This is a genomic window from Serratia ficaria, assembly GCF_900187015.1.
Lineage (GTDB): Bacteria > Pseudomonadota > Gammaproteobacteria > Enterobacterales > Enterobacteriaceae > Serratia > Serratia ficaria.
The window spans coordinates 4,370,642-4,485,984 of sequence record NZ_LT906479.1 but is presented as its reverse complement, the minus strand read 5'-3'; the positions used below and the strand labels follow the sequence as shown (position 1 = coordinate 4,485,984).

Sequence of the window (115,343 nt, the reverse complement as noted above, 5' to 3'; positions counted from 1 at the left end):
GCCGTCGTCCATCAGCACCAGGCGCAGGCGCGTGGCGCAGTGGGCGGCGCTGGCGATGTTCTCTTTGCCGCCGAGCAGCGACAGCAGCGCGTTGGCGGTTGCGGTTATGTCCATTTTGTCCCCTTATAAATAAAAAATGCCGCCGCGCTGTTTTGCGGCGGAAATCCGTCAATTGGCGTCAGAAGAAATACTTGAATCTGGCGCGCACGCCGTAGCGCTGATCGTTGTCGCCGTTGGCGATTTTGTTCCCCGCATTGGCTTCCAGCATCGAGACGTAGGCGCCCAGATACAGATTGAAGTTCTTCATATTCATGATGTTAGGTATCTGGTACGACGTATGAACGGTATGGATGTCGTATTTGCCCGGTTCGCTGAGCGGATTGTTGATGTCGGCGGCGATCCCGGCGGTATTGAACTCTTTGATGTTGTTGTGGGCATAGATATAGCCCAGCTCGAAGCGCCGCCACAGCACATTGATGCCGGCGGTGAAATCCTGCTCGCCGGCGGCGTCCAGATAGGCGGTGCTCAGGTTGGCCACCACGCCGTTATCCGGATTGGCGGCGGTGTTGTTCCAGCTCAGCGTCATGCCGTAGCCGTTGCGCTTGGACTGATCGACAAACTGCCCCTGGCTGTCCCGATAGCCGTAAGCGTTGTTGACCACGTTGCTTTCCATCGCCACGGCGGCGCTGAGCCGGTCTTTTTTCCAGGCGATCACCGGGCGCAGGTAGGCGACATTTTTCTTATTGTCCAGGCTGTTGCCGTGGTAGCTGTTGTCTTGGAACAGCGAGGTGCCGTCCTCCACCAGCGTATTCAATTCGAAGTAGAAATCGCCGGCGTATTTGCTCAGCATCAGGTTGCCGCCGCTGCTGCTGCGGCCGCGTCCTTCTTTCATCATGTAGATGTAGCCGAAGCCGTCGGCGTACAAATCGTTGGCGGTATTGCCGGAGTACTGGATGAAGGTGTCCTGATTGAGCGGGAACATGTCGTAGGCTTCGAACCGGCCGATCTTGGTCTGCCAGTTTTTTTCGTTGCCGAAGAAGAAGGCGGCGTCATCGAGGTTCATTTTGCCGGTCATGTCCGCCAGCGGCTGCACGCTGAAGCCGGAAAAATTGCCGTCCTGATTGCGGCGGTAGCCGTCTACGCCCACCAGGATGCGGCCGTTGATGTCCCAGCGCTCTTTGTCGCCGGGCTTCCAGTCCTTGTGATCGCTGCCTTTCAGCGAAGTCAGCTGGCCGCTGCGGCTGGCGCCGTCCAGGTTGAATTCGACGTCGCCGTACAGCTTAAGATCGTTGAAGCCGTTGAGTTTCAGGCTGCCGGCGGGCGCGGCCTGCGTTTCCAGCGTTGCGGCGCGCTGCGCCACCTGCGCGGTTTGGCGTTCGGTGTTCGCCGTGCGTTGTTCCAGCCGTTGCGCCCGGCTTTCCGCCGCGGTGGCGCGCGTCTCCGCCTGCGCGGCCCGCCGTTCGGCCTGCGCCAACCGCTGCTCCAGCGCGTTGAGGCGCGCTTCGATGCCGTCGCTGCCAGAGGCCGCCGAGGCGGATGCGGAGATGAGAAGCCCTGTCGTTACAGCCAAATAGCTCAGTTTTTTCATGATTATCTATCATCCGGGAAGGGTTGTTATTATTGTTTGCTAAATTGCTAAACCGGTTTTTCATGGCGAAAGATAAGGGAGTTGAACCGCGGCTGGCAATCAAGTTTGCTAACCCGATTCAGCTATTGTGATCGAGCGCGCAAATTGACGGGGAAAAGCAAGGGCGGCGAGCCGCTGGGCCCGCCGTCGGTCGATTACCGAATGAAGGCGGCCAGCTGCTCGGCACGGGGCAGCGCGGTCATGGCGCCTTTAGCGGTGGTGGCCAGCGCGCCGCAGGCCTGCGCCTGGGCGATCACCGCCGGCCACTGCGCCTCCTGCGGCAGGCCGCCGAGGCGCGACAGCGCCGCCAGCAGCCCGGCGACAAAGGCGTCGCCGGCGCCGGTGGTGTCGACCGGCACGATCGAGGGGGCGCGGAAGTGCCGGAGCTGCTGGCGATCGTGTACGCAGACGCCTTCACCGCCCAGGGTGACCAGCAACAGCCGCAACGGATAGCGGTGCATCATCCAGCGAATGGCGCTTTCCAGCTCTTCGATGTTGCTGATAAAGCTCAATTCTTCGCGCGAAATCTTCACCACGTCCGCCAGCAGCAGCGCTTTTTGCAGGCAGGGGCGCAGCGCCTCCGGCTGGCGCCAGACGTCTTCGCGAATGTTCGGATCGAAGCTGACCCAGCCGCCGGCCGCCCTGATATTTTCCATTGCCGCGAAGGCGGCGCTGCGGCTGGGTTCCTGCGCCAGGGCGATGGAGCAAAGGTGCAGCCACTCGCCGCTTCTGAAGACCGGTAAATCCTCCGGCTGCAGGAACAGGTCGGCGCTGGGGGTGACCATGAAGGTGAACGAGCGTTCGCCCTGCCGATCGAGATCCACCACCACGGTGGAGGTGTGATGCTCGGGATCCTGGATCATATGCCGGATGTCGACCCGTTCTTCGCTCAGCACCTGCTGCAGAAAGGCGCCGAAGCTGTCCCGGCCCACCCGGCCGATGAAGGCGCTGTCGCCGCCCAGGCGGGCGATGCCGACCGCCACGTTAGCCGGGGCGCCGCCGGGGCATTTAAGGTAGCCGTTTGAATTTTCTGGAACCAGATCGACCACTGCGTCGCCCAGCACCCATACGCGATTGACCATGTTTAATCCCTGTTTTCACCGATGTCTGATGGGTGGCTAAAATAGAAGAACCGGTTTAGCAAAGCAATGAAATAATGCGTCAGGCCGTGTGGGAAGTGAGGGAGATCAACCTTTCTGCGGGGCATGGCGGGCTGGCGGGGCGTTAGCCCATCTTCGGGTATACGCCCGGGCCGATCGGCAGGCCAAGCGCGTACCATGCCAGCAGCAGCAAAATCCACACGCTGAAGAACACCAGCGGGTAGGGCAGGATCAGCACGTAGTAAGTGCCGAGCTGCGCATCCTTGCGGTAGCGCTGCAGGAAGCCGAGAAACAGCGGCAGGAAAGGCGACATCGGCGCCAGCGGCAGCACGGCGGAGTCGGCGATGCGGAAGATCATCTGGGCGAACGCCGGGTGGAAGCCGAGCAGCATAAACATCGGCACGAAGATCGGCGCCAGAATCGACCAGATCGCCGAGCCGCTGGCGATGAACATGCACAGAAAGGCGGAGAGGAACATCAGGCCGAGAAACGCCGGCGCGCCGCTCATGCCGGCCGCCTCCAGCATGTCGGTCAGGCCGACGGCCATAAATTTGCCCATGTTGCTCCAGTTGAAGAACGCCACGAACTGCGACAGCGGAAACACCATCACGATAAAGCCCGCCATGCTTTTCATCGGTTCGATCAGGTGGTTGGGGATATCGTCCGGCCGACGGATCTGCCTGGTGACCACGCCGTAGGTGATGGCGACGGTGAAGAAAAACAGGATGATGATCGGCACGATGCCCTTGATGAACGGCGATGGGATCACCGAGCCGGTTTGCGGATCGCGCAGCGGCGCGGCCTCCGGCACCACCAGGGCGGCGATGACGGCGATAAACACCAGCGCGGCGATGCCGCTCATCATCAGCCCGCGGTTCTGCAACGGGGTCAGCGCTGCGATTTTGTCCTCGGCTCCGCCCTGCCATTTCGGCAGCCGCGGCTCGATGAACTTGTCGGTCAGCAGTGCGCCGGCGAGGGTCAGCACGATCACCGAGGTGGCCATAAAGTACCAGTTGTCGATCACGCTGACGTGAACCGCGCCGTCCACCGTCTTGGTGGCCTCGGTGCTGATGCCGGACAGCAGCACGTCGGTGGTGACGATCAACAGGTTGGCGGTAAAGCCGGAGGCGACCCCGGCGATGGCCGCCAGCAGCCCGGCGATCGGGTGGCGGCCGACCGCCAGAAACATCAGCGCGCCGAGCGGCGGCATCACCACCAGCGCGGCGTCTGACGAAATATGGCTGAAGAAGGCGATAAACAGCACCATATAGCTGGCGTAGCGGGCGCTGACGCGCGAGGCCATCTTGTACATCAGCGCCTGCAGCAGCCCGACCTTTTCCGCCAAACCGGCGCCGATCACCAGCGCCAGGATGGCGCCCAGCGGGGCAAAGCTGCTGAAGTTATGGATGATGTTGGGAAATATCCACTGCATGCCCGCCACGCTCATCAGGTTGTTCACCTTGATCAGTTCGCCGGTGGCCGGGTTTTTCACCGCCATGTCGAGCCAGGAGAACAGCGCGGTGGCCAGCATCAGCACCGCGATTAAGTAGACGAACAGCAGAAACGGGTTGGGAATTTTATTGCCGATGCGCTCGACCCAGTAAAAAAGGCGTCCGGGGCTTTTATTGGCTGTCGTTGTGACCTCACTCATTGTATTACCCTCTGTGTTTGTTCTGTCGTGTGATTATTATTATTTGATTTATTTATAGTTATATTTAGCGGCCCGGTTGCCCGGGCCTGACCTTCATTTCAACGGAGAGGGTTTCACCCCCTGCGGGATCGGGCAGCTGTACGGCTGTTCGGCGCGCTGGCGTTCGAACTCGCTGCGGCAGCGCGCCAGCAGGGCGCTGTCGCTCAGCAGATCGACGGCGGTGGCCGCCATCACCTTGCCCGCCAGGTACATGCCCTTGTGGGCGATGCCGGTGCGGCCCTGCGCCACCAGCTGCCAGGTGTGCAGCGGGGTGCCGAGGGCGAAGCAGGGGCTGAAGCATTGGGCGGTCGGCGCCACCCAGCTGACGTCGCCGACGTCGGTGGAGCCGTACAGCAGATCGTCCGATTCCACGTAGGGCGCCACCTGGTCCATCAGCACCTTATCCCCCAACTGCTGCACCCATTCGCGCCCGGCCGCGCCGCCGGTGCGGGCGATATTCAGCTTGGCGTTGCGCAGATCGTCGCGGCTCAGCGTTTGACGGATCTCCGCGGCGAAGCGGCGCTCGGCGTCGCTGTACGCAGGCAGCCCGAAATCACGCAGGTTTTGATACATCGCCCGCTCCAGGCTGCGGTTCGGCACGTAGTTGGAGCAGGCCTTGTCGAAGCGCACCGCCATCTGGGTGTCGGTCATCAGCGCCGCGCCTTTGGCGACGTCGATCACCCGGCGGTAAATATCCTGCGCCTGGTCGAGCTGCGGGGCGCGGATCAGGTACAGCACCTCGGCGTCGGCCTGCACCACGTTGGGAGAGCTGCCGCCGGTATGGGTGACCGCATAGTGCAGCCGCGCTTCTTGCACGATGTGCTCGCGCAGGAAGTTGGCGCCGGTGTTCATCAGCGTTACCGCGTCCAGCGCGCTGCGGCCGAGGTGCGGCGAGTTGGCGGCGTGGGCGGCGACGCCCTTGAACTGAAACGCCGCCTGAATGTTGGCCAGCGTGCTGGTGTTGAACATGCCGCTGAAGCCTTCCGGGTGCCAGGTGAGCGCGGCGTCGACGTCGTCGAACAGCCCTTCGCGCACCATAAAGGTTTTGCCGGAGCCGCCTTCTTCGCCCGGGCAGCCGTAGAAGCGCAGGGTGCCGGTCAGCCGGTTCTGCTGCATCCAGGCCTTGGCGGCGAAGGCGCCCGCCAGCGCGGCGGTGCCCAGCAGATTGTGGCCGCAGCCGTGGCCGTTGCCGTTTTCCACCAGCGGCTGCGGGGTGGCGCAACCGGCCTGTTGGCTCAGCCCGGCCAGCGCGTCGTACTCACCCAGCAGCGCGATCACCGGGTGGCCGCTGCCGTAGCTGGCGATAAACGCCGTGTCGATATCGCCCACGCCGCGTTCAACCGCGAAGCCTTCCTGTTCCAGCGCATCGGCCAGCAGATGGGCGGAGTAGGTTTCGCTAAAGCGCGTTTCCGGGTGGTCCCAAATATCGTCGCTCAGCGCGCTGAAGCGGGGCTGGTGCCGGTCAATGTAGTCGTTGATAAATGCCTGCGGCTCTGAATGGCTCATGCTTTACTCCCGAATGTCGGCAGGTTCAGCGCCAGCGACGCCAGCGTTTTCACCGCCACCGGCATCACCTGCTCGTTGAAGTCGAACTTCTCGTTATGGTGCCCGGCGCTCAGTTCGGTGCCGAAAATCACGTATGAGGCCTGGCCGCCGCGGGATTTCACCCGCTCCATCATGTAGGTGGCGTCCTCGGAACCGGCGGCCTGTTCGCGGCGATCGACCACCGAGCTCAGTTCGGCTATCTGCTGCGCCTGGCGGCGGATGTAGTCCACCCACGGTTGGGTCGGTTTGCTGCTCTGCGCCGCGCCCATCAGCGCGATGTCGCAGGCGACGCCGTGCATTTTTGCCGCGCCTTCGATGGCGTTCAGCGCCTGCTGATAAACGAACGCATTGATCTCATTGGTGGCGCCGCGCGTTTCCACTTTCATCAACGCCCGATCGGCGATCACGTTGCGGCCGGTGCCGGCCTGCAGCACGCCGACGTTGATGCGCGAGCTGCCCTCGCTGTGGCGGGGGATGGCGTACAGCCCCAGCGTGGCCTGCGCCGCCGCCAGCAGGGCGTTGCGGCCGTCTTCCGGTTTGGCGCCGGCATGGGCGGCGACGCCGCGGAAGGTGACGTCCAGCTTGCTGGTGGCCATAAAGCTGTCGCTGCCGCACACCAGCTCACCGGCCGGCACGCCGGTGCCGATATGCACCGCGGTAAAGAAATCGACGTCGTCCACCACGCCGGCCTCCACCATCGACTTCGCTCCGCGGGTGCCTTCCTCCGCCGGCTGGAAGATCAGTTTGACGGTGCCGCCAAGTTGGGACTCCAGACGTTTGAAGACGTGCGCCAGCCCCAGGCCGATGGTGGTGTGGCCGTCGTGACCGCATGCATGCATCATGCCGCTGTTGCAGGAGGCGAAGCCCTCGCGGAACGGCAGGTGCTCGGGATCCTGCAGCTCGTTGAGGTCGAGCGCGTCCATATCGACGCGATAGGCGATCGTCGGACCGGGGCGGCCGGTATCCAGCGTGGCGACGATGCCGGCGAAGCCGCCGGAAAAGTGCGGCAGCCATTTTTCCAACGCCCCCTGCTCGAGGGCGCGCCGTTCCTGCGCCTGCAGCGCCTCGGCCGGGGGCAGCCCCATGCGCGCCTCGGCCTTGATCACTTCGCGCCCCAGCTGCAGGCGGTAGCCCAGCCGATCCAGCTCTTCCGCCACCAGGGTGGCGGTGCGGAACTCAAACCAGCCTGACTCGGCGTGGCGATGGAAGTCGCGGCGCCAGGCCTGCAGCTGCGGGTACAGGTCGGTTACCAACATCGAAAGCGTAGTCGTCATTGTGATATCTCTTCGGTTATCGCGCGCTGGATGGCCCCAGGCAGCAGTCATGCTCTGAACTGAACTCAGACGGTGAATCTATGGCAAAGAAAAAGGCTTATTTGGTTACTAAATGCCGCGAATGGCGCTTATCGGCGCAGAAGATGCGCTTAATTAAGCGAAATAAGAATTTGGTTATTTATTGTGTTTTTTTCGAATGTACACAATGGAATCCGGCTAAATAAGATGCCAATATCTTGCTATTGATAAACAACGGTTATCACCTTTCGCCTATGCCAGCCTCGATAAAATTGCACCAATTGCGTGCGTTCGTGGACGTCAGCCGCCAGGGCAGCATCCGCGCCGCCAGCCGCACCTCGCGCCTTTCCCAGCCTGCGCTGACCAAGGCCATTCAGGAGCTGGAAGAGGTGCTGGGCGCCAAGCTGTTTATTCGCCGCAGCCAGGGCGTGGTGCTGACCGACTGCGGTGATAACTTTTTCCAACACGCCAGCCTGATCCTCGAAGAGCTGCGGGTGGCGCAGGAAGATATTCAGCAGCGGCTGGGGCTGGCGGGCGGCACGGTGAATATCGGCGTCGGCGGCAGCATTGCGCGCACCGTGATGCCGCAGGTGATCACCCAGTTCCACCGCGAATATCCCAACGTGAAGGTGCGCATCGTCGAGGGGCAGCTGGTGTCGATGATCCCGGAGCTGCGCCAGGGCGAGCTGGATTTTACCGTCAATACTTACTATCCCAGCAGCCTGGACAACGAGCTGCAGTACGAACGGCTGATGGAGAAAGAGTATCGGGTGGTGGTGCGCAAAGGGCACCCGATGGAGGGGGCGACGTCGCTGAAACAGCTGCAGCACTGCGACTGGACCATGCCGACGCCGAAAGGCAGTTATTACCGGCTGTTGCACGATCTGTTCGGGGACCTGGGCATGGCGCCGTCGATCAGCGTCACCTGCGAAACCTTCATGGCCTGCACCAGCCTGGTGGCGCAGAGCGATTTTGTCAGCATCCTGTCGGTAGACGTGATCTCGGATCCGATACTGGGCAAGCATCTGGTGCCGCTCGAGCTGGAGGAGAACCTGCCGCAGGCGACGTTTTATCTGATCCAGCGCAAGGACACCACGCTGACGCCGATGGGCGCGCACCTGGCGCGCCTGTTCCGTTTGCACTGTCGGTGACACCGCTGCCCCCGGCGGGGGCAGCGGTGTCAGAACGCGACCGATCCCTGCACGAAGAAGGTGCGCGGCTCGCCGACGTATTTGCCGAAGTTGTTGTCGTTGGAACGGGTGAAGTAGCGCTGATCGAACAGGTTTTTCACCCCCGCGCCCAGCGTCAGGTTCGACAGCTGCGGCCCGAAGTTATACTCCCCGCGCATATTCCACACCATATAGCCGGCGATGTCGCCGAACTGGCCGTCGGCGCTTTCCTGGGTGATGTACTCCGGCCCGCTGCCCGGCGAGCGCTGTTTGGACTGCGCGTAGCCGTCCAGATTCCACACCCAGCTGCCGGTGGCGTAGCGGGTGCCGACGGTATACACCTGGCGTGAATAGAACGGCAGGTCCTTGCCGGCGAAGTCGCCCTTGTCGGTGCTGGCCTTGGTGTAGGTGTAGCTGGTGTAGACGCTTACGCCGTCCAGCGCGCGGTTCAGCTCGCTGAGATCGTAACTGAGCGCCAGCTCGAGGCCCTTGTGCTTGGTGGCGCCCAGGTTGGTCCAGCCCACATCGTTGCTGATGTACTGCAGCTGATTGTCGAAGTCGATGTAAAACAGCGTGGCTTCGGCTTTGACGACGGTGTCGTCATAGCGGGTGCCGAACTCGTAGGTATGGGCTTTTTCCGCCGTCAGTCCCGGCGCCGGCTGGTTGCCGTTGCCGCCCTTGGTCAGCTGGAAGTACTGCATGCTGCCGAATGAGGTGTCGGCGTTGGCGAACAGCTTCCAGGCGTCGGACAGGTGGTACATGACGTTCAGCGACGGCAGCGGTTCGCTGTAGCTCTTCTCGCGGCTGATGTTGTTGAACGCGTCGTCGACGTGGGTGCGGATGCTTTCATAGCGCAGGCCCGGGGTCACCGTCCAGTTGCCGACGTTGATGGTGTCGTCGATATAGAAGGCGTTGGCCGCGGTGCCGCCCGAAGTATGCTGATAATAATCCGGCGTGTCGGGCGTGGAGCCGATGTCCGCCGGGTTGTACCAGGCGGAGCGCGAGGCCTTTTCATCCATGGTTTCGTTCAGGTAGCGATAGCCGAGGGTGATTTCGTGCGCCATATCCCAGAAGCGGAACAGCTGCGAATAGCTGGGTTCGATAGCCCAGGTGGAGTAATGGCGCGGATAGGAAACCATGCGCTTCATGCCGGCGTTGTTGCCGGTGCCTTCCGACTCGATGCTGCTGCCGCGGTAGCTGTCGGTGAAGTAGGTCAGCAGCTCAAACTGTTTGTCGTCTTCCTGATGCTTGTATTTGAACGACATGTCCTTGCGGCGCCCTTCGAACTGATCCCAGGGGCGGGTGGACTGGAACGGATCCTGCGCGTATTGCGCCGCGCTGAGGCCGCCCGGCATGCCGGATTTGGCGTCGTAATAGTGGAAGTTGGCCTGCAGCTCATCGCGCTCGGTAAACGCATAGCGCGTTTTCAGCATGAAGTCGTCGATGTCGGTGTTGTCGTTGTTATCGCGGTAGCCCTGGCCGTGCAGGCCGGAGTAAAGCAGCTCGGCGCCGAAGCCGTTGTCTGCGGTGCCGCCCAGCGAGGTGCTGGTGAGGGTCTTCAGGCCGCCGTGGCTGGCGCCCTGGGTCTGTACGCTGGCGGTGCCGCCGAATGCTTGCGGAATGTCGCGGGTGACGAAGTTGATCACGCCGCCGACGTTTTGCGGCCCGTAGCGCACCGCGCCGCCGCCGCGCACCACGTCAACCGACTGCAGGTTGCCGATCGACAGCGGCGCCATCGACAGCTGCGGTTGGCCGTAAGGCGCGACCGCCAGCGGCACGCCGTCCATCAGGATGGTGGAGCGCGGCGACAGGCGCGAAGTCAGGCCGCGTACGCCGACGTTGAGCGAGATGTCGCTGCCGCCGGTGCCGTTGCTGTCGCGCACCTGTACGCCGGGCACGCCGCGCAGGCTGTCGGCGACGGTTTGGTCGCCCTGTTCGTGCATCTGCTGTTGGGTCACGATGGAGCGCGCGCCGGGGTGGTTGAGCAGCACCGAACTGGTATCCGGATTGTCCAACCAGTTGCCGACCACGGTAACGGTGTCGGCGGATGCGTCATTTTGAGATTTGTTATCAGCAGCAAGGACAGGCAACGCGACGGCGACGGAAGCCGCCAGCAGCGAAAGCCGAAAAAGAATTGACATAATAATGCCTTAAAAGTTTCAAACCCGGATGTGTTTTTTGGAAATGACAATCTTAATGATAATTATTGGCAAGTAAATAGCGTTGTCGCGGGATAATTAAACGGGTAACTGCACGGCGGAAAAGGGACTTCAGGGCCCGGCTGGCGGGCCCTGAGGAGACATTACTGCGGGGTGATCCAGAATACGCCGCTGTAATCCAGCGCGGTGAATTTCTGGTGGACCATTTCAATATCCGCTTGCGGATCAACGTCTTTAAATAAGTCCGGGTGCAGGAATTTGGCGATCGCCTCTACCGCAATAAAATTCAGCGGGGTGTCGTAAAACTGATGATAAATCGCCATCACGCGCTTCTCTTTTACCGCTTTCAATACGTTAAGGCCGGTGCGGTTCATCAGCACCGCCAGCTTTCGGTGGCTGGTGGCCAGATCGGTGGCGTAACCCAGCGGCACCGCCAGCGTGCCGCGATGGCCGCGGCTCCAGTCGGCGCCGGTCAGCAGGTAGAAGTCCGGGTTGCTGCCGATCACCTGTTCGACGTTCACTTCGCCGCCCATGTCCGGGAACAGCGTGCTGCCGATATTGTTGCCGCCGGCGGTATCGATAAATTGCCCGAAGCTGCCCTTGCCGAAGGTGTTGCAGCACTGTTCGCCTTTAATGCCGGCGCTGCGCTCGATAAACACGCTGGGGCGTTGCTCCGGCTTCAGCGTGGCCACCCGCTGGCGCACCAGCGCGAGCCGTTGCTGATAAAGCCGGATAAAGGCGTCGGCATTTTGCCGTTCGTCAAATACCTGGCCCAACAGCCGCATGCTGGCGACGGTGTTGGTCAACGGCTGCTGGCGGAAATCGATAATCAGCACCGGGATGCCGATTTTTTCCAGCTGGCTCAGTACGCCGCTGTCTTTCAGCTTGGTCAGCAGCCCGATGTCGAAAATGATCAGGTCCGGCTTGCGCACCACGGCGCTTTCTACGCTGAAATCGCTGGTGTAAGGATTGTCGAAGGTCGGGATCTGCATCACCTGCGGCACCTTCTTCGCGTAGGCCGCCACCAGGTCCGGCGCTTTCACCTTCAGCGAGTTATCCCAGGCGATGATGTTTTTCAGCGGTTCCTGCGGATGCAGGATGTTGAGCGCCAGCAGCGCGCGGGCGTCGGCCAGGATCACCCGTTTGGCCGGTTGCGGCAGGGTGACCTGGCGGCCGGCGACGTCGGTGACGACGATCGGCGCGGCCTGAGCGGCGCAGGCCAGCAGCAGGGCGCAGGCGGCCAGCCAGCGGCGGGCGTGGGCAATGAGAACAGCGGGCATGGGGATCCTTGGCAACGGGGCGTTGAATAAAGTGGCTAATGATAATCCATAACCTTTCGCTTTTTGAACACCCGGATGCGGATATCTTATTCCTTGCCCATCAGCGGATCGCTGATGCTGTGCGCGCCGTTCTCCAGACGGCCCGCCAGCCGGCGCAGCCAACCGCCCGGCGCATGCAGCGAAAGGTCGTACCAACCGCCGCTGCCCCGGGCGTCAAAGGTTTGGCGATGGCTGCCCCCCGCCGGCAGTTCGATTTGCCAGGGGCCTTGCCGGGTGTACGGGCAGCGGTCTACGGTGACCGTTATCGCTTCGGCGGCCGGGTTGCTCAGCAGCAGCTGCAGGCTGGTCGCGGCCGGGCTCAGGCGCACCTCCGGCTGCGGTTGGCTTAGGCTGCCGCGCAGCGTGCGGTGGAAGCCGTTGGGGCCGAGCAGCCACAGATGGTATTTATCCGCCGTCGACCAGTTATCGCTGACCGCCTTGCCGGCCTCGACGGTGTAGCGACGCGGGATCTGCTGCAGGTCCAGCGAGTCGTAGACGTGAAACACCGCGCCCTGTTCGCCGCTATTGAGCAAGTTCAGCGTCAGCCATTGCATCGCCGGGTAGGCGGTAGCCTCGACGTGCAGCCGGTAGGGCAGCGCGCGCGAAGGGCGCGCCAGGCGGGCCTGGTGCGGCAGCCGCCGGCTGTCCGGCGGCGGCAGCGGCACCTGAGGCAGTTTTTCCTGGCGCAGGCGCAGGCCATCGGCGGCGTGACGGCTGGTGAACGGCAAGCCGGGCAAGGGCTCGCCGTTCGGATCGACAAAATTGAACGCCGAGGTGAGATCGCCGCACACCGCGCGCCGCCAGGCGCTGATGTTCGGCTCGTGCACCTGAAAGCGTTTCTCCAGAAATTGCAGCACCGAGGTGTGATCGAACACCTGCGAATTGACCCAGCCGCCGCGGCTCCAGGGCGACAGCACCAGCATCGGCACCCGCGGCCCGGGGCCGTAAATGCGCCCGTCCGGCGGCGGCTGATCCTGCGAGCCCGGCGGCGCCGGGTGCTGGAAGATTTCGCTTTCGAACGGCACCGTCGATTTGCCGGCGAAGCTGCCGTCCTCGCGCAGCGAAGGGGCAGAGGGCGAGGGCATATGGTCGAAGAAACCGTCGTTTTCGTCGTAGTTCACCAGCAACACGGTTTTGCTCCACACCTCGGGCTGTTCGGTCAGCGCATTGAGGATCTCCTGGGTGAACCAACCGCCCTGCACCGGGCTGGAGGGATCGGGGTGCTCGGAGTACGCCGCCGGCGCGATGATCCAGCTGACCTGCGGCAGTTTGCCCTGGCGCACGTCGGCGCGGAATCCGGCCAGCATCGCGTCCGGATCGTTGCCGCTCGCCGCCGGCAGGGTATTGCCGTTGCCCTTGTACAGCGGCGCCGCTTCGTTAAGCGCATCGCTATAGGGCATGAAGGCGGTGAAATCCTTCGGCGGCCACGCCGGGTTGCCGACCTTGATGCTGGCGGCGCGGTACTGGCGAAAGCCCGCCAGCGGGTTGTCGGTGAAGTTGTCCGGCAGAAACTGATAGACCTTCCAGCTGACGCCGCTCGCTTCCAGGCGTTCCGGATAGGTTTTCCACTGATAGCCGATGTCCGCCGGGCCGGCGCTGTCCCATTCGTTGACCACCACCGCGACGTCGGCGGCGGACGGGCCGTTGGTGCCGGTCCAGTGGAACAGGCGGTTGGTGTTGGTGCCGGCGTGAATTGAACAGTGGTAGGCGTCGCACAGGGTGAAGGCGTTGGCCAGAGCGAACTGGAACGGCAGCTCTGGCTGGCGGTAATAGCCCATCGAGGTCGGCGTCTTGTGGGTGGGCCAGGCGCTCATCCGGCCGTGGTCCCAGGCCGCCTGCTCATCCACCCACGAGTGCGGCGTGCCGGTGACGCGCTGTGCGTTGCCGCGTTTGCCGTTCAGATGGTAGGGCAGCACCAGCCGATCGGCCCCCTGCTGCAGCCAGACGGCGCGATCGCCGGGCAACGGGATGGTAAAGCGATCGCTGAAGCCGCGCACGCCGGGCAGCGTGCCGAAGTAGTGATCGAATGAGCGGTTTTCCTGCATCAGGATCACGACGTGCTCAACATCCCTGAGGGTGCCGGTGCGGTTATTGGCGGGAATGGCCAGCGCTTTGCGAATCGAGGCGGGCAGCAATGAAAACGCCGATCCGATGGCGGCAGCCCGCAGTATTTCCCTGCGTGAAAAATCAGGCATGCGTCGTTAAATCTCCGGAAGTATGCTTTGAAGATAGTCGTTAACGACGTTAATGGCGAAAAATAACAAAGAGATGAATCAGCGGAAAATAATGCTCCCTCACGGGAGCATCGCGGGGTATTTACTGTCTGATCAGGCGGCCGAGGGTGGGCGCCGTTTCGAAGTCGCTGCGGAACGGGTTGATGTCCAGGCCGCCGCGGCGGGTGTAGCGTGCGAAGACGCTGAGCTTTTCCGGCCGGCAGCTTTGCTTGAGGTCGTTGAAAATGCGTTCGACGCACTGCTCGTGGAACTCGTTATGCTGGCGGAAAGAGATCAGATAACGCAGCAGGCGCTCGCGATCGATTTTTCTGCCTTCGTAATGAATGACCACGCTGCCCCAGTCCGGCTGATTGGTGACCAGACAGTTGGATTTCAACAGGTTGGAGGACAGGGTTTCCGTGACCCATTCCCCCTGGTCGGCGGCTGCGCCATCCAGATATTCCGGTTTGAAGGCGAAGTCGTCCACGGCGATGTCCAAATCGTCGATATTCACGCCCGGCAGGCGGTCGATCTGCGCTGAGTAGCCGTCCAGCCCGGGATAGAGCTTAACCCCGACCTGGCCGTTGGCCGCCTGCGACAGGTCTTGGCGCATCGCGGCGCTGACCTGCTCCACGCTGTCGAAGCGCGTCTGGTTAAAACTGTTGAGGTACAGCTTGAACGATTTGGATTCGATCAGGTTGGTGGAGGAGTGAGGCAGGGTGAATTCGCCAATGCCCACCACCGGCTTGCCCTTGGCGTTGAGCCAGGAAAGTTCGAAGGCGGTCCACAGATCGAAACCGCCGAACGGCAGGTTATTTTCATCCACGCCGATCAGATCCCGGCCGCGCGCGCGCGGCAAGGCTTCGAGCAACTCGGGAGCATATTGATCCGGATAATCGGAGTTGGCGCCAAGATGGGTGATTTTATCTTGTTTTTTGATATGCATATTCGTTGCTCCTTGCGAGATCGGTATTGATATAGCGGTTAAACAGGCTGCGGGCGGCGTAAATCGGCCCCACGCCCACCAGCGCGTAGACCACTTTGATCATGAACTGCGACAGGATCATGGTTTTGATGATGTCCCAGCTCAGGACGTTGTAGAACGCCAGGGTGCAGAACACCACGCTGTCGATGGCCGAAGCCACCACGGTGCTGGTGATCACCCGCACGAACAGGTAACGGGAATTGGTCAGTTCCTTGATTTTGCACAGCAGGTAGGAATTGACGTTCTCGGAGATCAAATAGGCGGCGGATGACGCCACCAGCACCGCCATGATGCTGTGCACGATGCCGTTATAGGTTTCGCTGTATTCCCACTGCGGAATGGCCGGCACCAGCGTGGTGACCCAGACGCCCAGCACGAAGATCAGGTTGGCCATAAACGAGATGATAATGGTGCGCCTGGCCAGCCGCAGCCCATAAAACTCGTTCAGGATATCCACCAGGATGAACGTGAGCGGGTAAATGAAAATGGCCGGGGGCGTGATGAGGTTCAGCACCGGAATTTGCACCGGTTTGACGCCGCACAGGGTGGAGAAGATATAAATCACGCTGAGCGCCACGGTAATGATCAGGTAAGCGTACCAGGAGCGTTCATGGCGATCGCTCAGCTCATAGGCGGTTTGCTGCTGATTGTTGCCGTAGAGTTTGCGGTACAGCGCCTGCAGCTCATGCCGGCTCAGATCTTCCGATATTTCACTGTCGGCCAGTTCGTTCAGCCCCATGGTGATGGTTTTGCCGGTGGCCAGTACCATGACATTGGCCGCGATGGTGCCATGCCGGGTAAAGCCCAACAGCTTGAACTTTTGATTAGGTTCCATTTATAGCCTTTCTCCAACGATATAACCCAGGAATTGCACGGTATCCTGAGGGAATTTATCCATGCCGCTATATTCTTTGTCGTTAACCACAAAGAAGCCGTTTTTTCCCGAGTGATACAATAAAGGAGAATCGCAAACCAGCACCGGCGGGCGTTTGATAATAATGATCTCGCCAGGAATAAATGAACCTTTAATTTCGGTCTCTATTTTCATTGCCAACATATTCGACTCATCGCCGAAAAAATAAGTCAAAGGAAACTCTGTCACCAGCTGCCCGATCTTGCGCTGCGCCACGGCTAAATAGGCGGACTGCGGGATCACCGGAATGGCGGAGGGATTTTTATTGCCTTCGGTCGACAGCGTTTCGTTGAGCAGCTCCAGCTTTTCCAGATCGTAGTCTTCGATCTCTTCGCAGGAAACGCCGAAGAAGTCTGAAATTCGGTTGACGGTGGCCTGCTGTACGTTGTTGACCCGGCCGTCGAGAATTTTATAGATGGTGGTGCGGGTCAGGCCGCTGCGATTAGAGAAGGAAGCCTTGGTCTCACCCCGGGTGCGCATCAGATATTCGATATTCTTGATGATGTTGATTTTGCGCTGTGCGTTGGTGGTCTTCATTAGCATTCCTTACAATAATTACGCTGGCCTCACTATATCTTACAGGCTGGCATTGTCCAGACCAAACATGCAGGTTTTAAGGGGTAACTGGCTGATTACCCTTTGGAATTAGCTTTTTCCACGGGCGGGAGCCCACCCGCCGGATACCTGATGCCGATGCCCGGGATACAGTAAAATGATAAATCAATTCAAATCAACCGATTAGCCACCAACCGTAAAAAAGTAAACACAAAAGGGGTTTTTATGTTTACTTTTATGTTGACCGGAGCGGTTTTTGTGAGCTAATGTTCTTCCATACTGAAGTTTTTCTTGATGATCAAAACACTAACAACCGATCATTTACCGGCTTCTATAATAAAAAACCCAGAGGGGGGCGTTTCCATACTCCGGGTATCAAGGATATTTTGCTACTGACACCAGGGAATCCCTTCTTTAATGGCCGTTTGCTTTGGCAAACGGCCCGTTCGTTTCTTACGCCAGCCAGGTCGGCGTAACCGCAAGATCAGAGCGTGGCGGCCGGCTTTTGCGCCCGGCTGAACGCCAGCTTGAACGCCCAGTAGAGCAGGCTGGCGGCCAGCAGCGAGTTGATGGTCGGCACGCCCCATTCGGTCACCAGCCCGACCACGCCGCCGATGATGCTGGCGACGATCGCCGCCCAGCCGATGGTCGGGGTTTGGTCCGGTAGCTGGCCGGCGCGGCGGCTGTCATCCAGGACTTTGCGGTGGCTGCGCAGCAGGTAATAGTCCACCAGCATGATGCCGATAATCGGTGGGAACACGACGCCGAGCACCGTCAGGAAATCCACGAAGCGATCCAGAATGCCCAACACCGACAGCGTGGTGCCCAGAATGCCGATCGCCAGCGTGGTGTAGGTGTATTTCAGCCTCTTGCCGGTGATGCCTTCCACCGCGTTGACGATGCCGAGCGACGAAGAATAGAGGTTGAGATCGTTAACCCGCAGGGTGGAGAACACCACCACCAGCAGGCCGGCGCCGCCGGCGGCCTGTGACATGATGGTCACCACGTCGGCGGTGCCCAGCGTTTTGGCGATCAGGATCGCCAGGCCGTTGACCACGAACTCGCCGGCGACGATGGTGAAGATCGTCACGCCGAGCACGTGCTTGCCGTTTTTCGAATAGCGCGTCAGATCGGGCGTCATCAGGCTGGCGACGATGGCGCCGCCCACCACGATGGTGATGCCGGCGCTGATGGTCAGCGGTTCCCCCGGCGGTGCCAACTGAATGATTTCCTGCAGATTATGGCCGGACAGCGCGGTGACGGAGATAAAGGCCACCAGCATGATGAACATCGGCACCGCGATGCGCGCGGCGATGCGCAGCGCCTTGAAGCCGAACGCCACCAGGATGGTCAACAGGGTGCCGGACAGGCCGGCGGCCAGGCCGAAACCCAGCCGGTTGCCGAGGGCGAAGTCGAGCGATTTGGCGAAGATGGCGTTCTGGATACCGAACCAGCCCAGCAGGCTGACGGCCACCACCACCCCGATCAACACCGACCCCAGGCGACCGAAGCCGCACCAGCGCGCCAGCAGGCTGCCGGAAATCCCCTCGCGCATGCCGGCCAGACCCAGGCCGTAGGTCACCACGCCAAATATCAGGCTGCCGATGAAAATGGCGCTGAAGGCGTCGCCCAGCGTCATGGAGTTGCCGAGCACCGCGCCGAGCATAAACTGATCGAGGGCGGTCAGCATGCCCATATGCACGATGGCCACGCTTAAAAATGACACTCTTTTATCCTGCGGCACCCGGGTGAGCGGATAATCTTCAATCTTAATCACGGTAAGGTATTCCTTGCGGTTTAAATAAACTGGATGCCCTTGGCTATCAGGCGATCGGGAATATAATTGTCCAGGTTGGCGTATTTGCAAAACTCTTCAAATTGCTGCTGCGTGTGGACATTGGCTTTTTGATAGATGTTATATATCCGATTTTCTATGGTCTTATTACTGACGTTATATATCTTTGCGATCTCTTTAACGGTGAATCGTTGCAGCATTAAAAATATAACGTCGAGTTCGGCGCGGGTGAATAATTCATTATTCACTTCGGTGGTCAATACGCTGGGTTTTTGCTGATTGATGTATTTCAGCGGCGACAGGCTGTTCATCGGTTTGGCGTTCCAGATCACGCCGATCACCTGTTTGTCATCGTTGTAGACCGGCAGCTTTTCGCTGATAAACGGCGTCAGGCTGTCTTTGCCGTACCAATAGTGGGTTTCTATCACCGTAACCCGATCGCGCGACGCCTCGGTCATTTTGTCATGTTCGATAAAATCGGCGGCGCATTCTGCCCAGTCGGCGGGAAATTGGTGATCGAACTTGCCGGCAACGTCAAAATTCAGCGGCGTATCGGTATAGAGGTAGGCGGCCCGATTCATGTAGAGGTGGCGAGACTGCGGGTCTTTGATGCCCCAGGGTTCGCTCAGGTGCTCCATCATGGTAATGAGGCCCTTAAAATAACATTCATTATTTTTATGGGAGGAATCCATGCCTACCTCTGATTGGTGTAGACTGCTTTACAGGTCTTTAGCCAGATAGTGACGCGTATGCCGGTGCGCATAGCCCCCCAGCTCGCCATATAGCCGGTAACCCAGTTTTTCGTAAAAGCCTCGGGCCTGAAAGTCGAAGGTGTCGACATAGGCCATATGGCAGCCTCGCTTGCGGGCTTCCTCTTCGGCCTGCAGCATCAGCTGGCGGCCATAGCCGCTGTTGCGGTGTGAGTCGCCAACCCAGAGATATTGCACTTCAAGGCCCCCCCACCAGGTGCGGGCGACCAGGCCGGCGACGATGCGCTGCCGGTCATCGGTAACGGTCAAAAATAGCGGATGAATGTCGACGGGCTGGGTTTTATCGTTATGAGCCCAGAGGCTGTCGATAACGAATGCTTCATCTTGCGGGTTGGGTTGGTCGGTCACGTTGATATTCATTTTTTAATATAATACCCTGATTTAATAATTCAATTTCGAATCAAATGGATACGCCCCAATGGGGTTTACTATCATTTTTCTTAATGTATTACAAGGGTGATTTTCACCCTTTCGCCGACGATGCGCCGCGGCTTATAGTTAAGCTGACAGAGTGGAAATAGCGGAATACTCGGAAATAAATAGCTGTAGATGCCGTTCGCTCAGTCTTTTCCTACTTTGCGCCTCACCAGGGCCCCCTCAGGAAAAAAGCAGTATCCAGGCTCCACCGGCCAGAGCAAGCCCACTTGCCGACGGGGAGCCTGATTTTTTTCCGCCTGTAGTGCAATGCCTGCGCCAGGTTGGCCTCTGCCGTTCTGGTTATCATGTATTGCCTCCTTTATTCGTTCAGCGCGGTGATTCACGGTCTGCTGACCTGAATGCCGTGCCGCATAGCACCTTGTCGCTGCGAACCATTATTGCCTCAATAAACTTTATCTTCATTTAAATACAATGAGTTAATGACAACGCCATGTCGGTTTAATTCGTTGAGTCAGCATGAAGACAGTGATTAAGAATATTCCTAATTATGGTTATTCCAGACGGTGAACGTTGACTGGATAAGCCCATTACCTACTTTTATTAATTGAAGTTTATTAATCATACTGCGAAAGGGAATAACAATGGCAATTGATATGTTTTTGAAAGTAGAGGGAATTAGCGGCGAATCGAAAGACTCAAACCACAAGAGCTGGATCGATGTGCTGTCGTTTTCCTGGGGCGCCAGCCAGCCGGGAAATATGGGCGTCGGCGGTGGTGGCGGTACGGGTAAAGTCAGGTATGAAGATTTGCAAGTTTTTGCTTTTATTGATAAATCAACCCCAGCCATTCTCAAGTATTGTTCCAGCGGTAAACATATCGCCAAAGTCGATCTGTCAATTTGTAAAGCGGGCGGCGGCCAGGTGGAATATGCTCACATTCAGCTGGAAGATGTATTAGTGACATCGGCGCAATTCACCGGCGTAGACAACGGCGGCGAAGTCAACGTGGTTTATACCTTCCAGGCCAGCAAAGTGAAGCTTCAGTATTGGGAGCAAGCCTCACAGGGGAATAAAGGTGCTGAATCCACCGCAGGCTGGGATATTAAACAGAATAAAGAAGTATAACGGCCTTACTCATGACTGTGCGTGAAATACGCCGATAGCCGGCAAGATAAAGGGGAGTGATGTGGCAAAGAATCCCGTGACGCCGCTCGATACCATTAGCGGCAAGAGTATCCTGCCGTCCAATGACGTAAAGATACTTATTGAACTGATAAACAACTCGGACGAGGACAATATCAATTCTATTTTCCTGGCCAGCGATAAAGATGAGCAAAATGCCATCTTCTATCTGCAGGAATTGACCCAGCCTCCGAAGGGGGATGAGGAGATGGGGCTGACCGCAAGGCGGGTAAACCTGAAAGACGAGAGCCAAGCCGGGCTGAAAAAAATCGCCAACAACTTCTCGCCCTATCCATTGAACTATAGCTGGATGAATCACAGCTACGTCAATAAGCTCCGCTACAACATTTACGACAGTGACCTGGCCAGAAAGCTTAACATCGGCGCCTCGATGTTTACCGGCGGCTCGGCATTCGGCACGGTAGTCTCCTGGGCTAGCAGCAGCAGCGCGTTGGCGAGGGGCGCCAGCACCGGTAGCCTGGCGCTGGCGATTGCCGCGTTGGGGGCCATCACTTCTATGGGATCGTCGCAGGTCACCAAAAATAAAGATCTGTTGGCAAAAATTCGGCAAATCTCTACCGCCAGAATGGATGGAATCGAATTTATGGTCGATGTGCAAAAAGCGGTGAACAATGATGCGGAAAAAAAAGCCAAGCTGCTGCGCGCGATAGATGACAGGACCGGCAGAGACTTGCAGGCCAATGAGCGGCTGCACAGCGTGGTTAACAAGCTAGCCGCACAGGGCGTGAAGGATTTCACTTACCTGATTTCGCCGGCTGTGGCGGTGAGAAACGAGGCGACCTATTATGTCGGCCTAACCCTGGGGCAGGGCGGTGAAATACGACTGACGAAACAGGACCTCACCATTCTGTACGAGGGGTCGTTATCCGTTTGATCGCCGCCAAAAGGTTCGCGTTATGATGAACAATAAGCCGTCCGCAATCAGGAGGCTTGTTGTTCATCATGCGGTGAATAAACCCGACGTTCACTCGCCTTTCGCCACGCTGTCCAGAGCCGGCGTTATTGCCGCGCCGAACATGGCGCCATGCCCCAGTGCCGGCCATTCACGGTAGTTCACCCGCCAACCGCGCAGCGTCGCCAGCCGATTAGCCAATTGTTGCGTTGCATCCGCAGGCAGCGCGCTGTGGCGCATGGTGGGGGGCGCCGCCGGGGCGCCGCTTTTTCTCTCCGCGCCTCCGGTCCATAACCGCAGACGGACGGGCAACGCCGGGCGTTGCGCAAGGAAGCGCTGCGCCTCCTGCAGAATGAAACCCTGTCCCCACCACAGCGAGGGTTCTACGGCGATATAGCTCTGAAATGCGCCTGGCCGGGTGAAAAGCGCGTGCAAAGCGAAGAGCCCGCCAAACGAGTGCCCCCACAGCGTCTGCCGCCGGGGATCTAGCGCCACCTGCGCGGCAACTGCGGGTTTGATCCGATCTTCTATCAACCCCAAGAATGCGTCCGCCCCTCCGCCTTTGGGCTCTTCGCTGCCTGACGGCGTCGCCGGCGTGTAATCGTAGCTGCGCGCTTTGGCGTCGATGCGCAGATCGTTGTCATAGCCGATCATCACCAATACCGGCGGCTGTTTTTGCCTGGCCAGCCCGGCCAACAAGCCGGCATTCAACTCCATCAGCACCGCATTGCCATCGAGAAAATAGATCACCGGATAGCCGGCCGGCGGCGGCGCGGCCTGGGGTTGCGCGATACGCACCCGGTAGTGGCGCTGTCCGTCGGCGGAGGTGAAGCGCAGATCGCTGAAGCGATAGTCCGGCGACCCGGTGTCGGCGACGGTGGTGCCGACTTTTTGCGCGAGATCGGGCCTGGCCAGCGCGGGTATGGCGGGCGTGAGCGTGATGGCAAGCGCGACAAGCTTGGCGATAAAAGATTGGTAAGACAATGGCATGCGCATTCAGTTATCCGAAAAATGAGCATGCTAGCATCTCATAAGCCGCCGCGCGCAGGGAGAAAATTTTAGCGTTGAACGGGGTCGCGCGTTGTCTGACCCCTGACACCGACAAAATGGCATTGATGGCGGTTGTTTTAGCGGTAGGGTGATTTACCCGTTTTCAACCGTAAAGGAGAGTAGAAATGGACGTTAAACACAAGCTCGGCACCATGACGCTGGAAGAGAAAATCGGTCAAAAGCTCATGCTGGACTTTCGCTACTGGGATCCCCAGGGGCAAAGCAATCAGGATATGGTGAAGCCGGATGACGACATCGGCCGGATCATCAGCGACAACCATATTGGCGGCGTGATCCTGTTCGCCAATAACCTTAAGGACAAGGCGCAGATTAAGGCGCTGACCGCCTGGTACGCCTCAATGCAAACCTGCGGAAATATTCGCTTGTTTATCGGCACGGATAACGAGGGCGGAAACGTTTTCCGCCTGCCGCGTGAAGATTACGCCTCGTTCCCGGGCAATATGGCCCTGGCGGCGGCCATTGAGGGCGGGGCGGACCTGCGGCTCGCCGCGGAGCAAGGGCGCCGGATGGCGCATGACATGCTTTCGGTGCACATCAATACCAATTTTGCGCCGGTGGTCGACGTGAACAGCAATCCGTTCAACCCGGTGATCAACGTGCGCGGTTTCAGCGACGATGCGGGCACGGTGGCCAGATTGGCGGAGCAGGTGACCGCCGGCATGCATCACCAGGGGCTGATTACCGCCTATAAACATTTCCCGGGGCACGGCAGCACGTCGACGGACTCCCACAGCGCGTTGCCGCGCGTCGATCGTTCGCGGGAAGAGGCTTTCGCTATCGATATCGCCCCTTATCAGCGCGCCATCGCCAGCCACCGCGCGCCGGATATGATCATGACGGCGCATATTCAGTACCCTTCGCTGGATGACAGCCTGGTGCGCACCCGCAGCGGGGAAGAGATTACGGTGCCTGCGACCATGTCCCGGCAGATCCAGACCACCCTGCTGCGCGACCAGTTGCGCTTTACCGGCGTGACCATTTCGGACGCGCTGGACATGGGCGCCATTGCCGACCATTTCAGCCAGGGCGACGCGCTTGAGCGGGTGTTCGCCGCCGGGGTGGATATCGCGCTGATGCCCATCAGCCTTTCAGCCCCCGCGCAAAGCGGACGGTTGGCTGAATTAATCTCCGCCATTGCGGATAAAGTCAGAGCCGGGGTTATTCGTGAAACGGATATCGACAGCTCCGTCGAACGCATCCTGCGCCTGAAGCAGCGTTATCATTTGTGGGGCCACGGCAAAGGCAGGCCGTTTCTTCAGGCGCCTGATTGCGCGCAGCCGGAAAAACAGATCGCGGATAGGGCCATTACCCTGGTGGTGAATCAGCACGCCGCGCTGCCGCTGACGGACAAAACGCAACGTTATTTCATCCTGACGCCGTGGGGGGAGCAGGCCAAGGGCATAGCGGCCGTGATGGCGCAGGCGGGTTACCGCAAGGTGGTGGCGGCCAAGGAAACGGAGCTGACCGAGGCCGAAATCAGGGAGCGTATCGCCAACTGCGACGTCTTCCTGTTCGGCACGCTTTCGACCCGCTTTACCCCGGCGGAAACGGATGGCGTCGCGAGCGGCCCGGCGGGCGACGCCAGCCCGTATCTCGGCTGGCTGGAGCATGCCGCCGGCCTGGGGAAAAAGCGGGTGCACCTGTCGCTGCGCGCGCCTTACGACATCGTCAGCTACCGCGACAAGGTGGATGCCGCCGTAGCCGTCTATTCCTATTACGGGTATGACAACGGCGTCTGGCGCGGGCATGCCATGATCTCTCTGGCTGAGGTGCTGATGGGGAAACGGCCGCCGCGAGGGAAACTGCCGGTCAATGTTTGGCATGACTACGATGTGAGTACCCATACCGGCACCGTCGCTTACCCGCGCGGATTCGGGCTGAGTTGGTAATCGGCTGCCGCGGGGAGTTTGATAAAAGACGCCCCGCGGTTACCCTATGGGCCGACAGGCATGCTGTGGCTAAGGAGAAAGGTACGCGGATTTTGCTGCTGATAGGCGCGGCATGGCTGATGGTTGGCTGTGAGCGCCAACATCAGCCCGTAGCCGAGAAAACGCCGGCGCCGGATGCTGCAGGGCGGGGGCCCGAGATCAAAAGGCAGTTGGATCTGAATGACGCGCTGCCGGAGATCGGCGGAACCCTCCTGTTCCGGGAAGCGTTCCTCGACCAGCCGCAGACGCAGCAGGCGATACAGACGCAGCGCTGGCAGCTGCGGAGCGTTGTTCCGGTCGAAAAGGGCGAGGCGAATTGCGATAGGCTGCGGCGTTTGTTAACGACAGCCCCTCTGTTGTAATCAGCTTCAGAGGGCCGGTATGTTTATCTTGAGGTTTGTACATTGGCCACCAGGGGATGGTGGCCTTTTTATTGCTGCTGACAAGTGAAGATACTAAAGACGATTTTATCTATTTTGGTGCTTAGCTTATGCGGTAATACAAAGTAAAAAACCACAGTTATAATAATGTTTTTTTTCGGGCGATAATTTAATTCATTATACCAATTAATGAATTTTATCAAGGTGGATATTCAATGTCATTTAAAATCATGACATTGTGATTTTATTTTCTTTTTTCTCGCAATAAAACGCTTACTGTTTATTGACAGTTTTTTAGACTTTGTCCTATACCTTTTCTACCGGCAAGGCGCGATGGGCCGGTGATATTTTGCCGTAACACTTAAATTTAATCTATGACTCTGGAGAAAACATATGGCTAGCGACTTAGGTGGATTCAGCAGTTTATTGGGTGGCCTGGTAAAAGGCGTTGTGGGTGGCGCTCTCGGTGTTATTGAGACCGCAACGGGCGTTATTTCTGGGGTAGCCGGTGCAATTTCCGATATCGCCGGTGGCCTGATTGACAAAATCGGCGGCGTTACTGATACCGTGGACAAAGTGGTTGACGGTACCACATCGGGGCACCTGGATACCGATGGTTTGATCGCGGCACTGCAACATTCAACGGATGCCGCTCAGACGCAGGCCCAGGCCGTTGAAGTCAACGGCGTCAGTCATCATGCCGGCGTTGATATTGTCGGTTGATCTGCGCTATCGCCACGGCAGGATGCTGTGGCTTATCTTTTTCCTCCTTTTCCACTTCACTCAAAGATTACTCCGGCAGCCGCTATGACGAAACTCAACAAGGCCATTACAGCATGGACGCGTTGGGTATTTTGACTCATGTGAAAAGTAAACTTAAGCCCGGTAACATACGGCATCAACGAACGCGCTAAAGGCCGGAGAGGTATTGCGGCGGTGCGGATAATATAAATGGAATCCTTGAAAATAAGGACTCCAATCTGCTAAAACCTCCTCCAAACGTCCATCTTCCAGATAGGGTTTGACCATAAAATCAGGGGAATAGGCTAGGCCTACGCCATCCAGCGCCCCATTTAATATGTGAATATTGCTGTTCGACAGCAACGGGCCATTTACGCGGATATTCAATTTACGTTCATCCTTTTCAAACTCCCAGGCATAGACGCAAACCTTCCTGAACGGCGGGTACTACAACAACCTGCAGTCGAAAACGTCGCGTGCCAGCTCCCCGTGGAATGAGGCGCGGGACAGTAGTCGGCCAAACACTGGACGAGGTGGGTACCCGATCTGCAGCGAGTGGTGGTCAGCCGGCGAAACGGGCCAGGAGGCCAGAGTAGTGGCGCAGGTTGACCCGGGCGTAATGCTGCGGATGTCCGCTGCGCTGAAGATGATAGGCCAACCGGATGCGGACTATAAAGAGGCGGTGGTGCGTCGCCTGGTCAGCCCGGATAACCTGACGGTCTCCCAAGGCGGACGGGCGTATGCCGGCTATGGCGGTAACGCTGACTTTACCCTGGACAACTCGGTTAACCGTATTGCCTCGATGGGCGGGACCGCGCAGGGAAGCCTGGTGGCGTATCCGGCATTTGATGCGATGCGCCGTTTCAGAACAGTACGGATGATCTGATCATGAATTTGGTGATGGGTTGCATGTTCTTGGTGCTACCTGCTGTATGGCTTGCAGCATTTTCATGGGCAGGTGTACGAATTGGTGAACTTTCCCGCATGGTGACTGATGGAACATCTAAGTCTCAACAAACGGGTGGGATTGTTGGTGACGCAGCTGTTTCAAAAATTGCTTCAGGAGGTAAATAGTCAAGAGCCAGTTGAGCCATCCGAACCGTTAGAACCATTAGAGTCATAATTATATTTATGGCTCTTTCTTCCCAATTAGTAACTTTGACATTTACAGTCGGTTTGAGCAATTCCATCATGGAAGGAATGAGTAGAAATGCCCAAACAAACAAAATAATAACGGCTATCAGTAATACACCAACTAAGCAGCTAATGACAGATAGGGTGACTAAACAAGTCATAGGTACATGGCCCAGCCAAGCTGGCAGTCCGTACTTGCGAGCTTTATACACACATAATGTATCCCATCTCGAAATCGTGGTTTTAAGACGCTTCCATATGTGCGCCGCCCAAATGCCGCGTTGGTAGGCTAGTAGATCTCTGATTTTCTCATAAAAATCTCTAACGTGTCTTTGGGTTTCTTGAATACTTTAGCCTAAATAACAATCAATTGCTATTTACCTAGACTGCTGAAAAGATAGCTCGGATTTTGAACTCAATGATCGCCGCTGGGTTAACCCGCTACACCTGTATGGTATTTATTCATCATCATGTCGGTGGTGGTTGACGTGTGTTTTCCAACTTCGGTGGTCAGCGCGGTGACCAAAGCGTGTGCCGTCCGCTTCCCGTTGACGCCTCTGCGTCTGTTTGTCGAAGCCCTGGGCGCGGCCTATCAACCGGTGCTGGATGGCCGTTGCAGCCTGGGCATCCTGCCGCCACTGCTGCAAACCTTCCCCTCGCTGCTCAGCAAGCACCGGCAACTGGTGCTCTCGGACCGTTCGGAACTGACCACCGGTCGAGATTTTTCCGTCGCAGCCGCCCGGGCCTGCCGGGGACTGGTTTATCAATCAGTTAAAGGTCGAATGGCGGCAGCCCTATCTGGTTTGGCCCGCCAGATGAGGCAGCGGGCGGGCCGTAATACAACGCCCGCTGCCGGTTAGTCGTGTTCAACCAGCAACAGTTCCACGCCCAGGGCCTCCAGCCCTGTGTGCATCTCGTCGGGGATGGCGGTGTCGGTGATCAGTACGTCGATACGCGCGGTATCGATAATACGATGCAGCCCGACGCGATTGAACTTGCTGGAATCGGCTACCGCGATGATGCGTTTGGACACCTCGCACATCCGACGATTGAGGCGCGCTTCATTCTCTTGATGGGTGGTAACACCCTGACTCAGGCTGAGGCCGTCAACCCCCAGAAAAAGCATGTCGAAATGGTAATTGTCCAGTGACAGTTCGGCCTGTGAACCATAGAACGACTGGGAACTGCGGCGCAGATGCCCACCGGTGACCAGCAGTTCGACCTCCGTGGCATCCAGCAGCGCATTGGCGACGTTCATACCGTTGGTCATGACGATAATTTCTTTTTTGTCACGTAACTGCTGCGCAATTTCGTAGGTAGTGGTACCGGAATCAAGAATGATGCTGCTACCGGTAACCACCATTTCAGCGGCCTTGCGGGCAATGCGCTGCTTTACCGCCAGGTGTTCGGTTTGCTTGGCCTCAATGCTGCGTTCGCTGGCCATCACCGGCGCTTCGCAAATCAGCGCACCACCGTAGGCCCGGGTGGCAATCCCCCGCTTTTCCAGAAACGCCAGATCGCCACGGATGGTGACGGTTGACACGTTAAACTGCGCCGCCAGCTCGCTCACCTGCACCGCTCCCTGCTGTTTCAGCAAGGAAATTATTTTTTCCCGCCGCTCACTGGTACCACGAACACTTTTTTTATCACTCATGCTCATCGTCTGAAATGACCCATTACACCGTCAGGGTGGTTGAAGATAAATCACTGGGTAAAAACGGCCGTCGCGCAATGCTATGCCAACCGGACGGCCCCCCTTCCCTTACGAACCCTACCATATTCGCCGCCAAACGACGATGTTGCTCAACGCTTTTGCTTTGTTTTCTTTTCCTTTCCGGGTAATAACCGGCATAAACCTTTCGTTACCTTTTCACTACCGTCTCATCAAAAACAAAACCGCGATCACAATACTTACACTTTCTTTTTGTTGCGACACCAACTCTATTGATCTTTCTTTTCGTTTTCACTAACGTCAATTTTAGTTTACTAAACGCCAAAAAGAAACAAAACGAAAGAAGTGAGGATATATGACACGCTTAACCGAGCTGATTGCAAGGCATAAACAAGGCGAACATACCGGGATTACCTCGGTCTGTTCCGCCCACCCCTGGGTGCTGGAGGCAGCAATGCTGCATGCACGCCAGCAGCAGACGCCGTTGCTGATTGAAGCCACCTCGAATCAGGTTGATCAGCATGGCGGCTACACCGGCATGACACCGCAGATGTTTCAACAGCAGTTACGATCGCTGGCGGAAAAACTGGATCTCGATCCGGCCCAACTGGTTCTGGGTGGCGATCATCTTGGCCCCAACCGCTGGCAACATCTGCCAGCCAGTCAGGCGATGGCGCAGGCGGCGGTGCTGGTTGAGCACTACGTTGCCGCCGGCTTTCAGAAAATTCACCTCGATTGCAGCATGTCCTGCGCCGACGATCCGCAGCCGCTCAGCGATCGGACGGTTGCCGAGCGCGCGGCACAGCTGGCTTACGTTTGCGAACAAACCAGCCTGAAGCTGTTTGGCAAAAGCGAGGTGGTATATGTGATCGGCACCGAAGTTCCGGTGCCCGGCGGTGCGCAAGAGGCCTTGGATACGCTCGCCGTCACCCAGGTTGCCGCGGTGGAGCATACGCTGGCGGCACACCGGCAAGCCTTTGCACGCCAAGGGCTGGCGGATATCTGGCCACGGGTTATCGGGTTGGTGGTGCAACCGGGCGTCGAGTTTTCGCACCATGGCGTGGTGGATTTCCAACCCGAACCAGCGGCGGCGCTGAGCCGCTACGTCGCTGAGCAACCTCACCTGGTATTTGAAGCCCACTCCACCGATTACCAGTTGCCGCAGGCCTACCGCAGTCTGGTACAGGGGCACTTCGCCATCCTCAAGGTCGGCCCGGCGCTGACCTTCGCGCTGCGCGAAGCCTTGTACGCGTTGGAGAACATGGAACGCGAACTGCTACCAGCGGCGCAATGCAGCGATCTGCGCGCCCAGCTTGAGCGGGTGATGTGCCAGCGGCCGGACGCCTGGGAAAAATATTATCACGGCAACGAACGGCAACGGTATTTCGCGCGGCATTTCAGCTATTCGGATCGTCTGCGTTACTACTGGCCCGATAGCACGGTACAAGCGGCGGTTGCACGCCTGCTGGACAACCTTGCTCACCAGCCCTTGCCGCTGCCGCTGCTGAGCCAATACCTGCCGGTGCAGTATCACCGCGTGCGCGCCGGACAACTGCCGGGCGATGCCCGCAGTCTGGCGCTGGATTGCATTACCGATGTTCTGCGCGCCTACGCCGCAGCCTGCCAGTGAGATGGCTATTCAGGAGAATTATATGTATCGACAACCCACCGCTGCCTGCTGGACCGAGCGGGAAATTCGTCAGCAACCCGAGGTGTGGCTGGCCACCGTCGACGCCATCGATCGGCAACGCCAGGCGCTGGAGAGCTTTCTGGCTCCATTGCTGGCGCGCTCCGGCCTACGGGTGATACTGACCGGCGCGGGATCGTCCGCATTTATCGGCGATACGCTGGCGCCGATGCTGGCTCGCACCCTCAACGCGCCGGTGCAGTCGGTCTCTACTACCGACATTGTCAGCGATCCGGCCGGTTTTTTGCCCGCCGATAGGCCGCTGCTGCTGGTGTCGTTTGCCCGTTCGGGATCCAGCCCCGAGAGCCTGGCTGCGGTGGCGCTGGCCAACCAGCACAACGCCGACAGCCACCACCTGCTGATCACCTGCAACGCCGAAGGCGATTTATACCGCCGTCATCATGACCAGCCACGGGTATTGGCGTTAGCACTGCCTGCCAATACCTGCGATCGCGGCTTCGCCATGACCAGCAGCATGAGCAGCATGATTCTGGCCTGCCTGTGTGCCTTTAACGTTGCTGGCATCGACCAGGTCGCAGTACAGGCGCTGGCGCAAAGCGTGGCCGCCTTGCTGGAAGCAACGCGTGATGTGACGCGATCGCCGTTACAGACCGCCGATGCGCAACGGGTTATCTGGTTGGGCAGCGGTGCACTGCGCGGCATCGCCCACGAAAGCGCGTTGAAACTGCTGGAACTGACCGCCGGGCAGACGGCGGCGTTCTATGAGTCACCGCTGGGCTTCCGCCACGGCCCCAAGTCCCTGATTAATCGGCAAACGCAGGTTATCGTCCTGATGTCCAACGACCCTTACACCCGCCGTTATGACGAAGACCTGCTCAATGAGCTGCGTAACGACGGCGTGGCCTGTCGGATTGTGGCGCTGGCCGGCAGGCCGTCGGCGGAGATCGAACGGGGTGAGCATATCTACCTGCCCAACGCGCAAGGCTTCAACGATGGCCAACTGGCATTGGGGTTGCTGGTATTCGCCCAGCTTTATGCCTTGGCGCAATCGGTGCATTTCGGCATGACGCCGGACAACCCTTCACCGGAAGGGCGAGTCAACCGGGTGGTACAAGGGGTCACTATCTACCCTTGGCACGCGCAACCATAGCCTCAGGAGTGAATAACACCATGGCGATTATCTCAACCAAATACTTATTGGCACAGGCGCGTAAACAGGGCTGGGCGGTCCCGGCGTTCAACATTCACAACGCAGAAACCATTCAGGCGGTACTGGAAGCCTGCCGGGAACGGCAATCGCCGGCGATCCTGGCCGGGACGCCGGGCACCTTCCGCCATATCGGCTGTCAGGAAATGCTGGCGCTGGCCGCAACCTACGCAACCAGTTATCAACTGCCGGTGATTTTGCACCTCGATCATCATGAGACCTTTGAGGATATCGCTGGCAAGGTCGACGTCGGGGTGAGAAGCGCCATGATTGACGGCAGCCATCTCCCTTTTGAACAAAATATCCAACTCGCCGCTCGGGTAGTGGCATATTGCCACCAGCGGGACTGCAGCGTGGAAGCGGAGCTCGGACGGCTGGGCGGGATCGAAGACGATCAGGACGTTGACGAAGCGCAGGCATTTTTGACCGATCCGGCGCAGGCGCTCAGTTTTGTCGAGCGCACCGGCATCGACAGTCTGGCGGTGGCGATCGGTACCGCGCACGGCATGTATGCCCAGCGGCCGAACATCGACTTTGCCCGGTTGCAGGAGATCGGCGCACGGGTGGCGATCCCGCTGGTGCTGCACGGCGGCAGTGGCGTGCCGGACAACGACGTCAAGCAGGCGATTGGTCTGGGCATTGCCAAGGTCAACGTCGGCACCGAATTGAAAATTGCCTTCGCCGACGCGGTGAAACGCTACTTTGCGGCGCACCCCGATGCCAGCGATCCCCGTTACTACATGCGTGAAGGGATGGATGCCATGAAACGCGTTATCCATGAAAAAATCACCCTGTGCGGTGCTGAGGGGCGACTGAATGCGGGAGGTGAACGGTGATTTACCTGGGGGTTGATGGTGGCGGCACCAAAACCGCCTTCGTGTTGATCAATGACGCCGGCGATGTGCTGGCCCGCCATGAGGCGGCAACCAGCTACTACCTGAGCGTCGGCATGGATGCCGCGCGCAGCGTGGTGCTCAACGGCATTGGCGAAATCTGTCATCGTGCGGGCATCACCCCCGCCGATATCAGCTTTACCTTTCTTGGCCTGCCGGCCTACGGCGAAGTGTCGGCCGACGTGGAGCGGCTGGATGCGATAGCGCAGTCGCTGCTGAACCGCGAACGCTATCGCTGCGATAACGACATGATCTGCGGCTGGGCCGCCAGCCTGGGCTGTCGCGACGGCATCAACGTGGTGTCCGGCACCGGCTCAATCGCCTATGGCGAATACCAGGGGCGTAGCGCGCGCTGCGGCGGCTGGGGCGAGCTGTTCAGCGACGAAGGCAGCGCCTACTGGATCGGCTGTCAGGCGTTGAACCTGTTTTCGCGCATGGCCGACGGACGATTGCAGAAAGATCTGTTCTACGATCTGATGCGCGAAAAATACCCCTGCCGCAACGATCTGGACATCTGCGATCTGGTGTTCAACCAGTGGAAAGGCGACCGCGGCAAGATTGCCTCGCTGGCGCCGATCGCCTGTGAGGCGGCGGTCGCCGGCGACAAGCAAAGCCGCGCCATATTCTTTCTGGCGGCCAAAGAGCTGGCACTGATGGTGGATACGCTGCGTGAAACCCTGCGTTGGCACGCCGATGAAAGCGTACGCGTGTCCTATTCCGGCGGCGTATTCAAATGCGGCGACGTGATTCTGGAGGCCTTTGCCTATGAACTCGCTAAATTGAACGGCAATTATCATATCTGTCTGCCTGAATATCACCCCACACTCGGCGCGGCGATCTATGCCGCGAAACTAAACGGTACGCCGCTCTCTGGGCAGGCGTTGGGCAAACTGTCACTCGGTGAATACAATGGTCAATAACACATCCTGGATCGTTTATACCTTTCTGGTGGTCATTACCTGGGGAGTCTGGGGGGCGTTCAGCGCCTGGCCAACCACCCACTATGGCTATCCCGACCAGTGGATCTACATCATCTGGTCATTAACCATGCTAATTCCCTGCTATTTCGCGCTACGCGGTCAGCGCTTCGATACCTCCGGCACCGCGATTCTGTATGGTTGTCTGATCGGCTTTACCGGCGCTGGCGGGCAACTGCTGCTGTTCAAAACATTGGCGATGGGCGCCCCCGCCTATCTGGTATTCCCAATCATTTCCATCTCTCCTGCCATCACGGTGCTGATGTCGCTGGCGCTGCTGAAGGAACGGGTAAACCGGCTGGGCGGCCTGGGGGTACTGCTGGCGCTGTTGTCGATCGTCATGTTCAGTATCAGCAGCGGTGACGGCGATCGCGACGGCGGCCTGCTGTGGCTGTTGTATTCGGTGGTGATTTGCGCCGCATGGGGAGTACAGGCGTTCTTTATGAAACGCGCCTCCAACCTGGGCGTTGCCGACAGTTCGCTGTTCGGTTATATGACGCTGACCGGGATCCTGCTGGCGCCGGTTGCCTGGCTGATGCTGGCGGACAAGGGCGCCAGTTATCCGTTGATGGCCACGCTGGCTACCGCGTGCATTCAGGTATTGAACGCCGTTGGCGCACTTTGCTTGGTCATGGCGCTGTCGCGCGGTAAGGCCACCATCATCGCCCCCTGCACCAATGCGCTGGCGCCGGTATTGACCGCGGTGATTTCCCTGATCATTTACCAGTCTATGCCGAGCAGCTGGGCAATCGTCGGTATTGTGCTGGCGATTTCAGGTTCGACGATGATGGTCTATTCCGAAGAAAAGCAAAATGCCGCCAAGCTGAGCACCGCCCTATAACACACCTGGCATGATTAATACCGAACGTGCCATTATTACCGCAGCCGGTTATTTTATTAATGCAGCAAGCGTAAGTTCAGACGTCATTTTTAGATAAAAGGTATTTTCAGGATAAACATCGATTCCCTGCGCTGGTGCAGCGAACCGCTACGCCCGTTATCTTACCGGAGCCTTTAATTAATGAAACGCTTACTTTTCGTCCTCTGTTCCATATTACTCAGCGGCGCCATGCATGCCGCAACCGCAGAACCCACCAGCGCCGAGGCGGCCGCCGAACGGGTAACCACGCTGGCGCAAACGCCGCCGATGGGTTGGTCAAGCTGGAACTATTATGGCGACAGAATCAATGAAAAAATTATTATAGACACCATCGATAAAATGGTTGCCAGTGGTTTGCGTGACGCCGGTTATATTTATGTCAATATTGATGATGGCTGGCAAAAATATAAAGGCTCGCGCGCCGACCATCCATTAACCTATGACGAAAAAAAGTTTCCACGTGGTATTAAATACCTCGCCGACTACGCTCACCAAAAGGGCATGAAACTGGGCATTTACAGCGGGCCGGGGAATTCCACCTGCGCAGGCTACGTCGGTTCCGAAGGGCATGAAAAGCAGGATGCCGCCATGTTCGCCTCATGGGGGGTCGACCATTTGAAATACGACTCCTGCTGCAGTCACCAACAGGCGAGTCAGGCGGTGCTAAAAACGGTGTTTGGCGATATGTCCAAGGCGCTGCAGGCTACCGGCCGGCCGATTGTCTATCATGCCTGCCACTGCGGCTGGCAGAACATTTGGCAATGGGGTAACAGCGTTGGCGCAAACCAGTGGCGCATCGGTCAAGACATCAGCGACGACTTCAATTATCCGGGCAACCGCGAAGGTTACTACTTTGACGTGCTGGATATGATCGACCGTGGCGTTGGCCTGGAAGCCTACAGCGGCAAAGGGCATTGGAACGACTACGATATGCTGGTCATCGGGCTGCATGGCCATTCAAAAGAGCTGGTCGGCACCGGCGCGTCAGACACCGAATACCGCACCCACTTCAGCATGTGGGCGATCCTCAGTTCACCGCTGCTGATTGGCGCCAGCCTCGACGATCTGAACGCCGCAGATATGGTTACCTTGAAAAACAAGGAAATCATTGCGCTGAACCAGGATCCGCTGGGGTTGCAAGCCAAGCGTTATGTCAATAACGGCGATCAGCAGATCTTTGCCAAACCGCTCGCCGACGGCTCCTGGGCGGTAGCGTTGCTCAACCGTTCGGGACAGACCGCCACCATGACCCTCAATCTCCACCAGGATTTGGATCTGCCCTGGAAAAAAACGCTGGTGCGCGATCTGTGGGCACACCGCGATGTGGCAACCGTGACCGACAGTTACAGCAGCGAAGTGCAATCGCACGAGGCCAAAATGCTGGTTATCCGCAGCGGCTGGTAAACCGCGCACATCGTGGGCCCCAACTGCGGGTCCACGATGTGGTGTGTGGCCACGGCAAACGTCGCTTGCTGCGGCTCGATAGACACAGCCCAGGCGCACGTACGCTGCTGCCTGCAACCTCGACAATAATAAACCGCCTCGCTAGCTGACGAGAATAATGATGAACCAGATAAAGGTCCTCGCCTCGAGCCTGCTCGTATGGGCCGGCACCACCTGCGCCCAGCAGGCTGACGCTGAACACGCCGACAGCAAACATGACCAGCCGCCGCTGCTTGCCGCCCCGGCAACGTCGTCAGTCGCAGAAAAAACCTGGCATATCACCACCGGCCTGTTGATTGAAACGGAAAACGTCGAAGGCCAATCGGATAATAAAGGATTTTGGGAGCCCACCCTGTACCTTGAGGCGGCGCGCGGCAACTGGAGTATCTATGGTTCTTTTTATCAAGAGAATCATAATGGCGCACACTATTACGGTACTCAGGGACGTAGCGACTGGTTTAATCAGTACGAGATCAATTTACGCTATCTGATCGCCAGCCATGCCGTCTACGACCTCGGTCTGATGGCCGGCGTACGTCATTATCGGTGGCAATATAAACAGCAAGACGGCATAACCCGCTACCAGACGCAGCGCTATACCGTGCAACCCGACTGGGAAATCCGGCTTGGCGACCAGACCCACTTTAGCGGCTGGCTGGCGCTGTATCAATATATCAATCATATAGGGCAGAACGCGCTGACCGACAAGGAACTGGAAGGCGAAACCGGGTTTGGCTACCAGGTCAACGACCTGCTCAGCTTCAAACTCAATTATTATATCGATCGCGGCTGGAATAGCGGCAGCGATCGGCTAGCGGAATTTTCTCAGCAGGAGCTGCGCCTGTATGTTCCGTTGACGCTATCGCTGTGGCACACGCCACTGACCGTGACCCCTTATCTGCGGCATTCGCTGGACACCGATTACTATAACGTTGAACAGCAGCGCAACGACGGTGAAACCGACACCCGCATCGGCCTGTCGCTGGAACTGACGTTGCCGGAGGGCGTTGCGCTGAGCCTGGAGTATGCCTATGAACTGCAGCGTCATCACGGCACCGCTGACGATGCGGGCAGCAACGGCAAATATCACTATACCGGCGTGGGTCTTTCCTACGCATTTTAAGCCGGTTGGCCAGTTGACGGGTTAGCTAACCTATGGCCATAGCGACAGCGCCCACAGGTTGATGCGTAACTGGCTGTGCAACAGCATCACCAGCAGTATCAGTGCTGTGCATGCCATCTGTGCGATCAGCGCCTTGTGGGAGAACATGAAAAACCGTGGGGCGATAGTGAGCTATACTGCCATCGCGGATAGCTTCCCGCCATTCTGATCGTCTATCGTGCAACCGGGATACCAACTGCAAAATTTATCCTGAAGCTCGTTATTCAGGACTGCTGTCCGGGTCTGTAACAAATAATGCGCGCGTTTTCTGCTCCACTGCATCTGCTGCTTTTTGGCCATTCGTCTGGCGATTACTTCATTGATCGTTGATTCCACAAACGACGTTGAAACCGGCTCTCCGTACCGGTGCATTTCACCGTAGTTTGGGATCATCATCTTATTTTTCCGGATATAGGTATACATTTTATCCAGATATGTTTGCAGGGATTTCAGGTTTGTATAGTTGAGATCAGGAACATCGCAGTATATGCTGCAGCCATTAATATGTTCCAGTGCGGTGACAACATTACCATGCCAGAGGTATCGTTTACTGCTTTCCAGAAACGCCGAAACCTTACTGCCCGTCTCCGGATCTGATGTCTGCAGCCCCTTTGCATATTGCATTAACACCGTCAGCCGCATCGTAATATGAAACCAGTCAAGCACATGAATTGACTGGTTTCATACCGAACTGCAATTCCCTCAGGTTATCCACGCCGTCGGATAAAAAGAATATCTGCTGGTTGGTCTGCATTCCCTGGGCGGGGTCAGTCCACCTTCGAACGGTTTGATCGCTTTGAGTTGCACATTACACCTGAGAAGGGAGATACACTTAGATTAGGGGCCGAATTTGGTCGCGGCTGGCCAGAGAATCCGGCAGACATGCAGGACATTCGAGAAAAATTTCTTCGTTGTTGTTTGCAGTCGTCTTGTTACGGCCTAAAGCATAATGCCCAGTGGTTAATGGGCTACATCGAAAATTTGCTCGAAGCCCCTTCTTTAGATGAACTATTGAGAACCATGAGTAAATCCTAATAGTTAGAATTTTCCCGAGCGTTTAATTGATACACGAGATAATGGTTGTCTATAGAGTAAGACATAGGGGGTGTGTTATTTTAATAGGAATGCAGTTGATACAAGTAAGTTAATGGTGTAGGTGTAGGTGAAATCAAATCAAATTAAATCAAATCAAATCAAATCAAATCAAATCAATAACGGATGGTGTTCGATGTATATCAGAGTAAAAAGAATAAATCCACCGATGACGATTTTTCTCTATCATTTATTAATTCTGTTGTTGTCTATAACGATTCTTTTTCCGCATAAGCATGCTGCCATCCCAATATTAATACTTATGTATAGTTTGTTGGCTATCGCACTGATTGTTTCCCCGAGAAGTTGGTTGATTAAAAGGAACAAGAAAGCCAAGAGTAATCGGGGGCGGGCATCAAGGAAAAGTCTGTATAATAATTCAATTGTAAGTATGTTATTTTCTGCGGTATGCATGTTGGGATTTGTATTCTCCGTGGAGTTCCTTGAAATCATTGAGGTTGAGATTTCTTTTGCTATTGTTTCTTTCCTGTCGATGTTCCTTTCTGGATACTATTTCATATCCAATTCAGAAGGCTACTCAGTGGAAAGAAATAAAACCATTTCCTGGGCTATTAGGATTGTGTTTATTCTTCTTTCATTTTCAATTCTATCTTGGGCGAAAGGAGCTGCGATGGGGTATATGGATCTAACATATAATGATGCATCATCAAGGATGATAATATATGCATATGTTTTAATCATATCCCTGATTGTAGCCTCACCAATTTCTGGCATGATATATATGGTTGTTTGTTTTTACGAGATAAAAGTCGTTGAACGAGTTTATAAAAAAGGAGGAGTGACGAAGATAATGCATGTAAAGTATAACTCTTGGCCAATAACTATACCTCTTGTAATGATAACCACATCTTTCCTAATGTGCTATGGAAAATATCATAAAGTGGTAGATTCTTATATTGTACGTAAGTCGATAGAATCAGAATCCACGAAAGGTTTTTGGTGTGGCAATGGATATAAAGCCCTTGGAGCAAATACAGACGCTAGATTTATTAAGTTGTCAGACAAGGACTATCGTGCATTCATATTCAAAGAGGGTGAAATAAGATCCTATCGTTTATCATGTTTAGACTCATACCCTTATTATAAAATGAAATATATATTGACCGAGCCTGAAAATATAAGGGTTCAGATGAAAATTGATGAGATTAGTCATGATATAAAAAACATAGGTAAGCGGAAAGGCTGAGGAGTTATCCATCATACCGATTCCTATATAATTATCATTCATGCGGGGACGAGCAGGTGCCCGTTAGTTTATGGGAGCGAAGTAGGGTAACCTCTGGTTATAACGAAGAACTAGGCGTTCAAGATGTTCGCTTAAGCTAACCAAATTCTATAGGGCCCCACAGACTACCACCTAATACTCAGCGGATCTGTCGGATAATGGTAAATGAACGATTCTGTCGTCTGAGGGGCCACAAGCCTTTAACAATATAATGCATCCGTTCACTTTTGGGGCAGAGCATAGTATCTGAGGCAGTTAAGGCTGTGGGAAATTTTCTCAACGCCTTGGTGATAACTAGCCAGGCACACTTCTACATTGGGCAGTCCTTGCCCGGATAAATCAGTCACAACTGACTAATATCGCTTACTTCTTAAAAGGCGTCAAAGGGGCGTAGCTGACGAAGCGATCTTTGGACTAACATAAGTCAGTTGGTATTTTTGGAGGCTTACAAGAGTTGCATTTGGAGCAGATGCCTATAGTGCATCAAAATATTTTCGGTGTTATTTCCCACGCCGTACTACCATTTTACCAATACATACCCCACATCAGTACAATATTTAGTGCTCATCTGCTTGAAAGCAACTATGGCGGAAATATCCGTTGTAGACGTTTCGTTATCAATAAGGAGGAAGTAGGTTAGGTATCGATGAGGGCACTACGAAACGGGTTAATCTGGTATCCACATAATAAGTGTGACAAATAGCAAGAAAACTCAAAGATCTGTATATTCTGAGTGAATAAAAGTTAATCATTTGTAAAGTAAGAGTTTCTTCATGAGAGTAAAGCGTGTTAATTCTAGTATGGTAATACTTAGGTCCAATCCATCATCTAATGCATTGATATAAAAGGAAATAAAAATCGTAAGAATTAAGAATGTTACGATTGTGTAAGCATAATAAATATGGAAATATCACGTCCGATTTTAAAAAAATACATACCATGCATGAAACAAGGGAATTTGCGCGGGTTTGAAATATGAAAATAAAGGGTTTTATAGATTTCTTATGTAGGGTGAAATCTATTCTTGAGAGGAAATCGATAAGAGGTGAGGTAAATCATGGCCTTTCAAAAACCATCAGGGATAGGCTGCTTTATTATATCTGTGTGGCGGCATCGTTTACACTTTTGTTGGCCGCTATTATATTCATACCAGCTTATAAAGATTATAAGTTAGCGACTCGTACTGTTGATGATATAAAAGAGTTTAAGGAGTTAAGTGAATTAGCTATTCTTATGGCGAGAGAGCGCGCCCCCACTGCTATTATTATGTCACGAGAACCAACAGTAGATTCTCTGTGGGGGACGAGTTTAAAAAAACATAGGGACAATGTTGATTTGGCTTTTTCAAATTTAATTGAAACATACAAGAAAATAGGTGTTACCTATTTAAATGAAATAAAATCGGTACATTCTCAGCTGATTCTAGCTAGGAGTGATATTGACAGGGAAATAAGCATAAATAGAAGTGAGTTGAAAGCAGGTGATTACCAGAAGGCATTGCATCGTATGTTGCTTGTGGCTGATAATTACCAGGGTTATATGTCAGATCGAGTAATAGAAATAGCTAAGGACAATAAATCCCTGGCCCCGACACTTTTTCACGCTTTAATGATTACGGATCTCCGTGAGCATGGTGGTCAGATTGCTGGGTTCTTGGTTTCGTCTCTTGCTGCTCAAGTTCCTTTAGATATTGAAAATGAAATTGCTGCAAGGAGGAATATAACGCGGACGTATGAAATATGGAAGCTCATCCAGGTTCACTGTCAGATATTTGGGTGCCAATCACTAGTGGAACAAACAAAAGAAATAAACAATAGATTTTTCAGTGATGCTTTTGAACCTATTTATACTGTAATCAATGAGTCGAAAAGTAGCGAGCGTTACAAATGGACAGTTAGTGAGTTCGTAAATGCATTTTCACCTATGTTGATATCATTTTCAAAGTATAGGGATGCATTATTATATAAGGCCATATCAGATGCGGAGCTAAAAAGAACAGCGTCAATAATTATACTTATCATGTTAATAGCGATAATAGCAATAGTTTGCTTTATTCATTTCTATGTTGTGTTTACCATTCGAAAAGATATATTCATTCCATTAATTAAGGTTAATGAGGAAGTTTTACTGTTGTCGGATGATCGGCCAAGTGGAGATTATTCTACTTTTAAAACAAAAGAAATGAAAGAGATCTGGAGGTCAATGGAAGTTCTTAGGAATAAAGTTATAGAAAGGAAAGAGCTTCTTGGCTATTTCAGAACGCTATCTGAAACAGATAGTTTGACCGGGCTACCTAATAGGAGAGCACTTGAGCATATAGCTGGTGAGATATCAAGTGTTGTTGAGGGAGAGCTGTTCTCGCTTGTAATTATGGATGTTGACTTTTCTAAAGGAATTAATGATAAGTATGGACATGCCACTGGGGATATAGTTTTAAGGAAAGTAGCCAGTGTGATTAGGTCGGTTCTTGGTGACGCAGGGATTATATTCCGTTATGGCGGGGAGGAGTTTGCGATTGTTCTGAGAGGGCATGGATTGGATGGAGCAATAAAAATCGCAGAGAAACTACGTATTACATTAGAGAATGAAATCATTTACTCCACTAATAATGAAAGGGTGTGTATTACAGCAAGCTTTGGTGTTGCCTCGGCCAAAGGAAAAAAGGAAACTTGGTTGCAACTCTTCTCAAATGCAGATAAGGCACTATATCGCGCAAAAAAAGAGGGCCGGAACCGTGTGCGAGCGTTATTTGAGGGGGAACAGTGATTGCAATTAATATTTAAGGAAAAGGACAAAATATCTTTATTTTCATTACACCATTTTTGTCTGGAAGTAGGAAATAGTGAACGGAGACATTGAACCATATGGATTCAGAGTATCAGAGTACTAGATGCATAACAGTGCTATTTGGAAAAGATATATATCAAAGGAGGTGTGAGAGAATGTAAAAAAGGTAGGAGGATATCTATCCGTTAATAGATTAAATTTATGGAAATTGACCAATTCCCTTTTTGAGTATTGGTCATTTGCAATTAAATGAAATCTATGATTGCCTTTACTGTCTGTTGGGGATTGTCGAGCATGACAGCATGCCCTGCTCGCTCGATAACACTTATATCGGCATTAGGTAACATGCTTGCCATTTTGGCTGCAACTTGGCTGGATAAAACAGCTGAAAATCCGCCACGAATAATTAAAGTAGGTGCGCGGATCTTTTGAAGCTTACTCCATATTTTTTTGTCTTGTAAAGGGCTTATTTCTCCTTGTGTTGATGATGAGAACATTTTATTTTTAAATGCAGGATCTGTTTTGCTCGTGTAGATATCATTATGTTTAGAGAAACTATGCTGGCAAAAATCATATAACAAAGATTGCTGAGATAAGGGGTAAATTGCTTGCATGTAAGAATAACAACTTTGAAAATCTTGGAATTTTTCTGGTTGGATTTCGGCATCTGATTTTAATTTTTCAATAATATTACTTCCTATCTCTGGAGCTGTGTCTATAATAATCAACTTCTTGACATGATCAGGGTATTCGGCGGTGTAATAGGTGGCTATCCTGCCACCTAAAGAGTGGCCGATCAAAATAAATTCCGAGAGTAACAAGCAAGTTCTAATCTGCTCTATGTCGCTAATGAAAGTAGTCAATGTATAGCTATTACTATTAGCCCAGTCAGAATCCCCATGCCCTCTTATGTCAATGGCATGGACCCGAAAATTTTCACTCAGTTCTGATGCTATACTATCCCATATATGTGTGTTGTTATCTAATCCGTGGAGCAGTAGGCATGCAGGTGCTGTATGCTTTCCCCTTGATGTAACATTAATTAATGTCCCACAGGAGAGCTTTATTTTTTTACGGTGTTCCATTTCCCTAATCATAAAAATCCTATTTTCAGTTGGTTTATGTATTTCCTATTGGTTCGAAAAAAGTTCTAATTGCCCGTCAATACTCTCTTCAAATTTTATGCCAATGCCTATTAGTCGTATTGGTTTCTTTATTTCGTTATGCATAGATATTAGCTGGGCTTTTAATAGCTCCGCAGTTTCTTTATTGAGAACCCTGTGAGTTATGACTATGTCGGATTCTTGGGGAGTGATTCCAATTGCCCGGGTTAACGTCTCAAAATCGTTGAATCTTATCTTTATAGAAACATGTGAGATTCGTCTTTTCCAAAAATGGAACTCATCCAATTCAACCAGCCTTACATTATAGGTAGACACTAAGTTATCTATTTCGCTGGTTATATATTCATTGTCAGAAATTGGGTTATAGAATGTTTTTTCTATTCCAAACGATTTCCGCTGGCTTTTTTCTTTGACAATAGAGTTAGACACGCCGTGACAAGCTTCTAAAAGTTTTAAAGCGGCGCGCTTACCAAAAATATTAATGAGTTCAGTAATGTCCCGTTCAATAACTTCACCGCATGTCGACAATCCAATTTTTTTTAGTTTTTCATAACCTACTTTACCTACCCCTGGTATCTTAATCAGAGGTAGGTTTTTCATGAATGAATTACGCATGTCTGGCGTAATTACAAAGAGTCCATTTGGCTTATTCCAGTCGCTGGCTATTTTTGCGAGCATTTTATTAAATGACACACCAGCACTTGCTGTTAAATTTAAAGTGTCAAAGATCTCGGTTTTTATACTTTGCGCTATAAGTGTTGCTGAGCCATTATGTAACTGACTATCAGAAACATCAATGTATGCTTCGTCAAGAGAGATTAACTGTATTCTTTCAGAATACTTTCGGTAGATAGTACTTAATTGATTGGAAATAATTTTGTATTTAGCGAAGTCCGGGTGGATCAACACGAGCTCAGGACAAAGCTTGAAAGCTTCATAAGTTGATTGCGCAGCTCGAACGCCAAATTCTCTAGCTTTATAGTTACTGGTGCAGAGAATCCCTTGGGTTTTCGTTGGGCCGCCGATAGCGATGGGCAGGTCTCTTAGCGCCGGGTTATCCCTCATCTCTACCTGAGCATAAAAACAATCCATATCAATGTGAATGATTTTGAACCTACGTTGTTTGAAGTTAAGCATCATCCTACAATCGCTTCAGGTAATCGTTAGCTAAATTAATGAAAATCCCCATTAAAATATAAAGCATGTAAACCTATATGTCTACACATGTTAAGGCGCTGTTGCTACATTTTTGTTCTAAATTAGTCAGTTACATAGTAATGAGATTTGTCCAAAAAAGGCGCATCAAAATATTTAATTTAAAATCAAGTGGTTGGTTCTCATCTTCGATATGACTAAAGCCACTGTGTCGTTAGGGATTCTTTCAGAAAAGTTGCTTGTCTTATTCCATTTTGGAATCTTTTATAAGATTTCACTTTTAATTTACATTAGCTGGGTGTAACTATAAAAAAGGATAAATAGCCTAAATAGTTAACGTATCTCCAGGAAGCCCTATGAAGACGATGGAAAAAGTCAAAAAAAATTCACCTATCGACATGCTTGCCCAGGTTTTAGAAACCCCACTCACTGAGTTATCCAAGAGCACATCAACACTGTTTGGTGTTCTTGGGGTTGACTCATTAACAGCTACACGAGTACGCGGCATGCTCAAACCGGCACCCTCATACCAAGAGCTCTACGGCCTAACCGTTGGACAAATTATTGAAAGAATGGGCGCGTCGTTATGTGAGGCCGATAACGATGCGGCTGACCGGAAACACAACGGTTCTGATGAAATGGCGCCGCTAACACCTATGCAGGGATCCTATATCCTGGGAGCAGAACAAGGTTGCTCATGCCAAGTATATAGCGAATTTGATGTCGAAGGTCTTGATGTAGACGCTTTTAAGCGTGCTGTAACGTCTGTCATTGATGATGAACCCATGTTACATGCTGTTATTGTCAATGGTAATCAGCAAAAATTGGTTGACCGCTATGAAAAGCGCCATGAGTTCTCGTTTTCTGTCGATAATGTTACCGATTTAGATTTTCGCCGATCAGAATGCATTAATGCCGTGAAATATACAGACGAGGTTTTCTGGGGCATCCAATTGACCCGAATAAGCACCAAGGTGACACGTATTCATATTATTCTGGATATGTTGTTTATTGATGCAACCAGCGCAATGATATTATGTCAGCGAGTGATTGAAAGGTATAATGCGTCGATTGATGGCATTGAATATATAGCACAGGAGCTCCCCTCATTAAGATTTTTTGATTATTGCCTGGCAGAGAGGGATGGGGACGTATCGTCGAATTCATTAGCTTATTGGGAAGAAAAGATTAAAGGTATTCCTGGGCCGCCGCAAATACCTCGAGTTAAATATGATGTCAGCCATAGTGAAAAGTTTGAACGGTGTTCCGCTACGTTAAATACAGATGATTGGGGGAAAATAAAAAGTATCTCCAGCGAACTGCAGATTACGCCTAATTCAATTTTATTATCGGCGTTCGCGGAAGTGCTGCGACTGTATTCTGAAAATGCCGAATTCACGATTACCGTGACGATGTCAGAACGCCCGGTTGCGGTAAATAACGATTATTCCGGCGTTGTCGGCGAGTTTACCAATGTATTACTGTGCCCGGTTACATCTATGGGCAGTAAGGGAGTTATTGATCAGGCGATAAGCTTCCACCATACGCTGTCGGCTGGTTTGGAACACAGCGGTATTAATGGGCTGGACATTATTCGGATGTTGCGTAAACACCACAATGACCCGCACCTGACTTTCCCAGTGGTATTCACGTCTTTCATCGGCATCATTAAGCCTGGATTGGAATTAACTGGCTGTAAAACAAAGCTTAATTATCAGCAGACACAGACGCCGCAGATTTCTTTGGACCATCAGGTTTATGAAACGGGTAATGGTCTGCAGATTAATTGGGACTATGATGGGCGAGTGCATCAGGGCAAACAGATCGCTGAAATGCTTCGTTGCTTCCATTGTGTATTGGAAAATGTCGCACTTAACCAGCCGCAATCCATGCTATTGCCGCCGGAACTCATGCAAATACGTGAAGAAATGAATGACACGGGTTGTGAATTTGATGAATTGGAAAAGGGATTGTTGCATCAGCCGGTAATAAATGCGGCGAAAGTTTTCCCGGATAAAATCGCCGTTATTGATCAGTCGGTGAGTCTCACTTATCGTTCATTAATCTCCGTGGCGAATGCGATAGCGGTAAAACTTCAGGATATCGGCATCGGGCCAGGGCATTCTGTTGCAGTCGTGCTCGAAAAAGGATGGGAGCAAGTCGCGGGGACTTTAGGGATATTAATGACAGGGGCCTGTTACCTGCCTTTAAACCCCAGCAATCCCGACGATCGGCTCCGCAGCATCATGCAACTGGCCGGTTGCCAGGTTGCTTTAGTGCATGACAAGACATTGTCGCCGGAGCGTGATTGGTATGTCGGCGGCGGCGGGCAATCACCGGCGACAATCAACGTGCATGTCGATATGGTCCAGGAGATTGAAAATAGGGAAGCGGCGCCGGTTGCCATCGATCCTCATTCATTGGCCTATATCATCTTTACTTCCGGTTCGACCGGCGTACCCAAAGGGGTCGAGATTGCGCACCGTGCGGCGTTGAATACTTGCCTGGACATTAACCAACGCTTTGCTCTTGGCCAGGAGACGGTGACGTTTGGCATTTCCTCCCTCAGTTTCGATCTGTCCGTATGGGATATCTTCGGTACATTAGCCGCCGGCGGCACGCTGGTTGTTTGCAAGCCGGATGGCACGCGCGATCCGGACTACTGGTGGCAGCAGATCCAACAGCATCATGTGACGGTCTGGAATACCGTGCCGACGTCCTTCGAAATGCTGATTGCGGCCAGCCAACCGGAGTATGTCATGCCGCTGAAAAAGGTGATGCTCAGCGGCGATGCCATCAGTATGGCCATGGCTGACAATGCGATGGCGCGTTATCCGCAGCTTCAAATTATTGCTCTCGGCGGCGCGACCGAAGCGTCGATATGGTCGAACTATCATGTTGTGACGGCCGATTCTCACTTGCTTGGCACGGAACTGGTGCCGTACGGGCGGCCTTTATCCAACCAAACGATGCATGTGCTGGATGCGGGCCTACAGTATCGGCCGACGGGAGTGGTTGGCGATATTTACATCGGCGGTAAAGGGGTGGCGGAAGGGTACTTCCGCGATCCGACATTAACCGGCGAGAAATTTGTTCACACCGAACGCTATGGGCGGCTGTATGAAACCGGCGATCTTGGCCGATATCTGGCGAATGGCGAAATAGAGATTGTCGGGCGCAAAGATTCGCAGGTGAAAGTGGGCGGGCACCGTGTCGAACTGGCGGAAATCGAAAATTGCGCGCAGCAGCTCAGCGAAGTTCAACGTGCTGTTGCGGTGCACATTCCTGGCGCCGGTGCCCGCGTGGTCGGCTTTGCGACCGCTAATGCCGATGAGGAGAAGACGGGCCTGGAGGAAAAACTCCGTATCCATATTGAACAGCTGTTGCCTGATTATATGGCGCCCCAGATGTGGATTGTGTTGGATGCGATCCCGCTAACGGCTAACAATAAAGTGGATATGAAAAAGTTGCGCATCATCGCGCAAACCCTGCCGGCGGAGGGGGAGGAAAGCGACACCGGCGTGGAAACGTCCAGCGAGGTCGCGCTGGTTCTGCAACTCGCCGCACAGGTACTAGATGTGCCGGTTGGCACGCTTTCGGCGAGCCGCAGCTTAATCGAACAGGGGCTGACTTCGCTGTATGCGGTTCAACTGATAAACATGTTGAAAAAAGCCTGGAATAAGCCTCTCTCTTATACCCTGATCTTTAATTACCCGAGTGCGATGAAGCTGGCGGCATGCCATCGGGACCAACTGAGCAACCAGCATGGCGCCGCGCCGGTGGCAACGCGTCCGGCGCCCAATTATCATTCAGAGCCGATTGCAATTATCGCGCGAGCATGCCGTCTGCCCGGCAACGTCGGCTCTCCCGATGAATTCTGGCATATGCTGTCGTCCGCTACCGATTGCATGTCCGACATCCCCGCTTCTCGTTTTGATATCAGTCCAATCTATGACACGAATCCCGACACCTTAGGAGCAACCTATACCCGTCGCGGCGCTTTCATCGAACGCGCCGAGAGCTTCGACTATGCCTGGTTTGACTTGCCTCAGGCGGAGGCAAGAACGATGGATCCTCAACAGCGCATTATGCTGGAGGTGGCCTACGAGGCGTGTCTGGCGGCAGGTTATAACAGGGAAAAACTATCAGGCTCTTCAACTGGTGTGCTCATCGGCCAGATGAACTACGACTGGATGATGGATTTCGGTCATACGAAGGAGTACGCGGGAACCGGCGCCGCGCCGTCCATCACCTCTAACCGAATCTCTTACCTGCTCGATCTGGCAGGCCCCAGCATGACCATTGATTCGGCCTGTTCGTCCTCGTTGGTGGCGGTCGACACTGCGGTGGCCAAATTGCGCAGCGGCGCCTGCAGGATGGCGATCGCTGGCGGCGTCAACTTAATCCTTTCGCCAGAACCTTACGTTTTCACCTGTCAGGCGAAGATGCTGAGCGTCGACGGGCGGTGTGCGACTTTCGATGCTCAGGCCAACGGCATTGCCCGCGGCGAAGGCGTCGGCGCGGTGGTGCTGAAACGTTTGTGCGATGCAGAAGCCGACGGCGATCCGATCTTGGGCGTTATCAAAGGTTGCGCCGTGAATCAGGACGGGCGCAGCGCTTCACTTACCGCGCCTAACGGCTTGGCGCAAGAGGCCGTTATCCGACAGGCGTTGCAGGAGGCGGGATGGCAGGGCGCCGACTTGGACTATGTCGAGTGCCACGGTACCGGTACGCCGTTGGGCGACCCGATCGAGATTGAAGCGTTGAAGAATGTGTTGGCCGTCGATCGCAAAAAACCGGTGGTGCTGGGATCGGTAAAAACCAATATCGGTCACCTGGAGGGCGCGGCCGGCATTACCGGGCTGATTAAGGCTCTGGAGGTCTTGCGCCACCGTGAAGCGCCGGCGAACCTTCATTTCCACACCCTTAATCCAAAAATTAATTTGAGCGGTTTTGCGGCGGTGGTGCCGGTCAAATCTACCTGCATCGGTAGCCATGATCGGAAGGGGGCCGTCCGGGTGGGGGTTTCTTCATTCGGCTATGGCGGCACCAACGCGCATGTGGTGCTGGAGTCCTATGATCGCCCGTCAGGAAAGGCGCGCGCGCGCCAGGACGCCTGGCTGTTTACCGGCCAGGGGGCGTTGCAGTCCGGCGCGGCCGCCGCGCTGCATGCGGCGAACCCGGTGTTCCGCGATGCACTGGCGCGTTATACCGGGCAGTTGACGGCGTGGGTGGACGCGCCATTGCTGCAATGGTTGCTGGAAGCGAGCCCTGAGCATTCAGCGTGCCTGCAGGAGACGCAGTACCAACAGCCGGCGCTGGTCGCGCTGCAGCTGGCGCAGGCGGCAATGTGGCAGGCGCGTGGTTTGGCGCCGTCGCATGTACTGGGGCATTCGATAGGTGAATTTGCGGCGGCGGTGGTCGCCGGGGTCATGGAGAGCGACGATGCGCTGATGTTGGCGGCGCGGCGCGGGCAACTGATGGCCGACTGCGAGCCGGGCGGCATGGCGGCTATACGCGATGCGGCGGAGAACGTTCGTTGCGTGCTGCCGGCAGATGTGGTTATCGCGGCGGAGAATGGCGAAGGCATGACGGTGGTGGCGGGACCACATGATGCGCTGGCGGCGTTCGTGCAGCAGCATTATGCGCATGAACATACGGTGCTGGCGGTTTCGCACGCTTTCCATTCACCGATGATGGCGCCGGCGGCATTGGCGTTTGGCGAGGTGGTGGGGGCGGTGCCGCTGCGCGCGCCCGCTGAAGGGGTGCAGTTTATTTCCACGCTGACGGGGGAAGCTGCAGCCGAGGCATTGCAGACGGCGGCATACTGGAGTGAGCAAATCACCCAGCCGGTGCGCTTCTTGCAGGCGGTGCGAACGTTGCTGGGGCAAGGCGGTACGCCAGACGGCGTGTTTGAGATCGGTCCGGGTGCGACGCTGATCAATATGGCGAAGCGCATTGCACCTGATGTGCGAACTCAGTGGGTAGCCTCCGCGGATACGCTGCGCGGAACCCCTGCACTAAATCCGTTCATCTATGTGCCGCTGCAATGGGAAAAACCGGTGCCGAAACAAACATTGCGCCGATCAGCAAGCGCCGAACCTGCGGTAAGCGCTGCAGATATGCTCTATCAGACCCAATGGATGCCGGCAGAACCGCCGGCAGAGGTCAATGGCTCAGGTCCATACCTGCTGCTGTCGCGGCATAAGGTGCCTGTGGCGTTGCCGAAAGACTGGATCTCTATGGTTGCGAACGATCCGGCGGAGATTGCTGCGGCCTTGACGGAGAAAGACTGGAATACCGTCGCGCTCTTCAGCGAGGGGGACGAGGAGGATGTTGTACAGGCACTGAACGTCTTGAAGAGCGGCATGACCGCACGACTGGTGCTGTTGAAGCGCGCTGATTCGGAAGGCGATGCCGGCCTGTGGGGCCTGGCGCGTACCGCTAGGTTAGAACAACAGGCGTTGCGGCTGAGCTGCCTGGCTTTATTTCGCGGCCAACTGATGCAGGCGCTGTCGTTGTGCGTTTGTGAGGATATGGAGGATGAGTGCCGCCTGAGCGACATGGGCGAATTGCAAGTGCCGCGTCTGCAGCGATATCAACCGCCATCGGGCGAGGGGAATGATATTCGCGCCGGGGCGACATACCTAATCAGCGGCGGCAACGGAGCGCTTGGCCAACTGGCGGCTCAATATCTGGCGGAGCAGGGCGCGACGCATCTGGTGCTGCTTTCACGCAGCGGGCAGCCTATGGCGCCTGTACCGCAGTGGGGGAAAAGCATTCAGTTGGCGAGTTTAGCGTGTGATGTGGCCGAGGCGGATCAGGTTAAAGCGGTGCTCCGCCAATTGGCGGTGTGGGGATGGCCGGACATCGCCGGGGTTATTCACACCGCCGGGGTGTTGACGGATGGCGTGCTGGTTAACCAGTCGGCCGAGATGTTCATGCAGGCTCAGGCGGCGAAAGTGCTCGGAGCAAGGCATCTGCACGATATTCTTTCGCCGACAGATTTTATTGTGCTGTATTCCTCTGTGGCCGCGACATTGGGGTCGGCGGGGCAAGCGAGTTATGCGGCGGCCAATAGCGCTCTGGATGCTTTGGCGGAGCGGTGGGCTCAGGCCGGTGAATGCGCCTTGTCCATTCAATGGGGAGCGTGGTCAGATGTCGGGATGGCGGTACGCAGTCACGCTGTCTCGCGTATTGAACAATCAGGCTATGGTCTGCTTGATAACGAATCTGGAATATCTCTCTTGGCGCGGTTGCTGCAGTCGCGCAGCAGTGGCGTCATCTGCGCTTCCCCGATTGTGTGGCGAAAGCTCTCACATTTCTCCCCGCGTTTTTCTTCTTTTATGACGACGGTGACTGCGCCGATGGCGACGCCGTCCGCATCGAGCGCGGATGTGCAGGCGGAGTGGTCAGCCGACGACGTGCGGCGATTGGTCAGAGAGAGCATTGAGCCCTTCTTGTCGGAAAAACGCTTTGATGAAGACTTGCCTTTCATGGAGGCGGGGCTGTCTTCTCTCGACTTGGTACAGATTAGGCAGGCACTGCTGAAATCATTGCCGACATCGCTGGAATTGCCTGCGCATTTCGTTTTCAACTATCCGACCGCTCGCGACGTCGGTTTGCATCTCATCGAGCAACTGGGGGTCAAGGCATCGGCGGTATCAACCGTTGTTTGGCAACGTCTGAATGATAAAACGGATGGGGAACCGTTGTTCCTGATCGGCGGCGTAATGGGGAACGCAGAGAAAACCTTCGGCACGTTAGCGCAGGCGCTTTCTGTGCCGGTATACGCTGCGATGCCGGCGATCCCGGCGGACCCGCTGGCGCAACAGGTTACCCTGGAATCGGTCGCCGCCGCGTTGCGTGAAGCTATGCTGCGTGAGGTGCCCAGCCCGTCATACAGCATTGGCGGGCTTTCCTTTGGCGCCGCGCTTGCGCTCGAGGTGGGGCTGCATTTGGAGGCACAGCAACGTTTGTCGCGGGTGATCATGTTTGATCCTCGCCATTTGGTGCCGTTTATTGCTCCGCCAAAACCCGCACCTTTTGAAACTCTCCTGGAAAACTATGTTGCGCCGCGTCAGCTGTTCGCGCCCGTGCTGCTATTCCAAAGCACCATTCCGCCCATTGATACGCAATCCGAGATGATGCGTGAGGCCAGCCGTTCCTTCCAGAACGATGCCGACGTTATAAAACGTTGTCATGAGTTGGCATCCACGCTCGAAGTGATCCCGTGTGATGGGCACCATTTCAATCTGTTGTACAAACACTACCAACCGTTGGTCAGAAAGATTGAAGAAGAAATGATTCCACCCATTCCTGAAAGGGGAGACTGTGAGGAAGAAGCGATCGCCATCATAGGCACGTCTTGCCGCTTGCCTGGGAATGTTTCTTCTCCGGAAGACTTCTGGCAGATGATGCTGGCCGGAACCGATTGTGTCGGCAATATTCCCGCCTCACGGTTCGATATTGACGAAGTCTACGATCCCAATCGTGATGCCGCAGGCTGCAGCTATACTCGCCAGGGCGCATTCATCAGCCATGCCGAAGACTTCGACTATGCCTTTTTCGGCATTTCGCTGGCAGAGGCCAAAGTGATGGATCCTCAACAGCGATTATTGCTGGAGGTGGCCTACGATGCTTTCCATAGCGCCGGATTGAACAAAGCGAGTTTAAAAGGCTCATCGACCAGCGTTCACATCGGTTTGGCGAACGATGACTGGAGCAGCATGGGGCGTGACGAAGAGGCCCACAACCCTTACTTTGGGGCGGGGGTTTCCGGTTCTATATCCTCCAACCGCATCTCTTATCTGTTAGGGCTGACAGGCCCTAGCGTCACAATTGATACCGCCTGTTCTTCTTCTCTGGTGGCGGTCGATCTGGCGGTTGACAAATTGCGTCAGGGCATTTGCTCGATGGCGTTGGTCGGCGGTGTAAACGTGATGCTGCACCACCGAATGTTTGTCAGCGCCTGCGCGACCAAAGCATTGTCTTCGCAGGGGCGATGCGCCACATTCGATGAGGCGGCAGACGGCTATTGCCGCGGCGAAGGCGCAGGGGCGGTGGTGCTGAAGCGCCTCAGCGACGCCGAGGCCGACGGCGACGCCATTCTGGCGGTGATCCGCGGGACGGCGGTGAACCAGGACGGGCGCAGCGTATCCATGACGGCGCCGAATGGCCTGGCGCAAGAGGCCGTCATCACGCGGGCGCTGGCGGAGGCCGGGCTGCGCGGCCAGGATGTGGACTATATCGAATGCCACGGCACCGGCACGCCGTTGGGTGATCCGATCGAGGTGGACGCCCTGAAGAAGGTGCTGGCCGTCGATCGTAAAAAACCGGTGGTGCTGGGGTCGGTGAAGACCAACATCGGCCATCTGGAAGGCGCGGCCGGGGTCATCGGTCTGATCAAGGCGGTAGAGGTGCTGCGCCATCGTCAGGCACCGGGCAACGTGCATTTCCGCACGCTGAATCCGAACATCGATCTGGACGGCTTCGACGCCATCATCTCCGCCGAGCCGGTGCCGCTCGGGGGGAAAGGTCCGCTGGTTGCCGGGGTCTCCTCGTTCGGCTTCGGCGGCACCAACGCGCATGTGGTGCTGGAGTCCTACGAACGGCCATCGGGCGATACGTACCCGCGTGCCCGCTATACCCCTCACTTCCTGCCATGGCGCCGTCTGCCCAACCCGCTGCTCAGCCGCAGCGACGTGGGCGGCTTTGCCGCCACGCTGAACGATGAACTGGCCACCCTGTGGCGGGATCACCGGATCGGCGGTCAGGTGCTGGTGCCGGCCGCCAGCCACATCACGATGATCGCCGGCGCCGCCTTGCTGCAGTACCGGGGCACCCTGCCGGCGACCGGTGTGGAGGTGCGCGATATCACCATGACTCAGCCGCTGGTGGTCCGCGAGGGCGACGTGGTGCGTTGCCTCGCCGACGGCGAGCAATGGGTGATCGAAAACGGCGGCGGCGAGCAGTATGCCGGCAGCCGCCGCAGCCAGGTGCTGACCGAAGGCGACGGGGGCTACACCCCACCGGACGTGACGGCGTTCCGCCTGCGCAGCGCGGCGGCGGATATCGATGCGCTGTACGACACGCTGGCGCAGCACGGTGTCGGTTTCGGCGACGGTTACCGCAATCTGCATGACCTGTATCTGAACGAGCACGAAGCGCTGGCGCGGGTGGCAGTCACCCTGGCTTCGCCGGGCGAACGCGCGCTGAGCCTGCTGCATCCCGCGACGCTGGATGCGGGGATCCAATTGTTGGGGCTGTGCGGCATGAAAAGCTGCGGGGTCTGCATTCCGTTCAGCGTGAGCTCGGCACGCTTGTTTGCGCTGGAGAGCCAGCCGACGACGTTGTGGGCCAGCGCGCAGATTGACGCGGTCAGCGCGCAAAGCGTGGCGGGCACGGTCATGCTGTTCGGCGACGGTGGAGAGCTGTACGCCGTGCTGGAGGGGGTGTCCTGCCGCCAGGCGGGCGTGGAGTCCCGGTTGAATGAGTGCCTGTTCGAGGCGGAGTGGGTCGGCGTTGCCGCGCCGGAGGCGGTGTCTCCGGCGGTGGGGGAGCACCTGCTGCTGTCGCGGCGGGCCGTGGGGATGCCGTTGCCGGAAGGCTGGCGCGGCATGACGGTCGGCGGGACGGCGTCATTGGCGGCCGCGCTGAACGAACTGCCGTGGCAGACCGTGGCGCTGCTGAGCGAAGGCGAAGAAGAGGATATGGCGCTGGCGCTGGCGATGTTGCAGGCGGAGACGACGGCGCGCCGGGTGCTGCTTAAGCGTGCGGACCGCGAGGGCGACGCCGGGCTGTCGGGGCTGGCGCGTACGGCGCGGCTGGAGCAGCCGGAACGGGCGCTGACCTATATGGAGCTGGCGGCGGAGCAACTGCCGCGCGCGCTGACGCTGTGCGCGGCCGGCGGTCTGGAAGACGTGGTACGTCTTGACGGGACGGGGCAGTTGCAGGCGCAGCGCCTGCAGCGTTGTCACCTGCCGGCCGGTGAGCGGGCGGGGATCCGCGCCGGCGCGACCTATGTGATCAGCGGCGGGAACGGCGCGCTGGGCCAGGTGGCGGCGGGCTATCTGGCCGAGCAGGGGGCGACGCATCTGCTGTTGCTGTCGCGCAGCGGTCGGGCGGCGGCGTTGCCGGCGTGGGCGGGCGTGCAGGTGCAGAGCCTGGCCTGCGACGTGGCGGATGCCGCCGACGTGGCGGCGGCCGGGGACTGGCTGGCGTCGCAGGAGTGGCCGGCGGTGGCCGGGATTATCCATACTGCGGGTATCCTGACGGACGGCACGCTGGCCAATCAGTCGGCCGAGAAGCTGACGCAGGCGTGGGCGGTGAAAGTGCGGGGGGCCGAGCACCTGCAGGACAGCCTGGCGCCGAGCGATTTCATGGTGCTGTACTCCTCGGCGGCGGCGACCTTCGGGTCGGCGGGGCAGGCGAGCTATGCGGCGGCCAACGCGGGGCTGGATGCGCTGGCGCAGCGCTGGTCGCAGGCCGGCGAGCGGGTGCTGTCCGTTCAGTGGGGCGCGTGGTCGGAAGAAGGCATGGCGGTGCGGCATGACGCGGTGCGTCGCGCCGAAGCGGCCGGCTTTGGGGTGATCGACAATGCGCTGGGCCGTGCAGTGCTCGAGCGACTGTTGGCGTCGGGGCATACAGGCACGGTGTGCGTGTCGCCGATCGACTGGGCGCGCACGGTGCTGGACATGCCGCTGGTATCGCGCTTCAAACTGCAGCGGCGGGAGCGCGCGGCCGTTGAACGGACGGCGATCCGGCCGGCTCAGGATCTGCTGGCACTGGTGCGCCGGGCGGCGGCCGAGGCGGTCGGCAGGCCGGTGGCGGATGATGAGCCGCTGATGGCCAGCGGCTTGGATTCTTTAGGGGCGGTGGTCTTGGCGCAGACGCTCAGCAAGGCGCTGGGGGTGTCGCTGGGCAGTGTGTTCGCGCTCAACCACCCGAGCATCGCGGAGATGGCCGAGGCGCTGGTGGCGCAGGTCGCTGCCGGAGATGACAACGGGAAACCGTCGCAGGCGCCGATGCCGGCGACGGCCGTGCGACAGAGAACGGAAGAGCCGATTGCCATTATCGGCAGTGCTTGTCGGTTGCCGGGCGACGTCTATTCGCCGGAAGACTTCTGGCAGATGTTGCTGGCCGGCACGGACTGTGTCAGCGATATCCCGGCCTCCCGCTTTGACATCGACGAAGTTTACGATCCGGATCCGAATGCCGTCGGGCGCAGTTACACGCGCCGGGGCGCCTTTATGGGGGAAGTGGAAAGCTTCGATTATGAGTTCTTCGGCATCTCCAAAGGAGAGGCGCGAGTGATGGATCCCCATCAGCGTTTGCTGCTGGAGGTCACCTATGAAGCGTTTTCTTCTGCTGGCTATGAAAAGCCACGGTTGCGTGGGGCAGCAATCGGAGTCTTTGTCGGCGTGGCGAATCAGGATTGGATGATTGTCACCGGCGAAAAAGAGGCTCATAACCCATTTTTCGGTGCGGGTGTTTCATCCTCGATTATTTCTAACCGCATGTCTTACCTGTTGGGCCTGACCGGGCCAAGCATGACGCTGGATACCGCTTGTTCTTCCTCCTTGGTGGCGGTCGATCTGGCGGTCGAGAAGCTGCGAAGCGGTGATTGCGCCGTTGCCGTCGCGGGCGGTGTGAATGTCATGATGCATCACCGAACCTTTGTCGGATGCTGTGCTGCCAACATGTTATCCCTGTCAGGCCGAAGTTCGGCCTTTGATGAAAGTGCGGACGGCTATTGCCGCGGCGAAGGCGTCGGGGCGGTGGTGCTGAAACGCCTCAGCGACGCCGAGGCCGACGGCGACGCCATTCTGGCGGTGATCCGCGGGACGGCGGTGAACCAGGACGGGCGCAGCGCGACGATGACGGCGCCGAATGGCGGCGCGCAAGAGGCCGTCATCACGCGGGCGCTGGCGGAGGCCGGGCTGCGCGGCCAGGACGTGGACTATATCGAATGCCACGGCACCGGCACGCCGTTGGGCGATCCGATCGAGGTGGGCGCCCTGAAGAAGGTGCTGGGTCGCCATCGCAGCAAACCGGTGGTGCTGGGGTCGGTGAAGACCAACATCGGCCATCTGGAAGGCGCGGCCGGGGTCATCGGTCTGATCAAGGCGGTAGAGGTGCTGCGCCATCGTCAGGCACCGGGCAACGTGCATTTCCGCACGCTGAATCCGAACATCGATCTGGACGGCTTCGACGCCATCATCTCCGCCGAGCCGGTGCCGCTCGGGGGGAAAGGTCCGCTGGTTGCCGGGGTCTCCTCGTTCGGCTTCGGCGGCACCAACGCGCATGTGGTGCTGGAGTCCTACGAACGGCCATCGGGCGATACGTACCCGCGTGCCCGCTATACCCCTCACTTCCTGCCATGGCGCCGTCTGCCCAACCCGCTGCTCAGCCGCAGCGACGTGGGCGGCTTTGCCGCCACGCTGAACGATGAACTGGCCACCCTGTGGCGGGATCACCGGATCGGCGGTCAGGTGCTGGTGCCGGCCGCCAGCCACATCACGATGATCGCCGGCGCCGCCTTGCTGCAGTACCGGGGCACCCTGCCGGCGACCGGTGTGGAGGTGCGCGATATCACCATGACTCAGCCGCTGGTGGTCCGCGAGGGCGACGTGGTGCGTTGCCTCGCCGACGGCGAGCAATGGGTGATCGAAAACGGCGGCGGCGAGCAGTATGCCGGCAGCCGCCGCAGCCAGGTGCTGACCGAAGGCGACGGGGGCTACACCCCACCGGACGTGACGGCGTTCCGCCTGCGCAGCGCGGCGGCGGATATCGATGCGCTGTACGACACGCTGGCGCAGCACGGTGTCGGTTTCGGCGACGGTTACCGCAATCTGCATGACCTGTATCTGAACGAGCACGAAGCGCTGGCGCGGGTGGCAGTCACCCTGGCTTCGCCGGGCGAACGCGCGCTGAGCCTGCTGCATCCCGCGACGCTGGATGCGGGGATCCAATTGTTGGGGCTGTGCGGCATGAAAAGCTGCGGGGTCTGCATTCCGTTCAGCGTGAGCTCGGCACGCTTGTTTGCGCTGGAGAGCCAGCCGACGACGTTGTGGGCCAGCGCGCAGATTGACGCGGTCAGCGCGCAAAGCGTGGCGGGCACGGTCATGCTGTTCGGCGACGGTGGAGAGCTGTACGCCGTGCTGGAGGGGGTGTCCTGCCGCCAGGCGGGCGTGGAGTCCCGGTTGAATGAGTGCCTGTTCGAGGCGGAGTGGGTCGGCGTTGCCGCGCCGGAGGCGGTGTCTCCGGCGGTGGGGGAGCACCTGCTGCTGTCGCGGCGGGCCGTGGGGATGCCGTTGCCGGAAGGCTGGCGCGGCATGACGGTCGGCGGGACGGCGTCATTGGCGGCCGCGCTGAACGAACTGCCGTGGCAGACCGTGGCGCTGCTGAGCGAAGGCGAAGAAGAGGATATGGCGCTGGCGCTGGCGATGTTGCAGGCGGAGACGACGGCGCGCCGGGTGCTGCTTAAGCGTGCGGACCGCGAGGGCGACGCCGGGCTGTCGGGGCTGGCGCGTACGGCGCGGCTGGAGCAGCCGGAACGGGCGCTGACCTATATGGAGCTGGCGGCGGAGCAACTGCCGCGCGCGCTGACGCTGTGCGCGGCCGGCGGTCTGGAAGACGTGGTACGTCTTGACGGGACGGGGCAGTTGCAGGCGCAGCGCCTGCAGCGTTGTCACCTGCCGGCCGGTGAGCGGGCGGGGATCCGCGCCGGCGCGACCTATGTGATCAGCGGCGGGAACGGCGCGCTGGGCCAGGTGGCGGCGGGCTATCTGGCCGAGCAGGGGGCGACGCATCTGCTGTTGCTGTCGCGCAGCGGCCGGGCGGCGGCGTTGCCGGCGTGGACGGGCGTGCAGGTGCAGAGCCTGGCCTGCGACGTGGCGGATGCCGCCGACGTGGCGGCGGCCGGGGACTGGCTGGCGTCGCAGGAGTGGCCGGCGGTGGCCGGGGTTATCCATACTGCGGGTATCCTGACGGACGGCACGCTGGCCAATCAGTCGGCCGAGAAGCTGACGCAGGCGTGGGCGGTGAAAGTGCGGGGGGCCGAGCACCTGCATGACAGCCTGGCGCCGAGCGATTTCATGGTGCTGTACTCCTCGGCGGCGGCGACCTTCGGGTCGGCGGGGCAGGCGAGCTATGCGGCGGCCAACGCGGGGCTGGATGCGCTGGCGCTGCGCTGGTCGCAGGCCGGCGAGCGGGTGCTGTCCGTTCAGTGGGGCGCGTGGTCGGAAGAAGGCATGGCGGTGCGGCATGACGCGGTGCGTCGCGCCGAAGCGGCCGGCTTTGGGGTGATCGACAATGCGCTGGGCCGTGCAGTGCTCGAGCGACTGTTGGCGTCGGGGCATGCGGGCACGGTGTGCGTGTCGCCGATCGACTGGGCGCGCACGGTGCTGGACATGCCGCTGGTATCGCGCTTCAAACTGCAGCGGCGGGAGCGCGCGGCCGTTGAACGGACGGCGATCCGGCCGGCTCAGGATCTGCTGGCACTGGTGCGCCGGGCGGCGGCCGAGGCGGTCGGCAGGCCGGTGGCGGATGATGAGCCGCTGATGGCCAGCGGCTTGGATTCACTGAATGCCGTCATTCTGTCCCAGACGCTCAGCAAGGCGCTGGGGGTGTCGCTGGGCAGTGTGTTCGCGCTCAACCACCCGAGCATCGCGGAGATGGCCGAGGCGCTGGTGGCGCAGGTCGCTGCCGGAGATGACGACGGGAAACCGTCGCAGGCGCCGATGCCGGCGACGGCCGTGCGACAGAGAACGGAAGAGCCGATTGCCATTATCGGCAGTGCTTGTCGGTTGCCGGGCGACGTCTATTCGCCGGAAGACTTCTGGCAGATGTTGCTGGCCGGCACGGACTGTGTCAGCGATATCCCGGCCTCCCGCTTTGACATCGACGAAGTTTACGATCCGGATCCGAATGCCGTCGGGCGCAGTTACACGCGCCGGGGCGCCTTTATGGGGGAAGTGGAAAGCTTCGATTATGAGTTCTTCAACGTTCCGCTTGCCGAAGCGCGCGTGATGGATCCTCAACAGCGTCTATTGCTGGAAGTGGCTTACGAGGCGTTTTACCACTCGGGGTATGACCTCGATACGCTGCGTTCTCAATCGATCGGCGTTTTCGTCGGCCAGATGAACCATGATTGGGCGCACATGCACGGTGATAACTTCCTGACAGATCCCTATTTTGGCGCGGGTTCTTCGTCTTCTATCACCTCTAACCGTATGTCCTACCTGCTGGGTCTGACTGGGCCAAGCATGACGCTGGACACCGCTTGTTCTTCCTCCCTGGTAGCGGTCGATCTGGCGGTTGAGAAGTTGCGGAGCGGCGTCTGTTCCGCCGCGCTGGTCGGCGGCGTGAATGTCATGTTGAGCCATCGTTCATTTGTCGGCTGCAGCGCGTCAAAAATGCTGTCGCAGCAAGGCCGTTGCGCCACGTTCGATGAGGCGGCGGACGGCTATTGCCGCGGCGAAGGCGTCGGGGCGGTGGTGCTGAAGCGCCTCAGCGACGCGGAAGCCGACGGCGATGCCATTCTGGCGGTGATCCGCGGAACGGCGGTGAATCAGGACGGGCGTAGTGCTTCACTCACCGCGCCGAACGGCGGTGCACAAGAGGCCGTCATCACGCGAGCGTTGGCGGAAGCCGGGCTGCGCGGCCAGGACGTGGACTATATCGAATGCCACGGTACCGGCACGCCGCTGGGAGATCCGATCGAGGTGGGCGCCCTGAAGAAGGTGCTGGGTCGCCATCGCAGCAAACCGGTGGTGCTGGGGGCGGTGAAGACCAACATCGGCCACCTGGAAGGGGCCGCCGGGGTTATCGGCCTGATCAAGGCGGTGGAGGTGCTGCGCCATCGTCAGGCACCGGGCAACGTGCACTTCCGCACGCTGAATCCGAAAATCGATCTGGACGGCTTCGACGCCATTATACCAACCGAGCCGGTGCCGCTCGAGGGGAAAGGCCCGCTGGTTGCCGGGGTCTCCTCGTTCGGCTTTGGCGGCACCAACGCGCATGTGGTGCTGGAGTCCTATGATCGCCCGTCAGGAAAGGCGCGCGCGCGCCAGGATGCCTGGCTGTTTACCGGCCAGGGGGCGTTGCAGTCCGGCGCGGCCGCCGCGCTGCATGCGGCGAACCCGGTGTTCCGCGATGCACTGGCGCGTTATACCGGGCAGTTGACGGCGTGGGTGGACGCGCCGTTGCAGCAATGGTTGCTGGAAGCGAGCCCTGAGCATTCAGCGTGCCTGCAGGAGACGCAGTACCAACAGCCGGCGCTGGTCGCGCTGCAGCTGGCGCAGGCGGCAATGTGGCAGGCGCGTGGTTTGGCGCCGTCGCATGTACTGGGGCATTCGATAGGTGAATTTGCGGCGGCGGTGGTCGCCGGGGTCATGGAGAGCGACGATGCGCTGATGTTGGCGGCGCGGCGCGGGCAACTGATGGCCGACTGCGAGCCGGGCGGCATGGCGGCGATACGCGATGCGGCGGAGAACGTTCGTCGCGCGCTGCCGGCAGATGTGGTTATCGCGGCGGAGAATGGCGAAGGCATGACGGTGGTGGCGGGACCACATGATGCGCTGGCGGCGTTCGTGCAGCAGCATTATGCGGATGAACACACGGTGCTGGCGGTTTCGCACGCTTTCCATTCACCGATGATGGCGCCGGCGGCATTGGCGTTTGGCGAGGTGGTGGGGGCGGTGCCGCTGCGCGCGCCCGCTGAAGGGGTGCGGTTTATTTCCACGCTGACGGGGGAAGCTGCAGCCGAGGCATTGCAGACGGCGGCATACTGGAGTGAGCAAATCACCCAGCCGGTGCGCTTCTTGCAGGCGGTGCGAACGTTGCTGGGGCAAGGCGGTACGCCGGACGGCGTGTTTGAGATCGGTCCGGGTGCGACGCTGATCAATATGGCGAAGCGCATTGCACCTGATGTGCGAACGCAGTGGGTTACCTCTAAAGATGAATCTTATTTCAATTAATACAGGGAGTTATTTGTGAGTAAACGATCACCTTTGTTTAAACATAAGCCATTAGCCTGGGCTAAGTCGGAAGTAAAACCTGCGACGCACACCAATACGTCGGCGGGGAAGGCGTCGGACCCGCTTTACACGGTGGTCTGGGTTGACCAGGTACTGGCAGAAAAGGGAGAGGTTAACCCAGGCCCTCACTTGCTGTTGTCACGCCATACGGTGCCGGCGAACCTGCCGGAGGGATGGATCTGTATGGTTGCGGTGGGGGCAGAGGCGATAGGCGCCGTGATCGATGAACAAGCCTGGCAGACCGTGGCGGTATTGAGCGAAGGAGAAGAGGAGGATGTCGCGCAGGCCTTGGCCGTGTTGCAGGCAAAACCGGTACCGTGTTTAGTCCTGTTGAAACGGAGCGGCTCACTGGGTGATGCGGGCTTAGGCGGGTTGGTTCGCACTGCGCGGCAAGAGCAACCGGAACGGGTGTTGCGATATATCGAGTGCTTGCCGGAACAATTGGCGCGAGCGCTGTCACTGTGTCTTCGCGGGGATATCGAGGAAGAATGCCGCCTGAGCGATTCAGGCAGCGTGCAGTCGCCGCGGCTACAACATTATCAAGCGCAGAAGAGAGACAGAACGGGAATTCGTGCGGGCGCAACCTATGTCATCAGCGGCGGCATGGGAGCGCTGGGACAAGTCGTCGCCAATTATCTGGCGGCACAGGGGGCGACGCATGTGCTGCTGTTGTCGCGAACCGCTTATTCTCCGGCGGATTTACCAACTCTGGGGGGCAATGTTGCGGTTGCCAGCCTGACGTGTGATGTGGCGGATCGTCGACAGGTAGAGGCGATCCCCGCCTGGCGGCAGGCGCAAGGGTGGCCGGCCGTCGCTGGCGTGATTCATATCGCGGGCTTGTTAACCGATGGCACCTTGCTTAAGCAAACGCCGTCAATGCTGGATCACGCGCGGGCTGTGAAAGTGAATGGTGCGAAACTCCTGCATGATATCCTGGCGCCAGGCGATTTTATTGTGTTGTATTCCTCCGCCGCCGCGGCGTTCGGTTCCGTTGGCCAGGCGAGTTATGCTGCGGCGAATAGCGGGCTGGACGCTCTAGCAAATCAGTGGGCACAGAGCGGCGAAAAAGCGCTTTCGATTCAGTGGGGAGCCTGGTCTGAAGATGGCATGGCGGTACGTCATGATGCGGTGCGTCGCGCAGAAAGCGCCGGCTTTGGCGCCATCAGCAATGCGTTGGGTTGTGAAATACTCGGCAAGCTTCTGTCGTCAGACAGCGCCGGTACTTTCCTTGTCTCGCCGATAGAGTGGGCGCGCGTCAAACTGACAAGCCCGCTGATTGATGCTTTGAAACCATGCACGAACGCTTCCCCGATGGGGGGCGTCCAGGACATTCGTCAGATTATACGCGAGGCCGTTTGGGAAACGGTCGGGGAGTCGGTCGATGACGATGTCGCTTTACTGGAAAATGGTCTGGATTCTTTGGGAAGCATGTCTTTACGCAACCGAATAGCGTCCTCTTTGAAAATGGGGCTTCCGGCGACTTTCGCGCTTGAAAATCCCGATATCAACGCCATGGTGCGCTATGTCATGGCGGAAAAACCGGCAACCGGCGCTACCTTGTCCAACGCGCAGCCGGAACGTGCCACCTCATCGTTACCGGTGTTGGTCATTGGCGCCGGCATCGGTGGGTTGGGTTTTGCGCGACAGCTGGAGAAAAATGGCCTATCCGTTGTGGTTTTCGAGAAAAACGACTGGGTGGGGGGAGTGTGGAAAAATCTGGCGAATGATGATTCGAAGCTGCAAATAGATTCCCCAGCGTATGATTTTGATAGCAACCATCTGCCATTAATCGGCGACCATCGATGGAAGAAAGGATTCCCAGGCCGTGCCGAGATTCTTGAGGGCGCGGGAATGATCGCGGAAACATTGAAGGGGGACGTTCTCTTTGGTTGTGAAGTGCAGCGGGTGGAAAAAAAAGGCGAGAACGAATACCTCGCCACTTATCTGAAAGACGGTAAATCGTACAGCATGCTGGTGTCTGGGGTTGCTGCGATGACGGGAGGTTTGCACTGCCCGGTACAGCATCGTTTTCCGGACGAAGATCGTTTCGCCGGACACATCGGGCAGGGGATCAGCAACGATACGGCGGTAGCGGCCTTTAACGGAGCTTCTGTGGTGATTGTTGGACACGGGGCATTCGCTATAGAAAATATGCGCACGGCCCTGGAAAACGGCGCGAAGCATGTCACATTGTTGTGCCGTCGTCGAAATCTCGTCCTGTCAACGTTTTGCAATTGGCTTCTCAACTCCAACAACGGCGTGATGCCGGTTGCCGACGTCGTCGAGATCATGCGTCCCTTTTACCAGGCATGCGGCATCGATATAGAAACACTACCATCTATTAGCCGCGACAAAAACGGCGATTTGTTGCTTGATCAAACCACTGTTCCGCCGGGTTCCGATCTGTTCTTCCTCGCTCAGATACTTGGGAAGCTCACCATCGTCGAGGATGAAGTTGACAGGATGACCAGCAATGGTGTCCTGACCCGAAAAGGGCAAGAAATCGAAGCGGATGTTTTCCTGAAGTGTTTGGGCTCGGATACAGACATTGCCTTATTGCCGGGCATATTTGGCCAAGACATGACGGTGGAAGGCCTTTGGATTAACGGCGATCCCAACCTCTTCACTTACAATGATGGGGCGCAGGTACCAAGGAAAGTGCGTACGCTGCTTTGTTCCAGCTATGCGTTCTTCGTACAAGCGTTTGCACGCGCCTATATTCATTTCCGAGAGAATCCGTCGGCATTCGACAATTCTTTATCACGCATCATGACGGAATCTCAAAAAACTACGAATGCTGAACGCATTTTTATGGAGCTATGGGATTTCATTGAGCCGGCTAAAAAAACAGTGGCCGCGCGTACCGTCGAGCTTTATCCCTTTGATCGCTTCCAGGTTGAGCGAGAAAATGAATGGCGAAACTATGCTCAGCTGCTGAATGCTTCAGATAGCGAGATTACGGCGCTTTGGCAGTTGCTGGAGCCTGCAATGTCGATATTGCACCGCCGCAATCCCGCTATGCCGATAGAGAAGCGTTACACCCATGAGCGATTCGGGGCCATGTCCGTATATGTTCCGCGGCGTCGCCGAGTGTTGTTCTTGTCCGGCCAGGGTACGAATGCCCGCTTAGCGAAATCGTTGCTTGAGCGCACGGGCTGGAGCGCCCGTACGGATCTTGAATTCGTCATCCCAGATGCGCCTTATGAAATGCCTGCATTTACTAATGAGATTCAGCTGCAGCAAATTGGCTTAACACAGCTTGTTGAGAGTGGTGTGTATGACACGCAAGGGAAATACAGAGAGTGGAAAGCGGGATTCGAAAGGCTGTGGGAAGAGTTTCATGGAACTGAGCCTCAAGAGATATCCGCGCAAGATCGCGATATATGGCGTTCAACGCTGTCTTACGTTAGAGAGCTGACGCAGAATTACGGTCCTTTTGAAGGTATTGCAGGATTTTGTGAAGGGGCCGCCGTGGCGTCCGTTGCTCTTCATCTCCAGCATTTAGGTGAAGATTTGGGATTGCAGGATATTAATTTCTTCATTGCGATGTCACCCTGGCGCTCACCGATTCACGAACGCGATGGGTTATTCAATAAGGTGGGCGGATTGCAGCTACCTATGCTGCAGATTGTCGGCGATAACGATATGCCAGTATTTCTCGCCGAAGCGCCGCATTTCAAACGCGCCTACAAAGGCGCGATAGAATATCGACATACAGGGCAGCATGTTTATCCGCCTTTGACGACGACATTGGCGCAAAAGCTAAATCAGTTGATTATGCAAAGCGAGCAATAGCTGTGAAGTGACCCTCTCCAGGGGCATTTGGAGAGGGGATTTTAAAAGGTGATATATGAAAGTTTTCGCAATCTCAGATCTTCATATCGACTTTGATGGCAATGCCAAGTGGCTTTTTAATGCATTTGATGCTGATTATACTGAAGATGTGTTGATTGTGGCGGGTGATGTGAGTGACGATTTGAGCAGGCTTGAGCAGTGTTTTACCTTTCTTGCCTGCCGTTTTAAAAAGGTGCTCTTCGTACCAGGCAATCATGAACTTTGGGTTATTCGCGATGACATGCCCACATCGGTCAAAAAATTTGAGCAGATTTGCCTGCTTACTGAGCGGTGTGGAGTTTCCATGGACGTCTACCACCATGGCAGCGTATCAATCGTGCCTTTGCTCAGTTGGTATGATTTTTCTTTTGCCTCACCTACGGAGAAATTGCTCGAAAATTGGATGGATTTTTATGCATGCAAGTGGCCTGATAATTGGGATTTTCAGCACGTGACGAATTTTTTCCTTGATAAAAATACCTCGCGACTCAATACAAAGAATGATGTTGTCATTTCGTTTTCGCATTTTTTACCGTCATCAAAACTGTTGCCGAACTTTGTTCCTGAGACGTTCAAATATATTTTTCCGGTGTTAGGTTCTGAAAAACTAGCGGAGCAGATTTCTATTCTTCAGCCCGATATCCATGTTTACGGCCACAGTCATATTGCCCGCAGCCTCAGAGTCGATGATATTGACTATGTGAACAATGCGTTGGGGTATCCAAAAGAAAGAGGTCTCGGATGTAATGGGTTGTATTGCCTATATAATTCGGAAACGGTTGACCGTAGAGAAGCCTTCTGATGTCGGAGGGTAGCAGAGAGTATTTTGAAAAGAACAGTCAGTGTGCATGCGATTGTGGTAGTGTTACGTTCAGGTTTGTATTCTGCGTGCATCTTCCTGAGCAAGCAGAGAATTATAAAATTGTTGGTGAGAGAGTCTCTGATACTAAAGAAGGAAATAAAGTATGTTGGGAAGCAGTAAAAACGTTGAGGGCGCTTGGTTTGCCGATCCGGCGAAAGGGAAAATTCCGGTTCAACTTTCTGATATAATAAACGATGTATTGTTGCCTGCCGGGATTTGTATGTCGGAACCTCAACGAGAAGCTGAGAGCTGTGAATATGGCGCCTGTCAGCTTGAGGTGGAAGGTAAGCGAGCATTATTCCGTGTCGCTAATACAACCCCAACTAAACTCGGGCAATTTGTTACTATATGGAAAAGACCTCAGGTACAAGATGAAATTATGCCCATCGATTTTGACGATGGCATTGAGTTCGTATTGGTGAGTGTTTTTGATCATACTCATCGAGGGATTTTTATATTCAACCGACATGTGCTGGCGAAAAAAGGGGTCATGTCAGTTAAGGGGAAGGAGGGGAAAAGAGCTATCCGCGTTTATGCTCCTTGGGTTAAACCCATTGTGAAACAGGCTATAACAACTCAAAAATGGCAGTTGCAGCACTTTGTTTCTGCAGCGGAAGGCGAGGTAAATGTAAACAAAATCAAGGCGCTGCTAACAACTGGTAGCCTTTTCTAGTTCTATTTCCGGGTAAGGCATGCGGATTTTAGCTGTGGTTTGACTAAAATCTGCGTGTCTATGAGGCCCCCCGGATGACTCTATATGAAGCTATGAGCAATAAGTCATTTTACTCATTATTTATCCTGGATTTTCATTATCAGCTTGCCGGTGTTAGGCGGAGCTTAGTGGATGTGTGTCAAAAATCACTATACTTCAAACTAACGCCTCCGCCTAAACAACTCGTTTGGTTGGATGGTTTGGAACATCATGAAAAGGGCCGTATATGGCTATCTGCTTGGGGGGTATACGAAAGCGGTGCTTGTTGAATGTGTGGGATTTGGTAGTGGGTTGCCTGTTTTACTAATATTAAGAAGGTGATTATGCTTAGAGGAATAATCAAGAGGTTTTGTAAGGGAGTTAATTATGAGGCGGAGTTCGTCTCTGCTGTAAAACGCTCCAGAAAATGGAATCTCGAAGTGCCTGACATCAAATTAATTAAAGCTCCATTTCTGACTGGGGATAAAAGCGAAGCAGCGCTAAAAGTCATTCAGAGTATTGCTTCAAAGCATACTCCGGAAGAAGTTTCACAGCAATGCTTTGGATATATGTATTTCGTTCAGGATGCTTTGGAGGAAGCTTTGCAAACTCCGCTTTATTATACTTTAGGCTATGTTGATTATGAGAAGCGGCCAGTTTTTTATACGGGTGAAGAAAAGTTAAAAAGTAACCTGGATAATCCTATGTCTAGTGCGGGCGCGATAAATTTACATGCTTGGTTGACGACGCCAAATATGGAAATAATCGACCTTACGTTTGCGACCACATATGGCATTGTGAATGATGTTCCATCCGTAATTGGTCGATGTTCATTTCAACACTACTCTGCATTTAATGAAAACATGATTTATCGCCCTCAGTTGGTCGGCGAGGATTATTTGAAGAAGATTGGTGCTCTCGTTGATTTTAGGGCGTTAAATGTATTTGTAATATAGGGCTGATTGCTTTCAATGTGTTTTTAATAGCGAGGGTATACCTCGCTTTTATTGCTTTCGCCTGGCATGCATTTAAAAATAAACAACTTAAAATATGAGAAATTTTTTGATAATTAACTTGTTGCGATTGACGACATTCGGTCAAATCATTTAATCTGTCCGTGTTGTACTGTCGTCTTCGGACGACCACCAATGCTCAATGGGTCTGCGATGAGCGCCTTCGGGTGACCCTGCTGTCGATAGACATCCACCAATGATCTGGCCATCTGCGAGGATCGCCTTCGGGTGATGGCAAAAGAAAGCTTCCGTAGCCTGAGAGGGAGCACGCCAGGTATGGTGTGGTACATCTGCCCGCCTTTGGGAGCAGATATCGCTCATTCAACGTAGTATTCGGAGCGGTTAAGGCTGCTGAAAAGTCTCTCAATGCCTTGGTGCTAACTAGCCAGGCACACATCTACATTGGGCAGTCCTTGCCTGGATAAATCAGTCATAACTGACTGATATCGTTTATTTATGTAAAGCTGTTAAAGGCTTTAATGACGTGTTGCCGACGATGCAACCTTTGAACGAACGTATAAAGCCAATGGGTACATTTGGCTGCTTACGTGAGTCTCATTGGGAGCAGAGGAGCGCGCGTCACCTGTGAAGTGGCGAAGACACTACCAAGTGACGCGCGTAGCGCATAACGTCTCAAACCACGCACGACGTGGCTTTCAACGTTTTACTACCATCTGACCAACATGTAGTCCGTGTCAGTACGGTCTTAAACACTCATTCACTTCAACGTAATTACGACGGGAGGCCTTCAGGCCGAATAATCGAACGAAGTTCGATGGAGAGTCCGCGGCTCAGAAAGCAAAAAACCCGCCATAGGCGGGTTCTTCTAAATATGGTGCCCGGACTCGGAATCGAACCAAGGACACGGGGATTTTCAATCCCCTGCTCTACCGACTGAGCTATCCGGGCAACGGGGCGCATTAAACCGTATTGGCCGGATGGCGTCAATCGCTTTCTGTCACAAAGCGGATCGGTTGCTCTATTTTCATGCAGCAGGGCGAGCGCAAGGCGGTATCCTGCGCGGGCACGGGGCGGTAGACATGCAAAATAAAGGTGTATTTATAGCGCTTCGCTTTTACCGCTGTTTGTTTTTACTCATTAAATAACAATAGGTTGGGTTTTTCTTTCGCGCTATAAATCAACAAGATTGTCACTTGAACCTCATAAAAAAACGTGCAATCATTGCGCAAATTTTTAGCACCCCATGTCCCCAACGGTGTTTCCGCTCCTTTAAGTCAGAGGGTTACTGGCATGACTGGTTTTGTTGCACAGGCGCTGCCGCGCACCAGACATCTGATGATGCCATTATTCCACCGTTGCCTCTCCCGAACGCAGCCCGAACGCACACGCCTGCCGACCATGCGGTAAGGTCAGCCGATGCTCGCTGTTAGGCATTATTAAAAATAGAGCTGCGGCTCTGATTTTACTGATGTCTATCGGACGCTGCCGATACCAGTTCCCGATAGCCGCCTGATTGCCTTGCGATCATGGGCCGGTCACGCTTGCGCATTAAGCTGCAACCCGGGCATCACTTTGCCGGGATAACGTTGTTATCTCATCACCGTGCCTGTGGCACAGCCTCATCCTTAACAGTTTGAGAGTCAGCATTATGAAAGAATTGAAAATAGCAACAAGCGCCAGCCTGGTCGCCACCATTGAAACCCTGCGTCAGATCGTGCGGGTGGAGCAGACGGACTACACCGACGTGGCGGCGGTAGTGGTGTCGGTAGCCGATGTGAACGCCGGCATTCTGGCGCGGTTGAAGGCCACCGGTTTCGACATCCCGACCTTTGTTGCTGTTGAAGGGGACGACTCTCTCTCCCCGGACTACCTGCCGTTTATCAGCGGCGTGTTCGCGTTGCTGGCCGGCGCCAGCAAGCCGTTTTACATGGCCCAACTGGAGGCCGCCGCAGACGCCTACGAGCAGGCGCTGCTGCCGCCGTTCTTCAAGACGCTGAAAACCTACGTGGAAATGGAAAACGCCACCTTTGCCTGCCCGGGGCACCAGGGCGGCGAATTCTTCCGCAAGCACCCGGCCGGCAGGAAGTTTTTTGAGTTTTACGGCGAAACCGTTTTTCGTTCCGATATGTGCAACGCCGACGTCAAGCTGGGCGACCTGTTGATCCACGAAGGATCGGCCAAGGATGCGCAAAAGCATGCGGCGCGGGTATTCAATGCTGACAAAACCTACTTCGTGCTCAACGGAACGTCCGCTGCCAACAAGGTGGTGACCAACGCGCTGCTGACCCGCGGCGATCTGGTATTGTTCGATCGCAACAACCATAAGTCCAACCACCACGGCGCGCTGATCCAGGCCGGGGCGACGCCGGTCTATCTGGAAACCGCGCGCAACCCGTTCGGCTTTATCGGCGGCGTAGACTCGCGCTGTTTCGATGAGCGCTATCTGCGTGAGCAGATCCGCGAGGTGGCGCCGGAGAAGGCCAACGCCCAGCGGCCGTTCCGTTTGGCGATCATCCAGCTCGGCACTTACGACGGCACTATCTATAACGCGCGTCAGGTGATCGACACCATCGGCCACCTGTGCGATTACATCCTGTTCGACTCCGCCTGGGTGGGTTACGAAGGCTTTATCCCGATGCTGAAAGAGTGCTCGCCGCTGCTGCTGGAGCTGGACGAACACGATCCGGGCATCTTCGTCACCCAGTCGGTGCACAAGCAGCAGGCCGGTTTCTCGCAAACTTCGCAGATCCACAAGAAAGACGACCATATCAAGGGGCAAAAGCGCCACTGCAATCATAAGCACCTGAACAACGCCTTTATGCTGCATGCCTCGACCAGCCCGTTTTATCCGCTGTTCGCCGCGCTGGACGTCAACGCCAAGATGCACGCCGGCGCCGCCGGCCGCCGCATGTGGATGGACTGCGTGAAGCTCGGCATCGAGACGCGCAAGCAGCTGCTCAAGCGCTGCTCGCAGCTGAAACCCTTCATTCCGCTGCAGGTGGCGGGGCGGGATTGGCAGGATTACGATACCGATCTGATCGCCGACGACTCCCGTTTCTTCAACTTTGTGCCGGGCGAAAAGTGGCACGGTTTCGAAGGCTATGCGCAGGATCAGTACCTGGTGGATCCCTGCAAGCTGTTGCTGACCACGCCGGGCATCGACGCGGCCACCGGCCAATACACCGAATTCGGCGTGCCGGCGACTATCCTGGCCAACTTCCTGCGCGAGAACGGCATTGTGCCGGAGAAGTGCGATCTGAACTCGATCCTGTTCCTGCTGACCCCGGCGGAAAACCCGGCCAAGCTGGAACAGCTGGTGGAGATGCTGGTGCAGTTCGAGCGTTACGTGGAGGAGGACGCCCCGCTGAGCCTGGTGCTGCCGACGGTCTACCGCAAGAATGAACAGCGCTACCGCGGTTACAGCATTCGTCAGCTGTGCCAGGAGATGCACGACCTGTACGTCAGCTTCGACGTCAAGCAGCTGCAGAAAGAGATGTTCCGCCAGGACCATTTCCCGCCGGTGGAGATGAACCCGCAGGACGCCAACGTCGAGTTTATCCGCGACAACGTCGAGCTGGTGCCTATCGGCCAGGCGGCGGGGCGCATCGCGGCGGAGGGTGCGCTGCCGTACCCGCCGGGCGTGCTGTGCGTGGTGCCGGGGGAAGTGTGGGGCGGCGCGGTGCAGCGCTACTTCCTGGCGCTGGAAGAGGGCATCAACCGCCTGCCGGGCTTTTCGCCGGAGCTGCAGGGGGTGTATATCGAGAAAAAAGATCACGGCTGGAAGCGCATCTTCGGCTATATGATCAAGCAATAACGCCGGGCGGCCAGCAGAGGGCCGCCATGACATTGTGACCGCCCGGGATGACAAAGCGGGAAGGCGCCGCTACCTTTTAGGTAAATCCATCGGTGACAAAAATAATATGATGAAAAAAGAGGGATATATCGAGTGGGTCGACGGGGAGAAAAGACGCGCTACGCTGGGTAATTTCAACTGGTTTCTGTTGGTTAATGCCCTGTTCTCGGTCTACCTGTTTTTTCAGCGGGCTCAGGGCTATGACGCCCACTCGGTTATTCAGCCGCTGCGCGATGCGCCGGCGATAAGCGGAGTGGCGCTGATATCGGCCTTGTCCTATGTGGCGCTGCGTCGGCTGGCCGCCAAAGGGGAGCGATCGGTTTGGCGCGGCGCCGTCGTTTGTCTGCTGCTGCTGGCCCTGTGCTGGTGCGCTATTTTTTACCACCTGATCGTCAATGACATCATTTATCTGGTGTATCCGCTGACTATCGGCCTGCTGTTTTCCTCTCTGGTGGCTTTCTACCTGTCTCCCAGGCTGTTTTTCCTGTTTAGCGTCCCGGTGCTGTTGGCGGCGATTGCCGAAAATATCGTGATCCGCAGCGCTTTCTCGTTGGTGAACCTGATTTCCTATGCGCTGATGCTGTTTGTAATTTATTCCGCGAAGCGCCGCCTGGAGCACTGGTTTCAGCTGGCGCTCGAGCGCGAGCGGGAAAACCAGCGGCTGATTGAGCGGCTGAGCAGGATGGCGCATCGCGATCCCCTGACCGGCATCGCCAACCGGCGCGGTTTCGACAGCTTTTTCGACGCCGTCTTGCAGCGCGAGTCGCTGTTGCAGAGGCCGTTTTCCCTGATCATGCTGGACGTCGATTTCTTCAAAAAATACAACGACCGCTATGGTCATCAGCAGGGGGATGAGTGCCTGATCCGCCTGGCGGCCTGCCTGGAGAGCGCCACTCGCCGTTCGCAGGATCTGGTGGCCCGCTATGGCGGGGAGGAGTTCATCATTCTGCTGCCGAAATCCGACGCGAACGAAGCGGTGCAGGTGGCGAAAAGGATTGAGGCATCGCTGGCGGAGCTGGCGCTGCCGCATGCGGATTCCGAGGTGGCGAATCGGGTCACGGTGAGCCAGGGCATCGCCCAATGGCGCAAGGGGCTGGGGCGTGAGCAACTGCTGGCGGCGGCCGACGCGGCCTTATATCGCGCCAAGGCGCAGGGGCGCGATGGCTATAGCCTGGCGGATTGAGGATGGCGGCGGGGGCGACGTCGGTGTCCGCCCCCGCCGGGGGGATCAACGGCGGCGATAGCTCTTCTGCGCGTTGTTCACCTTCACCAGGTAGCGGCGCGATTCGGCGGCCGGATGCTTGGTGGTCAGCGTCTGGTACACATCGCCGGGCTGCATGTTGTTGATGATGCCTACCGCGCGGCTTCGGTCGCTGGAGAACACCCGCAGCACGCTGCCTGCGCCGCCGTTATAGGCGGTGATCACCGCATAGCGGCGCGAGGTCGGGTTCTGAATGCCGCCCAGGTAATTGTTCTGCAGGATCGCCAGGTAGGCGGTGCCGGTATCGATGTTGTTTTCCGGATCGAACAGATAGCTGCGGCTCGGTTTGCCCCATTTGCCGCGCATCTGGAACACGTCCTTGCCGGCGGTATGCTGCACCACCTGCATCAGGCCCAGCGCGTCGGAGCCGCTTACCGCATACGGGTTGAAACTCGATTCGGTCTGCATGATAGCCAGGATCAGCGACTCTTCCACACCGTATTTCTCCGACGCCTTGCGCACCATCGGCAGGTATTTATGCGCACGCTTGTCCAGGTGGTTCGGCACCAGCTGAATGGTGACCGAGTAAATCACATGCAGGCCGGAGGTGCGTTTTTGCAGCCTGGTCTGCAGCAGATAGTCGGCGAAGTGCGCCGCGCGCCATTCCCAGCGGATCGGCGCGCCCTTGTTATCCAGCACCTGGCTATACAGGAACGGCTCTTTACTGATCTGGATATCGTTGACGTCGGAATAGAGGTCGATAGACCCCGGATCGTCGCCCATCAGCAGGGTGCTGATGATCGCCCGGCGCAGATGCGCGCTCGGATCGGTGGTGGCGATGGTCTCGATGGTGATGGCGCCCGAATCGAAGTTGATGTGGCTGCGGGTTTGATACTGGTCGGTATATTTGACGTAGTCTTTCGGCCCGGCGATCAGAACTTCGTTCAGACCCCAGATGTTTTCGATGTTGTGGGCGAACTGGCCCATCAGAATGTCGAAGCCGTTGGTGTCTTTCACCCAGGCTTCGTTGACTTCATCACTTTTTTTGCCGGAACAGGAAATCAGCAAAGGCGCTATCACTAGCAAAGCTAAAATTTTCTTCATCTTAAAGCCGTCTTGAAGAATTATAAGAGTATTGAAGCGGGCCAGCGCCTGGCCCCAACAGCGTTATTCGCTTGGCGGCGTATAGCCTTCGATATGCACGTCATGCCCTTCGAACAGGAATTTGATCATCTCTTGTTCCAGCAGCTTGCGGTCATCGACGTTCATCATGTTCAGCTTTTTCTCGTTGATCAGCATGGTTTGCTTCTTCATCCATTCGCCCCAGGCTTCCTTGGAGATCTCGTTGTAGATGCGTTTGCCGACTTCACCCGGGTAAAGCTGGAAATCCTGCCCTTCGGCGTCGCGCTGCAGGAAGGTACAAAAAATGGTGCGGCTCATGCTAATTCCTCGTCAATGGCGTTATCGCCATATAAATTTTGTTGGATCGGAGACTGCTTCGCCAACTGTTGCAACAGGCGATCAACCGGCGCTGCCAGCCCGACCGACGGCGGCTGCGCTAAGTTATACCAGAGACCGGGGCCCTCATCCATGCCGCCGCCCGCCGCGTTGATTTCCAGCCACATCGGCACGATATCGAGGTGGAAATGGCTGAATGTATGGCGAAATGCGGTCAGCTGCTCCAGGCGGTTGCCTTTCAGACCGCGTTGTTGCAGCCAGAGTTCCAAACCGTCGCGTTCGCTGAACTGCGGGAAGCAGAACAGGCCGCCCCACAGGCCGACCGCCGGGCGCTGTTCCAACCACACGCGTTCGCCATGCTGCAGCAGCAAGAAGTAGGCGGTTTTTTCCGGCAGGGTCTGTTTCGGCTTCTTGCCGGGATAGTTGGCCCAGCTGTGGTTGGCGTAGGCGATGCAGCCGACGTTGAGCGGGCAGAGCTCGCACTTGGGTTTGGAGCGGGTGCACACCATGGCGCCCAGATCCATCATCGCCTGGTTGAATTGGCCGACGCCCTGCGCCGGGGTGACGTCTTCGCTGATCTTCCACAGCCGGTTCTCGACCTCTTTTTTTCCCGGCCAGCCTGCCACCGCATAGCAGCGCGCCAGCACGCGCTTTACGTTGCCGTCGAGGATCGGGTAGTGCTGGCCGAGCGCCAGCGACAGCACCGCGCCGGCGGTGGAGCGGCCGATGCCGGGCAGGGCGGCAATTTCTTCGAAGGTTGTCGGGAACTCGCCGCCGTGCTGTGCGACAATGGTCTGCGCCGCCTTGTGCAGGTTGCGGGCGCGGGCGTAATAGCCCAGGCCGGTCCACAGATGCAGCACCTCGTCCAGCGGGGCTTCCGCCAGCGCGCGCACGTTGGGAAAACGCGCCATAAACCGCTGAAAGTAAGGAATGACGGTGGCAACCTGAGTCTGTTGCAACATCACCTCGGAGAGCCATACTTGATAGGCGGTCTTATCAAGCTGCCACGGCAGGGTTTTACGGCCGTAACGCTGGTACCAGTCAAGCACCACCTGTGCGAACTGTTGTGCTTGCATCATAAGCAGATTCGATATCCGGCAGAAAATGAAGCGAGATTGCAGCATAGAGTCATGATGCTGTAAACCGGAACTTTCCGACGTCGCACGGCAGGTATTAAGATGAACACTTGCTAAACCAATGTATCTTTGCATAATGCGCGTTTCCCTAATTGGCAGCCAAACAGACAGAAAGCACTATGATTAATGACGTCATCTCCCCGGAATTTGATGAGAACGGCCGCGCGATGCGCCGTATCCGCAGTTTTGTCCGCCGCCAGGGGCGGTTGACCAAAGGCCAGCAGCACGCGCTGGACAACTATTGGCCGGTGATGGGCGTGGAGTATCAGGCTGAACCTGTCGACATCGCCGCACTGTTCGGGCGCGACGCGCCAACGGTGCTGGAGATCGGCTTTGGCATGGGCGCCTCGCTGGTGACCATGGCGGGCAACAACCCGCAGCAGAACTTTTTGGGGATAGAAGTGCATTCGCCGGGCGTGGGCGCCTGCCTGGCCGACGCTCACGAAGCCAGGCTGAGCAACCTGCGCGTGATGTGTCACGACGCGGTCGAGGTGCTGGAAAATATGATCCCGGACGGTTCGCTGGACATGGTGCAGCTGTTCTTCCCCGATCCGTGGCACAAAGCGCGGCACAACAAACGCCGCATCGTTCAGACGCCGTTTGTCGAGCTGGTGTTGCGCAAACTGAAGGTGGGCGGCGTGTTCCACATGGCCACCGACTGGCAACCTTATGCAGAACATATGTTAGAGGTTATGAACGGGGTCCCAGGCTACGCTAATCTTTCCAGCGATAATGATTACGTGCCGCGCCCGGACTCGCGTCCGCTGACGAAATTTGAATTACGCGGCCAGCGCCTGGGACATGGCGTTTGGGACTTGATGTTTGAGAGGAAAGAATAATGGCTAAGAACCGCAGTCGTCGTTTACGTAAAAAATTGCACATTGAAGAGTTTCAGGAACTGGGTTTCTCCGTCGCCTGGCGTTTTGCCGAAGGCACCGCCGTTGAAGATATCGACAGCACGCTGGACGCGTTCATCGACGAAGCGATCGAGCCGAACGGCCTGGCGTTTGACGGCAGCGGCTACCTGCAGTGGGAAGGGCTGATCTGCCTGCAGAAGATCGGTCACTGCACCGATGAGCACCGCGAGCTGGTGAAAAACTGGCTGGAAGCGCGCAACCTGACCGAGGTTAAGGTCAGCGATTTGTTCGACATCTGGTGGGACTGATCTCTCTCGCCCGATGAGCGCGGCCCGCGCCGCGCTTATTTATTTTAAGGTGCCTTAACGGCACCTTTGTTTTATGTCCCACAGATTTCAAGCCGCGGCCAGGCGGCGAGCAAACGCAGCCAACCACGCTGCGGCTTGAAAGATGAAGGGAAAGCCGGAGTGTGACCGAGGTGGTAACAACATTGGATAACGCGTTGCTGGACGACATCCTGCAACAGGTTCGCCCGCTGATAGGCCAGGGGAAAGTGGCGGACTACATACCGGCGCTGGCGGAAGTGGCCGCCGACCGGTTGGCGATCGCCGTCTGCACCGTGGACGGTGAAATGTTCCAGGCCGGCGACGCCATGGAGCGTTTCTCCATTCAGTCGATTTCCAAGGTGCTGAGCCTGACGTTGGCGCTGACGCGCTACCAGGAACACGAGATTTGGCGGCGGGTCGGCAAAGAGCCTTCCGGGCTGCCGTTCAACTCGTTGCTGCAGTTGGAAATGGAGCAGGGCAAGCCGCGTAATCCGTTTATCAACCCCGGCGCGCTGGTGGTGTGCGACATGCTGCAAACCCGGCTCAGCGCACCCAAACAGCGGATGCTGGAAGTGGTGCGGCAGCTGACCGGCGAAGACTGTCTGGCCTACGACGCGCGCGTGGCGCGCTCCGAGTTCGAACACTCCGACCGCAATGCGGCCATCGCCTACCTGATGAAGTCGTTCGGCAACTTCGAGAACGACGTGCTCACGGTGCTGAAGACCTATTTCCACTACTGTGCGCTGCGCATGAGCTGCGTGGAATTGGCGCGCGGCTTTGTTTATCTGGCCAATCACGGCCGCGATCTCAGCGGCCAGGAAGTGATCAGCCCGCTGCAGGCCCGCCAGATCAACGCGCTGATGATGACCAGCGGCATGTACGACGGCGCGGGGGAGTTCGCCTATCGGGTGGGGATGCCGGGCAAGTCCGGGGTGGGCGGCGGCATCGTCGCCATCGTGCCGGATGAGCTGTCGATTGCCGTCTGGTCGCCGGAACTGGATGCCTCCGGCAACTCGTTGGCGGGAACTGCGGCATTGGAACTGTTGTCTCAACGTATCAGCCGTTCGATTTTTTAATCCCAACATGGATGGGAGTCAGGAGAAGACATGTTAAAGAAAACCGGGTTAGCCTTACTGCTGTTGACGGCTTCGCAGGCCCACGCCGAGTATCAGTGCAGCGTTAAACCCCAGGACGACGTGATTATCAGCCCGCAGAACGTGCAGGTGACGGGCGCCAGCGGCAACCTGCAGATTTCGCCGGACGGCGACGTCACCCGTGACGGGCAGGCGCTGAGCCTCAACGACAGCCAGCGTCAGAAAGCCTTCAGTTACCAGAGCGCGCTGCGCAAGGAGCTGCCGTGGATCGACAACGGCGCCCAGCAGCACCTGGAGAAAGCCCGCGTGGCGCTGGACAAGGTGATCGTCAAGGAATTGGGCAGCGACAGCAACGTGCGCAACCGCCTGACCACCCTGAACGGCCAGCTCAAGCAGCAGATGAACCGCATTATCGAACACCGCAGCGACGGGCTGGCCTTCCACCACAAGGCGGTCGATCAGGTCGAGCAGGACGGCCGCAACATTGTGCAGCAGAGCATGGGCGGCGTGCTGCAGGACAGCCTGAACGAGATGGGCGTCAAGCAGGCGACCAACAGCGGCGGCAACCCGCTGCAGGCGATTATGGGCAACCTGGGCGGCCTGCAGAAGGCGATCCAGAACGAATGGAACAACCAGGAGCAGGATTTCCAGAACTTTGGCCGCGACGTGTGCAACCGCGTCACCGGGCTGGAAACCCAGCGTAAAGACCTGCTTAATGCGTTGAAGTAACATGAATATATAGCTGGGCGATCGTTTTTTGATCTCTCGACGGCTATCTGACAAACTGGCTAAACTATAATCAATAGCTAAAAGGATTTTGCATTGATGCCAGTGATATTCCGTTATAAAGGCTATAAATTCTTTTTTTACTCGAATGAAGGTGATCCGCTTGAACCGGCGCATATCCATATTCGAGATGCTGACGCAGAAGCCAAGTTTTGGCTGACCCCTTTGGTACAGTTAGCCCGCAACGACGGGTTTAACGCTAAAGCCCTAAAGGAATTAACGGAGATCGTTAGGATTCATAACAGGTTGTTTTTGGAGGCATGGAATGAGTATTTCAGCTAAAAACGTAAGTTTTGACGATGCGACGATGTGGGTCGAGCTGAGCGATGCCAGAATCATTGGCGTGCCGCTGGCGTGGTTCCCCCGCTTGCTGAATGCCACGGATGAGCAGCGCGCCGGATATGAGCTGAGTACCCGCGGTATCCATTGGGATATGTTGGATGAAGATATTTCCGTTGAAGGGCTGCTAAAGGGGCGTGGGGATGTCACACACCGCCCCCATCACGCCGCCTGAAAAACCAATGAAAAAGCGCTGAATTAATCAGCGCTTTTTTTTATTCGTCCGCCAGAAACAGCTCCAGCAACGAGTTGAGGAACAGCTTGCCTTTCTCGGTGATCTGCCAGTATTCCGCCGTCTCTTTCAGATAACCCTTTTCCAGCGCTTCATCCAACTGCGGGCGGATCGCGCTTTCGGCCAGCCCGGCGTAGTTGACGAAGTCGGCGCGCGGCGCGGCCTCCAGCAGGCGGAAGCGGTTCATGAAGAACTCGAATGGCCGATCCGCGGCCGCTACCTCATGCTGCTTGTCCATATACTTGCCCTGCATAAAGCCGCGCGGGTGCTTGGTTTTCGCCGTGCGCAGGATGCGGCCGTCGCTGAAGGTCAGCTTGCCGTGCGCGCCGCAGCCAATCCCCAGGTAATCGCCGAAGCGCCAGTAGTTGAGGTTGTGTTGGCACTGATAACCCGGTTTGGCGTAGGCCGACGTCTCGTACTGCTGGTAGCCGGCGGCGCTCAACAGCTGGTGGCCGCGCTCGAAGATGTCCCACAGGGCGTCGTCGTCCGGCAGCACCGGCGGGCGCGAACTGAACAGGGTGTTCGGCTCGATGGTCAGCTGATACCACGACAAATGCGGCGGGTTGAGGGCGATGGCCTGGCGCAGATCGTCCAGCGCCTCTTCCAAAGACTGGTCCGGCAGCCCGTGCATCAGATCGAGGTTAAAGCTGCGCAAGCCCAGCCCGGTGGCCAGGTGCGCCGCGCGTTTGGCCTCTTCCGGGCCGTGAATGCGCCCCAGGCGGGTCAACTTCTCGGCGCTGAAGCTCTGCACCCCAATGGAAATGCGGTTCACGCCGGCCCGCTGGTAGCCGCTGAAGCGATCGGCCTCCACGGTGCCGGGGTTGGCTTCCATGGTGATTTCGGCGTCGTCGGCGACGCCGATGCGCGCGCGCACGCCGTCCAGCAGCGCCTGCATCGCCTCGGCGCTCAGCAGGCTGGGGGTGCCGCCGCCGATAAAGACAGTGCTGATTTCCCGGCCGCCGGCCAGCGGCAGGTCGGCATCCAAATCGGCCAACAGGTGATCGACGTACTCCTGATGCGGCACCTCGCCCTTCAACGCATGCGAGTTGAAGTCGCAGTACGGGCATTTCTGCACGCACCACGGGATATGGATGTACAAACTCAGCGGAGGCAGCTTAAGCATTGCGCATGGCTTCCAGCATCAGCTTCAGCGCCTTGCCGCGGTGCGACACCGCGCTCTTCTCGTCGCGACTCAGTTCGGCGGCGCTGCGGCCCAGCTCCGGCAGGTAGAAGATGGGGTCATAGCCGAAGCCGCCTTCGCCGGCGGACTGGAAGGCTATTTCGCCGGCCCAGCTGCCGTGGAACACCAGCGGCGTCGGGTCTTCCGCGTGGCGCATATACACCAGCACGCAGTGGAACTGCGCGCCGCGGCTGCCCTGCGGCACGTCTTTCAGCGCCGCCAGCAGCTTGTCGAGGTTTTCCTGGTCCGAAGCGTCGACGCCGGCGTAGCGCGCGGAGTAAATGCCCGGCGCGCCGCCCAGCGCATCCACCGCCAGGCCGGAGTCGTCGGCGATCGCCGGCAGACCGGTAATTTGCGCCGCGTGGCGCGCCTTGAGGATGGCGTTTTCGATAAACGTCAACCCGGTTTCCTCGGCGGGATCCACGCCCAGTTCGGTTTGTGCGACCACGTCCAGACCGAAATCGGCCAGCAGGCCGGCGAGCTCGCGCACTTTACCCGGGTTACCGGTGGCAAGAACGACTTTTTGCATAGTGACTACCTTGAATTTTATTCTATAAGCGCCGCGACCACGGCGGGGATCTGTTGCGGATTAACGATGCGTAACTGTTTGTGCCGCCCCAGTTCGCCTTTCTCGATGGTGACGTTGCTTTTCGCCACCCTGAACTGCTTGGCGATGAACTTGATCAGATGAGCGTTGGCCTGGCCGTCGACCGGCGGGGCGGTAATGGCGACTTTGAGTTCGTCGCCATGCAAACCGACGATCTGGTCGCGGCTGGCTTTCGGCTGAATATATAGCCTGATCGCCAGCCCGTCCAGCACGGGGGTGACCGCACTCACAGCAGGAACCAGATCTCGCCGAACAGATCCATGCCCAGGTAGTTGATCAGATAGAGGATCAGGATCACCACCATAGCGGAAAAATCGATGCCGCCCATCGCCGGGATGATGCGGCGGATCGGCGCCATCAAGGGTTCGGTCAGCTGATACATGACGTAATCGATCGGGCTGCGGCCCTGGCTGATCCAGCTCATCAGCGCGCGGATAATCATCACCCAGAAGATCAGGTAACCGGCGGACTTGACCAGCGAGATCAGGCCGAACAGCAGATTATACGGGCTGAGCGACATCGCGCCGCCCTGAATCAGCAGCAGCAGCGGATACTTGATGGTCATCAGCAGGAACGCCAGCAGCAGCGAAGCGCTGTCGATCGGCCCCAACGAAGGGATGATGCGGCGCAGCGGCCCGACCACCGGCTGGGTGATCTTCACCACAAACTGTGAGAACGGGTTGTAAAAATCGGTGCGCGTCCACTGCATCCAAATGCGCAGCAACAGCACCATCACGTACAGATCAATAACGGTCTTGACCAAAAAAGTCAGCGTTAGCATGAAGTGGTCCTTCTCCTTAACTCTCGGTTATTTAAAATGATTTTTCCATTTCCTGCGCACGGGAAACCGCCGCCTGCATGGCTTTGGCTACGGTCTCCGGCAGTCGCTGTTCGTTGAACACCCGCAGCGCTTCGGCGGTGGTGCCGCCTTTGGAGGTGACCTGTTCGCGCAGGGTGGATAATGGCGTATCCGGGTTGGCCTCGACCAGTGCGGCGGCGCCGGAGGCGGCCTGCTGCACCAGATCGCGCGCGGTCTGGCTATCGAAGCCCATGCGTTCGGCTTCTTTTTGCATCGCTTCCATAAACAGGAAGAAATAGGCCGGCGCGCTGCCGGCCGCGGCGATCACCCCGTTGATGCCGTTCTCGTCATCCACCCAGCAGATTTTGCCGACCGAACTCATCAGGTCGCCGGTGTAGTCGCGATCCTGTTGGCTGACCTGCGGCGGCGCATACAGGCCGCTCATGCCTTTGCCGACCAGCGACGGGGTATTCGGCATGATGCGCACGATATTCAGCCGGTCGCCCAGCAGCTGGTAAAAGCGGCTGACCTGAATACCGGCGGCGATCGACAGCACCAGCTTGGCGGAAAAGTCGATCTGTTCCCGCAGCGGCTGGCAGACGTCCGCCATCATCTGCGGTTTGACCGCCAGCACCACGACTTCGGCTTCGCGCGCGCAGGCGATGTTGTCGCCGCTGCTGACGATGCCGTAGTCCGCCGCCAGCGCGTCCCGGTTTTTCGTCGAGGGGGCGTAAACGCTGATGGATTTGGCCGGATAACCACCCGCCACCAGGCCGGCGATGATAGCGCGCGCCATGTTGCCGGCGCCAATAAAGGTAATCTTGCGATGTTGCATCAAATCCCTCGTCATAGGTCAGGCCGGTGAGTAATCACGGGCGCCAAAAATTGCGGTGCCGATACGCACCAGGGTGCTGCCCGCGGCGATGGCCGCCGCCATGTCGTCGGTCATGCCCATCGACAGCGTATCAACCTGCGGGTAGCGCTGCCGCAGCGCCAGGAAAGCGTCGTTCATGCGGCCGAACACCGCCAGCTGCCGCGGGTAATCGTCTTCCGGCGCAGGAATGGCCATCAGCCCGCGCAACCTCAGATTGGGCAGGGCGGCGATCGCCTCGGCCAGCGCCGGCAGCTCATCCAGTACAATGCCAGATTTACTCTGCTCGTCGCTGATATTTATTTGGATCAGCACGTTAAGCGGGGCCATCTCTGCCGGGCGCTGATCGCTCAGGCGCTGGGCGATGCGCAGCCGGTCCAGCGTGTGGCACCAGGCGAAGTGCTCCGCCACCAGCCGGCTCTTATTGGATTGCAGCGGGCCGATAAAGTGCCATTCCAGCCAGGCGGCCTGCGGCGACGCGGCGAAATGCTGAATTTTATCGACCCCTTCCTGCACGTAGTTTTCACCAAACGCCCGTTGGCCGGCGGCGATGGCTTCTGCGATCGCCGCCACAGGTTTGGTTTTGCTGACGGCAAGCAGGGTAATTTCTTCTGGCGCGCGCGCGCAGTCTCGAGCGGCCGACGCAATGCGGTTTCTGACATCCTGCAGGTTCTGTTGAATAGTGCTCATTATTGACCCAGGAGATTGATATGGATATCGATGAATTCGTGGCCCTTAGTGTAAAGCATAATGCTTCCGATCTGCACCTTTGTGCCGGTCATCCGCCGATGTTGCGCATCGACGGTGAATTGCGGCCGCTCGAAGGGGCGGAAAGCCTGAGGCCGGAGCGCATGCTGGCCCTGTGCGACCGGCTGCTGGCGCCTTCGCAGCGCCGCGAACTGCAGCAGCGCGGGCAGCTCGATCTGGCGCTGCAATTGCCGGGCGGTTTGCGGCTGCGCGCCAACGCGTTTTTACAACGCGAGGGTATTTCCCTGGCGCTGCGAAGGATAGCCAGCGAGTGCCCGACGCTGGCGGCCTTGGCGGCGCCGGAGATTATCCCGGCGCTGCTGCGGCGCGAAGACGGCCTGATATTGGTCACCGGCGCCACCGGCAGCGGCAAATCCACCACGCTGGCGGCGATGATCGACGAGATTAACCGCCACCAGCGGCGGCATATTCTCACGTTGGAGGACCCCATCGAGTTTGTGCATCACAGCCGACGTTCGCTGATCCAGCAGCGTGAGCTCGGCCGCGACAGCCACAGCTTTGATGATGCGTTGCGCGCCGCGCTGCGGGAGGATCCGGACGTGATCCTGCTGGGGGAACTGCGCGACACCGCCACCATTCGCCTGGCGCTCACCGCGGCGGAAACCGGGCATCTGGTGCTGGCGACGCTGCATACCCGCAACGCGCCGCAGGCGATTGAGCGGCTGGTGGACGTCTTTCCGGCGGAGGAGAAGCCCTACGTACGCGCCCAACTGGCCGGCAGTCTGCAGGCGGTGATCGCACAGAAGCTGATCGGGCGCCCCGGCGGCGGCCGGCTGGCGATTTTTGAAGTGCTGACGGCGACGGCGGCGGTCAGCAGCATGATCCGCGAAGGCAAAAACCACCAGCTTGCCAGCGTGCTGCAAACCGGCGCGCAGTCCGGCATGCAGACCTTTGAACAGGGCCTGCAGCAGCGGATCGACGCCGGTTTGCTGGGGGACAGGGGAGAACGAGAACGGGCGGTTAGCCCAGTTGCTTTTCGAACCAGCTTTCCAGAATGACCACCGCGGAAGCGGAGTCTACGCTGCCTTTGTCCAGCGCGCGGAAACCGCCGCGGTCGAACAGGTTGGCGCGGGCCTCAACGGTGCTCAGGCGTTCGTCGTGCAACGCAATCTGCACGCCAAAGCGGCCGTGCAGGCGGTTGGCGAACTTGCGCGCCTGCTCGGTAACCGGCTGTTCGGTGCCGTCCATATTCAGCGGCAGGCCGACCACCACCAGGTCCGGTTGCCACTCTTTCAGCAGCTTTTCGATTTTTTGCCAGTCCGGCGAACCGTCCTGCGCTTTGAAGGCCGCCAGCGCGCGGGCGCTGCCGGTCAGTTCCTGGCCGATGGCCGCACCGATGCTTTTGGTGCCGAAATCGAAGGCGATAATGGTGCGGTTGCTCATCAGGCGTGTCCTGCGTGGTTGGCGATGCTGCGGATGTCTATGCCCAGGCGGTTGGCGGCCTCGCGCCAGCGGCTGGCGATCGGCGTATGGAACAGAATGTCGGGGTCGGCCTCGATGGTCAGCCAGGCATTCTCCAGCACCTCTTGTTCCAGCTGGCCCTTTTCCCAGCCGGCGTAGCCCAGCGCCACCAGCACGTCGTCCGGCTGCTCCGGGGTGCCCAGCGTCTCCAGCACGTCTTTCGAGGTGGTGATCATGGTGTGCGGCGAAATTTGAATGCTGGAGCCGAAGCCTTTGCGCGGAGTATGCAGGATAAAACCGCGGTCGTCCGCCAGCGGTCCGCCGGCAAACACCGGCTTGTCGAGGCTGATAGCCGGATCGCGCGCCGGCGGCATGATCTTCAGCTTGTTCAGCACCGTCGCCACCGTGAACTGCTCCACCGGCTTATTGATCACCAGCCCCATGGCGCCTTCTTCGTTGTGCTCGCAGACATAAATCACCGAGCGCTTGAAGCGGGGATCCTGAAGTGATGGCATGGCAATCAGAAAATGGTGCTGTAAATTCATGGCGTTATTAAGGTAATCAATGGGTGTGAAGTTAAACAGCCGCCAGTATGCGGCCATATCCCTAACCTTTCAAGCCGCAGCCCGGCCGGCAGAGGCCGACGGCGGCGGCGCGCCCAGGCCAGGATCGCGGGCGGTTTTGCCGCCCGCGTTGCGGATTACTTCGCCGCCAGACGCTTTTCTATGGCGTCCATCAGCATACCGGTGATGGAGATCGGGAAGGCGGCTTCGATCTCGCGCGCGCAGGTTGGGCTGGTGACGTTGATCTCGGTCAGACGATCGCCGATCACGTCCAGGCCAACGAAAATCAGCCCTTTCTCTTTCAGCGTCGGCGCGACGGCCCGGGCGATTTTCCAGTCGCTTTCGCTCAGCGGGCGCGCTTCGCCGCGGCCGCCGGCCGCCAGGTTGCCGCGCGTTTCACCCTGCGCCGGAATGCGCGCCAGGCAGTAAGGCACCGGCTCACCGTCGACCACCAGGATGCGTTTGTCGCCTTCCTTGATCGCCGGCAGGAAGTTCTGCGCCATGCAGAAGCGGCTGCCGTGTTCGGTCAGGGTCTCGATGATCACCGACAGGTTCGGATCGTCCTGCTTCACGCGGAAGATTGACGCGCCGCCCATGCCGTCCAGCGGCTTGAGGATAACGTCGCCGTGCTGCTGGTGGAATTTGCGGATATGCGCGGCGCTGCGGCTGACCAACGTGTCCGGCGTCAGTTCCGGGAACCAGGCGGTGAACAGCTTCTCGTTGCAGTCGCGCAGGCTTTGCGGCTTGTTGACCACCAGCGTGCCTTTCACCTCCGCGCGCTCCAGAATGTAGGTCGCGTAGATGTATTCGGTATCGAACGGCGGGTCCTTGCGCATCAGGATCACGTCCAGATCCTGCAGCGCCAGATCCTGCTCTGCGCCGAAGCTGAACCAGCTCTCCTTGTCTTCCTTGACGCTCAGCAGGCGGGTGCGGGCGCGGCCGTCCCCGGCGTGCAGATAGAGATCGTTCATCTCCATATAGTGCAGTTCCCAGCCACGGCGCTGCGCTTCGAGCAGCATGGCGAAGCTGGTGTCTTTCTTGATGTTGATGGAGGCGATAGGGTCCATCACGATGCCGAGCTTAATCATCTTTTCTCCTTTAACCCAGATCGCCGAAACGTACCTGCAAAGCGGTAATTGCGGTGAGCGCTGTGGTTTCTGTACGCAGAACGCGTGGCCCCAGCAGGATATCAGTAAATCCGTGGCCTGTGGTCATCGCAATTTCGTCGGCGGATAAACCGCCCTCCGGGCCGATCAGCAGGCGGACATGTTCCACCGGCAGCGGCAGGGTGTTGATGCTGTGGCTGGCGCGCGGGTGCAGGTTGAGCTTCAGGCCGTCGGCCTGTTCGGCGCACCAGGCCTCCAGCTGCATCGCCTCGCGGATTTCCGGGAGGCGGTTGCGGCCGCACTGTTCGCAGGCGGCGATGGCGATTTTCTGCCACTGTTGAATTTTTTTCGCCAGGCGCTCGCCGTCCAGTTTTACGCCGCAGCGTTCGGAAAACAGCGGGGTGATGACGTTGACGCCCAGCTCGATGGATTTCTGAATGGTGAACTCCATTTTCTCGCCGCGCGAGATAACCTGGCCCAGATGCAGGTTGAGCGGCGACTCGCGGTCATCCTCCCGGGCGGCGCCTAAACGCACCTGAACGCTTTTTTTGTCCACCCGGACTATCTCGGCGTCGAACGCCTGATTGCTGCCGTCGAACAGTTCCAGCGCCTGGCCGGCGCTCATGCGCAGCACGCGCCCAACGTGGTTGGCGGCGTCTTCGCTCAGGGCGATTTCCGCATGGCCAGTCAACGGCTGCGGATGATAAATGCGGGGTATACGCATGTGATTGTTTGATCCTGACGAACTTGCAGCTATCGGCGCTGCGGCTTGAAAAAAAAGAGTATATACCCAACGGTTAGCTTTTTCGCCGCTGACAAGCCTGTTGAATATAGGGGTTATGGTTGCCCTGAACCTTGGCGATACGTGCTTCGCGCTGACATTCCCACTGGCTGACCGGATACTGGCGGTTCCACACCTCGAACAGCTGGGTTTGCTGGCGCGAAAGGCGCAGCTGGTAGCGGTCGCGCATATAGAAATAGGTGCGCGCGATGGCGCCGCGCGCACGGGCCGGCGGCTCCGCCTGCTTGTTTTTGAAGTCCACTTTCATCGGGCACTGGCCATACTGGCCTTCACCGCCACGCCACTGGCTGTACATGAAGTTGTTGCGATCGCCGTTCACTTCGCCGATCGCCGGCTGCAGATTATGCAGATCGGTTTCGATTTGGCGGTAGCCGGCGTCCTTATTGCAGTTCTTGCGGCCGCCCTGTTGCCAGCACTGCAGCTGATGGCCGAACTGCCAGGCCGGCACCACGTGCTCCCACTCGATGCGCTGGGCGCGCTGGGCGTTTTTACGTGCCTGATAGCCGCAGCTGGCGAGATCGGGGACGCCCTTTTTGCCCTGCCAGTCGATGCGGCAGCCGCAGTAGAAGCTGCCGGGGGCGTCCCGGTTGATTTTGGCCGCCGCCGCCTTGGCCTGCGAGAAATTATTGATGCCGTGCGCCTGAGCGGCGCCGGCAGCGAAAACCACCATAAACAAAATTTTGCGAAGCATATTCCAAAACAGCTCGAAATTGGAAAAGCAGGCAGGGTAACGGAAGTTATCGGCAGTGGCAAACGGCGATATTCACTTGTTTTAACGGATAAATCGTTAGGCTAAAGGCTTTCGCTAGCGAGAAATTTCAGCTTTTCACCGCACTGGCGGCAGCGGTACTCGCTCTCGCCGCGCAGCACGCGGTTGTGGCGGCGTACGGTAAGCTGGTGCCGCTGGCAGCCGCAGCGGTAGGGAAAGGTTTTGCTCTGCACCGAAGCGATTTCAAACTGGTGAGTGCGGCTGGCGGGCACCCGCAACACGCTTTCCATCATCCAGCGCCATTCGCGGCCGTGTGGCGCCACGCGGCCAAACTGCCGGAACACCAGCAGGTGCGCCAGCTCATGCGGCACCACTTCGTCGATAAACGGCTGTTGGTTTTCCATCAGCAGCACCGGGTTCAGGCGGATTTCCCAGGCCTGCAGCCAGGCGGTGCCCGCGCTGGTGCCGCGTTGCTGGTAGATGATTTTCGGCTCGGGGAACTCGACGGCAAAATGCTGACGGGCCAGCTGCAGCTTGTCCCGCAGGCAACGCATCACCGCCTGTTGCAGCGCTATGGGGATTCTTGGTTTGTTCATTGCGGCTAGCTTAAGCAATGGCGCAGCGGCTGGCAATAAGCCGCCGAGGCAAATGATGCGGGGGACTGGGCACAGGTTTTTTAGCGCATTGATAACCCGATCGTCGTCGATGGATTGTAATCAATGTGTTAACTGCGGGATAATAAAGCGTGCATGATGAGCCTGTACCCGCAGTTCTCACCGGACCAGGTTGAAACGCCGCCCACGCTTTCCCTTACGATAAGAGCGGTTATTTTGCGATTTGGCGCAATAACCGACTGATTAAAAAACCGTAAGGTGGGGGCAGTTTTTTGACAGAGCGCGCCTGAGCCGCGCCGCAAGTGTGAATTTAACGCAGCTGATGTTGCAAGTGAGAGATCAATGTCGAATAAACCGTTCCATTATCAAGATCCGTTCCCACTGAAGAAAGACGATACCGAATACTATCTGCTGAGCCGCGATCACGTTGCCGTGAGCGAGTTTGAAGGCCAGGAGATCCTCAAGGTCGCCCCCGAAGCGCTGACCCTGCTTGCCCAGCATGCGTTCCACGACGCGTCGTTCATGCTGCGCCCGGCGCACCAGCAGCAGGTTGCCGACATTCTCAAGGATCCGGACGCCAGCGAAAACGACAAGTACGTTGCGCTGCAATTTCTGCGTAACTCAGAAATCGCCGCCAAGGGTATTTTACCGACCTGCCAGGACACCGGCACGGCGATCATCGTCGGCAAAAAGGGCCAGCGCGTCTGGACCGGCGGCGGTGACGAGGCGGCGTTGTCGCGCGGGGTATACAACACCTATATCGAAGACAACCTGCGCTATTCGCAGAACGCCGCGCTCGACATGTATAAAGAGGTCAACACCGGCAGCAACCTGCCGGCGCAGATCGATCTCTACAGCGTGGACGGTGAAGAATACAAATTCCTGTGCATCGCCAAAGGCGGCGGTTCGGCCAACAAAACTTACCTGTATCAGGAAACCAAGGCGCTGCTGTCGCCGGGCAAGCTGAAAAGCTACCTGGTCGACAAAATGCGCACTCTCGGCACGGCGGCCTGCCCGCCGTACCACGTGGCGTTCGTGATCGGCGGCACTTCGGCGGAATCTACGCTGAAAACCGTCAAGCTGGCTTCGACCAAGTACTACGACGGCCTGCCGACCGAAGGCAATGAGCACGGTCAGGCGTTCCGCGACGTGGCGCTGGAAGAAGAGCTGCTGAAAGAGGCGCAGAATCTGGGGCTGGGCGCCCAGTTCGGCGGCAAATACTTCGCGCACGATATCCGCGTGGTGCGCTTGCCGCGCCACGGCGCCTCTTGCCCGGTCGGCATGGGGGTATCCTGCTCCGCCGACCGCAACATCAAGGGCAAGATCAACCGCGACGGCATCTGGCTGGAGAAGCTGGAGCATAATCCGGGCAAGTTTATTCCGCAGGAGCTGCGTCAGGCCGGGGAAGGCGAGGCGATCAAAATCGACCTCAACCGCCCGATGCGCGATATCCTCAAGCAGCTGTCGCAGTATCCGGTATCCACTCGCCTGTCGCTGAGCGGCACCATCATCGTCGGCCGCGATATCGCGCACGCCAAGCTGAAAGAGCGCCTGGACCGTGGTGAAGGCTTGCCGCAGTACGTCAAGGATCACCCGATCTACTACGCCGGCCCGGCTAAAACCCCGGACGGTTACGCGTCGGGTTCTTTGGGCCCGACCACCGCCGGGCGTATGGATTCCTACGTCGATCTGCTGCAGTCGCACGGCGGCAGCATGATCATGCTGGCGAAGGGCAACCGCAGCCAGCAGGTGACCGACGCCTGCAACAAGCACGGCGGCTTCTACCTCGGCAGCATCGGCGGCCCGGCCGCGGTGCTGGCGCAGCAGAGCATCAAAAGCCTGGAGTGCGTGGAATACCCTGAACTGGGCATGGAAGCGATCTGGAAAATCGAAGTGGAAGATTTCCCGGCGTTTATTCTGGTCGATGACAAAGGCAATGACTTCTTCCAGAAGATCCAGGCCGGCCAGTGTTCCAGCTGTTTGAAGTAGCGGCAGAAAATAGTTGCCGCCCGCTGGCGGGCGGCAAATTTATCCCCAGTGTAAAGTCCTGTAGCCTGCTGGACGCCAAGTTTTAACCTGTATACCCTACGTGCAAAGCAGTAAAACGCGCACAAAGGTATATTTGGAAAATAAGGCTCGGCAAGCACATGGGAACGCAGGAAAGTCATATCAGGGAACTGCTGGTCTGGATTGAAGATAACCTGACCAATCCGCTGTCATTGGATATCGTCTCCGCCAAATCCGGCTACACAAAATGGTATCTGCAGCGAATGTTCAAAAAGCAGACCGGCTTGTCGCTGGCTTCGTACATTCGCGCTCGCCGCCTGTATCTCGCCGCCTTCGCCCTGCGTTTCACGCAGAAAAGCATTCTCGACATTTCCATTGATTATCAGTTTGATAATCAGCAAACCTTCTCCCGCTGTTTCAAGAAACACTTTGCCGAATCCCCCAGCGCCTATCGTCATGCCCGCAATCAGGATTACAGCAACCTGGTTCGCTCGCTGTCGGCCAACCAACCCGGCGATATTCAGGTCGATCGCGTCAGCATCGCGCCGGGCCAGTATGTTCTCCGGGGAAAACGTTACGCCTACCATCTGGATATCGAACATCTGGAAAAGTCACATCTGCATATTCGCAGCGGGATCCGGGAGCAGTTCTATGCGCAGCTGGGCGGGCGCCCTGGGCTGACCTATTCGTTTACGCAGCTGATCCCGGACGGAGAGCAGGTCAGAGTGGATTACGCCCTCGGCGTGACGGCGGATTGCCCGCTCAATGAGGATGCGGAACTGGAACGCTTGCCGGATATTCACGGCGATTTTTGCCGCTTCTGCTATGCCGGCAAACCGGTGGCGCTAAACGACCATATCATCCATATCTACACCCAGATTTTGCCCGAGCTCGGCCTGGCGCGCGGCGACGGGCCAGACCTGACGATGTTCAGCTATTCGCTGAACGAGCGGGAGGAGCTGCATCTGGCGTTGCAACATCTGGTGCCGGTGACGCCGCTGCGTTGATCGGTTCGGCGGCCGGCGTGCGGTTTTTCTGCTGCACGATGGCCGCCATTACCGCCAGCGCGATCTCCGCCGGGGTTTTACTGCCCAGCGGCAGCCCGATCGGCGCGTGGATCCGCGCCAAATCCTGCGGGGTAAACTCGGCGATTTGCTGCAGCCGCTGGCGACGCCGCGCGCTGTTTCTCAACGAGCCCATGGCGCCGATATAAAACGCCGGCGTGTGGATCGCCTCCATCAATGTCAGATCGTCCATGCGCGGATCGTGAGTCAGCGCCACAACGGCGGTATTGGCGTGGCAGCCGCCGTCCTCGATGAACTTGGCCGGGAACTGGCGCAGCAGGGTCACGTGGGGTTTAAGCTGAGCGGCGAAGTTATCCAGCGCATCGGGGCGGTTTTCGCATACCAGCACCTCAAAACCCAGCGCCGCGGCGAAATCTGCGCAGTACAAGGCGACGCTGGACAGCCCGGCGATCAGCAGGCGCGGCGCGGCGGCGATATGCAGCGTGATCTGCTGCCGGCGGCGTTCAACCCGGGTGGCGCTGGTGAAATCGCTCGGCTCCAGGCTGCTGCAGGCGGCGGGCGGCGTCAGGCGCTTGACCAACGCATGATGCCCGTCCAGCGCGCCGGCGATGCGGGCCAGGTAAGCGATGCTGGCTTCGCCGGCCGGCAGGTATTCGATCAGCACGTCCAGCACGCCGCCGCAGGGCAGCGCCACGTTCGGCTCCATGCCGCCCTCGCCGTAGCGGATCACCTGGCTGGCCGCCTGATATTCCCCGGCGGCCACGCGCCGCAGAAAGTCTTCCTCAACGCAGCCGCCCGATAGCGAGCCGCTGTAGCGCCCGTCGCGCGTGGCCGCCATCAGGGCGCCCGGCGAACGCGGCGAAGAGCCGTAGGTGGCGAGTACGGTGCACAGCCACACCGGCTGCTGCTGCAGCCAGCTTATCGCCTGGCTGACCACGGTGACATCAAGATGTTGCATAGCTGAATTTACTCGCTGGCCGGTAGCTGTGACGGAAGATCAATATCCTGTACCACGCCTGCCCGATCAAGCGGCAGCAGGTAAACCGCTTCCTCTTGCAGCAGCGCGCGTGCGCCATTATCGCCGCGCAATCGGCAAAGGCTTTTGCGCAATAGAGCGGAAAAACCGACCGGATGGCCGGGCAGTTGCCCCACGCAGGGGCGGACAATCGGGTGGCGCTGCAGGGCGTCGGCGACCAGCAGGAAGATATCCGGCGTGACGAACGGCATATCCGCCAGATGGACCAACCAGCCTCGCCAGTGCGGGGTGGCGGCTACGCCGGCGGCGATGGATTCCCCCAGCCCGGCGCTGGCCAGCAGCGTCACCGGCACCTGATACGCGCCGCAGACTCGCTGCACCTGCAGATTATCCGGCCGGGTCACCACCCGCACCGGCAGGCCGGACGCCAGCGCCTGGCGCAGCGTGTGCTCGAACAGCGGGCGTTGCAGGCCCGCCGCATCGGCAAATTCGGCGTTTAACTTGTTGCCCTGGCCGCCGGCCCGAACGAAGCGTTCACCGCGCCCGGCGGCGGCGATAAGAATACCTGTCGTCATGTCTCATGTTCCGCGTTTGCGCAAACTTTCTATTAGCATACAAACTATATGTGTTTTTGAGATGTATTTTTGTTGAAAACAGGATGTTAATCATCACATAATTTTGGTTATAAGCATATGCTTATGACGTCTACGGCAAGGTCGTCAGCGTTTGCGCAACAACACCGCGAACACAAAACTACAATAAAGATGTGAAGGACTTTTTATGAGCAATTTTAACCCGTCGCGGCGCCGCTTCATCAAAAGCGCCGTGATAGCGGGGGTATCCGTCTACCTCGCTCCCTTGTACAGCCGCGCCTACGCCGCGTTGTTCGAGCAGAAAATTCTCCAGTCGCCCAATTGGGATCCCCAGGCGAAACGCGTGCGTTTCCGCATCGACGGCCGCGCCAAGGTGATGGGGCAGAAGGTGTTCGCCCGAGACATCCGCGCGGTGGATATGCCGCACTGGCCGCAAAAGCAGGCGCACGCCTTTATCCTGCGCGTCACCAGGGCCGATCGGCTGTTTGAGGGCGTCGATCTGTCGCTGCTGGGTGATGATCTGCAGCCCGATCGGCTGGTCACGGCGGAGGATCTGGCGCGCGACGGCCTGGCCTTCCCGGCGTTCTACGGCGACGACATGCTGCTGCCGAGCGGCAAAACCCCGGCCTATCTCGGCCAGGCGGTGGCGATCCTGATATATCACGATTTCGCCCGTTTCCGCTTCGCCAAGGACCGGCTGAAATTCCGTGAGGAAAGCGTCAAATATGGCGCCGTGACCGGTCCGCTCGAGCGTGACCCTTGGGGCAGCTTCCGCTATGTGCGGGTGGGCGGCGACCGGCCGTTCGATGACGATCGCTTTTCCAGCCTGAAAGACACGCCGATCTTCCCGGTATCGATGAAAAAACACCTGCCGGTGTGGCCGGAAGGCCGCGAGGGCGGCAAGCTGGATCAGGAGGGCATGCATTATGCCGGCACGATCGCCGCCGAGCTGGCGACCCCGCCGGATGATTGGCTGGTGATGTCGCGCCGCTACACCACGCAGTCCATCGATACCTCGGCGCTGGAGCCGGACAACGCCAACGGCTGGTTCGACCCCGCGACGCAGACGCTGCACCTGGTGGTGCCGACCCAGTCGCCGCAGGAGGTGGCCGACGAGATGCCGCGCATGCTGGCCAAGCGCAATCCGCCGGTCAAGCAGCTGATCCTGCATCCGTGCTACACCGTGGGCTACGGCTCGAAAGATCACTACAACTTCCCGTATTACGGCGCGGTGGCGGCGATGTACGGCGACGGTCATCCGGTGCGGCTGGCCAACGACCGCTTCGAGCAGTTCCAGACCGCGCTCAAGCGCCACGCCTTCGACATGAGCTACCGCATCGCGGTCAACCGGCAAACCGGCGTTCTGCAGTCGTTCCACGGCGAGATGACCGCCGACGGCGGCGGCCGCAGCAACTTTACCCCTTCGGTGGTGATGGTGGGCGCCACCGCCGCCCAGTCGATTTACTACTTCCCGAAAAGCGACTTGTCATCGGTGGGGCTGGCCTCTCGGGCGATCGACGCCGGTTCGGCGCGCGGCTACGGCACGCTGCAGAGCATGGCCGCCACCGAGATGATGGTCGATGAGCTGGCCGCCGAGCTGAAGATTGATCCGATCGAGTTTCGTCTGCGCAACGTGCTGAAATCCGGCATGAAAAACACCCAGGGCGCCATTCCCGCCGGCGCCATCCGCGCCGACGAGGTGCTGGAGAAGGCGGCGCGGCATGAAATGTGGCTTAAGCGCGCCGAACGCAAGGCCGAGTTTGAAAGCCGGCATCCGGGCAAACGCTACGGCGTCGGTTTCGGCTGCGTGCAGAAAGACTTCGGTACCGGCGCCGAGACCTCTTTCGCTCGCGTCGAGCTGGGCGAAGACGGGCGCATCACGCTGCATCACAGCGGCGCCGAGATGGGCACCGGCATGTCGACCTCTCAGTCGGTGCTGTGCGCCCAGTGGCTGGGCAAGCCGGCGGACGAGGCGCATTTTTCGGTGACCGACTGGTCGGTATTGCCGATGGTCACCAGCGGCGATCCTTACCTGATGTCGCAGGACGAGCAGGACAAGCTGCAGACCAACCCCAACTGGACGCCGAGCTATTGCTCGCCGTCCAGCGCCAGCAACTCGGCCTATTATTTCTCGCACAGCACCCGCGAAGCGGCGCGGCTGATCTTCGATCGCGGCCTGTGGCCGGCGGCGATGGCGCTGTGGCAGGCCGGTATCGGCGGCGGCCAGGCGGCGCCGCTGGTGGTGCGCCGTGAAGACGCGCGCTGGGTGGAAGGCGGGCTGACCGCCGCCGGCATGTCGGTGCTCAGCCTGGAGTTATTGGCGAAGAAAGCCTATCAGATGGGCGGCGTCACCGGCGCGGCGGTACACGTGTTCAACCGCTGGCAGTGGGCGGAGGCCGATTTCACCCTCAACGGCCGGGCGGAGCGCCTGCCGATCGACGGGCTGGCGCTGCGCCACGCCGGCGGCGAGTTCACCGCCCAGGCGCGCGCGCAGGTTTATTATCCGCCGACCCAGCGCAACAACGCGGCGGTGACCTACTACAGCGCCGTCGGCACGCTGGCGGAAGTGGCGGTGGATGTCGCCACCGGCCAGGTGGAATTGCTGAATCATCACTCGATTATGGAATGCGGCAATATGATCGTGCCGGAGCTGGTTTCCGGCCAGCTGCAGGGCGGCCTGGCGATGGGCATCGGCCATGCGTTGCACGAATATTTACCGCTGTACGAAGACGGGCCGGGCAATGGCACCTGGAACTTCAACCGTTATCACCTGCCGCGCGCCAGCGACGTGGCGGTGTGGAAACAGACCGGCGACATCCTGCCGGCGCTGTCGGAAACCGATCCGCCGAAAGGCATGGCCGAGGTGGTGATGATCCCGGTGGTGGCCGCGCTGGTCAACGCCATCGCCGACGCCACCGGCCACCGTTTCCGTGATTTGCCCGTTCGTGCAGAAAATATTCGTGAGGTATTACAATGAGCATTAAAACCCAGCCGATTTCCCTGACCGTCAACGATAAGCAGTATGGCCCTATCGAGGTGCCGGAAGGGCTGATGATGATCGATTTCCTGCACGAATATCTCGACCTGACCGGCTCGCGCCTCGGTTGCGGGCAGGGCATCTGCCACGCCTGCGTGGCGATTGTCGACCACCCGAGCGGCACCAGCGAAGAGGTGCGCACCTGCATTACCGGCGCTCACTTCTTCAGCGGCAAAAAGGTGCGTACCGTCGAAGGCCACGCCAAGGTGGATGAGCAGGGCGAGGTGGTGGCGCTTTCCCCCATCCAGCAGGCTTTTCTGGAGCATTACAGCTTCCAGTGCGGCTACTGCACGCCGGGCTTCGTCAACGCCGCCACGATTTTCGTCGAGAAGCTCAAGCGGGAGCCGATCGCCCGCGAACAGCTGGAAAGCGCCATCGAACAGGCGCTGGACAGCCACATTTGCCGCTGTACCGGCTATGTGCGCTACTACGAAGCGGTGCGCGACGTGGTGCTGAAGACGCCGGGCCTGCTGAAGGAGACGGCGCAATGAAAAAACGTCTCGCACTGTTGATCCTGCTGGTGGCGATTGTGGTCATCGCGCTGCTGTGGTGGCGGGAAAATCGCCGCTATGACGGCCCGGTGCAGCAGGTGACCGCCGACGCCGAACAGATCGCCCGCGGCCGCTATCTGGCGCGGGCCGCCGACTGCGCCGCCTGCCACACCGCCAGCGGCGGCGCGCCTTTGGCGGGGGGCTATCCGCTGGAAACGCCGTTCGGCACCCTTTACGGCAGCAACCTGACGCCTTCGGCCGACCACGGCATCGGCCGCTGGACCAAGGACGATTTCTTCCTGGCGCTGACCCAGGGCGTGGCGCCGGGCGGCCGCCATCTGTACCCGGCGATGCCTTACACTTCGTACAAGGGCATGTCACGCCAGGACGCCGACGACATCTACGCTTACCTGATGACGCGCCCGGCGGTCGATGTCGCCATTCCGGAAAACGCCATGCCGTTCCCGTTCAACCAGCGCATGGCGCTGATCGGTTGGAACCTGCTGTTCCGTAGCCAAGATCCGCTGCCGGCCAGTTCGCAGGGCGATTCGGCGCCGTGGCAGCGCGGGCGCTATCTGGCCGACGTGTTGGGGCACTGTGGCGAATGTCATACGCCGCGCGGCATGCTGGGGCAGATGGATCTCGGCAAGCCGATGCAGGGCGGCGACCTCGGGCGCTTTATGGCGCCGGACATCACGCCGCAGGGGTTGGCGCAGCGCGGCTGGACGCCGCAGGACGTCGGCCGCTTCCTCGGCACCGGCATCGCGCCGCAGGGTTCCGCCTTCAGCGAAATGCATATGGTGGTGGATCTCAGCACTCGTTATCTGACGCCGGAAGACAATCGGGCGCTGGCCACCTATCTGATGGGCGACCAACCGCCGGCGGCGGTGCCGGTGAAAGCGGGGCAGGGCAGCGATGCCGGCCGCCTGAGCTATCTGGACCAGTGTTCCGGCTGCCATGCGCGAGACGGCGAGGGCAAGCCGCACGTGGCGGTGGCGATGCGCGACAACGCGACGCTGCGCCAGCCGGACGGCAAGAACCTGATCGTCTCGGTGCTGGACGGGTTGCCGGCCCAGCAATTCCCCAACGGCGAAAGCATGCAGAGCATGCCGGCCTTTGGCGAGCGGCTGGACGATGCGCAGCTGGCGGAGCTGGTGAACTATCTGCGCGTCACCTGGGGCGGCCTGCCGGCGGATATCACCGCCGAGCAAGTAAAAGCGCTGCGTAAATAAGCGTTGACGCGCAGGGGGCTCGGTGCGCCGGGCCCCCTGCGCCACTAGCGGTTGTCCGCCGGCGGTTCACCCAAAACCGGCATGCCTTCCTCATCCCAGATTATCGGCTTAATCCGCGTATGGCGGTTGGGATCATAAAGCGGGTCGCCCTCGATTTCCCTGTAGTTGCGGGCGTGGTAAACCAGCAGATCCCGGCCCTGTTGATCGACGGTAAAGCTGTTGTGTCCCGGTCCGAATTGACGATTTCTGGCGCAGGTGCGGAATATCGGTTGGCTGGCCTTGTGCCATTGAGCCGCGTCGGTGAGGTCGCCGGCGATATCGGCCCAGAGAAGGCCGATGCAGTAATTCTCATCGGTGGCGCTGGCGGAATAACTGATGAATATTCGTTGGCCATGGACGATCACCGCCGGCCCTTCGTTGACCCAAAAACCCTGGGTTTCCCATGGCAGCTCCGGCTTGCTGAGCATCACGGGCTGGCCCTTCAACGTCCATGGATTCTCCATTTCCGCCAGATACAGGTTGGAATTGCCGCGCAGGGCCGGATCCTTTTGCGCCCAGAGATAGTAGCGTTTTCCGCGATGGAAAAAGTGCGTGGCGTCGAGGGAGAAGCTGTCGATATGACTGTAAATCCGGCCTTTTTCTTGCCATTCCCCGCTCAGCGGATTGGCAGAGTCGCATTCCAGGGCAAACATGCGGTGTTGAAACAACCCGTCGGCGATGTCCGGACTGTGGGCGGCGGCGAAATACAAATACCATTTGCCGTCGATAAAATGCAGCTCCGGCGCCCAGATCAGCGCGCTCATCGGCCCTTGCAGCGGCTTGCGCCATACCACAACGGCCTCGGCCTGCGGCAGATCGGCGAGGTTGCGCGCCCGCCGAAGCTCGAGCCGGTCGTATTCCGGCACCGAAGCGGTGAAGTAGTAGTAACCATCGCTGTGGCGCAAAATGAACGGATCGGCACGCTGTTCGATAAAGGGATTTGGATAGTCTTGCATCGCGGATTCCTTACGGGTGTTTGGTTTCGAGCTGCTGTTCGCGATAGTCGACCAGCTCCTGATAATTAACGCGGCGCTTTTCCAGATCGATTTGAATTTGCCGCATCAATTGGCGATCGACCTTCAGCAGGCGTACCACGCCGGCGGTAATCAGGTAGCCGATGCCGGGGATAACGGTAAACAACAGCACTATGCAGTTGAGCGCGCCGGCGCTTTGGCTGGCGGCCTCCGCCTGGTAGCCGGACATCGACATCAGGAAACCGACCATGGAGCCGGCTACCGCCAAACCGACTTTCAGAAAGAATAAATTGCCGGAGAAGCTGATGCCGGTGACGCGTTTGCCGGTTTTCCACTCGCCATAGTCGTCCACGTCGGCCATCAGCGACCAGTGCAGCGGCGAGGGGATCTGGTGCAGGATATTGAGCAGGAAATAGGCGGCCACGATGAGCGCGGTCAGGTGCGGGTTGAGGAAGTAAAAGCCGCAGGAAAACGCCGCCAGCAGGATGTTGGTCCAAAAGAACACTTTCAGTTTGCAGAAGCGATCGGTGAGCGGTTTCGCCAGCGCGCTGCCGATCATCATGCCGACGACGCCCAGCGCGATAAACAGGCTGGCGAACGAGGCCGACTGTTGCATTACGTAAGTCACGTAATACATGGTCGCCGCCATGCGGATAAAGCCGGGGCATACGTTGCAAAAGGTCAGCAGCAGAATGCGCACCCACTGATCGTTTTTCCACACGTCTCTCAGATCTGACTTGAGCGCATCGTGGCTCGGCACCGCCGGGCGTATGCGCTCTTTGACCGTGGCAAAGCAGAACAGGAACATCAGCAGGGCGATCAGCGCCAGCACGCCCATGGCCATCTGATAGCCGCGCGCCCTGTCGGCGCCGCCGAACCATTCGGCCATCGGCAACAGGGTCAGCGACAGGATCAGCGTAGCGATGCCGACCAGGATAAAGCGGTAGGACTGACAGGATACCCGCTCGTGCGGATCGGCGGTGATGACGCCGCCCAGCGAACAGTAGGGAATGTTGATGGCGGTATAGGTGAGCGACATCAAAAAGTAGGTGGCAAAGGCGTAGACCACCTTGCTGTTATAGCTCCATTCCGGCGTCGTAAACATCAATACGCTGAATAGCACATAGGGCAGCGAAACCCACAGCAGCCAGGGACGGAAGCGCCCCCAACGGCTTTGCGTGCGATCGGCTATCGCGCCCATAATCGGATCGGTAATGGCATCCAACACCCTGACCGACAGCAGCAGGATACCGACCAGCGCCGGGGTCAGCCCAAAGATGTCGGTATAAAAATAATTGAGAAACAGCATGATCGCTCCGCCGATCATGTTGCAGCCGGCATCTCCCATGCCGTAACCAATCTTTTCTTTTATCGATAGGGCATTGCTCTTCATGGACATTTTCTCCGGGCCGGCAGGATTTTACCGAGTGGCAACGATTATTGTTCCGGCTGGCGGCGAGTTATCAGAAATTAATGGTTGTAGAGATGGACAAACCGGCCGTGGCGGAGAAACTGTGAGCCAGTTTGCAAAATAGGCGGGAAATAAAATGGCCCGCATCAGCGGGCCATGAAATGCGAGGGGGCGCAGCCTCAGCGGCTGGTGGCGCCGGCGATGCGTTGGCTGCGCTGCTTGATGGCGTAGCCGATGGCCAGAATCGCCACCCATACCGGGATCAGCAGCACCGAGATTCGAATGCCCGGCGTCAGGTACATGATAACCAGAATGCCGGCCATAAACAGCAGGCACAAATAGTTGCTGAACGGGTACCAGAAGGCTTTGAACTTCGGCTCTACGCCTTCGCGATCCTTGGCGGCGCGGAACTTCAGATGCGCCAGGCTGATCATCGCCCAGTTAATCACCAGCGCCGATACCACCAGCGCCATCAGCAGTTCGAAGGCGCGCCCCGGGATCAGGTAGTTGATCAGCACGCAGAATGCGGTGGCGAGGGCGGAAACGCCGATGGCGATCACCGGCACGCCGCGGCCGTCGACCTTCAGCAGGCTTTTCGGCCCGTTGCCCTGTTGCGCCAGACCGTACAGCATGCGGCTGTTGCAATATACGCAGCTGTTGTACACCGACAGCGCGGCGGTCAGCACCACGATGTTCAGCACGGTCGCCACCAGGTTGCTGTTCAGCGCGTGGAAGATCAGCACGAACGGGCTGCCGCCTTCGACCACTTTGCCCCACGGGTACAGCGAAAGCAGAATGGTCAGCGAGCCGATGTAGAAGATCAGGATGCGGTAGATCACCTGGTTGGTGGCTTTGGGAATGCTTTTCTGCGGGTTGTCGGCTTCCGCGGCGGTGATGCCGACCAGCTCGAGGCCGCCGAACGAGAACATGATCACCGCCATCGCCATCACCAACCCCATGATGCCGTTCGGGAAGAACCCGCCCTGCGCCCACAGGTTGGTGACGGTGGCTTCCGGGCCGCCCATGCCGCTGAACAGCAGGTAGGCGCCGAAGACGATCATGCCGATGATCGCCACCACCTTGATGATGGCGAACCAGAATTCCATCTCGCCGTAGACCTTCACGTTGGCCAGGTTGATGGCGTTGATCGCCAGGAAGAACACCGCGGCGGACACCCAGGTGGGGATCTCCGGCCACCAGTACTGCACGTAGATGCCGACCGCGGTCAGTTCCGCCATCGCCACCAGCACGTACAGCACCCAGTAGTTCCAACCGGAAGCGAAGCCGGCGAAGTTGCCCCAGTATTTGTAAGCGAAGTGGCTGAACGAACCGGCCACCGGCTCCTCAACCACCATTTCGCCGAGCTGGCGCATGATCAGAAACGCGATGAAACCGCCAATGGCATAGCCGAGAATGACCGACGGGCCGGCCATTTTTATTGTTTGAGCGATACCGAGGAATAGCCCGGTACCTATTGCGCCACCTAAGGCAATAAGCTGAATATGCCGGTTTTTGAGGCCGCGTTTCAGCTGGTCGCCATGCTGTTGACCATCCATCAATCAAACCCTCTGTCGTTGCAGAATTACGCACATGCTGTAAAGCAGTGGTTACGATGTGTGTTTTGTTTTATTTACGGCGTTATAGCTATTAATTCCACGGCGCCGCTACCGTTTGGCAAAGAATAATGTTATGCGCGTCAGTTTGCACCTGCTTTGTCGTGTGAGTGATTAAGATTTCAGCAGTTTAGGAAACAAAATGCGGGTTGTGTGACGGCAGGGGGGATTCAGTGCATGAAATAAGCAACAAATCACATAATGCGCAAAAATAACGTAGATAAGACCTTTTTTCCGCGTTCAAATAGTAAACAGCCGATGGCCGGGCAGTTGGCGAAATAGCCATTCATTAAAGCTTAATAATCATGCAATAAAACTCGGGCAAAAAGTTTGCACTCTGCCTGATGTAAGGTTTGGTAAAAGTTAAAACCAACGCCTGGCGCGTAAAGGGGATTACCGGCCCGGCGCGACCGGCCTGCGGCGGGCTTTTAATCGGGGTGTTAAAATGTGCGGGTAACCTGATTTCGATCAAGGGCCATATGGACAGGAGGTGAATACTTTGTTACTTTACCGTCACGTTTTTGAAATTGGTATTACCAATTGACTCCGCGCCATTCGCAGAGATGAATTCACCCATGGCCTACAGCAAAATCCGCCAACCCAAGTTGTCAGACGTTATCGAGCAGCAGCTCGAATACCTGATCCTCGAGGGAACGCTGCGTCCAGGCGAAAAGCTGCCTCCGGAGCGCGAGCTGGCGAAACAATTTGATGTTTCCCGCCCTTCTCTGAGAGAGGCCATCCAGCGCTTGGAAGCTAAAGGGCTGCTCCTGCGCCGTCAGGGCGGCGGCACCTTTGTACAAACTAATCTGTGGCAGAGCTTCAGCGATCCGCTGGCTGAACTGCTGGCCGACCATCCTGAATCACAATTCGATCTGCTGGAAACCCGTCACGCGCTGGAAGGCATTGCCGCCTATTACGCGGCGCTGCGCGGCACCGATGAAGATCTGGCGCGCATCCGCGATTGCCACATAGTGATTCAGCAGGCCCAGGACAGCGGCGATCTCGACGCCGAAGCCGACGCGGTCATGCAGTACCAAATCGCCGTGACCGAAGCTGCCCACAACGTTGTGTTGCTGCACCTGCTACGCTGCATGGGGCCGATGCTGGAACAGAACGTGCGTCAGAACTTTGAATTGCTCTACTCGCGCCGTGAGATGTTGGCAAAAGTGAGCAGCCACCGCGCCGGGATTTTTGAGGCGATTGTGGCACGCGAGCCGGAAAAGGCCCGTGAAGCCTCGCACCGCCACTTGGCGTTTATCGAGGAAATCTTGCTGGATCTCAGTCGGGAGCATACCCGCCGCGAGAGATCGCTACGGCGTCTCCAGCAACGCAAGGATTAAGAACCCTGCTCTTCAGGGCACACCAGCCTGCGGAGTTTAGGTTCGAGGTACTTAGTTAAGTACTTAAGCGGCAACTAAACTGATGGGCCTGTCTTCGTGTGTTTTGCCACAGAACACAGGAAGACAGGCTCCAAACAAACCATTAGACAGATAAGGAATACCACCATGTCAGAACGTTTAAACAATGACGTGGATCCGATCGAAACCCGCGACTGGCTGCAGGCGATCGAATCGGTCATCCGTGAAGAGGGTGTTGAGCGAGCTCAGTTTCTGATTGATCAGGTATTGGGAGAAGCCCGCAAGGGCGGTGTTAGCGTGGCAGCAGGCGCTGCGGCCAACAACTACATCAACACCATCGCGGTAGAAGACGAACCTGCTTACCCAGGCAACCTGGATCTGGAGCGCCGTATTCGTTCAGCGATCCGCTGGAACGCGATCATGACCGTTCTGCGCGCATCCAAGAAAGACCTGGACCTGGGCGGCCACATGGCTTCCTTCCAGTCTTCCGCGACCTTCTATGAAGTCTGCTTTAACCACTTCTTCCGCGCACGCAACGAGCAAGACGGCGGCGATCTGGTTTACTTCCAGGGCCACATCTCTCCGGGCGTTTACGCGCGCGCCTTCCTTGAAGGCCGTCTCACCGAAGAACAAATGAACAACTTCCGTCAGGAAGTTCACGGCAAAGGTCTGTCCTCTTATCCGCATCCAAAACTGATGCCGGAATTCTGGCAGTTCCCGACCGTATCCATGGGCCTGGGCCCAATCAGCGCCATCTATCAGGCGAAGTTCCTGAAATATCTGGAACACCGCGGCCTGAAAAACACCGCTGAGCAAACCGTTTACGCCTTCCTGGGCGACGGCGAGATGGACGAACCGGAATCCAAGGGCGCCATCACCATCGCGACCCGCGAGAAGCTGGACAACCTGGTGTTCGTCATCAACTGCAACCTGCAGCGCCTGGACGGCCCGGTCACCGGCAACGGCAAGATCATCAACGAACTGGAAGGCATCTTCTCCGGCGCAGGCTGGCAGGTGCTGAAAGTGATCTGGGGCGGCCGTTGGGATGAACTGCTGCGCAAAGACACCAGCGGCAAACTGGTTCAGCTGATGAACGAGACCTTGGACGGCGACTACCAGACCTTCAAATCCAAAGACGGCGCTTACGTGCGCGAGCACTTCTTCGGCCGTTACCCGGAAACCGCGGCGCTGGTCAAAGACATGACCGACGACGAAATCTGGGCGCTGAACCGTGGCGGTCACGATCCGAAGAAAGTCTTTGCCGCACTGAAAAAAGCGCAGGATACCAAAGGCAAACCAACCGTAATCCTGGCCCACACCATCAAAGGTTACGGCATGGGTGAAACTGCGGAAGGTAAAAACATCGCGCACCAGGTGAAGAAAATGAACATGGAAGGGGTTCACCACTTCCGCGATCGTTTCAACGTGCCGGTTGCCGATGCCGACATCGAAAAACTGCCGTACATCACCTTCGAGAAAGATTCCGAAGAGTACAAATACCTGCACGAACGTCGTCAGGCGCTGAAAGGCTACGTGCCTACCCGCTTGCCGGAGTTCACCCAGAAGCTGGAAATGCCGGCGCTGGAAGACTTCAGCTCGCTGCTGGAAGAGCAGAACAAAGAGATCTCCACCACTATCGCCTTCGTGCGTGCCCTGAACGTGATGCTGAAGAACAAGTCGATCAAAGATCGCCTGGTGCCCATCATCGCCGACGAAGCGCGTACCTTCGGTATGGAAGGCCTGTTCCGTCAGATCGGCATCTACAGCCCTAACGGCCAGCAGTACACCCCGCAGGACCGCGAGCAGGTTGCCTACTACAAAGAAGACGAGAAAGGCCAGATCCTGCAGGAAGGCATCAACGAACTGGGCGCAGCCTCTTCATGGTTGGCCGCAGCGACGTCCTACAGCACCAACGATCTGCCGATGATCCCGTTCTACATCTACTACTCGATGTTCGGTTTCCAGCGTATCGGTGACCTGTGCTGGGCGGCGGGCGACCAACAGGCGCGCGGCTTCCTGATCGGCGGTACTTCAGGCCGTACCACCCTGAACGGCGAAGGTCTGCAGCACGAAGACGGCCACAGCCACATTCAGTCCCTGACTATCCCTAACTGCATCTCTTACGATCCCGCTTACGCATACGAAGTGGCGGTGATCATGCACGACGGTCTGGTGCGCATGTACGGCGACAACCCGGAAAACGTGTACTACTACCTGACCACGCTGAACGAAAACTACCACATGCCGGCCATGCCGCAGGGCGCAGAAGAAGGCATCCGCAAGGGTATCTACAAGCTGGAAACTCTGGAAGGCAGCAAAGGCAAGGTGCAGCTGCTGGGCTCGGGCTCCATCCTGCGCCACGTGCGTGAAGCCGCGCAGATCCTGGCGAAAGACTACGGCGTGGGTTCCGACACCTACAGCGTCACCTCGTTCACCGAACTGGCGCGCGACGGCCAGGACTGCGAGCGTTGGAACATGCTGCACCCAACCGAAGCGCCACGCGTGCCTTACATCGCTCAGGTGATGAGCGATGCGCCTGCGGTAGCCTCTACCGACTACATGAAACTGTTCGCAGAGCAGGTTCGTACTTACGTTCCAGCCAGCGATTACCGCGTACTGGGCACTGACGGCTTCGGTCGTTCAGACAGCCGCGAGAATCTGCGTCACCACTTCGAAGTCGATGCGTCTTACGTGGTGGTTGCCGCCCTGGGTGAACTGGCTAAACGCGGTGAAATCGAAGCTTCTGTGGTAGCCGATGCGATTAAGAAATTCGACATCAACCCAGAAAAAGTTAACCCGCGTCTGGCTTAAGAGGTACTGAATAATGTCTATCGAAATCAACGTACCGGACATCGGTGCAGACGAAGTCGAAATCACCGAGATCCTGGTGAAGGTTGGCGATAAGGTTGAAGCTGAACAATCGCTGATCACCGTGGAGGGCGACAAGGCCTCCATGGAAGTGCCATCCCCGCAGGCGGGCGTGGTGAAAGAAATCAAAGTGGCGGTCGGCGATAAAACCGAAACCGGCAAACTGATCATGATCTTCGACGCCGAAGGCGCGGCGCAGGCCGCACCGGCGGCCAAAGCGGAAGAAAAACCGGCGGCGGCTCCCGCTGCGCCGGCTGCCGCTGCAGCCAAAGACGTTGAAGTGCCGGACATCGGCGCCGACGAAGTCGAAGTGACCGAGATCCTGGTGAAAGTGGGCGACAAGGTGGAAGCCGAGCAGTCCCTGATCACCGTTGAAGGCGACAAGGCTTCGATGGAAGTGCCGGCGCCGTTCGCGGGCACCGTTAAAGAGATCAAGATCGCGACCGGCGACAAAGTGAAAACCGGCTCCCTGATCATGGTGTTCGACGTGGCCGGCGCAGCCTCCGCTGCGGCCCCGGCTGCGGCTGAAGCCCCTGCCGCCGCTGCAGCGCCTGCGGCCTCTGCGGCCAAAGACGTCGCCGTGCCGGACATCGGCGGCGACGAAGTCGAAGTGACCGAAGTGATGGTCAAGGTCGGCGACAAGGTTGCCGCCGAGCAGTCGCTGATCACCGTTGAAGGCGACAAGGCTTCGATGGAAGTGCCGGCGCCGTTCGCGGGTACCGTTAAAGAGATCAAGATCAACACCGGCGACAAAGTGAAAACCGGTTCTCTGATCATGGTGTTCGAAGTGGAAGGCGCTGCGCCGGCCGCTGCCCCTGCTGCGCAAGCCGCACCGGCGCCGGCCAGGCAGGAAGCCGCAGCCCCTGCACCGGCCGCGAAAGCCGAGAGCAAAGGCGAGTTCACCGAGAACGCCGCCTATGTGCACGCCACCCCGGTTATCCGCCGTCTGGCGCGCGAGTTCGGCGTAAACCTGGCGAAAGTGAAGGGCACCGGTCGTAAGGGCCGCATCCTGCGCGAAGACGTTCAGGCTTACGTTAAAGACGCGGTGAAACGCGCCGAAGCCGCTCCAGCCGCTGCCGGCGGCGGTCTGCCAGGCATGCTGCCATGGCCGAAAGTGGACTTCAGCAAGTTCGGCGAGATCGAAGAAGTCGAAATGGGCCGCATCCAGAAAATCTCTGGCGCCAACCTGAGCCGCAACTGGGTGATGATCCCGCACGTGACTCACTTCGACAAAACCGACATCACCGATCTGGAAGCTTTCCGCAAGCAGCAGAACGAAGAAGCCGCCAAGCGCAAGCTGGACGTGAAGTTCACCCCGGTGGTGTTCATCATGAAAGCCGTCGCCGCCGCTCTGGAGCAGATGCCGCGTTTCAACAGCTCGCTGTCCGAAGATGGCCAGAAGCTGACGCTGAAAAAATACATCAACGTCGGCGTGGCGGTAGATACGCCGAATGGCCTGGTGGTTCCGGTATTCAAAGATGTGAACAAGAAGAGCATCACCGAACTGTCTCGCGAGCTGATGGCTATCTCCAAGAAAGCCCGCGACGGCAAGCTGACCGCAGGCGAAATGCAGGGCGGTTGCTTCACCATCTCCAGCCTGGGCGGTATCGGGACGACTCACTTCGCGCCTATCGTCAACGCGCCGGAAGTGGCTATCCTGGGCGTCTCCAAGTCTGCGATGGAGCCGGTGTGGAACGGTAAAGAGTTCGTGCCGCGTCTGATGATGCCGATGTCGCTCTCCTTCGACCACCGCGTCATCGACGGTGCAGATGGTGCGCGTTTCATCACCATCATCAACAATATGCTGTCTGACATTCGCCGTCTGGTGATGTAATAGAAAAGGGGCGCAGTTATGCTGCGCCCTTATCGCTTCAGCAGCAGTTTTGTCGGGTTTTGCATGACTCGACAAAATTGTTGAGACACGGGTCACTCGAACACGCTTTGCAGTTTATTAACAATTCTGTAAACTGCTCGCGGTGTAAGCGTCCCGGTGGATGAAGGGCGTTATGAGATCGATTAGCAATAAAAATGACGTCTGACCCGCCGGACAACTAATTAAGAGGTCATGATGAGTACTGAAATTAAAACTCAGGTCGTGGTACTTGGGGCGGGCCCGGCAGGTTACTCTGCTGCCTTTCGTTGCGCTGACTTAGGTCTTGAAACCGTTCTGGTTGAACGTTATTCCACTCTGGGCGGGGTTTGCCTGAACGTGGGATGTATCCCTTCCAAAGCACTGCTGCACGTTGCCAAAGTGATCGAAGAAGCCAAAGCGCTGGCCGAGCACGGCATCGTTTTCGGCGAGCCGAAAACCGACATCGACAAAGTGCGCGTCTGGAAAGAAAAAGTCATCAATCAGCTGACCGGCGGTCTGGCTGGCATGGCCAAAGGCCGTAAAGTGAAAGTGGTCAACGGCCTGGGCAAATTTACCGGCGCTAACACCCTGGTTGTCGAAGGCGAAAATGGCCCGACCACCATCAACTTCGATAACGCCATCATCGCCGCAGGTTCCCGTCCGATCCAACTGCCATTCATTCCTCATGAAGATCCACGCGTGTGGGACTCTACCGATGCGCTGGAGCTGAAAACCGTCCCAGAGCGTCTGCTGGTCATGGGCGGCGGCATCATCGGCCTGGAAATGGGCACCGTATACCATGCGCTGGGTTCGCAGATCGACGTGGTCGAAATGTTCGATCAGGTTATCCCGGCTGCAGATAAAGACGTGGTGAAAGTCTTCACCAAACGCATCAGCAAGCAGTTCAACCTGATGCTGGAAACCAAAGTGACCGCGGTAGAAGCCAAAGAAGACGGCATCTACGTCACGATGGAAGGTAAAAAAGCGCCGGCAGAACCGCAGCGCTACGACGCGGTACTGGTGGCCATCGGCCGCGTGCCGAACGGCAAACTGCTGGATGCCGGCAAAGCCGGTGTTGAAGTCGACGACCGCGGCTTCATCAACGTCGACAAACAGCTGCGCACCAACGTGCCGCACATTTTCGCTATCGGCGACATCGTCGGTCAGCCGATGCTGGCGCACAAAGGCGTGCACGAAGGCCACGTTGCCGCGGAAGTGATCGCCGGCATGAAGCACTACTTCGACCCGAAAGTGATCCCGTCAATCGCTTACACCGAGCCGGAAGTTGCATGGGTGGGTCTGACCGAGAAAGAAGCGAAAGAGAAAGGCATCAGCTACGAAACCTCCACCTTCCCGTGGGCGGCTTCCGGCCGTGCGATCGCTTCCGACTGTGCGGACGGCATGACCAAACTGATCTTCGACAAAGAAACTCACCGCATCATCGGTGGCGCGATTGTCGGCACCAACGGCGGCGAGCTGCTGGGTGAAATCGGTCTGGCCATCGAGATGGGTTGCGACGCGGAAGACATCGCGCTGACCATCCACGCTCACCCGACCCTGCACGAATCCGTAGGCCTGGCGGCAGAGATCTACGAAGGCAGCATCACCGACCTGCCTAACCCGAAAGCCAAGAAGAAGTAATTCTGCTGGTTTGACCGGTTAACAAGCGGCTCCTGAAAAGGGGCCGTTTTTTTATGCGTCGAAGGCGGTAAAAGGCCGCTCAATGAGGCGTCCTTTCCTCTCAAATTTTGATCCCCACACCTTATAACCATTGCAAATGCATGGTTATCGTGTTGTGCTCTTGGCGCTGAGCTTGGTCGTTTCCCATAGTCGGCTCCCGGCGTTGGGCCAGCCTGATATACAGCCGATTACACTGTGCTCAACGATTCAGCAAAGATTTAATGTTGCTTTTATGTGAACGAATTAACAACCGTTTCAAATCCTGATATGCTGGCTGAGCGGAACCGGGCACTGTACCTTACAGTCCAGGACATCGACAGCAGTGCCCCGTCAGGATAGATGGCATCAATTCGCCGTGCGCTAAACGGTTTGAATATAAAACGCCAGGCACAATAAATGACAATGAGAGCGAGGAGAACGTCGTGCTAGAAGAATACCGTAAGCACGTAGCCGAGCGTGCTGCTGAGGGCATTGCCCCTAAGCCGTTAGACGCCACCCAAATGGCCGCGCTGGTCGAATTATTAAAGAATCCGCCAAAAGGCGAAGAAGAATTCCTGTTAGACCTGCTGATTAATCGTGTTCCACCGGGCGTCGACGAAGCCGCCTACGTCAAAGCAGGTTTCCTGGCGGCCATCGCCAAAGGTGAAGCGACATCCCCCCTGGTTACCCCCGAGAAAGCCATCGAACTGTTAGGCACCATGCAGGGCGGTTACAACATTCACCCGCTGATTGACGCGCTGGATAACGAAAAGCTGGCGCCGATCGCCGCCAAAGCGCTGTCCCACACGCTGCTGATGTTCGACAACTTCTACGACGTGGAAGAAAAGGCCAAGGCCGGCAATCTGTACGCCAAGCAGATCATGCAATCCTGGGCCGATGCCGACTGGTATCTGTCGCGCCCTGAACTGGCGGAAAAAATCACCGTCACCGTATTCAAAGTCACCGGCGAAACCAATACCGATGACCTGTCGCCGGCGCCGGACGCCTGGTCGCGCCCGGATATCCCGCTGCATGCCCTGGCGATGCTGAAGAACGAACGTGAAGGCATCGTGCCGGATCAACCGGGCAGCGTCGGCCCGATCAAACAGATTGAGCTGCTGAACAAGAAAGGCTTCCCGCTGGCCTACGTCGGCGACGTGGTCGGCACCGGCTCTTCCCGTAAGTCCGCCACCAACTCGGTGCTGTGGTTTATGGGCGACGACATCCCGCACGTGCCGAACAAACGCGGCGGCGGCGTGGTGCTGGGCGGCAAGATTGCGCCAATCTTCTTCAACACCATGGAAGATGCCGGCGCATTGCCGATCGAAGTGGACGTCTCCGAGCTGAATATGGGCGACGTGATCGACGTTTACCCGTACAAGGGCGAAGTGCGCAACCACGAAACCGGCGAGTTGATCGCCAACTTCGAATTGAAAACCGACGTGCTGCTGGATGAAGTGCGCGCCGGCGGCCGTATTCCGCTGATCATCGGCCGCGGCCTGACCACCAAGGCGCGCGAAGCGCTGGGCCTGCCGCACAGCGACGTGTTCCGCATCGCCAAGCCGATCGCCGCCAGCAGCAAGGGCTTCTCGCTGGCGCAAAAAATGGTTGGCCGCGCCTGCGGCGTTGCCGGCATTCGCCCTGGCGAATACTGCGAACCGAAGATGACTTCGGTGGGCTCGCAGGACACCACCGGCCCGATGACCCGCGACGAGCTGAAAGATCTGGCCTGTCTGGGCTTCTCCGCCGATCTGGTGATGCAGTCGTTCTGCCATACCGCCGCTTACCCGAAACCGGTCGACGTGACGACCCACCACACGCTGCCTGACTTCATCATGAACCGCGGCGGCGTTTCGCTGCGCCCCGGCGACGGCGTTATCCACTCCTGGTTGAACCGCATGCTGCTGCCGGACACCGTCGGCACCGGCGGCGATTCCCACACCCGCTTCCCGATCGGCATCTCCTTCCCGGCCGGTTCCGGCCTGGTGGCGTTCGCCGCGGCTACCGGCGTAATGCCGCTGGACATGCCTGAATCGGTGCTGGTGCGTTTCAAAGGCAAAATGCAGCCGGGCATCACCCTGCGCGACCTGGTGCACGCCATCCCTTATTATGCGATCCAGCAAGGTTTGCTGACCGTCGAGAAGAAGGGCAAGAAGAACATCTTCTCCGGCCGCATTCTGGAGATCGAAGGCCTGCCGGATCTGAAGGTCGAGCAGGCGTTCGAGCTGACCGACGCCTCCGCCGAGCGTTCCGCCGCCGGCTGCACCATCAAGCTGGACAAGGCGCCGATCGAAGAGTACCTGAACTCCAACATCGTGCTGCTGAAGTGGATGATTTCCGAAGGCTACGGCGATCGCCGCACGCTGGAGCGCCGCATTCAGGGCATGGAAAAATGGTTGGCGGATCCGCAATTGCTGGAAGGCGACGCGGATGCGGAATATGCCGCGGTGATCGACATCGATCTGGCGGAAATCACCCAGCCAATTCTGTGCGCGCCAAACGATCCGGACGATGCGCGTTTGCTGTCCGACGTGGCCAACAGCAAAATTGATGAGGTATTCATCGGTTCCTGCATGACCAACATCGGTCACTTCCGCGCGGCCGGCAAGCTGCTGGATCAGCACAAGGGCCAGTTGCCGACCCGCCTGTGGGTGGCGCCGCCAACCAAGATGGATGCGGCTCAGCTGACCGAAGAGGGCTACTACAGCGTATTCGGCAAGAGCGGCGCGCGCATCGAGATCCCGGGCTGTTCATTGTGCATGGGCAACCAAGCGCGCGTGGCGGACGGCGCGACGGTGGTATCCACCTCCACCCGTAACTTCCCGAACCGCTTGGGCACCGGCGCCAACGTCTACCTGGCTTCGGCCGAGCTGGCGGCGGTCGCTTCGCTGCTGGGCCGTTTGCCGACGCCGGACGAGTACCAGACCTATATGGCGCAGGTCGACAAGACTGCAGCGGACACCTACCGCTATCTGAACTTTGACCAGTTGGGGCAGTACACCGAAAAAGCCGACGGCGTGATCTTCCAAACCGCCGTTTAAGCCGCGTTAACCAAATCATTCGCACTGCGGCAAGGCGGCCAACGCCGTTGCAATTCGAAAAATGATGGGTAATATTGCGCAACTGTTTAACGGGAGGCCTTGGCCTCCCGTTTTATTTTGCTCAGTTGCCAACTTTGCGAGCGCTCACTGAGTTAGTCATCCAGTAATGTTTACACTAAGAAAAAGGGCTCGGGAGGGCGTGCTATGGATTACGAATTTCTGCGTGACGTCACCGGTCAGGTGATAGTCAGATTTTCGATGGGGCATGAGGCAATCGGCCACTGGATCAACGAGGAAGTCAAAGGCGACTTCAACCTGCTGGATCGCATCGAGGCCGGTGCGGCCGAGGTGAAGGGCAGCGAGCGCCAATGGCAGCTGAATGGGCACGAATACACGCTGCTGATGGACGGCGAAGAAGTGATGATCCGCGCTAACCAGTTGGAGTTCGAAGGCGATGAGATGGAGGAGGGGATGAATTACTACGACGAAGAAAGCCTCTCATTCTGCGGCGTTGAGGATTTCTTACTGGTCTTGAAGGCCTACCGTTCGTTCATGTTGAAGTACTGAACGTAAGGGCGCGGCAGGCCGCGCCCGTTACCCATCACAGATGCGGAATATTGCGGCCGTAATAGATTTCCTGCATCTCTTTCCACAGCAGATCGGTGATTTCCTGGCGCTCGGCGGCGCCAAGCTCTTCCGGTTTGGCGTTGAACAGGTAATGCTTCAGATCGAAGTCCTTCAGTAACATCTTGGTATGGAAGATGTTTTCCTGATAAACATTCACGTCCATCATGTGGTACAGCGACTTGATATCCTCAGACATAAAGTTCTGGATCGAATTGATCTCATGATCGATGTAATGCTTCACGCCGTTCACGTCGCGGGTAAAGCCGCGCACGCGGTAATCCATGGTGACGATGTCGGATTCCAGCTGGTGGATCAGATAATTCAACGCCTTGAGCGGTGAAATCACGCCGCAGGTCGATACCTCGATATCGGCGCGGAAGGTGCATAACCCGCCTTCCGGATGGCTCTCCGGATAGGTGTGAACGCAAATGTGGCTCTTGTCCAGGTGCGCGACCACCGTGTTCGGCAGCGGGCCGGGATGTTCCGACGTATCTACGTCTTTCGGATCGACCGGCTCTTCGCTGACCAGAATGGTGACGCTGGCGCCCTGCGGCTCGTAGTCCTGACGTGCGATGTTCAGAATGTTGGCGCCAATGATCGAGCAGGTTTCGCTCAGGATCTCGGTCAGTCGATTGGCGTTGTATTGTTCGTCAATGTAGGCGATATAGCCGTCGCGGTCGTCCGCGGTTTTGGCGTAACAAATATCGTAAATACAAAAACTCAGGCTTTTGGTCAGGTTGTTGAAGCCGTGCAGTTTTAGCTTATGCAATTTGGTTCACCTCCTTTATCTTCTCACTTAACGTGTCACGTTCATTCTCGGCATAATCGAAGCCGCCTCTGCGTTGGCGGCGCTTGTTCAAGCGCTGCGCAACGCCAATTATTTCGGGCACAGGGCGTCGAGCAAATACTGCGGCAGAGCAAAGCTGCCCGCATGAATTGCCGGGTTGTAATAACGGCAGTTTAAACCGCGTTGATTAAAGCGTTGTTGCAGCTGGGCCAAATCGAGCTGGCGCAGCGCCGGGTTCTGGCTCGCCCAGGCGAAGGTCATGATGCCGCCGTAGTAGGTCGGGATCGCCGCCTGATAGAAGCTGACGTCGCCAAAATATTGGCTGAGCCTGGTGTGGCTGTTGATCGCTTCGTCCTGCTGCAGGAAGCAAACGCCGTTCTGCGCGACAAAGATGCCGCCCTCGTTCAGGCTGCGCGCGCATCCTTCATAGAACGCCGAGGTGAACAGGCTTTCGCCGGGGCCGATCGGGTCGGTGCAGTCGGAGATAATCACATCGAATTTTTCG

At 57.5% G+C, this 115,343-nt stretch carries 83 protein-coding genes, 1 tRNA gene and 2 pseudogenes (2 of these 86 running past the window's edge); 42 read left to right on the top strand and 44 right to left on the bottom strand.

Annotated features, from left to right (window positions below):
• The 6 genes from CKW09_RS21020 to CKW09_RS20995 form a co-directional block, all read right to left on the bottom strand.
• Positions 1 to 114 carry the 5' end (the start) of a sucrose-specific PTS transporter subunit IIBC gene (locus tag CKW09_RS21020; protein ID WP_061797285.1) on the bottom strand. The gene continues 1,257 nt to the left of window position 1, outside the view, so the window shows 114 of its 1,371 coding nt (coding positions 1-114); it begins with the start codon at positions 112 to 114; its stop codon lies beyond the left edge, outside the window.
• Between the two features lie 64 nt (positions 115 to 178).
• Positions 179 to 1,588, bottom strand: a complete 1,410-nt coding sequence (locus CKW09_RS21015) for a carbohydrate porin (RefSeq protein WP_061797287.1) — start codon at positions 1,586 to 1,588, stop codon at positions 179 to 181.
• A 194-nt stretch (positions 1,589 to 1,782) separates the two neighbouring features.
• Positions 1,783 to 2,709 (bottom strand): aminoimidazole riboside kinase, encoded by a 927-nt coding sequence (locus tag CKW09_RS21010; RefSeq protein ID WP_061797288.1) that lies wholly within the window; start codon positions 2,707 to 2,709, stop codon positions 1,783 to 1,785.
• Between the two features lie 142 nt (positions 2,710 to 2,851).
• Complete coding sequence (gene abgT, locus CKW09_RS21005) at positions 2,852 to 4,378, bottom strand: p-aminobenzoyl-glutamate transporter (protein ID WP_061797289.1); 1,527 nt, start codon at positions 4,376 to 4,378, stop codon at positions 2,852 to 2,854.
• Between the two features lie 93 nt (positions 4,379 to 4,471).
• Positions 4,472 to 5,923, bottom strand: coding sequence for a M20 family metallopeptidase (locus CKW09_RS21000; protein ID WP_095099255.1), 1,452 nt, complete (start codon positions 5,921 to 5,923; stop codon positions 4,472 to 4,474).
• Positions 5,920 to 7,236: a M20 family metallo-hydrolase gene (locus CKW09_RS20995; RefSeq protein WP_061797291.1), complete on the bottom strand. Its 1,317-nt coding sequence runs from the start codon at positions 7,234 to 7,236 to the stop codon at positions 5,920 to 5,922. Before CKW09_RS20995 ends, CKW09_RS21000 begins: the two co-directional genes overlap by 4 nt.
• 272 nt (positions 7,237 to 7,508) lie before the next feature.
• On the opposite strand from CKW09_RS20995, the gene CKW09_RS20990 reads away from it, so the two are divergent.
• Entirely contained in the window at positions 7,509 to 8,405 is an 897-nt protein-coding gene (locus CKW09_RS20990; RefSeq protein WP_095100286.1) for a LysR family transcriptional regulator, read from the top strand.
• A 29-nt stretch (positions 8,406 to 8,434) separates the two neighbouring features.
• Here CKW09_RS20990 and CKW09_RS20985 read toward each other — a convergent pair whose 3' ends face one another.
• The 9 genes from CKW09_RS20985 to CKW09_RS20945 form a co-directional block, all read right to left on the bottom strand.
• Complete coding sequence (locus CKW09_RS20985) at positions 8,435 to 10,564, bottom strand: TonB-dependent receptor family protein (protein WP_095099252.1); 2,130 nt, start codon at positions 10,562 to 10,564, stop codon at positions 8,435 to 8,437.
• Between the two features lie 161 nt (positions 10,565 to 10,725).
• Complete coding sequence (locus tag CKW09_RS20980) at positions 10,726 to 11,862, bottom strand: ABC transporter substrate-binding protein (protein ID WP_061797295.1); 1,137 nt, start codon at positions 11,860 to 11,862, stop codon at positions 10,726 to 10,728.
• An 86-nt stretch (positions 11,863 to 11,948) separates the two neighbouring features.
• The gene (locus CKW09_RS20975; protein ID WP_095099249.1) at positions 11,949 to 14,096 is read right to left on the bottom strand and encodes a phosphocholine-specific phospholipase C; all 2,148 of its coding nucleotides are present in this window, start codon (positions 14,094 to 14,096) and stop codon (positions 11,949 to 11,951) included.
• Positions 14,097 to 14,217: 121 nt separating this feature from the next.
• Positions 14,218 to 15,060, bottom strand: a complete 843-nt coding sequence (gene queF / locus CKW09_RS20970) for an NADPH-dependent 7-cyano-7-deazaguanine reductase QueF (protein WP_061797298.1) — start codon at positions 15,058 to 15,060, stop codon at positions 14,218 to 14,220.
• Positions 15,038 to 15,934, bottom strand: a complete 897-nt coding sequence (locus tag CKW09_RS20965) for a queuosine precursor transporter (RefSeq protein ID WP_061797299.1) — start codon at positions 15,932 to 15,934, stop codon at positions 15,038 to 15,040. Before CKW09_RS20965 ends, queF begins: the two co-directional genes overlap by 23 nt.
• The gene (locus CKW09_RS20960) at positions 15,935 to 16,549 is read right to left on the bottom strand and encodes a helix-turn-helix domain-containing protein (RefSeq protein ID WP_061797300.1); all 615 of its coding nucleotides are present in this window, start codon (positions 16,547 to 16,549) and stop codon (positions 15,935 to 15,937) included.
• A 502-nt stretch (positions 16,550 to 17,051) separates the two neighbouring features.
• Positions 17,052 to 18,344 carry a cytosine permease gene (locus tag CKW09_RS20955; RefSeq protein ID WP_061797301.1) on the bottom strand — a complete coding sequence of 431 codons (1,293 nt, stop codon included), beginning with the start codon at positions 18,342 to 18,344 and terminating at the stop codon, positions 17,052 to 17,054.
• 20 nt (positions 18,345 to 18,364) lie between these two features.
• On the bottom strand, positions 18,365 to 19,054 hold the full coding sequence (locus CKW09_RS20950; protein WP_061797304.1) for a helix-turn-helix transcriptional regulator: 690 nt from the start codon (positions 19,052 to 19,054) through the stop codon (positions 18,365 to 18,367).
• Between the two features lie 27 nt (positions 19,055 to 19,081).
• Entirely contained in the window at positions 19,082 to 19,492 is a 411-nt protein-coding gene (locus tag CKW09_RS20945; protein WP_061797306.1) for a GNAT family N-acetyltransferase, read from the bottom strand.
• A 659-nt stretch (positions 19,493 to 20,151) separates the two neighbouring features.
• Between CKW09_RS20945 and CKW09_RS20940 the strand changes: the two genes are divergently transcribed.
• Both CKW09_RS20940 and CKW09_RS20935 read left to right on the top strand, forming a co-directional pair.
• On the top strand, positions 20,152 to 20,634 hold the full coding sequence (locus CKW09_RS20940) for an Hcp family type VI secretion system effector (protein WP_061797307.1): 483 nt from the start codon (positions 20,152 to 20,154) through the stop codon (positions 20,632 to 20,634).
• Positions 20,635 to 20,695: 61 nt separating this feature from the next.
• Complete coding sequence (locus CKW09_RS20935) at positions 20,696 to 21,586, top strand: hypothetical protein (RefSeq protein WP_145957258.1); 891 nt, start codon at positions 20,696 to 20,698, stop codon at positions 21,584 to 21,586.
• A 90-nt stretch (positions 21,587 to 21,676) separates the two neighbouring features.
• Here CKW09_RS20935 and CKW09_RS20930 read toward each other — a convergent pair whose 3' ends face one another.
• Entirely contained in the window at positions 21,677 to 22,600 is a 924-nt protein-coding gene (locus CKW09_RS20930) for an alpha/beta hydrolase (protein WP_231922097.1), read from the bottom strand.
• A 179-nt stretch (positions 22,601 to 22,779) separates the two neighbouring features.
• Between CKW09_RS20930 and CKW09_RS20925 the strand changes: the two genes are divergently transcribed.
• The 3 genes from CKW09_RS20925 to CKW09_RS20915 all read left to right on the top strand — a co-directional run bounded on the left by CKW09_RS20925 (position 22,780) and on the right by CKW09_RS20915 (position 25,706).
• Positions 22,780 to 24,564, top strand: coding sequence for a glycoside hydrolase family 3 protein (locus CKW09_RS20925; RefSeq protein ID WP_095099244.1), 1,785 nt, complete (start codon positions 22,780 to 22,782; stop codon positions 24,562 to 24,564).
• Between the two features lie 65 nt (positions 24,565 to 24,629).
• Positions 24,630 to 24,965 (top strand): hypothetical protein, encoded by a 336-nt coding sequence (locus CKW09_RS25010; RefSeq protein WP_145957257.1) that lies wholly within the window; start codon positions 24,630 to 24,632, stop codon positions 24,963 to 24,965.
• Positions 24,966 to 25,376: 411 nt separating this feature from the next.
• Positions 25,377 to 25,706 (top strand): hypothetical protein, encoded by a 330-nt coding sequence (locus CKW09_RS20915; protein WP_095099239.1) that lies wholly within the window; start codon positions 25,377 to 25,379, stop codon positions 25,704 to 25,706.
• A 153-nt stretch (positions 25,707 to 25,859) separates the two neighbouring features.
• Here CKW09_RS20915 and CKW09_RS20910 read toward each other — a convergent pair whose 3' ends face one another.
• The gene (locus CKW09_RS20910; RefSeq protein WP_095099237.1) at positions 25,860 to 26,111 is read right to left on the bottom strand and encodes a LysR substrate-binding domain-containing protein; all 252 of its coding nucleotides are present in this window, start codon (positions 26,109 to 26,111) and stop codon (positions 25,860 to 25,862) included.
• A gap of 34 nt (positions 26,112 to 26,145) precedes the next feature.
• Between CKW09_RS20910 and CKW09_RS20905 the strand changes: the two are divergent.
• Both CKW09_RS20905 and CKW09_RS20895 read left to right on the top strand, forming a co-directional pair.
• Positions 26,146 to 26,798 (top strand): annotated as a pseudogene (locus CKW09_RS20905) (hypothetical protein); the annotation flags it as partial.
• 530 nt (positions 26,799 to 27,328) lie between these two features.
• A complete protein-coding gene (locus CKW09_RS20895) occupies positions 27,329 to 27,718 on the top strand; it encodes a hypothetical protein (protein ID WP_197701093.1) in 390 nt (129 codons plus the stop codon).
• On the opposite strand, the gene CKW09_RS20890 is transcribed toward CKW09_RS20895, so the two are convergent.
• Entirely contained in the window at positions 27,715 to 28,518 is an 804-nt protein-coding gene (locus CKW09_RS20890; protein ID WP_095099234.1) for a DeoR family transcriptional regulator, read from the bottom strand. The two genes, CKW09_RS20895 and CKW09_RS20890, sit on opposite strands and share 4 nt — an antisense overlap.
• A gap of 367 nt (positions 28,519 to 28,885) precedes the next feature.
• Here CKW09_RS20890 and CKW09_RS20885 point away from each other — a divergent pair, with 367 nt between their 5' ends.
• The 7 genes from CKW09_RS20885 (at position 28,886) to CKW09_RS20855 (ending at position 36,701) form a co-directional block, all read left to right on the top strand.
• Entirely contained in the window at positions 28,886 to 30,160 is a 1,275-nt protein-coding gene (locus CKW09_RS20885) for a D-tagatose-bisphosphate aldolase, class II, non-catalytic subunit (protein ID WP_095099232.1), read from the top strand.
• Positions 30,161 to 30,182: 22 nt separating this feature from the next.
• Entirely contained in the window at positions 30,183 to 31,328 is a 1,146-nt protein-coding gene (locus CKW09_RS20880) for an SIS domain-containing protein (protein ID WP_167387261.1), read from the top strand.
• Positions 31,329 to 31,348: 20 nt separating this feature from the next.
• The gene (locus tag CKW09_RS20875) at positions 31,349 to 32,221 is read left to right on the top strand and encodes a tagatose bisphosphate family class II aldolase (RefSeq protein WP_095099229.1); all 873 of its coding nucleotides are present in this window, start codon (positions 31,349 to 31,351) and stop codon (positions 32,219 to 32,221) included.
• Entirely contained in the window at positions 32,218 to 33,198 is a 981-nt protein-coding gene (locus CKW09_RS20870) for an N-acetylglucosamine kinase (RefSeq protein WP_095099228.1), read from the top strand. The genes CKW09_RS20875 and CKW09_RS20870 overlap by 4 nt, the downstream gene beginning before the upstream one ends.
• The gene (locus CKW09_RS20865; protein WP_095099226.1) at positions 33,188 to 34,096 is read left to right on the top strand and encodes a DMT family transporter; all 909 of its coding nucleotides are present in this window, start codon (positions 33,188 to 33,190) and stop codon (positions 34,094 to 34,096) included. Before CKW09_RS20870 ends, CKW09_RS20865 begins: the two co-directional genes overlap by 11 nt.
• Before the next feature lie 180 nt (positions 34,097 to 34,276).
• Positions 34,277 to 35,539 (top strand): glycoside hydrolase family 27 protein, encoded by a 1,263-nt coding sequence (locus CKW09_RS20860; RefSeq protein ID WP_095099224.1) that lies wholly within the window; start codon positions 34,277 to 34,279, stop codon positions 35,537 to 35,539.
• Between the two features lie 157 nt (positions 35,540 to 35,696).
• Positions 35,697 to 36,701, top strand: a complete 1,005-nt coding sequence (locus CKW09_RS20855) for an OmpG family monomeric porin (RefSeq protein WP_095099222.1) — start codon at positions 35,697 to 35,699, stop codon at positions 36,699 to 36,701.
• 171 nt (positions 36,702 to 36,872) lie between these two features.
• On the opposite strand, the pseudogene CKW09_RS20850 reads toward CKW09_RS20855, so the two are convergent.
• Positions 36,873 to 37,503 (bottom strand): annotated as a pseudogene (locus CKW09_RS20850) (ISKra4 family transposase); the annotation flags it as partial.
• Positions 37,504 to 38,244: 741 nt separating this feature from the next.
• On the opposite strand from CKW09_RS20850, the gene CKW09_RS20845 reads away from it, so the two are divergent.
• Both CKW09_RS20845 and CKW09_RS20840 read left to right on the top strand, forming a co-directional pair.
• Positions 38,245 to 39,039 carry a hypothetical protein gene (locus tag CKW09_RS20845; RefSeq protein WP_231922096.1) on the top strand — a complete coding sequence of 265 codons (795 nt, stop codon included), beginning with the start codon at positions 38,245 to 38,247 and terminating at the stop codon, positions 39,037 to 39,039.
• 1,014 nt (positions 39,040 to 40,053) lie between these two features.
• Complete coding sequence (locus CKW09_RS20840; protein WP_095099211.1) at positions 40,054 to 41,844, top strand: GGDEF domain-containing protein; 1,791 nt, start codon at positions 40,054 to 40,056, stop codon at positions 41,842 to 41,844.
• A gap of 266 nt (positions 41,845 to 42,110) precedes the next feature.
• Here the strand turns inward: CKW09_RS20840 and CKW09_RS20835 are convergent, their stop codons facing one another.
• Both CKW09_RS20835 and dinB read right to left on the bottom strand, forming a co-directional pair.
• Complete coding sequence (locus tag CKW09_RS20835; RefSeq protein WP_167387260.1) at positions 42,111 to 42,950, bottom strand: alpha/beta fold hydrolase; 840 nt, start codon at positions 42,948 to 42,950, stop codon at positions 42,111 to 42,113.
• A gap of 45 nt (positions 42,951 to 42,995) precedes the next feature.
• Entirely contained in the window at positions 42,996 to 44,129 is a 1,134-nt protein-coding gene (gene dinB / locus CKW09_RS20830) for a DNA polymerase IV (protein ID WP_095099207.1), read from the bottom strand.
• Positions 44,130 to 44,500: 371 nt separating this feature from the next.
• Here dinB and CKW09_RS20825 point away from each other — a divergent pair, with 371 nt between their 5' ends.
• From CKW09_RS20825 to CKW09_RS20805, 5 genes are all read left to right on the top strand, one after another.
• The gene (locus tag CKW09_RS20825; RefSeq protein ID WP_095099206.1) at positions 44,501 to 62,125 is read left to right on the top strand and encodes a hybrid non-ribosomal peptide synthetase/type I polyketide synthase; all 17,625 of its coding nucleotides are present in this window, start codon (positions 44,501 to 44,503) and stop codon (positions 62,123 to 62,125) included.
• A gap of 15 nt (positions 62,126 to 62,140) precedes the next feature.
• Complete coding sequence (locus CKW09_RS20820; protein WP_145957256.1) at positions 62,141 to 65,980, top strand: SDR family NAD(P)-dependent oxidoreductase; 3,840 nt, start codon at positions 62,141 to 62,143, stop codon at positions 65,978 to 65,980.
• Between the two features lie 55 nt (positions 65,981 to 66,035).
• Positions 66,036 to 66,821, top strand: a complete 786-nt coding sequence (locus CKW09_RS20815) for a metallophosphoesterase family protein (RefSeq protein ID WP_095099203.1) — start codon at positions 66,036 to 66,038, stop codon at positions 66,819 to 66,821.
• Positions 66,822 to 66,984: 163 nt separating this feature from the next.
• On the top strand, positions 66,985 to 67,554 hold the full coding sequence (locus CKW09_RS20810) for a MepB family protein (RefSeq protein WP_095099200.1): 570 nt from the start codon (positions 66,985 to 66,987) through the stop codon (positions 67,552 to 67,554).
• Between the two features lie 458 nt (positions 67,555 to 68,012).
• Positions 68,013 to 68,528: a hypothetical protein gene (locus tag CKW09_RS20805; RefSeq protein WP_231922095.1), complete on the top strand. Its 516-nt coding sequence runs from the start codon at positions 68,013 to 68,015 to the stop codon at positions 68,526 to 68,528.
• An 890-nt stretch (positions 68,529 to 69,418) separates the two neighbouring features.
• On the opposite strand, the gene CKW09_RS20800 is transcribed toward CKW09_RS20805, so the two are convergent.
• A tRNA-Phe gene (locus CKW09_RS20800) sits at positions 69,419 to 69,494 on the bottom strand.
• Positions 69,495 to 70,194: 700 nt separating this feature from the next.
• Here CKW09_RS20800 and speF point away from each other — a divergent pair.
• Both speF and CKW09_RS20790 read left to right on the top strand, forming a co-directional pair.
• Entirely contained in the window at positions 70,195 to 72,360 is a 2,166-nt protein-coding gene (gene speF / locus CKW09_RS20795; protein WP_061798549.1) for an ornithine decarboxylase SpeF, read from the top strand.
• A gap of 106 nt (positions 72,361 to 72,466) precedes the next feature.
• Entirely contained in the window at positions 72,467 to 73,582 is a 1,116-nt protein-coding gene (locus tag CKW09_RS20790) for a GGDEF domain-containing protein (RefSeq protein ID WP_061798551.1), read from the top strand.
• Positions 73,583 to 73,627: 45 nt separating this feature from the next.
• Here the strand turns inward: CKW09_RS20790 and mltC are convergent, their stop codons facing one another.
• The 3 genes from mltC to mutY all read right to left on the bottom strand — a co-directional run bounded on the left by mltC (position 73,628) and on the right by mutY (position 76,137).
• Positions 73,628 to 74,704: a membrane-bound lytic murein transglycosylase MltC gene (gene mltC, locus CKW09_RS20785; protein ID WP_095099188.1), complete on the bottom strand. Its 1,077-nt coding sequence runs from the start codon at positions 74,702 to 74,704 to the stop codon at positions 73,628 to 73,630.
• 63 nt (positions 74,705 to 74,767) lie between these two features.
• Positions 74,768 to 75,040 (bottom strand): oxidative damage protection protein, encoded by a 273-nt coding sequence (locus CKW09_RS20780; RefSeq protein WP_061798555.1) that lies wholly within the window; start codon positions 75,038 to 75,040, stop codon positions 74,768 to 74,770.
• Positions 75,037 to 76,137 carry an A/G-specific adenine glycosylase gene (mutY, locus tag CKW09_RS20775; protein ID WP_370671122.1) on the bottom strand — a complete coding sequence of 367 codons (1,101 nt, stop codon included), beginning with the start codon at positions 76,135 to 76,137 and terminating at the stop codon, positions 75,037 to 75,039. The genes CKW09_RS20780 and mutY overlap by 4 nt, the downstream gene beginning before the upstream one ends.
• 176 nt (positions 76,138 to 76,313) lie before the next feature.
• Here mutY and trmB point away from each other — a divergent pair, with 176 nt between their 5' ends.
• The 6 genes from trmB to CKW09_RS20745 all read left to right on the top strand — a co-directional run bounded on the left by trmB (position 76,314) and on the right by CKW09_RS20745 (position 79,771).
• Entirely contained in the window at positions 76,314 to 77,033 is a 720-nt protein-coding gene (trmB, locus tag CKW09_RS20770) for a tRNA (guanosine(46)-N7)-methyltransferase TrmB (protein WP_061798558.1), read from the top strand.
• Positions 77,033 to 77,359 carry a YggL family protein gene (locus CKW09_RS20765; protein ID WP_061798560.1) on the top strand — a complete coding sequence of 109 codons (327 nt, stop codon included), beginning with the start codon at positions 77,033 to 77,035 and terminating at the stop codon, positions 77,357 to 77,359. Before trmB ends, CKW09_RS20765 begins: the two co-directional genes overlap by 1 nt.
• A gap of 170 nt (positions 77,360 to 77,529) precedes the next feature.
• Positions 77,530 to 78,453 carry a glutaminase B gene (glsB, locus tag CKW09_RS20760; RefSeq protein ID WP_061798696.1) on the top strand — a complete coding sequence of 308 codons (924 nt, stop codon included), beginning with the start codon at positions 77,530 to 77,532 and terminating at the stop codon, positions 78,451 to 78,453.
• A 30-nt stretch (positions 78,454 to 78,483) separates the two neighbouring features.
• Positions 78,484 to 79,200, top strand: a complete 717-nt coding sequence (locus CKW09_RS20755; protein ID WP_061798562.1) for a YggN family protein — start codon at positions 78,484 to 78,486, stop codon at positions 79,198 to 79,200.
• A 96-nt stretch (positions 79,201 to 79,296) separates the two neighbouring features.
• Positions 79,297 to 79,539: a DUF4160 domain-containing protein gene (locus tag CKW09_RS20750; RefSeq protein WP_061798564.1), complete on the top strand. Its 243-nt coding sequence runs from the start codon at positions 79,297 to 79,299 to the stop codon at positions 79,537 to 79,539.
• Positions 79,523 to 79,771, top strand: a complete 249-nt coding sequence (locus tag CKW09_RS20745) for a DUF2442 domain-containing protein (RefSeq protein ID WP_061798567.1) — start codon at positions 79,523 to 79,525, stop codon at positions 79,769 to 79,771. The genes CKW09_RS20750 and CKW09_RS20745 overlap by 17 nt, the downstream gene beginning before the upstream one ends.
• Positions 79,772 to 79,811: 40 nt before the next feature.
• On the opposite strand, the gene hemW is transcribed toward CKW09_RS20745, so the two are convergent.
• Genes hemW through CKW09_RS20715 form a run of 6 tightly spaced genes read right to left on the bottom strand, consistent with a single transcriptional unit; the run spans position 79,812 to position 83,975 of the window.
• Entirely contained in the window at positions 79,812 to 80,951 is a 1,140-nt protein-coding gene (gene hemW, locus CKW09_RS20740) for a radical SAM family heme chaperone HemW (RefSeq protein ID WP_061798569.1), read from the bottom strand.
• Positions 80,944 to 81,537 carry an XTP/dITP diphosphatase gene (locus tag CKW09_RS20735; protein WP_061798571.1) on the bottom strand — a complete coding sequence of 198 codons (594 nt, stop codon included), beginning with the start codon at positions 81,535 to 81,537 and terminating at the stop codon, positions 80,944 to 80,946. Before CKW09_RS20735 ends, hemW begins: the two co-directional genes overlap by 8 nt.
• Positions 81,538 to 81,554: 17 nt before the next feature.
• Positions 81,555 to 81,845, bottom strand: coding sequence for a DUF167 family protein YggU (yggU, locus tag CKW09_RS20730; protein WP_061798572.1), 291 nt, complete (start codon positions 81,843 to 81,845; stop codon positions 81,555 to 81,557).
• Positions 81,842 to 82,396: a YggT family protein gene (locus tag CKW09_RS20725; protein WP_033635944.1), complete on the bottom strand. Its 555-nt coding sequence runs from the start codon at positions 82,394 to 82,396 to the stop codon at positions 81,842 to 81,844. The genes yggU and CKW09_RS20725 overlap by 4 nt, the downstream gene beginning before the upstream one ends.
• A gap of 31 nt (positions 82,397 to 82,427) precedes the next feature.
• Positions 82,428 to 83,249: a pyrroline-5-carboxylate reductase gene (gene proC, locus CKW09_RS20720; protein ID WP_061798574.1), complete on the bottom strand. Its 822-nt coding sequence runs from the start codon at positions 83,247 to 83,249 to the stop codon at positions 82,428 to 82,430.
• Positions 83,250 to 83,267: 18 nt separating this feature from the next.
• On the bottom strand, positions 83,268 to 83,975 hold the full coding sequence (locus CKW09_RS20715) for a YggS family pyridoxal phosphate-dependent enzyme (RefSeq protein WP_095099185.1): 708 nt from the start codon (positions 83,973 to 83,975) through the stop codon (positions 83,268 to 83,270).
• Between the two features lie 20 nt (positions 83,976 to 83,995).
• Here CKW09_RS20715 and CKW09_RS20710 point away from each other — a divergent pair, with 20 nt between their 5' ends.
• The gene (locus CKW09_RS20710) at positions 83,996 to 85,051 is read left to right on the top strand and encodes a type IV pilus twitching motility protein PilT (RefSeq protein WP_095099182.1); all 1,056 of its coding nucleotides are present in this window, start codon (positions 83,996 to 83,998) and stop codon (positions 85,049 to 85,051) included.
• Here CKW09_RS20710 and ruvX read toward each other — a convergent pair.
• The 6 genes from ruvX to CKW09_RS20680 all read right to left on the bottom strand — a co-directional run bounded on the left by ruvX (position 85,014) and on the right by CKW09_RS20680 (position 89,230).
• Positions 85,014 to 85,436 carry a Holliday junction resolvase RuvX gene (ruvX, locus tag CKW09_RS20705; protein ID WP_061798578.1) on the bottom strand — a complete coding sequence of 141 codons (423 nt, stop codon included), beginning with the start codon at positions 85,434 to 85,436 and terminating at the stop codon, positions 85,014 to 85,016. The genes CKW09_RS20710 and ruvX overlap by 38 nt on opposite strands.
• The gene (locus tag CKW09_RS20700) at positions 85,436 to 85,999 is read right to left on the bottom strand and encodes a YqgE/AlgH family protein (protein ID WP_061798700.1); all 564 of its coding nucleotides are present in this window, start codon (positions 85,997 to 85,999) and stop codon (positions 85,436 to 85,438) included. Before CKW09_RS20700 ends, ruvX begins: the two co-directional genes overlap by 1 nt.
• 155 nt (positions 86,000 to 86,154) lie before the next feature.
• Positions 86,155 to 87,105, bottom strand: a complete 951-nt coding sequence (gene gshB / locus CKW09_RS20695; RefSeq protein WP_061798580.1) for a glutathione synthase — start codon at positions 87,103 to 87,105, stop codon at positions 86,155 to 86,157.
• Between the two features lie 10 nt (positions 87,106 to 87,115).
• Complete coding sequence (gene rsmE, locus CKW09_RS20690) at positions 87,116 to 87,847, bottom strand: 16S rRNA (uracil(1498)-N(3))-methyltransferase (RefSeq protein ID WP_061798581.1); 732 nt, start codon at positions 87,845 to 87,847, stop codon at positions 87,116 to 87,118.
• A 73-nt stretch (positions 87,848 to 87,920) separates the two neighbouring features.
• The gene (gene endA / locus CKW09_RS20685) at positions 87,921 to 88,616 is read right to left on the bottom strand and encodes a deoxyribonuclease I (protein ID WP_061798583.1); all 696 of its coding nucleotides are present in this window, start codon (positions 88,614 to 88,616) and stop codon (positions 87,921 to 87,923) included.
• Positions 88,617 to 88,717: 101 nt separating this feature from the next.
• A complete protein-coding gene (locus CKW09_RS20680; RefSeq protein WP_061798585.1) occupies positions 88,718 to 89,230 on the bottom strand; it encodes a SprT family zinc-dependent metalloprotease in 513 nt (170 codons plus the stop codon).
• A 360-nt stretch (positions 89,231 to 89,590) separates the two neighbouring features.
• Between CKW09_RS20680 and fumA the strand changes: the two genes are divergently transcribed.
• On the top strand, positions 89,591 to 91,237 hold the full coding sequence (gene fumA / locus CKW09_RS20675) for a class I fumarate hydratase FumA (RefSeq protein WP_061798586.1): 1,647 nt from the start codon (positions 89,591 to 89,593) through the stop codon (positions 91,235 to 91,237).
• Positions 91,238 to 91,395: 158 nt separating this feature from the next.
• A complete protein-coding gene (locus CKW09_RS20670; protein ID WP_061798588.1) occupies positions 91,396 to 92,262 on the top strand; it encodes a helix-turn-helix domain-containing protein in 867 nt (288 codons plus the stop codon).
• Here the strand turns inward: CKW09_RS20670 and CKW09_RS20665 are convergent.
• Positions 92,186 to 93,238: an XdhC family protein gene (locus tag CKW09_RS20665; RefSeq protein ID WP_061798590.1), complete on the bottom strand. Its 1,053-nt coding sequence runs from the start codon at positions 93,236 to 93,238 to the stop codon at positions 92,186 to 92,188. The two genes, CKW09_RS20670 and CKW09_RS20665, sit on opposite strands and share 77 nt — an antisense overlap.
• 8 nt (positions 93,239 to 93,246) lie before the next feature.
• Positions 93,247 to 93,831, bottom strand: coding sequence for a nucleotidyltransferase family protein (locus CKW09_RS20660; RefSeq protein WP_061798592.1), 585 nt, complete (start codon positions 93,829 to 93,831; stop codon positions 93,247 to 93,249).
• Between the two features lie 205 nt (positions 93,832 to 94,036).
• On the opposite strand from CKW09_RS20660, the gene CKW09_RS20655 reads away from it, so the two are divergent.
• Genes CKW09_RS20655 through CKW09_RS20645 form a run of 3 tightly spaced genes read left to right on the top strand, consistent with a single transcriptional unit; the run spans position 94,037 to position 98,609 of the window.
• Positions 94,037 to 96,826 (top strand): xanthine dehydrogenase family protein molybdopterin-binding subunit, encoded by a 2,790-nt coding sequence (locus tag CKW09_RS20655; protein WP_061798594.1) that lies wholly within the window; start codon positions 94,037 to 94,039, stop codon positions 96,824 to 96,826.
• Positions 96,823 to 97,377, top strand: a complete 555-nt coding sequence (locus tag CKW09_RS20650) for a (2Fe-2S)-binding protein (RefSeq protein WP_061798595.1) — start codon at positions 96,823 to 96,825, stop codon at positions 97,375 to 97,377. The genes CKW09_RS20655 and CKW09_RS20650 overlap by 4 nt, the downstream gene beginning before the upstream one ends.
• Positions 97,374 to 98,609: a cytochrome c gene (locus CKW09_RS20645; protein WP_095099179.1), complete on the top strand. Its 1,236-nt coding sequence runs from the start codon at positions 97,374 to 97,376 to the stop codon at positions 98,607 to 98,609. Before CKW09_RS20650 ends, CKW09_RS20645 begins: the two co-directional genes overlap by 4 nt.
• A gap of 44 nt (positions 98,610 to 98,653) precedes the next feature.
• Here the strand turns inward: CKW09_RS20645 and CKW09_RS20640 are convergent, their stop codons facing one another.
• From CKW09_RS20640 to CKW09_RS20630, 3 genes are all read right to left on the bottom strand, one after another.
• Positions 98,654 to 99,604 (bottom strand): glycoside hydrolase family 43 protein, encoded by a 951-nt coding sequence (locus CKW09_RS20640; RefSeq protein ID WP_095099177.1) that lies wholly within the window; start codon positions 99,602 to 99,604, stop codon positions 98,654 to 98,656.
• 10 nt (positions 99,605 to 99,614) lie between these two features.
• On the bottom strand, positions 99,615 to 101,015 hold the full coding sequence (locus tag CKW09_RS20635) for a glycoside-pentoside-hexuronide (GPH):cation symporter (RefSeq protein ID WP_061798601.1): 1,401 nt from the start codon (positions 101,013 to 101,015) through the stop codon (positions 99,615 to 99,617).
• A gap of 197 nt (positions 101,016 to 101,212) precedes the next feature.
• A complete protein-coding gene (locus tag CKW09_RS20630; RefSeq protein ID WP_061798602.1) occupies positions 101,213 to 102,589 on the bottom strand; it encodes an amino acid permease in 1,377 nt (458 codons plus the stop codon).
• A 632-nt stretch (positions 102,590 to 103,221) separates the two neighbouring features.
• Here CKW09_RS20630 and pdhR point away from each other — a divergent pair.
• From pdhR to yacL, 6 genes are all read left to right on the top strand, one after another.
• Positions 103,222 to 103,986 (top strand): pyruvate dehydrogenase complex transcriptional repressor PdhR, encoded by a 765-nt coding sequence (pdhR, locus tag CKW09_RS20625; protein ID WP_004937490.1) that lies wholly within the window; start codon positions 103,222 to 103,224, stop codon positions 103,984 to 103,986.
• Positions 103,987 to 104,151: 165 nt separating this feature from the next.
• Positions 104,152 to 106,815: a pyruvate dehydrogenase (acetyl-transferring), homodimeric type gene (gene aceE / locus CKW09_RS20620; RefSeq protein WP_061798604.1), complete on the top strand. Its 2,664-nt coding sequence runs from the start codon at positions 104,152 to 104,154 to the stop codon at positions 106,813 to 106,815.
• A 13-nt stretch (positions 106,816 to 106,828) separates the two neighbouring features.
• A complete protein-coding gene (aceF, locus tag CKW09_RS20615) occupies positions 106,829 to 108,706 on the top strand; it encodes a pyruvate dehydrogenase complex dihydrolipoyllysine-residue acetyltransferase (protein ID WP_061798606.1) in 1,878 nt (625 codons plus the stop codon).
• A gap of 234 nt (positions 108,707 to 108,940) precedes the next feature.
• Positions 108,941 to 110,365, top strand: coding sequence for a dihydrolipoyl dehydrogenase (lpdA, locus tag CKW09_RS20610; protein ID WP_061798702.1), 1,425 nt, complete (start codon positions 108,941 to 108,943; stop codon positions 110,363 to 110,365).
• A 461-nt stretch (positions 110,366 to 110,826) separates the two neighbouring features.
• Positions 110,827 to 113,424, top strand: coding sequence for a bifunctional aconitate hydratase 2/2-methylisocitrate dehydratase (gene acnB / locus CKW09_RS20605; protein ID WP_061798608.1), 2,598 nt, complete (start codon positions 110,827 to 110,829; stop codon positions 113,422 to 113,424).
• 204 nt (positions 113,425 to 113,628) lie between these two features.
• Positions 113,629 to 113,991 (top strand): protein YacL, encoded by a 363-nt coding sequence (gene yacL, locus CKW09_RS20600; protein WP_061798610.1) that lies wholly within the window; start codon positions 113,629 to 113,631, stop codon positions 113,989 to 113,991.
• Between the two features lie 34 nt (positions 113,992 to 114,025).
• Here yacL and speD read toward each other — a convergent pair whose 3' ends face one another.
• Both speD and speE read right to left on the bottom strand, forming a co-directional pair.
• Positions 114,026 to 114,820: an adenosylmethionine decarboxylase gene (gene speD, locus CKW09_RS20595; protein ID WP_061798612.1), complete on the bottom strand. Its 795-nt coding sequence runs from the start codon at positions 114,818 to 114,820 to the stop codon at positions 114,026 to 114,028.
• A gap of 108 nt (positions 114,821 to 114,928) precedes the next feature.
• Positions 114,929 to 115,343, bottom strand: the 3' portion of a protein-coding gene (gene speE / locus CKW09_RS20590; RefSeq protein WP_061798614.1) for a polyamine aminopropyltransferase. 446 nt of this gene lie beyond the right edge of the window; only the last 415 of its 861 coding nucleotides appear in the window; the start codon falls outside the window, past its right edge; its stop codon occupies positions 114,929 to 114,931.

What these genes read in the sequence shown, in the direction of transcription:
- CKW09_RS20960 (WP_061797300.1), bottom strand. Translation starts at nt 16,549, where the DNA reads ATGAAGACCACCAACGCACAGCGCAAAATCAACATCATCAAGAATATC.
- CKW09_RS20750 (WP_061798564.1), top strand. Translation starts at nt 79,297, where the DNA reads ATGCCAGTGATATTCCGTTATAAAGGCTATAAATTCTTTTTTTACTCG.
- CKW09_RS21000 (WP_095099255.1), bottom strand. Translation starts at nt 5,923, where the DNA reads ATGAGCCATTCAGAGCCGCAGGCATTTATCAACGACTACATTGACCGG.
- CKW09_RS20650 (WP_061798595.1), top strand. Translation starts at nt 96,823, where the DNA reads ATGAGCATTAAAACCCAGCCGATTTCCCTGACCGTCAACGATAAGCAG.
- CKW09_RS20855 (WP_095099222.1), top strand. Translation starts at nt 35,697, where the DNA reads ATGATGAACCAGATAAAGGTCCTCGCCTCGAGCCTGCTCGTATGGGCC.
- lpdA (WP_061798702.1), top strand. Translation starts at nt 108,941, where the DNA reads ATGAGTACTGAAATTAAAACTCAGGTCGTGGTACTTGGGGCGGGCCCG.
- CKW09_RS20995 (WP_061797291.1), bottom strand. Translation starts at nt 7,236, where the DNA reads ATGACGACTACGCTTTCGATGTTGGTAACCGACCTGTACCCGCAGCTG.
- CKW09_RS20975 (WP_095099249.1), bottom strand. Translation starts at nt 14,096, where the DNA reads ATGCCTGATTTTTCACGCAGGGAAATACTGCGGGCTGCCGCCATCGGA.
- CKW09_RS20945 (WP_061797306.1), bottom strand. Translation starts at nt 19,492, where the DNA reads ATGAATATCAACGTGACCGACCAACCCAACCCGCAAGATGAAGCATTC.
- CKW09_RS20965 (WP_061797299.1), bottom strand. Translation starts at nt 15,934, where the DNA reads ATGGAACCTAATCAAAAGTTCAAGCTGTTGGGCTTTACCCGGCATGGC.
- CKW09_RS20700 (WP_061798700.1), bottom strand. Translation starts at nt 85,999, where the DNA reads ATGAATTTACAGCACCATTTTCTGATTGCCATGCCATCACTTCAGGAT.
- hemW (WP_061798569.1), bottom strand. Translation starts at nt 80,951, where the DNA reads ATGCTTAAGCTGCCTCCGCTGAGTTTGTACATCCATATCCCGTGGTGC.
- CKW09_RS20825 (WP_095099206.1), top strand. Translation starts at nt 44,501, where the DNA reads ATGAAGACGATGGAAAAAGTCAAAAAAAATTCACCTATCGACATGCTT.
- CKW09_RS20745 (WP_061798567.1), top strand. Translation starts at nt 79,523, where the DNA reads ATGAGTATTTCAGCTAAAAACGTAAGTTTTGACGATGCGACGATGTGG.
- CKW09_RS20710 (WP_095099182.1), top strand. Translation starts at nt 83,996, where the DNA reads ATGGATATCGATGAATTCGTGGCCCTTAGTGTAAAGCATAATGCTTCC.
- aceE (WP_061798604.1), top strand. Translation starts at nt 104,152, where the DNA reads ATGTCAGAACGTTTAAACAATGACGTGGATCCGATCGAAACCCGCGAC.
- pdhR (WP_004937490.1), top strand. Translation starts at nt 103,222, where the DNA reads ATGGCCTACAGCAAAATCCGCCAACCCAAGTTGTCAGACGTTATCGAG.
- CKW09_RS20875 (WP_095099229.1), top strand. Translation starts at nt 31,349, where the DNA reads ATGGCGATTATCTCAACCAAATACTTATTGGCACAGGCGCGTAAACAG.
- CKW09_RS20630 (WP_061798602.1), bottom strand. Translation starts at nt 102,589, where the DNA reads ATGGATGGTCAACAGCATGGCGACCAGCTGAAACGCGGCCTCAAAAAC.
- CKW09_RS20665 (WP_061798590.1), bottom strand. Translation starts at nt 93,238, where the DNA reads ATGCAACATCTTGATGTCACCGTGGTCAGCCAGGCGATAAGCTGGCTG.
- CKW09_RS20985 (WP_095099252.1), bottom strand. Translation starts at nt 10,564, where the DNA reads ATGTCAATTCTTTTTCGGCTTTCGCTGCTGGCGGCTTCCGTCGCCGTC.
- queF (WP_061797298.1), bottom strand. Translation starts at nt 15,060, where the DNA reads ATGCATATCAAAAAACAAGATAAAATCACCCATCTTGGCGCCAACTCC.
- ruvX (WP_061798578.1), bottom strand. Translation starts at nt 85,436, where the DNA reads ATGAGCAACCGCACCATTATCGCCTTCGATTTCGGCACCAAAAGCATC.
- CKW09_RS20790 (WP_061798551.1), top strand. Translation starts at nt 72,467, where the DNA reads ATGATGAAAAAAGAGGGATATATCGAGTGGGTCGACGGGGAGAAAAGA.
- CKW09_RS20925 (WP_095099244.1), top strand. Translation starts at nt 22,780, where the DNA reads ATGGACGTTAAACACAAGCTCGGCACCATGACGCTGGAAGAGAAAATC.
- CKW09_RS20765 (WP_061798560.1), top strand. Translation starts at nt 77,033, where the DNA reads ATGGCTAAGAACCGCAGTCGTCGTTTACGTAAAAAATTGCACATTGAA.
- abgT (WP_061797289.1), bottom strand. Translation starts at nt 4,378, where the DNA reads ATGAGTGAGGTCACAACGACAGCCAATAAAAGCCCCGGACGCCTTTTT.
- CKW09_RS20990 (WP_095100286.1), top strand. Translation starts at nt 7,509, where the DNA reads ATGCCAGCCTCGATAAAATTGCACCAATTGCGTGCGTTCGTGGACGTC.
- CKW09_RS20860 (WP_095099224.1), top strand. Translation starts at nt 34,277, where the DNA reads ATGAAACGCTTACTTTTCGTCCTCTGTTCCATATTACTCAGCGGCGCC.
- CKW09_RS20735 (WP_061798571.1), bottom strand. Translation starts at nt 81,537, where the DNA reads ATGCAAAAAGTCGTTCTTGCCACCGGTAACCCGGGTAAAGTGCGCGAG.
- mutY (WP_370671122.1), bottom strand. Translation starts at nt 76,137, where the DNA reads ATGATGCAAGCACAACAGTTCGCACAGGTGGTGCTTGACTGGTACCAG.
- CKW09_RS20660 (WP_061798592.1), bottom strand. Translation starts at nt 93,831, where the DNA reads ATGACGACAGGTATTCTTATCGCCGCCGCCGGGCGCGGTGAACGCTTC.
- CKW09_RS20890 (WP_095099234.1), bottom strand. Translation starts at nt 28,518, where the DNA reads ATGAGCATGAGTGATAAAAAAAGTGTTCGTGGTACCAGTGAGCGGCGG.
- yacL (WP_061798610.1), top strand. Translation starts at nt 113,629, where the DNA reads ATGGATTACGAATTTCTGCGTGACGTCACCGGTCAGGTGATAGTCAGA.
- CKW09_RS20895 (WP_197701093.1), top strand. Translation starts at nt 27,329, where the DNA reads ATGTCGGTGGTGGTTGACGTGTGTTTTCCAACTTCGGTGGTCAGCGCG.
- CKW09_RS20655 (WP_061798594.1), top strand. Translation starts at nt 94,037, where the DNA reads ATGAGCAATTTTAACCCGTCGCGGCGCCGCTTCATCAAAAGCGCCGTG.
- endA (WP_061798583.1), bottom strand. Translation starts at nt 88,616, where the DNA reads ATGCTTCGCAAAATTTTGTTTATGGTGGTTTTCGCTGCCGGCGCCGCT.
- CKW09_RS20780 (WP_061798555.1), bottom strand. Translation starts at nt 75,040, where the DNA reads ATGAGCCGCACCATTTTTTGTACCTTCCTGCAGCGCGACGCCGAAGGG.
- gshB (WP_061798580.1), bottom strand. Translation starts at nt 87,105, where the DNA reads ATGATTAAGCTCGGCATCGTGATGGACCCTATCGCCTCCATCAACATC.
- CKW09_RS20810 (WP_095099200.1), top strand. Translation starts at nt 66,985, where the DNA reads ATGTTGGGAAGCAGTAAAAACGTTGAGGGCGCTTGGTTTGCCGATCCG.
- CKW09_RS20645 (WP_095099179.1), top strand. Translation starts at nt 97,374, where the DNA reads ATGAAAAAACGTCTCGCACTGTTGATCCTGCTGGTGGCGATTGTGGTC.
- CKW09_RS20835 (WP_167387260.1), bottom strand. Translation starts at nt 42,950, where the DNA reads ATGGAACACCGTAAAAAAATAAAGCTCTCCTGTGGGACATTAATTAAT.
- CKW09_RS20880 (WP_167387261.1), top strand. Translation starts at nt 30,183, where the DNA reads ATGTATCGACAACCCACCGCTGCCTGCTGGACCGAGCGGGAAATTCGT.
- CKW09_RS20940 (WP_061797307.1), top strand. Translation starts at nt 20,152, where the DNA reads ATGGCAATTGATATGTTTTTGAAAGTAGAGGGAATTAGCGGCGAATCG.
- dinB (WP_095099207.1), bottom strand. Translation starts at nt 44,129, where the DNA reads ATGATGCTTAACTTCAAACAACGTAGGTTCAAAATCATTCACATTGAT.
- CKW09_RS20950 (WP_061797304.1), bottom strand. Translation starts at nt 19,054, where the DNA reads ATGGATTCCTCCCATAAAAATAATGAATGTTATTTTAAGGGCCTCATT.
- CKW09_RS20845 (WP_231922096.1), top strand. Translation starts at nt 38,245, where the DNA reads ATGTTGGGATTTGTATTCTCCGTGGAGTTCCTTGAAATCATTGAGGTT.
- CKW09_RS20680 (WP_061798585.1), bottom strand. Translation starts at nt 89,230, where the DNA reads ATGAACAAACCAAGAATCCCCATAGCGCTGCAACAGGCGGTGATGCGT.
- CKW09_RS21010 (WP_061797288.1), bottom strand. Translation starts at nt 2,709, where the DNA reads ATGGTCAATCGCGTATGGGTGCTGGGCGACGCAGTGGTCGATCTGGTT.
- CKW09_RS20640 (WP_095099177.1), bottom strand. Translation starts at nt 99,604, where the DNA reads ATGCAAGACTATCCAAATCCCTTTATCGAACAGCGTGCCGATCCGTTC.
- fumA (WP_061798586.1), top strand. Translation starts at nt 89,591, where the DNA reads ATGTCGAATAAACCGTTCCATTATCAAGATCCGTTCCCACTGAAGAAA.
- CKW09_RS20725 (WP_033635944.1), bottom strand. Translation starts at nt 82,396, where the DNA reads ATGCTAACGCTGACTTTTTTGGTCAAGACCGTTATTGATCTGTACGTG.
- CKW09_RS20815 (WP_095099203.1), top strand. Translation starts at nt 66,036, where the DNA reads ATGAAAGTTTTCGCAATCTCAGATCTTCATATCGACTTTGATGGCAAT.
- CKW09_RS20840 (WP_095099211.1), top strand. Translation starts at nt 40,054, where the DNA reads ATGAAAATAAAGGGTTTTATAGATTTCTTATGTAGGGTGAAATCTATT.
- proC (WP_061798574.1), bottom strand. Translation starts at nt 83,249, where the DNA reads ATGCAACATCGCAAGATTACCTTTATTGGCGCCGGCAACATGGCGCGC.
- CKW09_RS20915 (WP_095099239.1), top strand. Translation starts at nt 25,377, where the DNA reads ATGGCTAGCGACTTAGGTGGATTCAGCAGTTTATTGGGTGGCCTGGTA.
- speF (WP_061798549.1), top strand. Translation starts at nt 70,195, where the DNA reads ATGAAAGAATTGAAAATAGCAACAAGCGCCAGCCTGGTCGCCACCATT.
- rsmE (WP_061798581.1), bottom strand. Translation starts at nt 87,847, where the DNA reads ATGCGTATACCCCGCATTTATCATCCGCAGCCGTTGACTGGCCATGCG.
- CKW09_RS20670 (WP_061798588.1), top strand. Translation starts at nt 91,396, where the DNA reads ATGGGAACGCAGGAAAGTCATATCAGGGAACTGCTGGTCTGGATTGAA.
- CKW09_RS21015 (WP_061797287.1), bottom strand. Translation starts at nt 1,588, where the DNA reads ATGAAAAAACTGAGCTATTTGGCTGTAACGACAGGGCTTCTCATCTCC.
- CKW09_RS20930 (WP_231922097.1), bottom strand. Translation starts at nt 22,600, where the DNA reads ATGCGCATGCCATTGTCTTACCAATCTTTTATCGCCAAGCTTGTCGCG.
- CKW09_RS20715 (WP_095099185.1), bottom strand. Translation starts at nt 83,975, where the DNA reads ATGAGCACTATTCAACAGAACCTGCAGGATGTCAGAAACCGCATTGCG.
- trmB (WP_061798558.1), top strand. Translation starts at nt 76,314, where the DNA reads ATGATTAATGACGTCATCTCCCCGGAATTTGATGAGAACGGCCGCGCG.
- CKW09_RS20635 (WP_061798601.1), bottom strand. Translation starts at nt 101,015, where the DNA reads ATGAAGAGCAATGCCCTATCGATAAAAGAAAAGATTGGTTACGGCATG.
- aceF (WP_061798606.1), top strand. Translation starts at nt 106,829, where the DNA reads ATGTCTATCGAAATCAACGTACCGGACATCGGTGCAGACGAAGTCGAA.
- CKW09_RS20980 (WP_061797295.1), bottom strand. Translation starts at nt 11,862, where the DNA reads ATGCCCGCTGTTCTCATTGCCCACGCCCGCCGCTGGCTGGCCGCCTGC.
- mltC (WP_095099188.1), bottom strand. Translation starts at nt 74,704, where the DNA reads ATGAAGAAAATTTTAGCTTTGCTAGTGATAGCGCCTTTGCTGATTTCC.
- CKW09_RS20885 (WP_095099232.1), top strand. Translation starts at nt 28,886, where the DNA reads ATGACACGCTTAACCGAGCTGATTGCAAGGCATAAACAAGGCGAACAT.
- CKW09_RS20755 (WP_061798562.1), top strand. Translation starts at nt 78,484, where the DNA reads ATGTTAAAGAAAACCGGGTTAGCCTTACTGCTGTTGACGGCTTCGCAG.
- CKW09_RS20865 (WP_095099226.1), top strand. Translation starts at nt 33,188, where the DNA reads ATGGTCAATAACACATCCTGGATCGTTTATACCTTTCTGGTGGTCATT.